A 113,035-nucleotide genomic window follows, 5' to 3' on the forward strand; every position below is an offset into this window, starting at 1 on the left:
CTCGCACGTGGACACCGAGGCGATCCCGGACGCGACGCTCGACAGCCTCGCGGGTTCGGCGGAGAAGTTCCTGGTGGCCTTCCTCGGCGCGATCCCCGCGACACTGCTGGCCTTGGTCATCGGCGGGGCGCTGGGGACGGTCATGGGGTTCCTCGTGCGCAAGGCCCGCGACCACGGCTGGGCGGACGCCGCCGGTGCACGCTTCGTGATGCTCCTGCTGCCGCTGATCGCCTACGGGGCGTCGAGCCTCTCACCGCTCGGGACCAGCGGCTTCGTCGCCGCGTTCGTCGCCGGGGTGGCGTTCCGGGTCGCCCGGACGCAGGGGATGGAGGTGCGTGCGATCCCGCGGGAGGAGCTCGTGCTCGTCGAGGAGGTCGGAGAGGTCGCCTCGCACGTGGTGTGGTTCGTGCTCGGGGCGGCAGCGGTGCTCATGGTCGCGGAGGGCGTCGATGGGCGGGTCGTGCTGTTCGCGGCCCTGGCGCTGACGGTGCTGCGGATCCTGCCGGTGATCATCGGCCTGTTCCGCTCCGATGTGCCGGTCGCGCACCGTGTGGTGATCGGGGCCATGGGTCCGCGCGGCACCGCGTCGATCGTGTTCGGGCTGCTCGCCTACAACGCCCTCCCGGATCGCATCTCGTTCCTCGCCCTGTCGCTCATGGTCGCGACGGTGGTGGGCAGCATCCTGGTGCACGGCGTCGTCGCGCCGCTGGTGCTCAGCCGAGCGGCCGTCTCGTCGCGGCTCGCCGCGGTGCCCGAACGCCTCCGCCGCTGAGCGGCAGGTCTCAGCGCATCCCGGAGGTGAGCGCGATCGTGGCCACCGAGGCCGCGGTGACGAGTGCCCAGAGTATCCCGCCGAGCGCGAGCGGACGCCAGCCCGCGCGGCGCAGCGCGGGGATGTCGGTGGACAGGCCGATGCCGGCGAGCGCCATGGCGATGAGGAACACGCTCGCGTGCACCAGGAACTCCCGCGGACCGTCGGGGATGACGCCGAACGAGTTGACGACGGCCACCACGATGAACCCCACGAGGAACCACGGCACCAGATGCAGGATCCGGCGCCCGGTGAGGCGGTGGCCGCCGGCACTGCGCCGCGCCTCCATCACCGACAGCCCGACGCTGATCGGGATGATCATGAGGGTGCGGACGAGCTTGACGACGACGGCGAAGCCGAGCGCCGCGGTGCCGTAGACACTGGCCGCGGCGACCACCGAGCTCGTGTCGTTGATCGCGGTGCCGGCGAGCAGGCCGAACGTGTGCGGATCGAGCTGCAGCAGGTGTCCGAGCAGCGGGAACAGCACGACGGCGAGGATGTTGAACAGGAAGATCGTGGAGACCGCGTAGGCGATCTCGGCGCCCGCCGCGGCGATCACCGGAGAGACCGCGGCGATCGCGGAGGCGCCGCAGATGCCGGTGCCGACGCCGATCAGCGTGGTGAGCTTCCGCTCCACGCCGAGTGCGCGCCCGATCAGCCAGGCGCCGACCAGGCAGACCGTGAGGCTCACGAGCATCACCGGCAGCGACTCGAGGCCGACCTCGACGATGCGGGACATCGACAGCTGCGCACCGAGCACCACGACCGCGAGCTGCAGCAGGAACTTGCCGGAGTACGTGATGCCGGGCTGCAGCCGGGCATCCGCCTTCTGATGCCCCGCCATCGCCCGGCGGCGCAGCAGCGACAACAGCACGCCGATCACGATCGCCGGCACCGCCGAGCCGATGACCGGCGCTGCGGAGCCGATCATCGTGGAGACCGTCGCGACCGTGGCCGTGACGACCACACCGGGGAGGACATCCACGCCATGTCGCGCGAGTCGCCGGGGAAGGGTGCGTGCGGGGGAGAACTGCATGCTCCCAGCGTCGTCCCCCTCGCGCGGTGGGGGTAGAGGGCTATCGTCGGTAGGGATACAGGAAGAGATTGTGGGAGGGGCGATGCGCGACGTGCCGGGTCTGGACGGTCTGGAGCTGCTGACGGCGGCGCTGCGGCACGGGTCGATCTCCGCCGCCGCGCGGGAGTGCGGGGTCTCGCAGCAGTCGGCGTCGGCGCGGCTGCGCGCCATCGAGCGGGCGCTCGGGCTCGAGCTGCTGCAGCGCTCGCCGCGGGGCGTCGCGCCCACGCCGGCCGGTGAGACCGTCGCCATCTGGGCCGACGACGTGCTCGCCGCGGCCGAGCGCTTCCGCATCGGCGTCGAGACGTTGCGGGGCGAGCACCGCCGCCGGCTCGCCGTCGCCGCCAGCCAGACCGTCGCCGCGCACCTCATCCCGGGGTGGCTGGTCGCGCTGCGCGACCGCCAGCTCCGCTCCGGAGGGGAGGCGACGGCCGTGCGGCTGATCACCGCCAACAGCGCCGAGGTCGAGCGGCTCGTGCGGGCCGGCGCCGCGGAGCTCGGGGTGATCGAGTCGTCCGCGCTCCCGTCCGGGCTGTCCTCCTCCCGGATCGGAGAGGATGTGCTCGCCCTGGTGGTCGCCCCCGGGCATCCGTGGGCGGCGCGCGCGGGGGCGACCACGGCGGAGGCCGCCGACGCCGCGCTCGTGGTGCGCGAGGAGGGCAGCGGCACCCGGCGCGCCTGGGAGGACGCGGTGCGGGCCCGTCTCGGCCGTGAGCCGGCCGCCCCGGCAGCGGTTCTCCCCACGACTGCCGCGGTGCGCTCGGCGGTGGCTGAGGAGGTGGGGCCCGCCGTGCTCTCCCGGCTGGCGGTCGCAGACGACCTCGGGCTGGGACGACTGGTGGAGGTCCCGCTCGACGGTGAGGAGCTGCGTCGTCCGATCACCGCGCTCTGGCGCGGAGGGCCGGGTGACCTGCCTCCCGCCGGGCGCGAGCTGCTCGAGGTCGCGGTGGCCGCCCGCCGGCGATGATCTCGAGCGCGGAGGGTGGTACCGGGGGTGATTTTCGGGGACTTTTCCTCGGCGCCTCACCCGGCGTCGATAGCGTCGGATGCGTCGCCGCTTGGAGATGGTTTCCCCGGGGCGGCGACGTCGAACAGGATCGTCTACCCAGAGCGATCCGCCGCCATGACCCCGACGAACTCTGACCCCCGTCGGGGTCATGGCCCCCCGGAAGGACGTCTTGCGGTCGAGGTCCTCAGCGACGCGCGGACGCGGCAGCGCGGACGGCCTGAACGACGGCGACGACTGCGAGCACCAGGCCGGTGCCGAGGAGCACGAGCGGAGCGAACCATCCGATCGTGTACACGGCGACGAAGGCCCCGAGGAGCACGACGACGCCGGCGACGCCGGTGATGGCGGCGCTGCGGGGGATCCCAGATGTCATGGGGGTGTTCCTTCCGTCCGGACGAGGCGGGGCTGGCCCCCGAGGACCCGAGGATGCATCGGGTCCCCGGATGGGTCAGGCGGTCAGTGGCAGTAGCCGGAGCCGAGGATCTGGTTGCCGAGGGACGCGATGTGGTTGCCGTTGTTCGCGTCGGACCAGTTGCCGGTGGCGGTGAGGGTGAGGTCGGGCGTGATGGTGCCCGCCGCGCTGGCGATCGCGGATCCGAAGAGCGGGATCGAGGTGAGCAGGCGCCAGGCGTCGTTGTCGGTCGGGCTGGGATTGACGATGCCGCCGAGGTAGCCCCAGCCGGTCTCCGAGCAGGACGGCATGCCGGTGAGGGTGAGGTCGCGGCGGAGGGTGAAGGTGCAGCTGACGCGGAGACGGCGGTTGAGGCCGGAGCCCACGACCTCGGGAGTGACCTGGAAGTTGAAGAAGTCGGCGACGGAAGCGGGGGCGAGCCACATCGGGCCGGTGAGGTGCGGACCGTAGCCGGCGAGAGTAGCGGGGATGACGAGCGCCCCGACGAGGGCCGTGGCGTAGGCGAAGGCCCACGCGATGAAGGGGGTGGACAGCAGCACCCCGCCGATCGGAGCGACGGTCCAGGCCGCGTAGAGGGCGCCGAGGGGGTCGGGGATCTCGATCGACCAGACGCCCTTGGCGCTCTCGGTGATGGTGAGGACGGCGTCGGGGTTCACGGCGGAGCAGCAGCCGTTCCCGTCCTTGACACCGAGCGCGGTGGCGCGGAAGCCGGGGAAGGCCTGACCCGCGCCGAGGAAGTCGACCATGCAGCCGCTCGTGATCTGGATGTCCCACGGTGCGGTCGCCGTCGGGCACTGCACGCTCGCCGCGGCGGTGGGCAGCGCGGATGCGGCGGCGATCAGCGGCACCGACCAGGCGGCGCTCTTCACGATCGTGCGGCGGTCGATCTTGCGAGCGGCGATGCCCGCGCCCGCGGCGGGCTGCTCCTGGTGCTTCGTCATGGTGTGTTCCTCCCCAGAGGTGTCGAGACGCCGCTGATCCGCGACGCCTCACAACCTCGCAGAGCAGCGTCGGTCCGTGCGGCGCCGGAGGGCGCCCTGGCGCATCCGCGCTCCCGATGTGTCCCATGCCGGTCGGCGGGTCGTCCTGCCGGACGGAGTCAGCGGCGGGGGTCCGGGCTCTCGCCGCCGGCGAGCCGCATCGCCCGACGCAGGGCGCGCAGGTCGCGGAACCCGGCGGCCTGCGCACTGCGGTCGCTGTGCGCGCGCGGATCGTCCTCCACGAGGGCGGCGGCCGTGGTCAGCCGTGCATGGCGGATCGCTGCGGACGGGGTGGTGCCGATGCGGGCGAGGACGCGCACGACGTGGCGCCGGCTCAGGTGCAGCAGGGCGGCGAGGCGCGTGACGTCGAAGTCGGGGTCGGTGTGATGGGCGGCGATCACCGCGAGCGCGCGGCTCAGCTCGGACGGCGAGCTCCAGGCGGCGTCGGCGGCATCGGTCGACGTGGCCCGGGCGATGATCGCGGCCACGATGTTCTCGAAGGCCCGGGCGATGAAGGGTGTGCCGTGCTCTCCCGGCGAGAGGCCGATGGCCAGCGTCGCGCTGACCATCGTGGCGAGCACCTGCGCCGATGCCGGATCGGTGATCCGGATCGGGACCTCCGGCCGCGGGTGGTACTCGACCAGCCGCTCGTTCTCGGCGATGAACTGCATGAAACCGAAGCCCGAACGCGCGGTGATGCGGGTGGGCACCGCGGCGTCGAGCAGCAGGAGGTCCCACGGTCCGACGTCGATGCGCCAGCCGCGGGAGTCGAGCTCGGCCTCGCCGTCGACGACGAGCACCACCCGGAGGTCGCCGTAGTGCGGGACGGGCTGCAGGCGCCCTCCGGTGAGCCAGATCCGCGAGAGCGAGAGCACGGTGTCCGAGAAGCGGTCGCCGAAGACACGGAGGGTCCCGTCCGGAGGGAGGGCCCGCCATCCGAGGTCGCGCAGCCACATCCGTGCGGCGTCGCCCGAGAGCGACACGTCGCGCGACGTCCCCACGGCGCGCGGATGATCCTTGATCTCATCCATCGGATCTTCGTTTTCCCCCGTCGTGGGGAGGGTGCGGCAGCGCTGCCGTCGTTCATCCCCAGGTGATCGATTCTTGCACCGAGTCATCCGGCGACGAAGCGCGCGAAAGTGTGCGTCCCGGGTCCAGATTCCTCCCGTCCGGCGACCGGATCAACGGCGTGGGGCCCGATGTCCCGTCGCGGTGCCGGTGATGTCCCCTGCCGGCCGGCGGAGGGCGAGGGCGATGAGCAGCACGCCCCACGCCGCGTGGAAGGCCATGACCGCGATCTGATACCAGAGCGGGGCGGCTCCGGGGGAGAGCAGCTGAGTCCAGTCGCCGAGAGCGTGCAGCAGCACGAGCGGCCACAGGGCGCCCACGACCAGGCGCGCGCCGGCGAAGCACAGGCCGAAGGCGGTCGCGCCGAGCACCTGCCACCAGGTCTCCTCGGCGCTGCTGCCGAAGAAGATCCCGTTGCCGAGGTGCCAGAGCCCGAAGAGCACGGAGGTGACGAGCGCGCCCGCCCAGACCTCGCCGCCGCGGGCCAGGGTGCCGAGCGGGATCCCGCGCGAGGCGGTCTCCTCCGAGAGGCCGACCGCCAGCATCCCGATCGCCAGACTCGTCATGGTCTCGGGTGATCCGACGAGTCCCGGCACCCCGTCGCGTCCGATCCAGACGTAGCCGAGGGCGACGGCGAGCATCGGCAGCAGGAGCCACAGGCGCCGAGGGGCTCCGATCTGCCATCCGGCGAGGAGCCGGAGCGGGTCTGGGCCCAGCCAGCCGGCGCGGTGCAGGGCGATCGCCGTCGTCCAGGTGACGGCGAGGCTCAGGACGTTGGTGAGGAGGACGCCGAGCTGGGGGAACCAGGCGGGCTGCATCCCGTCGATCGGCAGGGCGCCGAAGCCGTAGTTCACCACCCACCACACGAGCATGAGGATGATCGCAGACGCCCAGCGCCTGCCGCGCGCGGCGCCCGCGCCGGGAACGGTGTCCACGCTACGAGTGAACCCCGTGGACGGCGATATGTCGAGACCGGGGATCACTGCGGCCCGGGGCGGAGCCTCTTCTCGCGGACGGCGATCGATCCCGGCCCTTCGGAGCGCTGCTCGGCGATCACCTCGCCCTCGAGGGCGACGGGGCACGGGACCCAGGTGGCATCGCCCGACGCCGTGATCTGCGAAGTGCTGCCGCCGACGGCGGAGAGCCCCGGCGAGTTCGAGGTGGACATCGCTCTGATCGCCGCGCTCTGATCCGGGAGGGTTGCGGCCCCCGCGGCGGTCGGGGAGGATGGGCGCGTCCGGGCTCCGGCGGAAGGGGCATGCCGATGACCAAATACCTGATCTCGTTCCCGAGCGGTGCGATGGACGTGCCACCCGAGGAGATGCCCGCCGTCGCGGACGCCGCGCATGCCGTGGTGCGCGAGGCGAAGGCGGCGGGGGTGTGGGTCTTCGGCGGGGGGATCGACGAGGACGTGCCTCCGATGCTGGTCGCCGCCGACGGCAGCGCGACGCCCGGCACATATCCCGAGACCGCCCGGATCGAAGGCGGATACTCCGTGCTGGAGCTTCCGTCGGCGGAGGCGGCGCGGGAGTGGGCGGCGAAGATCGCGGCCGCCTGCCGGTGCGCCCAGGAGGTGCGGGCCTTCCAGTACGACCCGGAGAGCTGACCTCGGGTCAGCCGGCGTCCGCGCGGCGGGCGTCGGTGCGGCGGTACTGCCCGCGCACCAGCGGAGCGGGCTCGGCGTCGACGGGGACCGCGGTGTCGAGCTCGATGATCAGCCGGTCGCCGTCCGCGCGCAGCCGCATCACGGTGCGTCCCCGCTCCGATCGGCGGTCCAGTACGAGGGTCTGGTCGTCCCAGTGCGCGCTTCCCGGCGTCGTGGGGACGAACCCGTAGGTGTCGAACCACCAGAAGCCCTCTCCCGCGACCACGCCGTGCGCCACGAGCCGGCCGTCGCTGCGGGTCTCGGCGTAATCGAGCAGGATGCCGCCCGGGCCGGGCTCGACGGTGAGGGCGCCGCGCGCCGTGCCCGCCGCGGTCCAGGCCGTGGCGAAGAGCTCCTCCTCTCCCGTCCAGTCGCCGAGCAGGGAGAGGAATCGGGCATCCGGAGCCATGGTTCGAGCCTAGCCCCGGCCGGCGGGATGTCTCCGAGGGCGGGGTGCGGGCCGGGCCTGGCGGGGGCGCGGTGCTCTCGGGGCGTCTATTCGTCACAAAGTCCCGTTATTCCGGGCGGATAACGGGACTTTGTGACGAATAGACGGGGACTCAGGGGTGCGGGGCGGGGACTGCACACAGGGATAGTGCACACAGGGATAGATAGTGCACACAGGGATAGATTGAGCCGATGGAGGCTCCGACACAGGTGACGATCCTCGCCGACAGGGTGGTCAAGCGCGGGCGATCACCGGAGGCGGCGGCCAACGAGGCCGCGCACTATCGGGCGATGGAGGTCGCCCCTCCTCCCTTCCCGACGCCGCGCCTGATCTCCTGGAACGGCGATGAGCTCATCGTCACCCGTCTCGGCGGCCGCGCACTGGGCGGCCGGAAGATCCTCGAGGGCGACGTCTCTCCCCGCGCGGCGCGGGCCTGCGTCGCATTGGCGACGTCGACCGCCGAATGGGATCCGCCCGTCGACAGGCGTCGTTTCGACGACGTCCGCCAGGTCGAATGGGGCCTGGCGGAGGGGGTCCTGCAGGAGGGGGAGGTCGAGAGGATGCGCCGGCATGCCGCGACGGCGACGCGGGTCTTCCAGCACGGCGACCTCATCCCGCCCAATGTGTTCGTGGATGGGGACCGGGCCGCGGTGATCGACTTCGAGTGGTCCGGCCGCGGTTTCGTGAACGGGCTCGACTGGGCGCGGCTCCTCGCGAACGGATGGGGTTCCGATGCGCTGAGGGCGGAGCTGCTCTCCGCACCGATCGCCGCGACGGCCGACGGTGCGTTCAGCTGGGCGGTCGTTCTCTGCCACGAGCTGAGACAGGTGGAGCGGGACGGGGCGGGGGCGGACTGGGCCGCAGACGCGCGCCGTCTGTATCTGGGGCAGCTGCCTGCGCTGCGCGCCGCGCTTTCCGCACTCCCCGTCCGCTGAGCCCCGATCCGTCCCTGTCGCCCTCGCGCCGGTGCCGTCTGTTCTCGGGCTGCGTTGCGCTCCGCTGACGGGGTCCACGGGCACGCCGGCCGTGGAACGAGGCTCAGCCGCCGAACGAGGGCTCGACGGCACCGCGGATCCCCGGGTGTGCGCGGAAGAGCGCCCCGGCGCGGGCATCCGGAGTGGCGAGGCCCTGCTGCGAGGTGGTGATGTAGAGCTCGTCCCGCTGGGCGCCGCCGAAGGCGCAGGCGGTGACCTGCGGCGTGGGGAGTTCGATGCGGTCGTCCGGGCGGCCTGCCGCATCGAAGCGGATCACCGCCCCGCCGCCCCACATCGCCACCCAGACGCCTCCTTCGATGTCCGTCGCGATGCCATCGGGTAGGCCTTCCTGGCCGGAGAGATCGGCGAAGGGCGCGCGTTCGACGAGAGCGCCGCCGTCGATGCGCAGACGATCGATCCGACGGGTGGCGGTGTCCACGTAGAGCATGCCGTCGCCGAGGGGATCGGCGGCGATGCCGTTGGAGACGGTGATGCCGCCGGACAGCACCGACGCCTCGCCGGAGGGGTCGAGACGATAGAGGAAGCCCGTGCCGGCGGGACCCGCCGTGCCGCAGAGGAAGGCGCCATCGGCGGTGCATCCGCCCTCGTTCATCCGCAGCACGTCGTCCTCGAACGCGCGGATCTCCCGCTCGGGATGCAGCGCCTCGTCGGTCAGCAGGAACCCGTCGCGGGTGGCAACCACCCAGCCGCCGCCGATCCGCGGGCGCAGCGCGGCCACCCAATCGCCGACCCGGGTCTCGTCAGTGCCGGCACCGGTGCGGATGAGCCCCGCTGCACCGGTCCCGGCACCGTCCACGGCCGCAGGGTCGAGGCGGTGCACGATGCCCGCCACCATGTCGACCCAGCGGATGACGCCCTCCGCGGCGTCCCACACGGGCCCCTCGCCATGGGCGCACAGGGGGCCGGTGATCTGAGCGGCGGTGATCAATAGCTCGCCCGGCCGCCGCTGATGTCGTAGACCGCGCCGGTCGAGAAGCTGCAGGCGTCGGAGGCGAGCCAGGAGACGAGCTCGGCGACCTCCTCGGCGCGGCCGAGGCGCTTCATCGGGATCTTCTCCACGAGCGTGGCAAGCACGTCGGGGTGGGTGGTCGCGTTCATCGGGGTCTCGATCACCGCGGGTGCGATTGCGTTCACCAGCACGCCGCTCGTCGCGAGCTCCTTCCCGAGTGCCTTGGTGAGCCCGATCACGGCCGCCTTGGAGGCCGAGTAGGCGGTCAGGCGCGGGTTGCCCTCCATGCCGGCGATGCTCGCGATGTTGACGATCCGTCCCCATCCGCGTTCGAGCATCCGGGGGAGCACCGCCTGGCAGGTGTGGAAGGTCCCCGTGAGGTTGACCTCGATGGTGCGCTCCCATGCGTCGGTGGGCACGTCGACGAAGTCCGTGTTGGGGCCGACGACGCCCGCGCTGTTGACGAGGACGTCGAAGGGGCCGTGCTCCGCCACGAAAGCCTCGATCTCGGCCCGCCGGGTGACGTCGACGGATGCGTCTGCGCCCTCGGCGCGATCGATCGTGGTCACACTGTGACCTGCATCCCGCAGCCGCAGCGCGCAGGCGGCGCCGAGTCCGCTCGCCCCGCCGGTCACCAGTGCCTTGCGCATGTCGTCCTCGCTCTCTCGTTCCGGGATCACGGTCCCGCGCCGGGTGGAGCAGGATGGTTCTGACGAACGGAACGCTGTTGTTCCAAAAAATGGAACACCGATCTGATAGTTTGAACAATAGCAGGGAGAGCGATGTCAGAGACCGATCAGGGGCCCGTCGGCGCGGAACGCGTGCTGACCGTGCTCATGGAGCTCGCCAAGGAGCCCGACGGCCTGAGCCTCGACGAGCTGACCAGGCGGGTCGTCGCGAGCAAGCCGACGGTGCACCGTGCGCTCGCCTCCCTCACGCGCGTGGGGCTCGCCAAGCGGCTCGAGCGAGGCCGCTACGTGCTCGGCGACGAGTTCCTGCGCCTGGCCTTCCAGCACCAGGACAGACGGCACGACGGTGCACGCCTCGAGCCCCTCCTGGAGGCCCTCACCGCGGAGTTCGGCGAGACCACGCACTACGCGGTCCTGGAGGAGGACGAGGTCGTCTACCGCGCCAAGCGCGATCCCGCCGAGGGTGCGGTCCGGTTGACCTCGACCGTCGGCGGGCGCAACCCCGCCTACCGGACCGGGGTGGGCAAGGTGCTCCTCGCCTGGCGCCTCGGCACGAGGCCGGCGACGCTCGTGTGGGCCCGCGAGCACGACCTCGCCCCGCGGACCGCCACCACCATCACCGATCCCGAGGACTTCGCCGACGCGTTGGAGAAGGCCCGCGCCGATGGGTACGCCGTCGACGACCAGGAGAACGAGCCGGGCGTGAACTGCCTCGCGCTGCCGGTGTTCCTCGACTCCCCGCTGCTGCCGACCGGGGCGCTGTCGATCAGTGCGCTGTCCTTCCGCACGCCGCTGTCCGACCTCACGGCCGCCGTCGAGCGCATCCGTACCATCGCCGACGCGCACGACGTGCGGACGCGACCACAGGCGACCGGGTCGTAGCGCACCCGGCAGACACAAGAGAGGGCACGCCAGCATGCGATTCATCAGAGTGGGAGAACCCGGAGCCGAACGACCGGGCGTCGACGTCGGCGACGGACGCTTCGTGGACGTCTCCGACATCGTCTCCGACATCGACGGCGCATTCCTCGCCTCCGGCCGGATCGACGAGGTGCGCTCCGTCGTCGCCGAACGCATCGCATCCGGCGCGATCGAGGAGCTCGGCGGACGTCGTCTCGGCGCGCCCTTCGCACGTCCGCACCAGATCCTCTGCATCGGGCTGAACTACCGCGACCACGCCGAGGAGACCGGGCAGGCGGTGCCCGAGGAGCCCATTCTCTTCACCAAGGCTCCGAACACCCTCATCGGCCCGAACGACGACGTGCAGATCCCCCGCACCTCGACGAAGACCGACTGGGAGGTGGAGCTCGGCATCGTGATCGGCAGCCGCGCGAGCTACCTCGGGAGCGACGCCGAGGCCGAGGAGTGCATAGCAGGCTACGTAACGGTGAACGACGTGAGCGAGCGGGCGTTCCAGATCGAGCGCGGCGGGCAGTGGTCCAAGGGCAAGTCCTGCCCTACCTTCAACCCCGCGGGCCCCTATCTGGTGACCCCCGATGAGGTGGACGACGTGCTCGACCTGCGGCTCTGGCTCGAGGTCGACGGCGTGCGCAAGCAGGACAGCTCCACGGCGCAGATGATCTTCAGTCCGGCGTTCATCGTCCGGTACCTCAGCCAGTTCCTCACGCTCGAGCCGGGAGACCTCATCAACACCGGCACGCCTCCCGGGGTGGGCATGGGCTTCACGCCGCCGCAGTTCCTGCGCGGCGGCGAGGAGATCCGCCTGGGCATCGCCGGTCTGGGCGAGCAGCGGCAGCGCGTGCTCGCCTGATGCGCGGCTGATCACCGACCCGGTGCGTTCCCATCGGCCCGGTGCCCTGCGTACGCAGGCTTCCGGGTATCCGGACGGGAACGCACCGGGCCGGTGCGGACGCCTCTCAGGTGTGGACGAAGCCGGTGACCCCCGGACCCGTCCAGACGACGGCGCGGGGGCTTGCGGCGTACTCGTGGACGGTGAGGTTGTTCAGGGTCACCGACTGGGAGTTGCGCGTGCCGAACATGGCCGTCGGAGCCCCGGTGCGCGGATTCGCGGCCGTCGACGCGATGATGTTGCCGTCGACGATGATGTTCTCCGCGCCCCCGACGAAGATGCCGAACCGGGGCGGGTCCTCGACGTAGTTGTCCTTCAGTGCGTGCCTCTTGTGGGGGCGGCTCGCGCCGCCTTCGTAGTCGTCGCGGAGGTTCTCGACCATGATGCCCGAGGCCGCCGAGGGCCATCCGAGCAGCGTCCGATCGAGGCAGGGGCGGACGACCGAGTTGCGCTCGATCGTCGAGTCCGTGCTGCCGATCGGGCCCTCGTGGTAGCCGGGGTCGTTGCCGATCCAGATGCCCCAGTTCGCGAGGTCGAACATCTCGTTGGCGTGCACGTATGCGCCGCTCGTTCGCAGGCGCACGCCGAGGCCGCGCAACTCGCGGAAAGTGTTGTACTGGACGTCGGCGCCCGGTGCGCTGAACGATCGGTTGAACATCTGGTCGCCGACGGCAGCGCCGGCGGGCATGGCGGCCAGGGTGGCGGTGATCGGGCCTCCGGACAGGCTGTCGCCGGTCATCGCGGTGACGGTGGTCTCTCCGCGCACCGTCCCCGTCGCGGTGTCGACGAGCTGTACGGCATCGCCGACCGCCAGCTGCATCGCACCTCCGCTGAGGGTGACGGAGGCGCCGGAGAGCGTCGTCGCCGTGCGCGAGGTGCTGTAGATGTTGATCCCGTCGTCGTGCAGTGACTCGAAGACGTTGCCGAAGATACGCGGGCCGACCCGTCCGCCGTGGTTGTGGACGCCATCCGCGTTGACGCTGATCCAGCGGTTCGATCCCGGCTTCCTCGTGACGAGGCAGTCACGGATCACGGTGCCGTCCGAGTCGCTCGGGATGAAGGCGGCGCCGGGAGCGGCGTACACCGTGAGCGATGCGAGGGTCACGTCGGTGCAGCGGTAGACCGCGACCCCGTGCCAGTTGCCCCGGAATCCTGTGACGAACCCGTCGCCGAGCGCGAGGTCGCCCATCCGGCCGCGGTGCTCCGGCGCGATCAGCAGCCGCCAGGTTCCGGAGGAGATCGGGGTCGGGGAGTTGCTGAAGAGGAAGGTGATCTGGCCTCCGCGCTTCATCGCCCCGGTCGTGGCGTCGCGGATCGTCCCGTAGCCGGACCCTGGGAAGAGCGCGGTGTCGGCCAGGGTCGGGTAGCCGCTGAGCAGGGCCACGTCGACCGTCCCCGCCGCGGTGTCGATCGCGCTGATGGTGCCCTGCGTGAAGGGGACGGTCGCGTAGTCGATCGTGAGGCCCTCGACGCGGATCGCGGAGGAGCGGGAGATGCTCAGCGCGCCCGCGTACGGGGAGGTGACGAGGAGCGTCGTCGACGAGCCGTAGAGCGCCAGCCGGGAGACTCCGTCCATCTCGAGTGCGTACCAGGCGGCCGCCGATGCTCGGTCGACCCGATAGACACCGGCCGAGAACGTCACCGATGACGTCCTCGACGGGTCGGATCCGCTCCAGGTCGCAGCCGCGGCGATCGCGGCCCTGATCGCGGGTGCGCTGTCGGCCGAGCCGCCGGGGGAGGCGCCGTAGGCGTCCACGGCGAACACATGGTGTGTGCTCGACGGCGGCGGGACGGCAGCGGATGCCGCGACCGGCAGGGCGGTGGCGGCGACGGCTCCGGCGATGGCGCCGGCCGTGCCGATCATGAATGCGCGACGATTGATCTCGGACATGCTCTCACTCCTCCACGTTGAGGGACAGACGACAGTGGATCATATGAGTCAACGGTTGCGCAAGATGCGATATCCCACTTGACATGTGCGATGTTGATGGGTGATGGTATTTGAACAACCGGTTGTTCAACCGTTGCACCCGACAGGAGCTTCAAAGATGAAATCCAGACGCATACCGCTGGCCTCGCTCGCAGGCGCGGCCGTGCTGGGCCTGGCACTCACCGGATGCGGGGCCGGCTCGGCGCCCGAGGAGACCGGACCCGTCACGATCAGCATCGGCGACGTACCCGGCGCCGATCAGCCCGAGCTGCGCACCCTCGTCGAGGATCAGGTCGCGGCCTTCGAGAAGAAGAACCCGGACATCAAGATCGAGCTCAGCGAGAGCAAGTGGGACGCCACCGGCTTCCAGGCGATGGTCGCAGGCGGGACCATGCCCACGATGCTGGGAGTCCCCTTCACCGAGCCGGCGACCCTCATGCGCAATGGTCAGATCGCCGACATCACCGACGCCCTCGACAGCGTCGGGTTCGCCGGCACCCTCAACCCCAGCGTGATGCAGGTGGTCACCGACCGTGAGAAGCACGTCTACGGCGTCCCGCTCGATGTCTACTCCGTCGGTCTCGCGTACAACCGTGCGTTGTTCACGGCGGCCGGCCTCGACCCCGACAAGGGACCGAAGACCTGGGACGATGTGCGCGACTATGCGAAGAGGATCGCCGACAAGACCGGCGCCGCCGGCTACGCGACCTACTCGATCGAGCACGTGGGCGGATGGATGACCACCGCCGGCGCATACAGCTTCGGTGCGACCCTCTCGGACGAAGACGGCTCGAAGGCGACTCTCGACGACGCGGGGATGGTCGGGTACCTCGACCTGGTGAACGACATGCGCTGGAAGGACAAGTCGATGGGGAGCAGGTTCCTCTACGGCTTCAACGACCTGATCCAGGATTTCGCCGCCGGGAAGGTCGGCATGTTCCTGAGCGTCTCCCAGCACTTCCCGGCCGCTGTGCAGCAGTTCGGCATGAAGCCGGCCGACTACGGCTTCACCGCGATGCCCGAGCATGACGGCACCCAGCGGACGCTGCTCGGAGGCGCCGTCGAGGTCTTCAACCCGCGCGCGACACCTGCGCAGATCAAGGCGGGCCTGAAGTGGGTTGAGTTCAACAACTTCCGTCAGTACACCGACAAGGACCTCGCGATCGAGACGGTGAAGAAGAACGTCGATGCGGGAAGCCTGATCGGCGTTCCGGGGCTCTCGCCGCTCGATCCCGCTGTGCGCACGAAGTACGAGTCGTGGGTGAAGGAGTATTACAACGTCCCGGTCGACCAGTTCCGCGGGTACAGCGAGGTGATGGACGATCAAGAGCTCGTGCCGGAGCCCACCGGCCAGCCGCAGCAGGTCTACGGCGAACTGGACACCGTGCTGCAGAAGGTTCTCAACGAACCGGATCAGGACATCCGGGCGCTGCTCCAGGCCGCGCAGAAGTCCGTGAACGCGAAGCTCTCGCGCTAGCAGTCGCCGGCCGGCGGCGTCGTCCCCTCGATGTCGCCGGCCTCAACCGGAGAACGCAGCCATGCCTCTGACCACGAGCGCCATCCCGACCGACTCCGTGGGGTCTCCCGCCGCGGAGTCACCGCCACGCGCGACGCCGCCGCCCCGGCGGCGGCCCTCGCTCGTGCGCTGGTACCGGCGGGGCGGGCTCGTCCCGGTGCTCTTCGCCGTTCCGGGAATCCTGGCCTTCGCCTATTTCTCGTGGGGTCCGATCGTGTCGGGGGCGATCATGGGGTTCCAGCGCACCAACCTCATCGACGACGCCACCTGGGTGGGGCTGAAGAACTTCGAGTATGTGCTCTCGGATCCGGTGCTCCCGCAGGCCGTGGGCAACACGGTGTACTTCGCCGTGCTCGGGATGGTGTTCGGCTTCCCCGCACCCCTGATCCTCGCGGTCTACATGGCGGAACTGCGGCGCAGTCGCGCGCTGTTCAACATGCTCGCCTACCTGCCCGTGGTGATCCCGCCGATCGTCGCCATCCTGCTCTGGAAGTACTTCTACGACCCCTCCGCCGACGGCCTGTTCAATCAGGTGCTCGGTGCCGTGGGCATCGGGCCGCTCCCGTGGCTCAACGCGAGCTCGAGCGCCATGCCCTCCATCGTCCTCGAGGTCATCTGGGCCACCGCGGGAGGCACCGCGATCATCTACCTCGCCGCGATCACCTCGGTCAAGCCAGAGCTGTACGAAGCCGTCGAGATCGATGGCGGCGGCATCTGGCGGCGCATCTGGCACGTCACCCTTCCCCAGCTTCGCGGCGTGATCCTCGCCCTCGTCCTGCTCCAGTTGATCGGAACGCTCCAGGTCTTCACCGAGCCGTATGTCTTCACCGGCGGCGGCCCCGACAACGCCACCGTCACCGTGCTGATGCTCATCTACAGCTACGCCTTCCAGTACGGGGACTACGGCGCGGCCACCGCGTTGTCCTTCCTCCTCGCGCTGGCGCTCGCCGTGGTCTCCGTGGTCTATCTGCTGGCCACCCGGAAATGGAGCCGATCGTGACCGACACCCGCACCATCGCCGCATCGCCGCCGCGCTCCCGCCGGAAGGAGACGGACGTCGCGGAGCGGTCGGCCATCTCCGATGCCGACCGTCGTCGCCCCAGCGTCAGGGCCACCATGACGACCCTGCAGATCGCATTCTTCTCCTTTCTCGTGATCGCCGGCGTCGGTCCGATCCTCTGGCTCGCGAAGGCGGCGCTCTCGACGACCCAGGACACGATCTCGCAGCCGTTCGCCTGGTTCCCCCACGGCGTGCAATGGGGCAACCTCGCCGCAGCCTGGGAGCAGATCCAGGTGGGCAGGTATCTGGCCAACACGGCGGTGATGGCGCTGGGCTCGACCGTGTCCACGGTGGTCGTGACCGCATCCCTCGCCTACGTCATCAGCATCCTCCGACCCCGCTGGGCGCGCTTCCTCTCCGCCGCGATCCTCGTCACGCTCTTCGTGCCCGGCGTGATCTCGCTCGTCCCGCTGTACCTCACGGTCGTCGACCTCCCCTTGGCGGGGGGCTCGATCATCGACAGCTACTGGGCCGTCTGGCTGCCGGCGGCGGCGAACGCCTTCGCCGTGCTGGTCGTCACGCGCTTCTTCGACGAGATCCCCCGCGAGATCATCGAGGCGGCCCGGGTCGACGGGGTCGGACCCTTCCGGATGTTCTTCGTCATCGTCCTGCCGTTCTCGAAGTCGATCCTCGGCGTGATCGCGGTGCTCACGATCCTCAACTCCTGGAAGGACTTCCTCTGGCCGATGCTCGTGCTCCCCAGCAGTCAGCTGCAGCCGATCTCCGTGGCCCTGGCGCGGATCGGAGGCAAGACCGACCTCAGCCTGCAGATGTCCGCGATGCTGCTCGGACTACTGATCCCGATCGCCGTTTTCCTCGTGTTCCAGCGTCAGATCCTCAAAGGTGTCAGCATGTCTGGTGGAATCAAGGGATGACGACGACGGAAGGCCGACATGGGTAAGAAGGGCGTGACTCTGAAGGACGTGGCCGCCGTGGCCGGTGTGTCGACCTCGATCGCGTCCCGCGTGCTCAACGGCGGCGGGCGCGTGTCGCCGGCGACCAGGGAGGCGATCCTCGAGGCCGCGCAGCGCCTCGACTTCCGCCCGAACGCGCTGGCACAGTACTTCGCACTCGGACGCAGCTTCACGGTCGGCCTGCTCACCGAGAACTCGACGGGCATCTTCTCGATGCCGGTCATCGCCGGCATCGCGAACGAGCTCAGCAGGCATGACGTCGCGGCGATGGTGTACGACGACGGCCGGGAGGGCGCCGCGCGGGCGGAGAACATCAAGAAGCTGCGGGCGCGGCATGTGGACGGGGTCATCGTCGTGGGCGACGGCAACGAGGTCCCGCTGCGATCGGTGACCGCCGACTTCGACGTTCCCGTCGTCTACGCCCACGGGATCACCGATACCGAGACCGACGAGGTCGTCCTGCCGGACGACCGGATGGCGGGCCGCCTGGCCGTCGAGCACCTCCTCGCGCAGGGGCGGCGTCGCATCGCGCACATCACCGCTCACCGGGGTGCGGACGCGGTGATCCGGCGGCTGGAGGGCGCCGACGCGGTGCTCGGGGAGGCGGGCCTCGTGGTCGACGAGGCGCATCGCGAGTTCGGCGACTGGTCGGGGGCATGGGGCTACCGCGCGGCCGAGCGCCTGCACCGCGAGGATCCGTCGATCGACGGCATCGTGTGCGGCAACGACCTCATCGCACTCGGCGCGGCGCGGTACTTCGCGGCCAACGGCGTTCGCGTCCCGGAGGACATCGCCCTCGTCGGCCATGACCACTGGGTGAAGTACTCCGACGCCGAGGCGAGATTCCTCACGACCGTCGATCCGCGGCTGGTCGACGTCGGCGTCGCGGCGACCGACCTCCTCGTCCGCATGATCAATGCGCAGCCGGTCGAGGAGAGCGTGCGGAGGGTGCCGGGCGAGCTCGTGCTCGGATACTCCTCCGGGGCCCTGAGCGCGCCGGAGGGTCAGCAGATCCCGTTCGTCTGAGGCGCGTCGTTCAGGCGCTCCCGGCCGTTCCGGAGATCTCGGACACGCGCACACCGCTGTCCCGTGTCGCCAGCCAGGGCGTGCCGGTCTTCTCGTCGACGCGCAGATCCTCGATCGTCACGGCGGACGCTCCGCCGACGAAGACCGCGGATGCGGCCTCCTGCACGATGTCGTTGTCCTGCAGGTGAATGCGCTCGTGCGGGCGGCTCTCCGCGGGGCCGTCGTCACCGGAGAAGACCTCGATCATCACGGTCGCCGCGGAGTGCGGCCAGGCGTGCAGGGAGACGTCTCCGGGGCATGCACGGAAAACGTTCCCGATGACGTCCACGTCCCGAGAGCCCAGCGGTCCCTCCGACCAGCCCGGGTCATTCGCGATCCACAGACCGCATCCGGAGAGCCGCTCGAAGCGGCAGTCCGCAACGATCCCCTCGCTCGCCTTGAGGCGGATGCCGATGCCGCGGAAGTCGTGGAACGTGCTCTTCTCGATCCGGAACCCGGGGAGCGCGTTCGAACGGTTGTACACCTCGTGTCCGGCCAGGATCGCCGGGACCTCCCGGTCGAGGGTGACGACGAGCGGCGCGGTGGAGAGGAGCCGGGAGACGGTCGGCTCGGCGATGACGACGCCTCGAGCCGGGTCCACGAGCTGCAGGCGGTCTCCGTCGCTGACCGCGCCGGAGCCGTCGAGCACCAGGGTCCTCGCATTGCGCGCCTCCACGACGCGGAGGGCGTGCACGTAGAGGTTGACGCCGTCGTCGTGCATGCCTTCGAACCGGCACCCGATGATCTGCGGACCCCGGCGCCCGCCCTGGCAGTGCAGCGCGTCGGCGTTGGTGCTGATCCATCGGGACGACCCGGGGCGCCGTGCGACGGTGACGCGGTCGACGAGCGTCTCCGACGATTCGTGCGCGAGGATCGCCGCGCAGGGGGCGGCGTGGATCGTGAGTGACCGCAGCACCGTGCGCTCGCAGGCGTCCAGGCGGATGCCGTGCAGATCGCCGCGGTGCCCCACGACGAAGCCGTCCCCGGGCTGGATGTGCGGGAACCACGCGCGGTTGCCGGGGTCGACGATCACCCGGAACGTGCCGTCCCGGTCGGGAGCGGCGTCGTAGGAGATCATGAAGGTCTGACGTGCGTCGGGCTTGAGCGCCCCTCCCTCTCCCTCCCGCAGTGTGCCGTATCCGGTCCCGGTGAAGAGCCGGCGGTCGGTGAAGTCCGGGTAGCCGGAGTGCGGACGGAAGCGGAACGAGCACGTCTCGGGGTCGACGTCGACGATCATGCCCTGCGTGAAGGACGGCGTGGCGTAGTCGATCGTGAAGCCCTCGAGCACCACGCCGCGACCGCCGCGCACGTCGATGCCGCCGCAGTGCGGATCGGTGAAGAGCAGTTCGGCCTCCGGTCCGGAGACCGTCAGCCGCGAGGCGTTCTCGACGGTCACCGCCGCCTCATCGTCGGCGGCTCCCGGTACGGGATCGATGCGGTGGACGCCGGGCTGCAACAGGACCTGTGCACGCCGGGCCTCGTCCTCTCCGGTCCAGGCGGTCGCCTGGCGGATCGCGGCGCGCAGTCCGGCGCCGCCGTCCTCCGAGACCGACACCCGCAGCCGCAGCACGTCCTGGACCCGCGTCTCGTTCACCATTCCAGGTAGCTCCCGTCTCTGGGGTCACTCCACCACAGCGCGAGGGATGGCGCGACCTCGGTCGCCCGCTCGCGCACCAGTTCCTCATCGATCTCCAGGCCAAGCCCCGGCGCAGTCGGCACGGGAAGGTAGCCGTCCACCGGGATCCAGTCCGTGCGATTGAGGACATAGGCGTGCTCATCGTCGAGGAAGGTCTCGAAGTCGATCATGGTCTCCTGCACGGCGGCGTTCGGGAGAGCGGCGTCGACCTGCACACAGGCGGCGAAGGCGACCGGCCCCAGCGGGCAGTGCGGCGCGAGCTGCGCGTCGTACACCTCGGCGAGCGTGCCGATCCGCATCACCTCGGTGATTCCGCCGGCATGCGAGAGATCCGGCTGCGCGAAGGCGACGCCCGCGCGCAGTACCGGCTCGAACTCGGTGCGCCCGTACAGGCGCTCACCGGTCGCGATCGGCGTCGAGGACGCCCGGACGAGGTCGCCGATCCGGGCGGAGTGCTCGGGCCGCAGCGGCTCCTCGACGAAGGCGAGTCCGAGATGCTCGGTACGGGCGAGGAATCTCCGGGCCTGCGGCACGGAGAAGCGGCCGTGCAGGTCGACGGCGATGTCGACCTCGTCCCCCACCGCATCGCGGAGCTCCTCGAGTTCGCCGACGAGGCGCTGCATCGTCCCCTCGGTGTCGACGAATCGGGTCGGCTCTGTCGGCGCGACCTTGACCATCGTGTACCCCTCCGCGACGAGCCGGCGGGCACGATCGGGGTCTCCGATCCGTCCATCCACGTTGGCATGCCGGTACAGGCGGATCGCGGTGCGCACCGCGCCGCCCAGCAGCTCGTGCACGGGCACGCCGAAGCGCCTGCCCGCGAGGTCCCAGAGCGCCTGGTCGATGCCCGCCACCGCCGACGACATCACGGGGCCGCCGCGATAGAACCCGCCGCGTGCGAGCACCTGCCAGTGGGCGGTGATCAGCCGGGGGTCGGTGCCGACGAGGTACTCGGCCATCTGGCGTACGGCGGCTGCGACCGGACCGACCCAGGTCTCGAGCGTGGCCTCGCCCCAGCCGGTCAGGTCGGAGTCGGTCCCGACCCGGACCAGCAGGCGGCGGTCACCGAGGACGAACGTCTCGACGGCGGCGATCCGCATCGTTCAGCCCGCCGTTCCTGCAGTGGAGGTGGGGAGGAGCTCGTGCTCCGGCACGAAACCCAGCAGACGCTCGGCACGATCGGTGCTGACGGGCACTGCGCGGCCGGGGAAGAACCGCTCGCGGGGGACCCCGGGGGCATGTGCGTCGAGCAGCTCCTCGGTGTCGAACGGAACCAGTGTGCGCGGGGCGGCGAGTTGGACGACGAGCGAGCCCTCGACCGGGGCCTCCAGGCTCCGGACCACGGCGGTGGCGGCGTCGCGCACATCGAGGTAGGACCAGCCGAGCTTCACTCCTTGGGCGGGGTCCTTCGTCCACTCCTCGCCGACCTCGCGCAGCGCGTCGGCCTCATCGACCCAGGGGAAGCGGAGCGCGATGATCGACATGCCCCACCGGCTGGCGACCATGCGCGCCGTCAGCTCATCGGAGTACTTGGAGAGCGAGTACCACTCGTCGTGGACGGGCGGGAGCGATTCGTCGATCGGGTAATAGGCGGGCAGTACGTCGTGGTGGTTCCCCGGCACCCCCGACGCCTGGATGCTGCTCGCGATGACCGCCCTGCGGATACCGCGCTCGGCCGCCTGCACGAGCACGTTGAAGGTCGAGACGACGTTGGTCGTGTACACCTCGTAGGGCGTGCCGTGTTCCCAGTGCGGGACGGCGGCGAGGTGAACCACGGCATCGACCCCGTCCAGCGCTGCGGCGACATCGGCCTCATCGGTCGCGTCGCCGGTCCGCAGCACGGCGTCCGCCTCGGTGAGGGAGCGGAACCGGGGGGCGAGTGCGACCACCCGCCAGCCGTCCGCACGCAACCGTGCGACTGCGGCGCGTCCGATCCTGCCGTCTGCGCCGGTCACCAGCACGCTGCGGGGGGTGTTCGTCATCTTCGACCTCGTTCTGCGGTTTGGGTAACCGGTTGTTCAACACCGTAGCAAACCACATTGCTGTAGATCAAAAGGATTATTCAAGGGGTGGGAATCCAGAGAGCAAGCGTTGACTCAATTTCGGCGTGTGGGTCGGAAGTCGATCGAGAGCGTCCACTCGGATGTCTGCCCGGGCGCGAGCCGCAGTACCCGGCCAGCGTGGGTGGCCGCCTCCAGCGAGTCGTACCAGCCGGTCGACGGCTCGAATGCCACCACGTCCTCGGTCGCGAATCGCGAGCGGTCGATCCAGACGCCGAGGGTGCGGATCGCGGCGCCGCGCCACGTCATCGTCAGTCCGCTCCCGTCGGGTCGATCGATGCGCGCCCACCGCGGACGCTCCTGCGGCGCGGTGTAGAACTTCACGGAGGACCCTGGTGCCGGAGCCTCCGGCCGGGTCCGCGACGTCGGGGCTGCCGGTTCCCCGGAGACGTCCCAGAGGGCGGCGGAGGCGTCGACGGAGATCCGGTCGCGTGCACCGAGACGGAAGAGGGGGTGTGCGGCCCAGAGAAGGGTGGTCCCGCGTATTCCGGCCCGCGCGCGGTAGGTGAGCGCGAGAGTCCCGTCGGGATGGAGGGCGGTCGTGCGCCGGAGCCGGACGCCGACCGACGGCAGGTCGATCTCGAGGCCGCCATCGACCTCCTTCCACGCCCGGTCCCAGGCCTCGCCATGGTCGGGAGCGGTGTCGCCCCGGGGCGTGGGCGATGGCGACACGGTGGGGGCGCACTCGTCCCATCCGCACATCTCCGCCTCTTCGAACGGGATGCCCGGCGCGGGCACGGCGCGTCCGTCCCCCTGCGCGAGCCACTCCCTGCCCCCGCCGTCGCGGAGCGAGACGATCTTCGCGCCGCGGCCCGGAACGACGACGGCCGAGGTCCCGCCGTCGGAGAGCTGCCAGGCGGGGAGGCCGCGCCACTCCGTCCGTTCTCGCCTCACGACGGAGGGCCTGCGGTCGCGGGCCACCATCCGAGAGCTGTCAGACGCTCGCGGACCACCCGCGCGACCACCTCGTCTCCGGCGGCGCTCAGGTGCACGTCGTCGATGCGGAGGTGGGGAGCCGGAGTGCCGTCCCGGGTCGGAGCCGTGGCGAGCAGCGCCGCGCGCACGTCGATGAAGCGCTCGGCGTGCCGGTGTGCGAGCGTGGCGTTCATCTCGTCGATCAGTGCGCTCGCGGAAGTGCCTACGGGTTCGAAGGCGGCGGCGTGCACGCCGAGAACGAGGTGGCGGAGGCCGGGGTCGCGGGACCTCAGTGCGCTGAGGATCGCGTCGACGTCGCGGGGGACCGCCGGCCCGGGGTTGTTGCGACCGCACCACAGCACGACGATCGCGGACGGGGGCAGCGGGAGTGCGTGCGGCTGGAAGTGCATCCGTTCCCGGGGCTCCATCGTGCCGCCGTCGTCCGCGTGGAAGGTCCATCCCGCGTCCGCCGTTGCCGCGACGCGATGGACCAGCGTCCCCGCCCTGTCCTCGAGGTCGCCGACGATGGCGACGTCCGCCATGCCGCCGTCGACACGGGAGCGGAAGTCGCCGGGGAGGCGCAGCGGACGCAGCGCGAGCCCGGTGTCGCCCGCCGCGTCCCCCGTGGTGAAATCGATCGAGTGGGCGCCGGCGCGTAGCGCGATCTCGGTTGAGGTCTGGCCGGCCCTGCCCTCGCGGAGCACGGGCCGTCTCATTCCTGCGGACAGCAGATCCGGCCAGGTTCCGTGCTCGGTGAGGGAGTCGCCGAGGGTCACGAGCACACCGGTCACGCCTGCCCCGCCGGTCGCAGGAGGTGGAGCAAGGCGGCTCCGACGGCCTCTCCGGTGAGCCGATGGCCGCGATCGTCCGGGTGGTTGATGCCGTTCGCGAGGAGGGTCCAGTACGGCAGGCCCTCCTCACGAAGCCGCTCCCAGCGCGCGGACACGTCGATGAGCGGGAGGGCGTTCCGTTCCGCGTACTCCCGGAGGAACCGGACGTAGGGCCGGCCGTCGTCGCGCGCATCGGAGCCGTGCATCGCGGATCGCATCGCGAAGGTGGGTGTGAGCAGCACCACCTCGCTGCCGAGCGCGCTCAGGCGGACGACCAGGTCGTCGTAGGTCGGCGGCCAGAGGCCCGGCTCCAGATAGGCGTCGTTGAAGAACTCCACCACCGTGAGGTCGGGGGAGGAGGAGGCGACCCGATCCCAGTCGCACGTCGCGTCGTCCGGGTCGAGCCATTGCACGGAGCGGGAGCCGCCCGTCGCGGCGACGAGGGCGTGGACGGAAGGGTGGCGCTCCTGGACGATGCGCGCGGCGACGGAACGGAACGCGGCTTCGTCGGTCGAGGCGTCGCCGCCCTCTGTGATCGAGTCGCCGAGGAAGAGGATCCGCAGGGGGGCGCCCTCGGCGAGGCGGCCGGCGGAGCGCGGCAGGCTTCCGGTCGGCAGCGCAGGCGGGGCCGCGGCCGGGTGCGGGGCGAAGATCTGCGGGTGCTGGGCGGAGGGGGCGATGAGCAGGTTCGCCTCGAGGACCTCGTCGTCACCCGCCTGTGGTGGGTGCGGAGCCGTCAGGTGGGAGACGCCGCGGAGCAGGCGCCTCTCCCCGTCCTGTGTCGTGACGACGCTGTCGATGCGGAGGAGGGAGTAACGGTAGTCGAGGGTGACGGTCAGCGGCCCGAGTGCTCCCGGCGGCAGGCAGATGGTGCCGTACACCTCGTCGACGAGGTAGTCGACGCCCGCGCGCAGCTCCGTGGCCCCGTGCCGGACGACCAGCGAAGTCAGATCGAGCGCGTGCGGGGCCGGCGTGCCGACCTGACCGCGGAACGGGACGAGCACTCCGCGGGGCACATGCCGTCCGGTCCAGACGTCCTCCGAGTACGTCGGCAGCTCTGCGACTTCGCCGGACACCATCCGTTCTTCTGCGGGTGCGCAGGGCGGCAGCGGGGGAAGGAGCGGATCCATGGTGTTCCTTTCGACGAAGCAAGTCTCGCATATTCCAATTATTGATGTTATCTTCCGACTATTTGAAAGAGGCAACGATGCCTGGGGCTCGTCGCCGTGACGATGGAGGCTGTCCATGAACCACGAAGACCCGAAACTGTCTCGCCGCACGCTGCTCGTCGGCACCGCCGTCGGCGCGGGGGGTCTCGCCGTGCTCGGCGGGGCGGCGCCCGCCGCGGCGGCCGCGCCGCCGACGACGAGGAAGGACTTCCCCGTCTCGGCCCGAGGAGCGATGCCGGGCGCGGCGGACAGCGGTCCGGCGATCCGGCAGGTGATCGCCGACGCGAAGGCGTGGACGGCAGCCTCGGCCCGCAACTCCGCACGGGTGCTGTTCCGGCGCGGCACCTATCGCATCGGCGACGACGGGACGCCGTCCTGGTATGCCCTGGAGGTCGCGGAGACCGCTCGCATCGCCCTCGTCGGCGATGCGACGGAGCTGCTCATGCTCGATCCTCACAAGGGCGGCATCGCCATCACGCGAGCGACCGGCATCACCGTGTCGGGGATCACGCTCGACTATGAGACGCCGCCCTTCACCCAGGGTGTCGTGCGCGCGGTCGACGCGGTCGCCGGGACCTTCCTGCTCGAGCTCGTGCCGGGCTTCCCGTCCCTCGAGGATCGGCGCCTCTTCGCGGGCGCCGGATACGGCACGCTCCACGACGCGTCGACGGGGATCTTCAAGAGGGGCGTCCAGTCGACGTTCGCGATCTCCTACCCGGCTGAGGCCGACGCCGCCGGACGGTGGACTATCACCGTCGACCCCGCTCATCGCGGGCGGATCTCCGACATCGCGGTCGGCGACGGTTTCGTGACCGGCTACCGCGGCGACCGCAACGGGATCGCACTCCACCAGGCGGCGGACACCACGCTCACCGATCTCGTCATCCACGCGGCCCCCGGCGCCGCGGTGATCTCCAACAATTCCGAGGCCACGGTACTGCGCCGTACGGTCGTCGACGTCCGTACGGGATCGGGGCGATGGATCAGCTCGAACGCCGATGGCTATCACCATCACGGCGGTCGCCGAGGGCCGACGGTCATCGGCAATCGTTTCGCCCGCCTGCACGACGACGGCATGAACGTGTACTCCCAGCTGCGCGCGCTGCAGTCCCTCGACGGCTCCGGAACGCGGCTCGCGCTCGCCGGCGGAGCGTCCGAGGTGGGAGTGGGGGACACGCTGCAGATCGTGCGTTCCTCCGACGGCACGTTGCGGGGCCGTGCCCGGGTCGTCGCCGTGGAGGGCGATCCGCGCTCCGCCGCGCCCCTGACGGTCACGATCGCCTCCGCCGTGCCCGGTGCGAGCGCGGGTGACGACGTCTTCAATCGCTCCTACTGCGGGTCCGGTTTCGTCATCAAGGACAACGTCATCGAGGAGTCCCGCGGGCTCGGCGTGCGCATGAAGGCGAGTGACGGCGTGATCTCCGGGAACCGGCTGAGCGACCTCACGAACTGGGGGATCTGGATCGCGAACGACACCGCCTACGGCGAAGGGCCGATCGGATCGGAGAACCTCGTGGTGACCGGGAACACGATCCGGCGCGTGTGCCTCGACCAGACCCTGGTGCCGTGGCCGTCGTCCTCCGCGGCGATCATGCTGCAGCACTTCACGGCGGCGTACACCCCGGGTGTCTCGCGGGCACACCGGAACATCGCCATCGCCGACAACACCATCGAAGACGCGCCGCGGTTCGGCGTGTACCTGGGCGGGGCCACGGATGTGACCGCGGCGAAGACCGCCATCTCCGTATCCGAGGGCAACCCGCGAACGGATGCGCCGACGGCGCACTTCGGTCTGGAGAACATCAAGAACGCTCTGGTGCTGCGCGCCACGATCAGGGATCGCCAGACGCCGCCGCGCCCGGCCGTGTGGCGCGGGCCGGCTCTGGAGAACACCATGGTGATCCAGGTGCCGGGAGCCTGACCCGGCCGGAAACAGCCGCGGAGATCACCGACCCGGTGCGTTCCCATCGGCCCGGTGCCCTGCGTACGCAGGCTTCCGGGCGTCCGGACGGGAACGCACCGGGCCGGTGCGGACGCCCTGCGAGAGGAGGTGGAGGGGCTGACGGGAATCGAACCCGCGCTGTCTGCTTGGGAAGCAGAAGTTCTACCATTGAACTACAGCCCCACTCCGATCGACCCGCGGAATTACGCGGCCAGATCGACCATGCGAGTCTAGCGGTTGGATGGTAGATGGCCAAACGCCGCGGAAACGCCGCGCTTTCAGTCGGCAAGGATGTCGAACTGTTCCAGGACAGATGTGTGATCCGGGAGCACTGTGACAGGGACCGCATAGCTCTGTTCGGTGGTGAGCAGGCTCGCATGGTTGAGCTGGTGTTGCGCCGCTTCGATCCCTGCGGCGTCGCGCAGCAACGTCGCAACGGTGGCGCGGAACTCCTTCGGCGTGCGCCCCTCGAACCGCGTCCCTTCGAGTGCGCGATGCCACTGGGTGCGGAAGTTGTCAGGGATGCGCGGTGTGAGGGTCGTGGACGGAAAGACTAGTGATACCCCTTCGAGCGCGTTTCAAGAGGCGTGCGAGCGGCTTTACAACGCGTGGATCGAGCGCGCCGCAGCAGACCGCCGCGGACCACCGAACGGGAAGATCTGATTGCGCCGCGTTTACGCCGCGCTTTGAGCGTAAACGCGGCGTTTTGCTCACATGGAAGCGGTTGGGCCCGAGTGGACTCAGATGGGGGTCGCGCCCTAGAAAACACTGGCGAGACGGTGCTCAAGCATGGATCTCAATGGAGTCATGTGGGCAGAAGAATCAGATGCAGAAGTTCTGCCATTGAACTACAGCCCCGAGATGGTGCCTGGCCAGCATAACAAACCTGCGCCCGGCACCGCGTATGGCACCACGGTGCCATAGTCCGCGCACAGGATCATCCGACCGGCCGATGCGGCCGCCCCGGGGCGATCCGTAGCGTCGAAGGCATGATCACAGCAGAAGGCCTCGGCAAGAGGTACGGAGACAAGACCGCCGTCGACGGCGTGTCGTTCACGGTCAGGCCCGGGATGGTCACCGGCTTCCTCGGCCCGAACGGCGCGGGCAAGTCGACCACGATGCGCATGATCGTCGGGCTCGACCGGCCCAGCTCCGGACGGGTGACCGTCGCCGGGCAGGAGTACCGCAAGCTGCGGGCGCCGCTCACCGAGGTCGGGGTGCTGCTCGACGCGAAGGCCGTGCACACGGGCCGCACCGCGCGGAACCATCTGCGCGCGATGGCCGCCACCCACGGCATCCCCTCGTCGCGCGTCGACGAGGTCATCGAGCTCGCGGGCATCCAGTCCGTGGCGCGCAAGCGGGCGGGCAAGTTCTCGCTCGGCATGGGCCAGCGTCTCGGCATCGCCGCCGCCCTGCTCGGCGACCCGCACACTCTCATCCTCGACGAGCCGGTCAACGGCCTCGACCCCGAGGGCGTCCGCTGGGTGCGGCAGTTCGTGCGTCACGCCGCCTCGGAGGGGCGCACGGTGCTGCTGTCCAGCCACCTCATGAGCGAGATGGCGCAGACCGCCGATCACGTGATCGTGCTGGGCCGCGGCAAGGTGCTCGCGGATGCTCCGCTCGATGAGCTCGTCCGCGCCTGGACGGTCAACACCGTGCGCGTGCGCACCCCGCGCGCCGCGGACCTCGCCGCGCTGGTCGCGGGCCCGTCGGTCGAGATCGTGAACACCGGACCGGAGACGCTCGACGTCGTCGGGCTGCCCGCCTCCCGCATCGGCGACCTCGCCGCGGACCGGGGCATCCCGCTGCACGAGCTGACCCCCACCACCGGCTCGCTCGAAGACGCCTACCTGGCGCTCACCGGCGACTCGGTCGAGTACAAGACCAAGGAGATCGCATGACCGTCCAGACCGCACCGGCGACCGCGCGGACCACGCGCGTCGAGTCGCCGTACACGCTGACCTTCTTCCGGTCGCTGCGCAGCGAGTGGATCAAGCTCTCCACCCTCCGCTCCACCTGGTGGGCGATCGCGATCACCGCGGTGCTCACGATCGGCATCGCGATGCTCGCGGCGATGTCGCTCAGCGACTCCCCGGTCAAGGGCCTCCAGATCGTGGTCATGCCGATCCAGTTCACGATGCTGCTCGCCGGCATCCTGGGCGTGATCGCGGTGACCGGCGAGTACTCGACGGGGATGATCCGCTCGACGCTCGCCGCCGATCCCGTGCGCGGGGGAGTGCTCGCGGCGAAGGCCGTCGTCCTCGCCCTCTTCATGTTCCTCGCCTCGTTCGTGATCTTCACGGTCGCGGCGGTGGTCGTGTCCCCGATCCTGATGGGCAAGCCCGGAGAGATCGACTGGACCGACCTCGGCGGGACCTTCGCCCCGATCCTCGCGGCGTCGTTCTCGATGGCCGTCTTCGCGCTCATCGGCGTCGCGTTCGGCTTCGTGCTCCGCTCGGGCGCCGGCGCGATCGCCGCCACCGTCGGCGTGCTGTTCGTGCTGCCGATCGTCACGTCGATGTTCGCGATGGCGGGCGAGGCCTGGCGGTGGATCCTCGACGCGAGCCACTACCTTCCGATGTCCGCGTCGCAGGTGATCACCACCTCGCCGATGAACGGCGGAGACGGCGGGGAGATCCTCACCGCCTACCTGACCCTCGGCGGCTGGATCGTGGCCGGGATGCTGGCGGCCTGGGCCGTGCTGCGCACCCGCGACGCGTAGAGTCGAGGCCGTGTCGACCCCGCACAGCCGCAGCCCCTCGATCCGGCAGGACGAGGAGCTGCGGCTGCCGCGTCCGCCCGGGGTCATCCGGCGCTTCTGGGCGCGGCACCCCGTGCTCGCCGACATCATCATCGCTTTCCTCTGCCTGGTCTTCTCGGTGCTGCCGGCGGGCACGCTGGGCTCCTTCGGCAGCGGGGACGATCCGGCCAGGGAGGCGCTGCGCCGCTTCGGGGCGGTGGCGATCCCGGTCACGGTGTTCCTCGCCTGCCTGCTGCTCCTGCGCCGCCGGCAGTGGCCGACGGTCGCCTTCACGGCCTCGCTGGTCGCCTCGGCCACCTATCTCTACGCACCCGTGCCGACCGGCGGGCCGTTGCTGCTCGCCACCAGCTATGCGCTCGCCGTCTACCGCTCGTCGCGCGCCTGCTGGATCGGTCTCGGCGTGGGGCTCGGCACGCTCACGCTGTATGCGCTCACCCTCTCCTGGAGCGGCGTCATCCCCTTCCAGATCGCGATCAACACGATCGTGGGCGAGGCGGTGGTCGGGCTCTTCGGCGCCCTCATCGGTGTGAACGTCGGCAACCGCAAGCGGTACCTCGAGGCGGTGATCGACCGGTCGCGGCAGCTGCTCGTCGAGCGCGATCAGCATGCGCAGCTGGCGGCGGCCGCCGAGCGGGAGCGGATCGCGCGCGAGATGCACGACATCGTCTCGCACTCGCTCACGGTGGTGGTGGCGCTCTCGGAGGGGGCGGCGGCGACCCCCGATCGGGACCGGGCCCGGGATGCGTCGAACGCCGCGGCCGCCACGGCGCGCAGCGCCCTCACCGAGCTGAGGTCGATGCTGGGCGTGCTCCGCGACGGGGACGGGGATGCGCCTCTCGCGCCGTCCGCGCCCATCTCCCCGCAGGAAACCGTGGACGCCGCACGCCGTGCGGGCTATGCGGTCACGCTCCGGACCGCTGGGGCGCACGAGGTGGCGCCGGCTCTCGCGTTCGCGATCGGGCGGATCGTGCAGGAGGGCGTGACGAACGCGATGAGGCATGCGCCGTCCGCCGCATCCATCGACGTGCTGGTCGACTACGCCGCCGATCCCCTCGTCGTCGAGGTCCGCAACGACGGGGTCGTCACCGCCATGGGCGAGCCCGGCTTCGGCCTGCGCGGCCTCGCCGAGCGCGCAGCGCACCTGGGCGGGACGTTCCGCTCCGGGGCGATCGGCGGAGGACGATGGATCCTGCGGGCCGAGCTGCCCGTCGACGATCAGGGGGAGCCGGAGCGGGAGGAACCCGGCGCCCCGCCCGCGGAGGGGTCCGCGGAGAAGGAGGAGCCGGATGACTGACCCGATCCGGGTGCTGCTCGTGGACGACCAGCGGCTGATCCGCGTGGGATTCCGTCTGGTGCTCGAGGCCGAGGACGGCATCGAGGTGGTCGGAGAGGCGGACGACGGCGGAGAGGCCGTCGCCCGCACCGCCGCGCTGCGCCCCGACGTGGTGCTCATGGACGTGCGGATGCCGGGGATGGACGGCATCGCGGCGACCGGCGAGATCACCAGGGCGCATCCCGAGGTCAAGGTGCTGGTGCTCACGACCTTCGACCTCGACGAGTACGCCTTCGGGGCGATCCGCGCGGGTGCGAGCGGGTTCCTGCTCAAGGACGCCCAGCGGCACGAGCTGGTCGCCGCGGTGCGCGCGGTGCATCGCGGCGACGCGGCCCTCGCGCCGCGGGCGACCCGGGCCCTGCTCGACCAGGTGGCCGCGGCACCCGCCGAGACGGCGGGGTCCTCGGCGGATCCGACGACGGCGCTCACCGAACGCGAGCGGGAGGTCTTCCTCGCGATCGCGCAGGGACTCACCAACGCCGAGATCGCGCGGCGCTTCTATCTGAGCGAGTCGACGGTCAAGACCCATGTCGGCCGCGTGCTGACCAAGCTCGACGCCCGCGATCGCATCCACGCGGTGATCCTCGCGCATCGGCTGGGACTCGCAGATCCGCAGGATCCGCTCCCACCGTTAGGCTGAACGCGTGCTTCTCAGTGATCGCGACATCCGCACCGAACTCGCCTCCGGCCGCATCGCGCTCAGCCCGCACGATCCGGCGATGATCCAGCCGTCGAGCGTCGACGTGCGCCTCGACCGCTACTTCCGCCTCTTCGACAATCACAAGTACCCATTCATCGACCCCGCCGAGGATCAGCCTGAGCTGACCCGGCTGATCGAGGTCGACCCCGACGAGCCCTTCGTGCTGCACCCCGGCGAGTTCGCGCTGGGGGCGACCTTCGAGCAGGTGACGCTGTCGGACGACATCGCGGCGCGCCTCGAGGGCAAGTCGTCGCTGGGCCGGCTCGGTCTGATCACGCATTCGACCGCGGGCTTCATCGACCCCGGGTTCACCGGGCACGTCACGCTCGAGCTCGCGAACGTGGCGACCCTGCCGATCAAGCTGTGGCCCGGGATGAAGATCGGGCAGCTCTGCTTCTTCCGGCTGACGTCGCCGGCGGAGAACCCCTACGGATCCGGCCCCTACGGCAACCGCTACCAGGGGCAGAGGGGCCCGACCGCGTCGCGGTCTTTCCAGAACTTCCACCGCACCGACGTCGGCGTGACCGACGCGGGGTCGACCGGCGCCTGACCGGCGGATCGGACGAAGGGGCGGATGCGGGCATCCGCCCCTTCGTCGTACGGGGCACCAGGCGGCTAGAGCGATATATGTACAGGGTATTTACAGCTCCGACGGTCTTTGCTACCGTCCACTAAAGCGTTATAGCGCTGATGTCTGACGAAGGAGTTGGGAACACGATGAAGAGATCCATGTCGTTGCTCGCTGCCGGGGGGCTCGTCCTGTCCGGCCTCGTCCTCGGAGGCGGTGCGGCCGCCGTCGCCGAGACGGCCCCGGCGCCGACGCCCGGTTCGAGCGCGCAGTGCTCGTCCGATCCGCAGTATTTCGCCTACTACCGCACCTGGCGGGACAAGTACGCCAGCTGGCCGGGCGACGACACGGCCCCCGAGAACCCCGGCGTCAACGAGACCCGGATGGACGATCTGCCGCACGGCGTCGACGTCGCGTTCGTGTTCAACGCCTACGTCAGCGACGACTCGGAGTTCTGGGACGTGCTGCGCACCGAGTACGTGCCGAACCTGCATGCGCAGGGGACCAAGCTCGTCCGCACCGTCGACATCGGCGTGATCCTCGATGCGCCGACGGCCGACACTCCTGCGGCCTACCAGGCGGCGGCGGACCGGATCCTCGAGAAGTACGTCGACGGCGACGGGCTCGACGGGCTCGACGTCGACATGGAGCGCTCCCTCACCCCGGCGCAGGTCGACCGGGCCGCCGGGGTCTTCGCCGCGCTCTCGAAGAGCATCGGGCCGAAGTCGGGCAGCGACCGGCTGTTCGTCTACGACACGAACCAGTCGGGCACGCACCCGCTCACCGCGCGGATCGCGCCTTACGTGTCGTACGTGCTCGTGCAGTCCTACGGTCGCAGCGTGTCGAGCCTGCAGGGAACCTGGGACTCCTATGCCCCGTACTTCCAGCCGTGCCAGTACATGATCGGCTTCTCCTTCTACGAGGAGCGCGGCGCGCGGTGGGGCGACACGAACGACCCGTTCGAGACCTCCCGTGCGGCGCAGTACGCCCGGTGGCAGCCCCAGGGGGCGACCAAGGGTGGCATCTTCTCCTACGCGACCGAACGCGATGGCAAGGCCGCCGGAGACGACACCATCTCGGTGAGCGACTACTCCTGGTCGAAGCGCCTGATCGGGATGCAGGACGCCGCGGCCGGGACCGTCTCTTCCCCGCCGCCGGCGCCGACCGCCGTGCTGGGCGCGGACAAGACCACGGTGTCGGGCACGGGAGTCGCCGGCGCCGAGATCTCGCTGACCGTGACGGGCAAGGGGCGGCTGGCCTCTCCGGCGACGGCGGCCGTCGGCAAGGACGGCACCTGGCGCGTCTCGCTCGACCGTCCGGTGCGCCCGCCGATGACCGTGTCGGTCACCCAGAAGTGGTGGGACACCGCCGCCTCGGCCGCGACGACGTTCACCGGGCACCCTGTGAAGAGGTGATCCGCTGAGACGGGAGGGGTCCGGCCGCGGAGCACGGGGAGTGCTCGCGACCGGACCCCTCCGGCGTGACGGCCATGTCAGCCGTGCGTGTGGATGTGGATGTGGTGCACCTGCGCACCGTGGGGGCCGCGGCGGTGTCCGCCGTGCGCCTGCATCCAGGCGCGGCGGTCGTCGGCGTGGCCCTCGCGGGCGTCGTCGCGGTGTCCCCGTCCGTGGTGCGCGCAGCCGTGCTCGTGGCGCTCGGGTCCGTCGTCCCCGGCCCGGCGGTCGAAGCCACGTCCGTCGAAGTGGCGTCCGGGGAAGCCGTGGCGTCCGGGGAAGCCGTGGCGCCGGTGTCCGTCGTGCCCGTCGCCGCGGTGGTCGTCGCGACCGTGCCGCCGGCGCTTGCGGGGGAGGGGCTTGCCCTCCTCCCAGCCGAAGGCGCGGGCGATGTCCTCGAGCGAGCGCATCAGCGCCGCGTAGTCCTCGGGGGTGACGACCTCGGCGACCTGCGCGCGGATGCCCTCGACGACGACGCCGAGGCGCTCCCGGGCTGCGCGACCGTCGTCGGTGAGCTCCCAGTGGTCGGCCGACCACTGGATCCAGCCGCGTGCGGCCAGTCCGCGAGCGGCGGGCGAGTGGCCGGCGCCGCGGTCGCCGTCGGCGATCGCATTGAGCACACGCCAGTCGCGGCGGGTGATGCCCTCGTGCTCGAAGGCTGCCGCGAAGCGCTCGGCGGTGAGCCGGTCGATCGCGGTGATCCAGAAGCCGAGCGGATGCTCGGGGCGGATGTTCTCGGTGTTGTCCGTGTTCTCAGTCATGAGGAGTCCTTTACTTGTCATGTTGCATGTATATGCAGAATGACATGCAATGTGGATGCATGTCAAGTCACATGTAAAATCGATTGCATGGGAACCGAGAGCCACGACCCCGCGGACGACCCGCGCGACGTCTCCGCAGAGGCCATCGCCGACGCGCTCGCGCGCATGCGGCGCCGGGGTCCCTGGCGTCCGCACGATCCGCACGCCGCGCACGGCGAGCACGACCGGGAGCACGGCCGCCGAGGCGCCGGTCCGCACGGCCGCCACGGCGGCCCGCACGGCGAAGCGGCCTGGGGGCAGGGGCTGCCCTGGGCTCGCGGCTCCTGGATGGGCGACGTCGGCGGGCGGCACGACTTCCCGGCACGGCTGCGCGTGCTCGAGGCGCTCGCCGCGGCATCCGGCCCGCTCGGAGTGAGCGAGCTGGCCGCAGCCGTCGGCGTCGATCAGCCCCGTGCATCGCGTCTCGTGCAGCAGGGCGTCGAGCAGGGGTGGGTGCGCCGCGAGGCCGACCCCGACGACGCGCGTCGCACCCGCATCGTGCTCACCGACGAGGGGCGGGCCGTGCTCGGAGGCATCCGCGGCGTGCGCCGCGATCGGCTCGCGGCGGCGTTGGAGGCGTTCAGCGACGACGAGAGGGCCGACCTCGCGCGACTGCTGACCAAGCTCGCCGACAACTGGGAGGCCCGTCCGGACGAACGGTCGGATCACCCGGACGCCTGATCGGGCGCGGGCTCTCACCGTCCGTCAGGCTGAAGGCATGACGACGACAGCTCCGCTCCCCGTGGCGACCTCCACGGCGCCGCGCCTCCGCTACGGCGCGCTCAGCGTGATGATGGCGATGAGCTTCCTGCTGGTGACGGCGGAGTTCCTCCCCGGCGGTGTGCTCACCGAGATCTCGGCCGACCTCGGGGTGACCCCCGGTCAGGCGGGGCAGATGGTCACGGTCACGGCGCTCACCGGCCTGCTCGTCGCACCGACCATCGGGCTTCTGCTCCCGCGCCTCGACCGCCGCAGCCTGCTCGTCTGGATGGCCGCCTCCGCGACGGTGTCCAACGCGATCGTCGCGATCGCCCCGAACCTTCCGCTCCTGCTGCTCGGGCGCGTGCTGCTCGGCGCCGCGCTGTCGGGGTTCTGGGCGATGTCGATCACGGTGGCGGCGCGTATCGCCGGCCCGGAGCGGCTCGGCAAGGCGGTGATGTTCACGTCGGCGGGCACGTCCCTGGCGACGGTCGCCGGGGTGCCGCTCGGGGTGATGCTCACCGAGGCGTCCCACTGGCGCGCGGTGTTCGTCTTCGCCGCGGTCGCGACCGGACTGCTCGCGGTCGCACTGCGCATCCTCCTCCCGCGGGTGCCGGCCGAGAGCTCCGCCTCCCTCTCCACCCTCATCGGCACACTGCGTCTGCCGGGCATCGGGCTCGGCATCGCGGGGCACGTGCTCGTGGTGCTCGGGCACTTCCTCGGATACACCTACATCCGTCTCGCCCTCGAGCGCGTGCAGGAGGACGGCCGCCCGATCGAGCCCGGCCTGATCATCGTGCTGCTGGCGGTCTTCGGCATCGGCGGCTTCGTCGGCAACATCCTCATCGGGCTCGTGATCGACCGCACCTACCGGGTGTTCGCGGTCGTCTCGCCGATGGTGATCGCGGTCGCCGTGCTGGCCGTGATGTGGGCGTCGGGCTCTCCCTGGGCGGTCGGCGTCGCCGCGTTCGTGTGGGGCTTCTTCTTCGCGTCGTGGCTGCTCATCGTGAACACCTGGGTCGGGCACCGGATGCCGGATCGCCTCGAGGCCGGCGGCAGCATCGTCGTCGTGGGCTTCCAGGCCGCGATCATGGCCGCCGCGGGGCTGGGCGGTCTGCTCGTCGACGGCATCGGCATCCAGGTGGTCTACACCGCGGGGGCGGCGCTCCTCGTCGCCGGGGCCGTGCTCTTCGGGCTCTCCAACCGCGCACGCTGACCCGTCCGGGGCCGTGCCCCGCGGTACGGGTGCCGGGAGGTGGGGGGCGGATGTCGGGGGTTTCTCCCGGATCCGGCCCGCCGGGTGTGCGGGCCTCCCGGCATCCGTGACGAGACGTCGAACGGGATGCCTAGTGCGCGGAGCGCCAGGCGGAGGGGGTCATGCCGGTGTACCGGCGGAACGCGCGGCTGAAGCCCTCGTCCGAGGCATAGCCCAGTTCGCGCGAGACGGTGCTCACGCCGTGCCCGCGCGAGAGCAGCTCCTGAGCGCTGCGCATCCGCACCGAAGTGACGTAGCTCGCCGGGGAGCTGCCGAACACCGCGCGGAAACGCTCGGCGAAGACCGTCCGCGACATCGCGCCCACCGAGGCGAGCGAGCCCACGGTCCATTCGCGCCCCGGGTCGGCATGGATCGCGTCCACGACGCGGTCGAGGAAGGGGTCTGCGGAGATCGACGGCCAGCCGTCGGGGGCGCAGCCGGTGCGCGTCCAGGCCCGGATCACCGAGACCAGCACGGTGGTCGCCATCATCCGGCAGATCACGAGGTCGCCCTGGCGGTCGGGGCACTGCACGTCGGCGTCGACGCCCAGGTGCTGGGCAAGGGCCGCGGCGGCGGGCTCGCTCGCATCGAAACCCCGCACATAGGCGATCTCGGGCAGCAGGGCCGCGATCTGAGCCGCCGACTCGGCGAGCTCGAGCTCCGAGACGAGCACCGACGCGACACCGTCGGGGATGAGAGCCGTCGCGGTGCCTCCCGCCACCAGTACGTCGCCCGCCGTGAGCAGGGTGTGCTCGCGCCCGTCGACGTCGACCCGCACCGATCCCGAGATCACGTACACGAGGGAGAGGGCGTCGGCATCCGGCACGACGATCCGCCCCGGCTCCATCGCGAACCTCCGCTGCCGACGGATGTGCACCTCGATCGCGCCGAGCACGCGTTCCAGATCGTCGCTCGCGCGCGTCCCGTCGGTCGTGGGGGAGATCGCGGCGGTCATGCTCATGAATCCCCGAACCCCGCCGGCCCCGTCCCTATTCCCGCGCGGTGTCAGACGCGCTCGCGGACGGGGAGCAGCAGGAGGAGGCCGACCAGCACCACGAAGATGATGCCGAGGATGCCGGTGGCGGTGGTCGCCGTGAGGGCGATGAGGATGGTCCAGGCGCCGGAGGCCATCCAGCTCGCGGCCCGGCCGGTGGTGGCGTAGAGACCGAAGATCTCGCCCTCGCGGCCCGCCGGCGTGACCCGGGCGAGGAAGGAGCGCGCTGCGGCCTGCGCCGGGCCGACGAAGGCGCAGAGGATGAGCCCGCCCACCCAGAACACCATCTTCCCGGCGTCGTGGAAGAAGAACACGACGAGACCCGAGACGATCATCGCCGTGAGCGACCAGACGATGACCCGCTTCGGGCCGAACCGGTCGTCGAAGCGTCCGGCGATGATCGTGGACACGCCCGCGATGAGGTTCGCCGCGATGCCGAAGATCATCAGCTGGAAGAACGAGAACCCGAAGACGAGCTTCGCGATGATCGCGCCGAAGGCGAACACGCCGCTCAGGCCGTCGCGGAACACCGCGCTGGCGAGCAGGAACCAGAAGGTCGGCCGGGTCTCCGGCGAGCGGTACAGGCCGATGACGTCCTTCACGAGCACCGCGTACGAGGTGAAGAAGCCCACCTTGCGATCCGGGCGCCCCATCCCGGGCTCCGGCACGTTGAGGAAGATCGGGATGCTGAAGACGATCGCCCACAGTGCGCAGCCGACGGCGATGAGACGGAACGGCAGGCCGCCGTCCGCCGAGAGGCCGAACCAGTCGGACACGTAGAAGACGATCACGAGGGTGAGCGCGACGATCCCGCCGATGTAGCCGAAGCCCCACCCGAGGCCCGAGATGCGTCCGACGGTCTTCGGCGTGGCGATGCCGATGAGCATCGCGTTGGAGTTCACCGCGGCGATCTCGCTGAACACCGTGCCGGCCGAGATGAGTGCGACGCCGAGCCAGAACAGCGAGGGCGTCGGCTCGACGAACCACAGCCCGAACATGCAGAGGATCAGGGCGCCCGTGCCGATCCCCAGCCACAGCTTCTGCCGGCCGGCGGCGTCCGCCCGCTGTCCGAGCACGGGGGCGATGAGCAGGATCGCGATGCCCGCGATCGTGCCGCCGAGACCGAGACCCGAGGCGAGTCCCGCCTCTGCGGCCTTGCGGATCGGGTCCTTCTCGGCGAGCGAGGCGATGTCGGCGGGGAGGAAGGCCTCGGTGGTGAGGTACAGCGCCGTGAAGACGAACGTGAGGATCACGCTGTTGAAGGGCTGGGTGGCCCAGTCCCACAGCGCCCACGAATAGATCTGCTTCCTCGAGGCGGGTTCGTCGCCGCGCAGCTCGAGGCCGATCACTCCGACGGCGTCCGTGCTCGCGGTGGCCTCGGGGCGCGGCACCTGGCGATCATCGCTCATGGTGGCAGTCTGGCCGTGCCGGGTGAACGGGCGGTGACGGCGCGCCGGGGCGGTTTCCGCGACGGCGCGTCGTCACCGCCCCTCAGGCGAAGGATTCCGCGAGCAGCTCTGCGAAGAGCCCCTCCGCATCGGCGTCCACGCGCCTCCGCGAGAACCACTCGCAGACGTTGACGCAATCGCGGTGCAGCAGCTCGAGACCCTGCGGGTTCGCGATCGTGTCGACGATCTGCGGCAGGTCGATCACCACCACCCGCCCCTCGTGAACGAGGAGGTTGTAGGGCGAGAGGTCACCGTGCGCGAAGCCCGCGCGGGCGAAGATCCGCATGATCGCGACGATCTGCGCGAAGCAGTCCTCGAGCGCCGCGCGATCGTCGCGCACCTGGGCGAGCCGCGGTGCCGCGGCGCCGTCGCGCCCGATGAACTCCATCAGGATCTCGGTGCCGCTCACCTGCACGGGGTAGGGCACGGGCGCGCCCAGCCCGTACATGCGGCGCAGCGCGTCGAACTCGGCGAAGGCCCACTGCCCGGCGGCGACCTGCCGGCCGTGCTCGGACTTCTTCGCCATCGCCCGGGAGTCGCGGGAGTTCCGCGTGCGCCGCCCTTCGGTGTACATCGTGGAGCGGTGGAAGTCGCGGTGCTCGCTGTCGCGATACCGCTTGGCGGCCAGCAGGGTGCGCTGTCCCGGATCGTCGGGGACCGCGCGCTCGATGAGGAACACGTCGGCCTCCTTGCCGGTCTTGAGGATGCCGAGCTCGGTGTCGACCGCGCCGGCGGAGGTGACGACCCAGGCGGGTCGCGGCTCGGGGCCGCGCTCGGTGGGCGTCGCACCGGGCCAGGTGGTCCAGCGCTGGCCTTCGCCGAGAGTGACGTCGGCGAAGGAGAGCTCGCCGTCGAAGGGCGAGGAGTCGGAAGGGGATGCGTCGGACGACGCGAAGAGGAAGGACACGATTGCGGTTACTCCAGGAAGCGGAGGCCGCGGCGGCGGCCTCTAGGAACGGATGTCGGCGAAGGGCACGACAACGACAGTCATCATCGGAGGCTCCTTCCCTCTGTTCCCGGGCGCTTCCCGGTGCCCGCCGAGTCTAGGCGGGTCCGGGGCGGGATGTCCAGCATCCGCGGCGATCCGGACGGCCGGAAGATCGATCGAAGGATGGAGGCGTCGCCCGGATGCGGCACAGATCTTCTTCCTAGGCTGGAGGGAACCCGACCCGAGGAGTGCCGTGTTCACGACCCCCGCCCGTCTCTTCCGCGTGCTCGCCATCGCCGAGGCGATCACCTGGACCCTCCTGATCGGCGCGCTCATCGCCCGCGCCGTCGGGGGAGCGCCCGTGCTGGTGACGTTCGCCGGCGGCATCCACGGCTTCGTCTTCCTGGGGTACGGGGCGACCGCGATCCTCGTCGCCCTCAACCAGCGCTGGCACGTCGGCGTGGCGCTCACGGCCATCGCCAGCGCGATCGTCCCCTATGCGACGATCCCGGCCGAGATCTGGCTGCACCGCTCCGGCCGTCTCGGGGGCGACTGGCGGCTCACCGAGACCGACGACCCGCGCGACCGCCGCTGGCACGACCGCCTGATGCGATGGTTCCTGCACCGCCCGTGGATCCTGGCGCTGCTGATCCTCCTGGCGGTGGCGGCGCTCTTCGCCGTGCTGCTGATCCTGGGCCCTCCCGGCGGTCGCTGAGCCCCACACCGTTCTCCAAAGTTGAGCAGACCTGTATCAACTTCGGGTTGACACGGGCCGGTCCCGGTCGTATCCTTGAGTCATCGCGACTCAGGTTTCTGAGCGCACCCAGAACTTCCGAACCGGACTTCAACAACAAGGAGAATCACATGGCACGTGCTGTCGGTATCGACCTCGGTACGACGAACTCCGTCGTCAGCGTCCTCGAGGGCGGCGAGCCCAAGGTCATCGCCAACGCAGAGGGCTTCCGGACCACCCCCTCGGTGGTCGCCTTCACCAAGGACGGGGAGGTGCTCGTCGGCGAGACCGCGAAGCGCCAGGCCGTCACCAACGTCGACCGCACGATCTCGTCGGTCAAGCGCCACATGGGCACCGACTGGTCGTTCGAGGTGGACGGCAAGAAGTGGACCCCGCAGGAGATCTCCTCCCGCATCCTGCAGAAGCTCAAGCGCGACGCCGAGTCGTACCTGGGCGACACCGTGACCGACGCGGTCATCACCGTCCCGGCCTACTTCAACGACGCCGAGCGTCAGGCCACCAAGGAGGCCGGTGAGATCGCGGGCCTCAACGTGCTGCGCATCATCAACGAGCCGACCGCGGCGGCCCTCGCCTACGGCCTCGACAAGGGCAAGGAGGACGAGCTCATCCTCGTCTTCGACCTCGGCGGCGGCACGTTCGACGTCTCCCTGCTCGAGGTGGGCAAGGACGACGACTTCTCCACCATCCAGGTGCGCGCGACCGCGGGCGACAACCGTCTCGGCGGCGACGACTGGGACCAGCGCCTGGTGGACTACCTGATCAAGCAGTTCAAGGACTCGACCGGCGTCGACGTCTCGGGTGACAAGATCGCCCTGCAGCGCCTCAAGGAGGCCGCGGAGCAGGCGAAGAAGGAGCTCTCGTCCTCGACGAGCACCAGCGTCAACCTGCCCTACCTCTCGCTCACCGAGAACGGTCCGGTGTCGCTCTCCGAGACGGTCACCCGCGCCAAGTTCGAGGACCTCACCAAGGACCTGCTCGACCGCACCAAGAAGCCGTTCGAGGACGTCATCCGCGAGGCCGGCATCAAGGTGGCCGACATCGACCACATCGTGCTCGTCGGCGGATCGACCCGCATGCCCGCGGTCGCCGAGCTCGTCAAGAGCGAGACCGGCAAGGACGCGAACAAGGGTGTGAACCCGGACGAGGTCGTCGCCGTCGGCGCCGCGCTCCAGGCCGGTGTTCTCAAGGGCGAGCGCAAGGACGTCCTGCTGATCGACGTCACGCCGCTGAGCCTCGGCATCGAGACCAAGGGCGGGATGATGACCAAGCTCATCGACCGCAACACCGCGATCCCGACCAAGCGCAGCGAGACCTTCACCACCGCCGACGACAACCAGCCGTCGGTCGCGATCCAGGTCTTCCAGGGTGAGCGTGAGTTCACCCGCGACAACAAGCCGCTGGGCACCTTCGAGCTCACCGGCATCGCCCCCGCCCCGCGCGGCATCCCTCAGATCGAGGTCACCTTCGACATCGACGCGAACGGCATCGTGCACGTCTCCGCGAAGGACAAGGGCACCGGCACCGAGAAGTCGATCGTCATCTCCGGCGGCTCGTCGCTGTCGAAGGAGGACATCGAGCGCATGGTGAAGGAGGCCGAGGAGCACGCCGCCGAGGACAAGAAGCGTCGTGAGTCGGCCGAGATCCGCAACCAGGCGGAGACCCTCTCGTACTCGATCGAGAAGCTCATCAAGGACAACGAGGACAAGCTGCCCGAGGACGTGAAGACCGAGGTGCAGGCCGACGTCGACGCGCTGAAGACGGCTCTGGCCGGCGAGGACGACGAGGCCGTGAAGACCGCGTTCGACAAGCTGAACCAGTCGCAGTCCAAGCTGGGCGAGGCGATCTACGCGCAGGGTCAGGCCGACGCCGCCGCCCAGGGCGCCCCGGCCGGCGAGCAGCCCGCCGCGGACGACGCCTCCGATGAGGACGTCATCGACGCCGAGGTGGTCGACGACGAGGACGAGAAGAAGTAATGACCGACAAGAGCTTCGACGAGAACGACGACAACGGCGTTCCCGCTGAGGGTCGGGGCGAGGGGTCGGAGGCCAATGCCTCCGGCCCCCAGCCGGATCGGGCGGGGAACGACGGCGACGAGCTCACCGTCGACGACATCCTGAACGCCGCGCCCGCTCCGGGCGCGGGTTCCGAGGGCGCCGGTGATCCTGTCGAGGATGCCGAGAACGCGCTCCTGACCGACCTCAAGCGTCTCCAGGCCGAGTACGCCAACTACCGCCGCCGCACCGAGGAGCAGCGTCACATCGAGATCCAGCGGGCGAAGGGAGAGGCCGCGAAGGGCCTCATCCCCGTGCTCGACGATCTCGATCGCGCACAGCAGCACGGCGACCTCGTCGAGGGCTCGCCCTTCGCCGTGATCGCCGAGAAGGTGCGCACCGTGGTGGAGCGCCTCGGCGTCGTCGCCTACGGCGAGGCCGGCGAGGAGTTCGACCCGCAGCAGCACGAGGCGATCTTCCAGCAGCCCACTCCGGGCGCCACCTCCTCGACGATCCTCGAGGTCGTCGAGGTCGGCTACCGCCTGGGCGACGTGGAGCTGCGTCCGGCGAAGGTCGTCGTCGCGGTGCCGGCCGAGTAAGCGGGGTGATCGATGGCTAGCCAGGACTGGTTCGACAAGGACTTCTACAAGACGCTCGGCGTCTCGAAGGACGTGTCCGACGCCGACCTGAAGAAGACCTACCGCAAGCTCGCCCGCAAGTATCACCCGGACGCGAATCCGGGCGATGCGAAGGCGGAGGCGACGTTCAAGGAGATCAGCGAGGCGTACGCCGTGCTGAGCGACCCCGAGCAGCGTCGCGAGTACGACGAGATCCGCGCCATGGGGTCCGGCGCCCGCTTCACTGCGGGTTCCGGCGGCGCGGGCGGGTTCGAGGACGTGTTCAGCCGCTTCGGGCAGGGCCGTGGTCAGCAGCAGGGCGACTTCGACGACATCTTCTCGATGTTCACGCAGGGCGGCGGCGGATCGTTCGGGTCGGGCCGGTTCGGGCAGCCGAGCGGCGGGTTCCGGGGATTCGGAGGCCCGCAGCGCGGCGCCGACGTCACCGCGCGGACCACGCTCGACTTCGTCACGGCGGCGAAGGGCGAGACGATCTCGCTGCAGTCCGAGGACGGTCGCCCGTTCAAGGTGAAGATCCCCGCCGGCGTGGCCGACGGTCAGAAGATCCGGCTGCGCGGGCGCGGACGTCCCTCCCCGGACGGCGGCGAGTCGGGCGACATCGTGGTGCAGATCGCGGTGCGAGCGCATCCGGTGTTCGTCCGCGACGGGCAGAACCTGCGCCTCACCGTGCCGGTGACGTTCACCGAGGCGGCGCTGGGCGCGACGATCGAGGTGCCGACGCTCGACGGCGACTCCGTGAAGCTGCGCGTCGCGCCGGGCACCCCCTCCGGGCGGGTGCTGCGGGTGAAGGGTCGGGGCATCACCACCAAGAAGGGCACCGGCGACCTGCTCGCCGAGCTGCAGGTGGCTGTCCCCTCGCACCTCGACGATGCGGCCCGCGAGGCGCTGGAGCGCTTCCAGGAAGCGGAGCCGAAGGAGAACCCGCGGGCCGACCTGATGGCGAAGGCGCGGAGCTGACATGGACGAGATCGACGAGGACGCCCCGATCTACGCGATCGCGGTGGCGGCGGAGTATGCGGGGATGCACCCGCAGACCCTGCGGCAGTACGACCGCATCGGCCTCGTCGTGCCCGGGCGCACCCGCGGCGGCTCCCGCCGCTATTCGGTGCGTGACATCCAGCAGCTCCGCGAGGTCGCCCGGCTGTCCGCCGACGGGATGAGCCTTCCGGCGATCGCGCGTCTGCTCGACCTCGAGGACGAGGTGCGGATGCTCCGCGGCCGTGTCCTCGAGCTCGAGCAGACGCTGCACGCGGAGAGGCAGGCGCGTCCCGGCGTGCGGATCTTCGCGGCAGCGACGAGCGGTCAGGTGGTCACGGTGCCGAACGGACGCCGCATCCGCCGCTCGACCGAGGTCGTGCTCTGGAGCCCGCACAGCGCGAGCCCGGACTGATCCCGGCGCCCCGCGTACGGGCCGGGGCTCACAGGCCCAGGACGGCCTTCGCGATCAGGAAGTAGATGATCAGGCCGGTCGCATCGACGAACGTGGTGATGAACGGGTTGGAGAACACCGCCGGATCCACGCGGATCGCGCGGGCGAGCAGCGGCATCACGCCGCCGATCGACGCCGCGACCGTGCACACCGCGACGAGCGTCAGCCCGATCACGACGCCGACGTGCCACTCGAAGATGAGCCCGGTGAGGGCGAACCCGATCGTGCCGAGCAGCAGTCCGAGGCAGAAGCCCACGCGCACCTCCCTGCCCAGCACCCGCAGCACGTCGCGCGGGGTGACCTCGCCGAGTGCGAGGGACCGGGTCACGGTGGTGGCCGCCTGGTTGCCGGTGTTGCCGCCGGTGCCGATGAGCAGCGGCACGAAGAGCGTCAGCACGGTCATCTGCGCGAGGGTCGCCTCGAACACCCCGAGCACCTGAACCGTGAGGGTGGCGCCGATCGCGAGCACGAGCAGCCACACCACCCGCGAGCGCACCAGTCGGCGGATCGGGGTGGAGAGGTAGGGGCGGCGCAGGGGCTCCACGCCTCCCTGACGCGCGGCGTCCTCGCTCTCCTCCTGCTTGAGGATCCGCACCGCGTCGTCGATGGTCAGCACGCCGACCAGCCGCTCCTCGCTGTCGACCACGGGGAGCGCGAGCAGGCCGAAGTCGGTGGCGCGCCGGGCCGCGGCCTCGGCGTCCTCGCCGGCGTGCGCCACCTGGGGCTCGCTCATCACGTCCTCGACGATCGCGTCCGCATCGGCGGCGAGGAGATCGCGCAGGCTGATCACGCCGACCACCCTCCGGCCCGCGTCGGTCACCGGCAGCGTGTAGACGGTCTCGGCGTGGTCGAGGCCGGCGTGCACGCGCGCGAGCGTCTCGCCGACGGTGAGTCGCGGATGCGCGGTGATGAACTCGGGGCTCATCCGCCGTCCGATCGAGTCCTGCGGGTAGCCGAGCACCGCCGCGGTGAGCTCCCTCTCGCGCGGGGAGAGCCCGCGCAGCAGGCGCGGGGCGACGGATGCCGGCAGCTCCTCCAGCAGCCACACGCGGTCGTCCGGGTCCATCTCCGCGAACAGGGAGGTGATCTCGGCGTTCTGCAGTGCGTGCACGAGATCCGCCTGGGCGCCGGGTGAGAGGGCCTCGAACACGTCGAGCGCGCGGGACTTCGCCAGCAGGCGGTACACGATCGCGCCGTGCTCGATGCTGAGGCGGTCGAGGAGCTCGACCACCTCGGGCACGGTGAGCGCGGACAGCGCGAGCGACGCGCCGGCGAGGTCGCCCTGCGAGATGAGCTGCCGCATGGTGTCGGCGGTCTCGGAGATCTGCTGAAGCTGCTTGGGGGTCATGGCAGTGCCTTCATGGAAGGACCCTGCTCGCACGGAAGCGCGCACGCGTCGCAGACGGCGTGCATCCACGGCCCGGCCGACGCTCGGGGCATCGTGCGATCGGGCCGCCGCGCTGATCAGCGGAGCGGAGTGGAAGCGGAGGGGAGATCGTGTCTGCGACTGTGACTGTCACCGGACATGGACACCACCTCGCTTCCCGTTCCCTCGGTCGCGCGACACGCGCGACGGCAGCTGTGCGCGGAGCGCGCACCCCGACCACGGTAGACCCGTCTCCGCCGTTCGCCAAACCGGCGGCCCCGCGCCGCGCCGTGAAGTCGAGCAGACGCTCAGTAACCGGAAAGGAAGGGTGCCTACCGTGGTGCGCGGGCAGCCGCCCGCCGCATCCCGCGACGACACGCCACAAGGAGACGGACGACATGACCACCACCGCCCAGCCCGCTCGCGCCGAAGCCGCGACCATCACCCCGCCCCGGACGACCACCTCGATCGGCCTGTTGATCCTGCGCATCGTCGCGGGGGCCGTCTTCGCCGCGCACGGCGCGCAGAAGGTCTTCGAGTTCACCCTTCCCGGAACCGTCGACGCCTTCACGGCCATGGGCGCCCCGCTGCCCGCCGTGACCGGTCCGGCGATCGCTCTGCTCGAACTCGTCGGGGGAGCGCTGCTGATCCTCGGGGTGCTCACGCGGCCCGTCGCGCTGCTGCTCGCGGCCGACATGGTCGGCGCGATCGCCCTGGTGCATCTGCCCGCCGGGCTGTGGGTCGACGGAGGGGGTGTCGAGTTCGTCGCCGTGCTCGGTGCCGCGGCCCTGGCTCTCGCATTCACCGGGGCGGGGTCGGTGTCGGGTGACCGACTGCTGCTGCGGGGGCGGTTGCGCCGCTTCGCCTGAATCGCCGGCACGCGGCCCGCGTATCTCACAAGAGGTATAAACTTGCCGCATGACTCTCTCCGCGCAGAAGGACCAGCCGGCCGCCGTCGAGGCCGATGAGCCGTCCGAATCGATGCTGAGCACCGCCGGGCGGCTCATCCGCCAGGCGCGCCTCGAACGCAAGCTCACCCAGGCCGAGCTCGGCGCCCGGGTCGGCACCAGCCAGAGCGCGATCAACCGGATCGAGCGGGGCGGACAGAACCTCACCCTGGAGCTGCTGGCCCGGATCAATGCGGCGCTCGGCAACGAGATCCTCTCGCTGGGGCAGTCGAAGCCCAATGAGCATATCCGCGTCGAGGGGCAGCGGCGCCTCGAGGGCACGATCTCCGTGAAGTCGAGCAAGAACGGCGCGGTCGCGCTGCTCTGCGCGAGCCTGCTCAACAAGGGTCGTACCACCCTGCACGGCATCGCCCGCATCGTCGAGGTCGACCGGATCATCGACGTCCTGCGGAGCATGGGCGTCTCCGCCACCTGGTCGGCCGGCGGCGAGGACCTCGAGATCATCGTGCCCAAGGACCTCGTGCTGGGGTCGATCGACGCCGACGCGGGGCGCCGCACGCGCAGTGTGCTGATGTTCCTCGGCCCGCTCCTGGGTCAGCACGACGCGTTCTCGCTGCCCTACGCCGGAGGGTGCGACCTCGGCACCCGCACCGTCGAGCCGCACCTCATCGCGCTGCGCCAGTTCGGCCTGTCGATCGACGCCACGTCGGGCTGGTACCGGGCGAGCGTGTCGGCGCCCGGTGACGAGGAGCTGCGCATCGTGCTCACCGAGCGCGGGGACACGGTCACCGAGAACGCGATCATGGCCGCGGCGGGTCGCGACGGCGTGACCGTCATCCGCAACGCCAGCCCGAACTACATGGTGCAGGACCTGTGCTTCTACCTGGAGCTGCTCGGCATCCGCATTGAGGGGATCGGGACCACGACGCTGCGCATCCACGGGCGCACGGAGATCGACGTCGACGTGGACTACTGGCCGGGGGAGGACCCGGTCGAGGCGATGACGCTCATCACCGCCGGCATCGTCACCGGCTCGGAGATCACGGTCGCGCGGGTGCCGGTCGAGTTCATGGAGATCGAGCTGAGCGTGCTCGCCGAGATGGGGCTGTCCTACGACCTCACGCCCGAGTATCTGGGGGCGAACGGGCGCACGCGGCTGGTCGACGTGACGGTGCATCCGTCCCGTCTGCGCGCGCCGGTGGACAAGATCCACTCCATGCCCTTCCCCGGCATCAACATCGACAACCTTCCGTTCTTCGCGGTGATCGCCGCGGGCGCGCAGGGCACGACCCTCATCCACGACTGGGTGTACGAAGGGCGGGCGATCCACCTCACCGACCTCACGCGGCTCGGTGCCGACGTGCGGCTCCGCGACCCGCACCGTCTCGACGTCACCGGGCCGACCCGCTGGTCGGCGGCCGACGTCATCTGCCCGCCGGCGCTGCGTCCGGCGGTGGTGATCCTGCTCGCGATGCTCGCGTCGAAGGGGACCAGCGTGCTCCGCAACGTAGGCGTCATCGAGCGCGGCTACGAGGGACTGTGGTCTCGCCTGAACTCGATCGGCGCGTCGATCGAGACGTTCCGCGACTGATCGGCCGCGGCGCCCCGATACCCTCCGTGGTATATCCCCCCCCGTCTATTCGTCGCAAAGTCCCGTTATTCGGGGTGAATAACGGGACTTTGCGACGAATAGACGGGCCGTGAGGGGCGGGGTCGCGGAGGCTGGTCCGGTCCTGGCCGGGCTCAGAGGGGATCGACCGCGAACCGGAAGGCGGCGCCCTGTCGGAAGGGCTCCACGATCTCGAAGTTCTCGTAGGCGGGCCCGCCGGGGATCTCCGAGGCGCTCGCCCAGTACGACCAGCGGGCGTTGACCAGCGCCTGCAGCTGCGGATGCGGATCATCGACGCGCCAGGTCTGCCGGGCACGCCGGCCGAGGAAGCGCCAGTGGCGGGCGGTGTCGTCCGCATACGCGACCGACCACGGATCGTCCTCGTCGCCGGTGGCGCTCACGACCGCGCCCGCCCCCTCCCGGCGCAGCTCGGAGAGCTCGAAGCGTGCATGATCGGTGAACCCGGTGCCGGAGAACCCGGGCCACAGGTCGCTCGGCGACGCGGTGCGGTCGGCGAGCTCCAGACGCCGCAGGCGCGCCCAGTTGCCCATGGTCGCGGTGAGCACGAGGTGGTCGAGCGGGACGGAGCCCTCGTTCGCGAACCCCGCGACCTCCACCTCGTGCGTGCGGTCGGCGCGGAACCTCACCCGCACCCGCACGTCGGCCCCGTCGTCGAACGGCTCGACCCCGATCCAGACGGTGAGGCGCTCGACGCCGTCGGCCTCGTCGACCACGCCACGGGCCGGTGCGGACGTTGCGCCGGCCACGGCGGCCTCCGCGGTGTCGGCCGACCAGAACCGCTTGCCGTTCTGCCCGGGATCGAGGGCGCTCGGCTCGAGCTCGGAGTAGCCCCGGGAGGGGGCGCCCGCGGGGACGGGCTCCACCGCGATGAAGTTCACCAGGCGTTCGCGGGGGTGGTCGAGGTAGGGGGTGAACACGCGGAGCAGGCCGCGCGGCCCGGGGATCGGGGCGATGCCGATCTGCATCCCGCCGTCGTGGCCCCAGCGCGGCTCGGCGCCGGGCTCGGAGGCGGGGCGCACCCAGCGCCCCTCGGTGACGGCGGGGGTCATGGCGATCTCATCCGGGCTGGTCACGGGCGCCTCGCTTTCGGGAGTGAGGGGGTCACTGGACACCGTAGTGATCTGAAATCGATTTCGCTAGAGGGTGCCCAAATCGTAGAGTGGGCTCGATCAAGGAGGATCATGCGCCATGGCAGCCCCGCTCATCCGTCCGCTCCCGCCGCGCGCCGGCATCCGCTGCGCCGCATCGGCGCCGCTCTCGTCGCCGCGTCCGTCCTCGCGCTCGCCGCGTGCACCTCGGGAGGCGGCGTGAGCGTCGATCCCGACCCGGACAAGCCCTTCGTGCTCACCGGCGTCTCGAAGGTCACCGAGATCGCGCGGCTCACCGGTCCGGGGGCCATGAACGACACGGCGGTGGTCGGCGTCGCCGGCACGGATCTCGGGTCGATGGTGAACCTCGGCGACAAGACGTTCTTCTTCTTCGGCGACACGTTCGGCGAACGGGATCCCGAGTCGGTCGGCGGGCAGGGCGGGTTCTGGCGTTCGAACGTCTCCGCGTGGACGACCGACGACGATCCCTCCGACGGCATCGACTTCGGCGGCTGGCTCACCGATGACGTCGGCCTGGCGTCCCCGCTGATCGAGGGGGATCACGACGCGAACGACATCGGCGGCGAGGTCACCAAGATCCCCACCTACGGCTTCGCCGTCGGCGAGACGATGTACGTCTCGTACATGTCGGTGCGGCACTGGGGCGACCCCGGCGCGTGGGACGCGAACTACGCGGCGCTCGTGAAGTCCACCGACGGCGGCGCGTCGTGGAAGCCCGTCGAGGGCGTGCGATGGCCGGGCGACTCGAACTTCGTGCAGTTCGCCACCGCCGCCGTACAGGACGGCGGGAAGGACTACGTGTACATCTGGGCGATCCCGTCCGGGAGGTTCGGCGGGGTGCAGCTGATGCGCGTGCCCGCCGAGGAGAAGGCCGTGGAGTCCCTCTCCGCGTACGAGTACTTCTCCGGCGCCGACGGAGCGACCCCGCGTTGGAGCGCCGACATGACCAAGGCCGAGACGGTCGTCGACGGCACGATCGGCGAGCTCTCGGTGATGTGGTCGACCTATCTCGAGCGCTGGATCATGACCTACTCGGATGCGGGGAACGCCTACATCCGGGAGGGCGCCACGCCCTGGGGGCCGTGGGGCGATCCGATCGAGCTCGTCGCGGCGAAGGACTATCCGGGGCTCTACTCGCCCTACCTGAACCCGCGGTACGTCTCGGACGACGGGCGCAGGATCTATTTCACGCTCTCGCTCTGGGGGCCGTACAACGTGTTCTGGTTCTCGGCGGATCTCCAGCGCGGATGAGACCGGTCCCTTGTGTATGAAATCGATTTCGTCTACTCTGGCGCTACCGGTCGACGGAGCCCGTCCGCTGGCCGGTCCTCGGCACCTGCCGAACACAGCACGATTCGATGACGAGTCGAGTTCCCTGAGGAGGAACCAATGACAATCACCACACCCCGGGCCCGGCGGGTTGCGCTGTCGGCTCTCGGCGCTCTCACCGCCGTCGGCCTCCTCGCCGGCTGCGGTTCCAGCACCCCTGGCCAGTCCGCCGGAGACGGCGGCGGCGACAAGGGCGTCACCACGATCCAGTTCTGGCACCGCACGTTCACGCCCGTCGAGAACGAGTGGTACAAGGACATCGTCAAGAAGTTCAACGCGTCCCAGAAGGAGATCAAGGTCGTCGACACCGAGGTGCCGGCCGACGCCTGGGACCAGAAGATGAAGGCCGCGCAGGCCGCGGGCAAGGCGCCCGACATCTACACGCACTCCGGCAGCATCCAGGACGCCGTGAACGCCGGTCAGCTCTACGAGCTGGACAAGGTGGTCGACAAGGCGAAGCTCGGCGAGATCATCGACGCCGCCAAGCCGGTCTCCGAGATCGGCGGCAAGTACTACGCCTACCCGCTGCTGCTCGAAGCGCAGACCGTGCTCTTCTGGAACAAGGAGATGCTCACCAAGGCCGGCGTCGACTCCGAGGCCGCCCCCGCCACCTGGGACGACCTGCTCGCCGCCTGCGCGAAGATCCAGCCCACCCTCGCGAAGGGCCAGTACTGCATCTCGCCCGCCGGCGACGCGGTGACCTTCGCCTGGTCGACCGTCGGGCAGCAGTACAACTTCGCGGGGCACACGGCCCTGACGTCCGACTGGACCAAGCCCGACATCAACAACGACGGCTACAAGAAGCTCATGGCCAACTACAAGGAGCTGTGGGACAAGGGCTACATGCCCAAGCAGGCCCTCGACGCCTACGTCGGCGGTAAGGACTTCGGCGAGAAGAAGGTGGCCTTCAAGGTCTCCGGTTCGTGGATGATGTCCGAGATCGGCTCCGACTTCAAGGACATGCTGACCAACACCGGCGTCGGCGCGTTCCCGAGCTCGTCGAACGCCGACGGACGCACCTCCACCACCCTCGGCAACTTCAAGTGGGTCATCGACGCGAAGACCAAGAACGCCGAGGCCGCGGGCAAGTTCCTCGAGTGGTCGCTCGCCGGCGACCCCGCGAACCTCGTGCCCTTCTTCGTGAACACCCAGTTCACCAAGGTCCCGGTGCGCCAGTCGGTGCAGGACGCGGTCACCAAGGACGAGGCCGCCGCGAAGGCCCCGTGGTCGAAGGTCGTCATCAACGACATCGCGCCGACCGCGATCCCCGAGCCGACCTACCCCTGGGACGTCTCCCTGGCCGTCGGCACCGCGATGGAGTCCGTCATGAAGGGCGCTGCGACGCCGGATGCCGCGATCGCGACCGCCGAGAAGGCGATCCAGACCGTCATCGACCGCGACAAGCTGTCTGAGAAGGCCCCGAAGAACTGATCCGGGCGGTGTCGGGGGCCGGGCTGGTCCGGCCCCCGACACCGGTGCGCACCGACGACGAGACGGAACGACGATGACCACTGCTGCCGTGAAGGACGCGCGCCGAGAGGAACGCCGGCGCCACAACCGCTACCGCTACCGCGACACGAAACTCGCCCTGCTGCTCCTCGCACCCGTGGTGGTGCTCCTGGGCATCTTCGTGGTGTGGCCGGCCGTCTACGCCGGATACCTGTCCTTCCAGGACTGGAGCTTCTACAAGGACCCGGTGTTCGTCGGGCTCAAGAACTTCACCGACGTGCTGAACGATCCGCTGTTCATCGCCACCATCGGCCGCGGCTTCGTGTTCGTGCTGATGACCGTCCCCCCGATGCTCGTGCTCGCCTACCTCTTCGCGAGCCTCGTCGTGGCGGTGTCGCGCCGCTTCGCCAGCATCCTCAAGGTCAGCGTCTACATCCCGACGATCATCTCGGGCGTGATCACCTCGATCATCTTCGTGCTGATCTACAACTACTCCGGCGGTCTGCTCAACGCCTTCCTCGGCGTCTTCGGCATCGATCCGATCGCGTGGATCGGCGACCCGGCCTGGGCGCTGCTCGCGATCGCGGTGCCCGCCGTCTGGCTGGGCATGGGCCTCACCTCGCTCATCATGGTGGCCGCGATGGTGGACATCCCCACCGAGTACTACGAGGCGGCGTCGATGGAGGGCGCCGGATGGTGGCAGAAGACCTTCTACATCACCATCCCGCAGATGAAGAACGTGTTCCTCTACCTGCTCGTGACCGGGTTCGTTGCGGCGATCCAGCAGTTCGAGCTCCCGCTGGTCATGACCGGCGGCGGTCCGCTCGACTCGACGACCCTGCCCAACCTGTTCATCTTCAACCACTTCCGCAACGACATCAACGTGGGCTACTCGATCGCGGCGGCGCTGCTGCTGTTCGTCGTGCTCGGCTCGGTGTCCGCGCTGGTGTTCAAGTTCGTCAACTCCGAGAGGCTGGTCGACTGATGGCCGTCATGCAGGGAGAGACCACCGCCATCGTGCTCGGCGGCAAGGCCCCGAAGCGGTCGAAGCTGCCGAAGACCGCGAACGGATGGATCGCGCTGGTCTTCAAGGCGATCGTCGGCCTGATCTTCATCGTCGCCGCGCTGTTCCCGCTCGCCTGGATGGTGATCGCGGGGTTCAAGTCGAAGACCGAGGTCGTGCAGACGCCCTTCCAGTTCTTCCCCGAGGTGTGGAGGTGGGAGAACTACGCGCAGATCATCGCCGACCCGACCTTCGCCCTCACGATGGGGTGGACCTTCCTCGGCGCGGTGCTGTTCACCGTGCTGAGCCTCACGGTCAACTCGCTCGCGGCCTATGCGTTCGCGCGGCTCGACTTCCGGTTCAAGCGCACCCTCTGGGTCGCCGTCATCACCACCATGTTCATCCCGGGCATGACGATCCTGCTCACGAGCTTCATCGTCGTCACCCGGCTGTCGATGCTCGACACCCTCGCGGTGCTCATCATCCCCGGCGCGGCGAGCGCGGGCTCGGTGTTCTTCATCCGGCAGTTCTACCTGAACATCCCGGCCAGCCTCGAAGAGGCGGCGATGCTCGACGGCTGCGGCCGGTTCGGCATCTTCTGGCGGATGTTCCTGCCGCTGTCGAAGCCGCCGTTCGTGGTGATGGGCATCACCGCCTTCCTCGCGTACTGGAACTCGTACGTGTGGCCCATCATGACCATCACCTCGCCCGACAAGTTCGTGGTGCAGCAGTACCTCGCCACGTTCCGGTCGGAACGCAGCACCGAGCTCGGCCTGCTGATGGCGGGCTCCGTGCTCGCCGCCGCGCCGGTCGTGATCCTCTTCCTCATCTTCCAGCGCCAGATCATCGGCAACATCAAGATGGCGGGGCTGAAGTAGCCACAGCCGGCACCGGCGCCGGCATCCGCAGGACAGCGAAGGAGCAGTCATGGAACAGCGGAGAACCCAGGGAATCAGTCGCAGGACGATGCTGAGGGGAGCGGCGGCGCTGGGCGTCGCGGCCGGCGCGGTCGCCGTCGGCGCTCCACCCGCCTCGGCGGCCGGGCCGCTCAGCGTCACCCGGATGAAGGTGCTCGCCGGCACTCAGAGCCCGGTGCAGTACGGCGTGGGGGCGACGGATCTCGGCATCCCGGCGCGCACCCCCGATGGACGGATGCTGTTCGTGTTCGGCGACACCTTCGCCGACCACATGGGCGGGGCGAACTGGCGTTCGCCCGTCGCCCTCTACTCCTCCACGACGAACCTGCTGTCGGGCGTGACGTTCAACGGCTCCGCGGGTGCCGGAGCGAACACGCAGGGCGTCGCGCCTCAGCTCTGGTACTACCCGCACGACGACTACTTCCAGACCGTGATCCCGTCGGACGTCATCACGATCGGCTCGCGGATGTACCTGCATGCGATCGTCAACGGCCCGACCTTCGGCACGGTGCGCTGGACCGAGCTGTGGAAGAGCGACGACTCCGGGGCCACCTGGCAGCACACCGGACTGAAGTTCCCCGCCGACATGGCGGGCGGGCGCTTCCAGTGCATCACCTGGGGCGAGGGGAGCGACGGCTACGTCTACATCTACGGCACCGGCTTCCAGCGCAACAAGGGGATCGTGCTCTACCGCGTGCCCTCGAACCAGATGACCCAGCTGTCCGCCTATCAGCCGTGGGGTTTCGCGAACGGATCGTGGGGGTGGGGCAAGCCCGCGACCGAGGTCCTGCCGGGCCAGTTCGGCGAGATGTGCCTGCGGCCGCTCGGCGGCAAGTGGATCCTGGTGTGGTTCAACGCCGCGTCGTACCGCATCGACGCGATGGTGCTGAACACCCCCACGGACAACCTCTACACCGCGCAGAAGACCACGCTGCTGTACGGCGGCAACTGGGGCGCCGAGGACGCCACGCACGTCGCGCAGCTCTACGGCGGCTACATCATCCCGGGGTCGACGCTGTCGGACCTGCATCTCAGCGTGAGCCAGTGGAACACCACGACGAACGCCGTCTACCACGCCGAGCAGTTCCGGGTGCAGGGGCTCGTATGATCCGAGTCGGATGATCCGGCTTCCCGAGCCGTATGCGCCTCCGCCGGCGGGCGTCACGCCCGCCGGCCTCCTGGCGTGGATCCTCCGCCGCCAATGGACGACCGTCCTGCAGGGCGTCGTCTGCGACGTGGTCTGGCTGCTCGGCCTGGCGCTCACGCCGTGGGCGATCGGGCGGGCCGTGGACGAGGGCCTGGTCGCGGGCGACTACGGCGCCTTCCTGCGCTGGCTCCTCGTGGTGGTCTGGCTGCAGCTGCAGCACTCCCTGATCCAGGGGCTGCGGGACAGGGCGGGGTCGATCAACTACGAGCGCGCCACCTCACGGGTGGAGCAGGTCATCGTGCACGCCGCCGCACGCGTGACGGTCGCGGGCGACCGGAAGCTGGGCGCGGGAAGCGTCATCACGATGGCGTCGAACGACGCGTGGTGGCTCGGATACGTGCCGATCAACGTCGGCACTCTCGTGTCGGCGGTCGCCTCCTACGTCACCGTCTCGGTGCTGCTGCTGCGCGACTCGGTGCTGCTCGGCCTGCTCGTCATGATCGCCGTCCCGGTGTTCTCGATGCTGCAGCTGTTCCTGGTGTCCTTCCTCCGCTCGCGACAGAAGGATGCGCGCGGTGCGGCGTCGAAGATGAACGGGATCGCCACCGACAGCGTGCGGGGGCTCCGCGTGATCCGGGGCATCGGGGGTGAGGAGTGGTTCCTCGCCCGCTTCCGTGAACGCTCCGAGCAGACGCGCGACGCGGAGAAGCGCGTGGCGCTGCCGTGGTCGCTGGCCGAGGCGATCGGTGTGCTCGTCGCAGGGGCGCTCGTGGTCGGCCTGACCTGGATCGGCGGGACGATGGTGGCCCGCGGGGAGCTGCGGGTGGGGGAGCTCGTCGCGTTCTACGGCTACGCCGGATTCATGGTGATGCCGGTGACGCTGCTGAACCAGGTGATGCGCGTCGTGGTGCGAGCCATGATCGCCTCCCGGGCGATCGTCGAACTGCTCGACGTCGAGCCCCTGTGGCCGGCGGAGGGGGCAGCCGACGGAGCGGGGAGAGGGGCTCGCGAGATCGTGCTGCACGACGAGGCGACCGGGCTCTCCGTGCGCCGGGGAGAGACGCTCGCCGTGGTGCTGCGCGATGCGCAGGAGGCCAGGGCGTTCGTCGACCGCGTGGGGCGGCTGGTTCCCGACGGCGGGTCGCGGGTGCTGCTCGAGGGCGCGGCGCTGAGCGACCTCGGCGTGCGATCCGTCCGCGACCGGGTCGTGGTCTCCGATCCGGTGCCCTTCCTGTTCAGCGGCACGCTGCGCGAGCTGCTCGACCCCTGGGGGAGGCATGACGACGCGGCCGTCCTGGCCGCGGTGGAGGCGGTCGACGCCGCCGACGTCGTGGCGGCCGTCGAGGGCGGGCTCGACGTGCGCGTGGGGGAGCGCGGCGTGGAATTCTCCGGAGGGCAGCGGCAGCGGCTCGGCGCGGCGCGGGCGCTGCTGGCCGGGGCTCCGGTCCTCGTCCTGCACGATCCGACCTCCGCCGTGGATGCGTCGACCGAGGAGCGCATGGCGGCCGGCATCCGGGCATACCGCCGTGGCGCTGCCACGCTCATCGTCACCACCAGCCCGCTCGTGCTCAGCGGAGCGGATCGTGTGGTCGTCGTCCAAGGGTCTGCGGTGACCGCGGAGGGCACGCACGAGCAGCTCGTGCAGCACGACGCCGGGTACCGCCGGGCGGTGCTCCGCGCCGAGGGGGTGTCATGAGCGAGGAGACCGCCGCGGCGCGGGGCACGACGCTGCCCCGCGCCGGCTCGGGGCGTGTGCGTGCTGAGCTGCGGGCGATCTGGCGGATGCACCGGATGCGGTTCGTCGCCGTGGTGGTCGTCTTCGGTGCCTCCGCGCTCGCCGGGCTCATCCCGCCCCGTGCGGTGGGGATGCTGATCGACCGGCTGCGCGCCGGGGCGGGGGCGGGCGAGGTCGCCGCCTACGGTGCGGTGATGGTCGGCGGCGTGCTCGCGCAGAGCCTGCTCGTGCTCGTCGCCACCCGCACCGCGCTGACCCTCGGCGAGGACGTGTTCGCGCGGCTGCGGCTGGACTTCATGGCGAGCGTGCTCGCCGTGCCGATGGGCGTCGTGGAGTCGGCCGGCACGGGTGAGCTCGTGACGCGGACGACGCAGGACATCAGCGCGGTCTCGGCGACCGTGCGGCGTGCGCTCCCGGAGTCGCTGATCGCGGCGGCCACCGTCGTGCTGACGCTCATCGCGGCCGCCATCGCCTCTCCGCTGATCGCGCCCGTGTATCTGCTCGCCGTCCCGCTGCTGGTCGTGGTGATGCGCTGGTACGTGAAGCGCGCCCCCGGCGTCTATCGGCGCATGGGCGACAGCTTCGGACCGATCTTCGCCTCGATGGACGAGACCGCGGGCGGTTCGCGGGCGATCGAGGCGCTGAGTCTGCGCGCGGCCCGTGAGCGCTCGATGGATGCGGCGATCGCACAGCATTGGGCGGCGGCCGTCGGCCGCATCCGGCTCCGTCAGACCATGCTGCCGTGGTCGAACCTCGCCTTCGCGATCCCCGTCTTCGCGTCTCTCGCCTGGGGCGGCTGGCTCGCGATCCGCGGGGACGTGACGGTCGGCACGGTGGTGACCGTCACGCTCTACGCGTCGGCTCTCGTCTCGCCGCTGGAGGCGCTGATCGGATGGACCGACGAGCTGCAGCGGGGATTCGTGTCCTTCGCGAGGCTCCTCGGGGTGAGCGAGGTCGCGGACCGTCCGGCGACGGGCGCCGCGCCCCCGCAGTCGACGGAGGTCGAACTCCGTGAGGCGACCTTCGCCTACCGCGCCGGTCATCCGGTGGTGCACGACGTGTCGCTGCGCATCGTGCCGGGTGAGCGCCTCGCCGTGGTCGGTCCCTCCGGAGCCGGGAAGTCGACCATCGCGCGGCTGCTCGCCGGGATCGACCGGCCGACCTCGGGGCGTGCCCTGATCGGCGGCGCCGACGCCTCGGCGGTCGGCCTCGCGGAACGCCGGAGGCATGTGCTCCTCGTCGCGCAGGAGAGCCACATCTTCGCCGCCACCGTGCGAGAGAACGTGCGTCTCGGCCGTATCGACGCTGCCGACGGCGAGGTGCGGGAGGCGCTCTCACGGATCGGCGCCGCGGAGTGGGTCGAAGCCCTCGACGAGGGTTGGGACACCGTCGTCGGCTCGGGAGGGCATCCGCTCAGCGGGGCGCAGGAGCAGCAGCTGGCCCTCGCGCGGGTGCTCCTTGCCGATCCGCACACGATCATCCTCGACGAGGCGACCTCCGCGATGGACCCGAGCGCCGCCCGAGACCTCGAGGCCGCGCTCGCAGCCACCGTGCAGGGGCGGACGGTGATCGCGATCGCCCACCGCCTCTACACCGCCTATGACGCCGATCGCATCGCCGTGGTCGACGGCGGACGCGTCGTGGAGCTCGGCTCCCACGACGAACTCGTCCGGACGGACGGGGTATACGCCCGTCTCTGGGCGCTGTGGCGCGACGACGGCGCGGGCCCCTGAGCCCGGCCCCCGTCCGCGGAGGGCGGGGGCCGGACGGGCGATCACGGGATCCGGGTCAGCGAGACGTCGTCGAGCTGCATCCAGATGTCGCCGCTGTTGGTCCAGACGCCGCCGAAGACCTGTACGGCGCTGCGGTCACCGCTGTCGAAGTCGACGGTGAAGCGGGTCCAGGCGCCGACCGAGTGGAAGTTCGCCTCCCCGATCACGGTGCCGTCGAGCGTGCGGGCGCCGAAGAACCCGTTGTCGCTGTTGACGGACGTGCGCAGGAAGCCGCTGAGCCGGTACTTCGTCTTCGGCTGCACGGCGACGTCCTGCCAGACGTCCCGCCAGCCGTTGTTGTATCGCACGAAGACGCGGCGATCCCCGGTGAACCCGGCGGCCGGGGCGGTGTCGATGCCCGAGTTCGGCTTCGCCCCCCAGGTGCCGCCGGTCCCGTCGCCCAGCGTCGCCGACCGCTCGAAGCTCGCGTCGACGATGAGGTTGGGGTCGACGATCCGGCCGTCGCGGTCGATCCGCAGTCGCATCAGGTAGACGTTGTACGGATTCCATTGCGACATCGTGAAGTAGATCTCGCCGTTCTTGCTCCAGGGGTGGAAGTAGCCGCCGTAGAGCGCCGGATAGTCGGTCGAGCTGGCCACGGTCTGCGGTGCCGTCCACGGCCCCTCGGGGCTCTTCGCGGTGCGCATGACGATGTCCTCGCCCGAGAGCGTCATCATCAGGAAGCGCTTGCTGTACTCGTCGTACTGCACCGACATCTCGCTCATCGGCGCATCCATCACGGCGACCGCGTCGGACTCCTTCTTGCTCCACTTCTTCCCGTCCCAGTAGCGGTACGAGCCCTTGTCGAGCAGCTTGCCCGCCGGCACCTTCGCGACCGACGCGGGGCCGTTGCGGCCGTTCTGCGTGCCGAAGACGTAGATCGTGCCGCCCTTCCGCACCCAGGCCTGCATCTGGAACGGATCGTCGCCGTCGGGGTTCTCCCACGTCGTCTTCGACACGGTCCAGGTCGCGCCGCCGTCGTCGGAGTACGCGATGCCCGCCCGGTTGGTGTCCCACACCCCCGGAGGGCCCCACTGCTTCACCGACATGAATCCGAGGTACTGGCGCTTCCCGACCGAGATCCCGGTGGTGGGGATGGTCGTGATCTCGTCGCCGTTGATCTTCTTCGACGGGATGATCTGACGCGCGATGCCCTGCGGGCCCTGCGCCGCCCAGTCGAAGAGCATCCCGTCGGACAGGTCGGTGTCGCTCGAGCGGACCAGCACGTTGCTGCGCCAGTTGCCATTCGGCGGCGCGCCGCCGCCGGGCCCCGTCCAGGAGTTGCCGAACGTGTCGCCGAACGCGGTGAGCACGTGACCGGCGCCGTCATCCCACATGATGCCGAGGTCGGTGGCCTTGATGTCCCAGCGTCCCCATGTGTTGTTGGGGGCGTCGGGGCCGGTCAGCTTCTCGACGACGGTGGACGGTGTGCGTGCGGTCGTCGCCTCAGCCGGCGGCGGCGGGGCGCCGGTCGCCGCGAACGCGACGGCGGCGAGGGAGGCGATCGCCGCGCCGGCGGCGATCCGTGTGAAGGGCCTCATTGCCCTCTCCTTTCTCAGCGTCGCCCGGACGGCGACGAGGTCTGTCGCGGCGCTCACCCGTCGGCGAGCGTCATCCTCCTCAGCCCGAACCAGTAGGAGGTCACACCCGCCGGGGCGCACGGGCACACGTTCGACTGCACCCAGGCCGTCCTCTCGTCGTCCGAGACGAACTTCGAGGGGATCGTCGTCGCATACCCGCCCAGGCGTTCGGCGGTCCACGGGTAGACGCCGAAGTCCTCGGAGAGGAAGGGCTTCCACGGGCCCCACGGCGTCGGCGACTGGTAGAACTCGAAGGTGTACTCGGTCCACGACGTGTAGACGTAACGGTCGTGCTTCGGCAGGTACGTCACCCCGCCCTGCGACAGCACGCTGAGGTCGTGCACGCGCCGCTCGTCGACGAGGACGGGGCGCTTCCGGGCGATGTCCTTCGTCCAGGAGGGCTCGGCGTCGCCCGGACTCCCCGCGAAGAACTCCCAGGTCGCGGCGTCCTGCACCGAGGCGACGGGCACCCGGGCGAGGAACAGCGCCGTGGGGTCGGTCGCCGCATCGGTGAAGGAGTCCCGCCAGTTGCCGTCGAGCCCGTAGGCGTAGACGTACCGCTCGTCGGGCCGCCGCTCGGCATCCTTCCCGTAGTCGGCGAACCAGACCGTGGTGAAGACGCCGTCGTCGAACATCGGCGCCTCCGGGTCCCAGGTCCAGGTCCTGCCGTGGTCGTCGCTGCGGGCGATGGTCGCCGCCGGTGCGCGGTCGAAGTCGGCGGCGAGGTCCTGCACGGCGAGATAGAGTGTGCCGCCGACGCACAGCATCCCGGTGGGCTTGCGGGTGAACCCCGGTTCGGCCGTCCACACCCGCCCCAGCCCGTCGCCCGTCGCGAGCGCCTCCCCGGACAGGTCGTCGGACGCCGGGGAGCCGGTGATCCTGTTCATCACGATGTCGCTCGTCACGCTGCCGAACCCTGCACCGTCGCCGTTCGCCGCATACAGGGCGCCGTCGTCCGACCAGCAGCTCGGCCAGAGGTCGCCGTCGGACACGCCGATCGCCGTCGGTGCGTCGGCGACGCTCGCCGACGCGATCGGCGTGGAGGCCCCGCAGCCGGACGTCAGCAGCGCGCCGGCGAGCAGCGCCGCGGCGACCGCGAGGCGCCGTCTCGGATCACCAGACGGTGTATCCGCCATCGGCGACCACGTCCGAGCCGGTCATGAACCGGGATTCGTCGGAGGCGAGGAAGAGGATCACCGAGGCGACCTCGTCGGGCGTGCCGACCCGCCCCAGGGGTGTGCGCTCCAGCCACGCTGCGGTCCACTCCGGGTTCTGCTCCATCAGCGGGGCGGTCAGCTCGGTGGCGATGTATCCCGGGGAGACGGCGTTGACGCGCACGCCGCGGCCCGCCCACTCGCCCGCGAGCGTCCTGGTGAGGTGCGCGACCCCGGCCTTCGACGCGTTGTAGCTCGACTGCTTCTGCGGGTAGTTGCTGATCACGCCGCTCATCGACGCGATGTTGACGATCGATCCCCGTCCGGTGGAGAGCATGAGGCGCCCGAAGGCCTGCGCCACGAGGAACGTCCCGGTGAGGTTGATGTCGATCACCTGGCGCCACTCGTCGAACGTCATGTCCTCGGCGCTCGCGGAACGCACGATCCCGGCGGCGTTGAGCACCACGTCGGGTGCGCCGTGGCGTACGGCGAGCTCGGATGCCACGGCGGCGACCGCGTCGGGATCCGTCACGTCGGTCCGCACGAAGTCGAGCTCGACCTCGCCGGTGACGTGCTGCCAGCCCGCGGCGTCGGGAGCCGCGACCTCGCCGACGCTCATCGCGAGATCGAGCACGACGACGCGGCAGCCCTGCGCGAGGAAGCGCCGCACGGTGGCGAGGCCGATCCCGCGGCCGCCGCCGGTGACGACGACGAGACGTCCGGCGAGATCCGGGTAGGTCGCGTGCGCCATCGTCAGCTCCGCGGCTCGCGGGGAGGAGTGGATCCGAGGTCGGGCACCGGTGCCGTCCCTAGGTGTACCTCCATGTCGTCGGCGCTCGGCGACTTCGGCCGGCGCGCGGTCGGCCGGTCGAGGTAGAACATCGCGGTGGAGGCGATGTCGTCGCGCAGGGGGAGATAGCGCCAGCCGCTGCGCCACCCGAGGGCCTGGATGTCGACCTTGGGTATGCCGGTGGAGAAGCGGATCGGGTCCTGCAGGTGCCAGCGGTACATGCCGAAGCGCTGCTGGCTGACGTACAGGCCGTCGGGGCGGATCACCTGCGGCATGCCGAGGTAGGGGGTCGAGAACGCCGTGTAGCCCTGCCCGGGGATGTCGAAGTTCCAGGCGCCGCCGAAGTAGTCCTCGGTGCCCGTGCCGCAGATCGTCGGGTAGTCGGTGTCGTCGTCGAGATAGAACTTGATCTCGCCCTCGCCCCACCAGCCGTTGGAGTTCACGCCCCAGGCGATGTAGGTGCCGACGTACTGGCCCTGTCCCTCGATGCCCTCGAGGATCACGTGCGGGGCGAGGTCCTCGAGCGGGTTCGAGCGGCGCCACTGCGCGTGGAAGTAGCCGTCGTTCGAGTAGTCGCCGCCGGTCTCGTAGGTCACCTGGTAGTAGACGCGCACGTCGACGACCGAGGTGTTCTCGATCGTGAGGCGGGCGCCGTCGCGGAACGGCATCGGCCAGTACGAGTTGAAGCCGCCGTGCGGGTTGGCGGCGATCGCCTGCGAGTTCACCTGGGCGAAGACGCCCCAGCCGTTGCAGAAGAAGTCTCCGTAGGGCACCTCGACGGCCGGCTCCTCGGCGCCGTCCCAGAACGCCCGCAGGATGAGGGTGCGCCAGTTGTCGGTGTGGGTGGTGATCCAGATGTGCGTGATCTTTCCGGCGCCGGCGATCGACGCCAGCTCGAAGGTCTCGCCGGCCTTGATGTCGACGCTGGGGGAGATCTTCCAGCCGGGGCCGAGGTCGCGGGCGCAGTCGGCGCCGGTGCCCTCGGTGGCCTTTCCGCCTCCGCCGACCGCTCCGTCGAAGTTCTCGGGGGAGATCGACCGGGTCTGCACCTGGCGCAGGGCGGCGATCGAGTTCAGGTCGGGCATGCGCACTTCCTCGTGTCGGCGTGGGTGGGTGTTCCGTCACAGTACCGGGAACGCCGGGATGTTGCAATCGATTTCAACACGGTAGTGTGTGCTGACAGTACAAGCCGTGAGGAAACACGTGGCCACGATCTACGACGTCGCACAGCTCGCCGGGGTGTCGCCGGCGACGGTGTCGCGCGTGTTCAACGGGGTCGGGGTCTCCGAGGCCAAGATCGTCGCGGTGCGCAATGCGGCCAAGCAGCTCGACTTCACGCCGAACCGCGCGGCCCGCACGCTGCGCCGGCAGAGCTCCGAGGTGATCGCGCTGGTGATCCCCGACATCGAGAACCCGTACTTCACCGAGATGGCCCGCGGCGTCGAGGACGTCGCGAGCGAGGCCGGCTACTCCGTCGTGCTCTGCAACTCCGACTCGCAGATCGAGAAGGAGTCCACCTACCTGCGCATCGCGATGGCCGAGAACATGTCCGGCGTGATCCTCGCCGCCGCGTCCGACCACAGCAACCTCGACGAGATCCTGAAGACCGGGCGTCCGGTGGTCGCGGTCGACCGCAGCACCGGATACGACATCGACGGCGTCGTGATGTCCAACCGCGACGCCGGGCGCAGCGCCACCGCGCACCTGCTCGAGACCTCTCACCGCGTGGCCTACATCGGCGGCCCGGAGAACATCGAGACCGCCGCGGACCGCGCCGACGGGTGGCGCCTCGCCCACCGCGACGCCGGGGTGCCGGTGCCGGAGGACCTGCTGCGCTTCTCGTCGTTCCGGGTGGACGGCGGCCGCGAGGTCATGGAGGAGCTGCTCGCACTGCCCGAGCCGCCGGACGCCGTCGTCGCCGGCAACAACCTCATCGGCGTCGGCGCGATCCAGGTGCTCACCGAGCACGATCTGACGCCGCCCCGGATCGGGGTCGCGGTGGTCGGGTCGCTTCCGTTCACGACGCTCTCGCCGAGCGCGGTCACGGTGGTGCGGCTGCCGGCGCGGCACATGGGCGTCACGGCGGCGCGGATGCTGCTCGAGCGCATCCGCGGAGACGTGCAGCCGTCGCGCACCGTCGTGCTGCGCAACGAGGTGCAGGCCGCCCGACCCCGGCGCTGAGTCCGGGAGCGGCGACGGCCTGAAACCGCCGATGCCGCGGTGCGCCCCGGTTTCCCGGGGATCGACGCAGAAATCGGGCGTGTCGGCGCTTGCGGCATGAAATCGATTTCGTCTACGCTGTGGGAGCAAGGTTCCGGTCAAGGAGGACGACATGCGCTGCACCCTCGGGGTGGACATCGGCACATCGAGCAGCAAGGGCGTGCTCGCCGCCGAGGACGGCACGATCCTGCAGACCGCCACCCGTGCCCACGAGGTCTCCCGGCCGCACACCGGGTGGGTCGAGATGGACGGCCGGATCTGGTGGGACGAGTTCGTCGAGATCGCCCGTGAGCTGCTCGCCGCGCAGCCCGACGCCGAGGTCGTCGGCGTCGGCGTGAGCGGCATGGGCCCCTGCGTGCTGCTCGCCGACGAGGACGACGAGCCCGTGCGGCCCGCGATCCTCTACGGCGTCGACACCCGCTCCACGGCGCAGATCGCGCGGATGACCGAGGAGCTCGGCGCCGAGGAGATCACCCGCGTCGGCGGATCGACGCTCACATCGCAGGCCGGCGGCGCGAAGATCGCCTGGGTCGCCGATGAGGAGCCGGAGGCGTTCGCCCGCGCACGGCGGCTCTTCATGCCCGCCTCCTGGCTCGCCCGCCGCCTCACCGGCGCCTACGTGCTCGACCACCAGTCGGCCAGTCAGACCTCGCCGCTCTATGACATCGAGCGCGAGACCTGGCACGACGAATGGTGGCAGCGCTACGCCGGGACGATCGCGCGGCCTCCGCTGCTCTGGGCCGACGAGATCGCCGGCACGGTGACCACCGAGGCCGCCGGGCTCACCGGTATCCCGGTCGGCACGCCGGTGATCGCCGGCACGATCGACGCCTGGACCGAGGCCGTCAGCGTGGGCGCCCATGAGGTCGGCGACCTCATGCTGATGTACGGCACCACGATGTTCCTCATCGCCACCGGTGTCGAGACGCTGCGCACGCCCTCGATGTGGACCACCGCCGGCGCCTTCGCCGGCACCCGCAACCTCGCCGGCGGGCTCTCGACCTCGGGAGCCCTCACCGCGTGGCTCAAGGACCTCACCGGCTCGGACTACCCCGAGCTGCTCGCCGAGGCCGCGGCATCCGGCGCCGGGGCCAGGGGTCTGCTCGTGCTGCCCTACTTCGCCGGGGAGCGGACGCCCATCCAGGACCCGGACGCCCGCGGCGTGATCGCCGGGCTCACGCTCGAGCACGGTCGCGGCGACCTCTACCGCGCCGCTCTCGAGGCCACCGCGCTCGGCGTGCGGCACAACGTCGAGACCATGCGGGCCGCCGGCGCGGACATCCGGCGGATCGTCGCCGTCGGCGGGGGGACGCAGGGCCGGCTCTGGCTGCAGGTCGTCTCCGACGTCACGGGGCTGGTGCAGGAGGTGCCCGCCGCCACCATCGGCGCGAGCTACGGCGCCGCCTTCCTCGCCGCCCGCGCGGTCGCCGAGGGCGCAGCGCCCGAGATCTCGGAGTGGAACCCGGTCACCGAGCGGATCGTGCCCGACCCGTCCGTCGCCCCGCTCTACGACGCGCTGTTCGATCGCTACGTGCGGCTCTACGCCGGCACCAGGGACGTCGTCCACGAGCTCGCCGAGATCCAGAAGGACGCCCGATGACCCGCCGCGCCCGCGCCATCCCGCACACCTCCGAGCGTGCCGCGTTCCTGCTCGGAGGAGTCGGCACCGGCAACGTGTCGCTCGGCGCCCGGGGCGAGCTGCGCGACTGGGAACTCGAGAACCTCCCCGACAAGGGACGCCGCAACCCGCGCTCCTTCTTCGCGATCCACGCCGCGCCCGAGGGCGGCTCGCCGGTGTCGCGCGTGCTGGAGGCGCGGCTCACCGGACGCCACGACTGGGATGCCGGCTATTCCTTCGACGACCTCGCCGGCCTCCCGCGCCTCGCCGGGGCCACCATGCACGGCGAGTACCCGGTGGTCGACATCGACTTCACCGACGACGTGCTGCCCGTCGAGGTGTCGCTGCACGCCTTCACCCCGCTCGTGCCCCTCGACGCCGACGAGTCGGGCATCCCCGCCGCGGTACTGCGCTACCGCGTGACCAACCCCGGCACCGTCGCGGTCGCGGTCACGGTCGCGGGAAGCCTGACGCACACCGCCGGGCGCGGCGACCCCGGGCCCGATGCGCCCTGGGGCATCCGCGGGATGCAGACCGTGCGCTGGCGCGACGAGGACGGCGTCCGGGGCCTCGACTTCGGGATCGACCTCCCCGCGGACGACCTCGGCTACGGCACCATGAGCCTCACCACCACCGATGAGCACGTGACCGTGAAGCCGCAGTGGGTCACGAGCTACTGGCCCGACGGGCCCCGGATGTTCTGGAGCGACTTCTCGGAGGACGGGCTGCTGCAGCCCGAGCCGCGGCTCACGCTCGAGGACAAGCCCCGCGGCCTGTTCGCCGAGAAGGACGCCGACCCCGACGCCCCGCCGCTGAGCGAGGAGGAGATGCTGGCGAAGCTGCCGCGGCTGCGCACCGGCTCCCTCGGCATCGTGCACACGCTCGCCCCCGGGGAGTCGCGCGACTTCGAGTTCGTGCTGTCCTGGAGCTTCCCGAACCGCCTCCGCGGCTGGCGCGGCCACATCATCATGGACGACGCTCCGGCGGCGGCCGTCCGCAACCGCTACGCGGTGCTGTGGCCGGACGCCTGGGCGGCGGCGGCGCACCTGCACCGCGAGCTGCCTGCGCTCGAAGGGGCGACCGACGCCTTCGTCGAGGCGCTCTACGGCGGCACGCTCGATCCGGTGCTCGTCGACGCGATCGGCGCGAACGTGGCCGCTCTGCGATCGACGACCTGTTTCGTCGTGCAGTCGCCGACGCCCGAGCTGGGCGAGGGGCCGGTCTTCGCGGCCTGGGAGGGCTCGTTCGACCACGGCGGCTCGTGCGAAGGCACCTGCACGCACGTCTGGTCGTACGCGCAGACCGCGGCGTGGCTGTTCCCCTCGCTGGAGCGCAGCGCGCGCCGTCCCGAGTTCCTGCTCGAGACCGATGAGGCGGGGGCGCAGAAGTTCCGCGGCAACCGCGTGTTCGGGGCGCCTTCCTGGTTCATCGGCCCCGCCGTCGACGGGCAGCTCGGCACGTTCCTGCGGCTGCACCGCGAATGGCGGTTCTCCGGCGACGACGACTTCCTGCGCGAGCTGTGGCCGGCCGCCGTGCGCACGCTCGACTTCGCCGCGAGGGAGTGGGACCGCGACGGCGACGGCCTGCTCGACGGGGAGCTGCACAACACCTACGACATCGAGTTCCACGGCATCGACCCCCTCGCGAACGGCATGTACCTCGCGGCGTTGCGTGCCGGAGCGCGCATGGCCGCGCACCTGGGCGAGGAGTCGCGCGCCGCGGAATGGGGCGCCCGCGCCGACCACGTCGCCGCCGCGATGGATGCCGAGCTCTGGAACGGCGAGTACTACCGCCAGGTGATCGACGACCTCGACGCGCACCGCTACCAGTACGGCGACGGCGTGCTGTCCGACCAGCTGCTCGGACAGTTCCACGGCTACCTCAACGGACTCGGGGCCCTGCTGCCCGCCGAGCACGTCGAGTCGGCGCTCGCCGCGATCGTGCGGCACAACCACCGCGACGACCTCTCCGCCCACGAGAGCACCCAGCGCGTGTACGCGCTGAACGACGAGGGCGGGCTGCTGCTGGCGTCCTGGCCGCGGGGCGGCCGCCCCGCCATCCCGTTCGTCTACTCGGACGAGGTGTGGACGGGCGTCGAGCACCAGGTCGCCGCGTCGCTGCTCTTCGCCGGACGCGCCGAAGAGGCGCTGCGCGTCGAGCGCGCGCTGCGCGCCCGGTACGACGGCGTGCACCGCAGCCCGTGGAACGAGATCGAGTGCGGCAACCACTATGCGCGCTCGCTCGCATCGTGGGCGCTGCTGATCGCGGCGAGCGGCGCGCAGTGGGATGCACCGTCGCGCACCCTGTCGTTCGATCCCGCGTTCCCCGGAGCGCAGTCCTTCCTCTTCACCACCGGCTCCGGCTGGGGACGCGCCGAGATCGACGGCGACGTCCTCACCCTGCGCCTCGACGGCGGCGAGCTCGAGCTCGACGACCTGCTGCTGCGCGGCAGGAGCCTCGGCGGAGGCATCCGTCTCACCGCCGGCGACGCGCACACCGCCGGCGCCACCGCACCGACCCAGACCCAGACCATCCGCTCGCACGAAGGAGCACAACCATGACGTACACCCTCCCGACCCCGGTGAGCCGCCCCGCGGCCGCACCGAACACGGTCTACCTGATCACCTCGGGCGACCTGCGCGAGTCGGCGAACATCGCCGGATGGCCCGTCCAGGCCGCCACCGAGGCCGCCGTCACCCGGGCGTTCGAGGAGCTCGGCTGGAAGGTCGTCCGCCCGTTCGGCGTCGACCCCGTCAGCGGACACGGCTACATCCGCAGCCAGCGGATGGGCATGGAGGTGTTCAAGAACATCCCCGAGGACGTGCCGCTGGTCGTGGCGACCGCGAACTGGCAGTACTCGCACCACGTTCTCGCCGGGCTCCGCACCCACCGCGGCCCGATCCTCACCACCGCGAACTTCGCCCCCGACTGGCCCGGACTCGTCGGCCTCCTCGGCCTCAACGCGGGCCTGACCAAGATGGACAAGCCGTACTCCACGATCTGGTCGGTCGACTTCACCGACGACTGGTTCAAGGCCGGCATCAAGGAGTGGATCGACACGGGGAGCATCACCCACGACGCCTCCCACGTGCGCGACCTCCCCGCGCTCCCCGACTCCCCGGAGAAGGAGCTGGGCGAGGCGCTCGCCGCGGAGCTGCTCGCCGACAAGGCCATCATCGGCGTGTTCGACGAGGGCTGCATGGGCATGTACAACGCGATCTTCGACGACGAGCTGCTCAACAAGACCGGCATCTACAAGGAGCGCCTCTCGCAGTCCGCCCTCTACGCCGAGATGCTGAACGTCGGGGAGGACGAGGCGAACGCGGCCTACGACTGGCTGATCGACCACGGGATGACCTTCAAGTACGGCGAGGACGCGACCACCGAGCTCACCCGCGAGCAGGTGCAGTGGCAGATGAAGATGTACATCGCCGCGATGCGCATCGCCGACGACTTCGGGCTCGACGCGGTCGGCATCCAGTACCAGCAGGGTCTGAAGGACCTCGTGCCGGCGTCCGACCTCGCGGAGGGCATCCTCAACTCCACCGAGCGCCCGCCGGTGACCAGCCGCGACGGCGCGCGCGTGCTGCACGAGGGCAAGGCGTTCCCGCACTTCAACGAGGCCGACGAGGGCGTCGCGCTCGACGCGCTCGTCACCGATCGCGTGTGGCGCGCGATGGGCCTGGTCCCCGACAACACCCTCCACGACGTGCGCTGGGGCGAGGAGTACGACGGGCAGTTCGTCTGGGTGTACGAGATCTCCGGTTCGGTGCCCGCATCGCACCTGGGCGGATGGCAGAACGCCGAGGGCTGGCGTCAGGGGCACGTGTTCTTCCCGGCGGGAGGCGCCACGATCAACGGCGTCTCGAAGCCCGGTGAGATCGTGCTGTCGCGCGTGTACATCGCCGAGGGCGTGCTGCACGCCGACATCTTCCGCGGAACGGTCGTCGAGCTCCCCGAGGAGGAGACGCAGCGCCGCAAGTCGGAGACGAACCCCGAGTGGCCGATCGCCCACGTGGTGCTGCACGGCCAGACGCGCGATCAGTTCATGGCCCGCCACAAGGCGAACCACGCGCAGCTGGTCTACGCTCCCGACGCCGAGACGGCCGACAAGGCGCTGATCGCGAAGGCGGCGATGTTCGCGGGCATGGGCATCCAGGTGCACCTGGTCGGCGACGTCTCCGTCTGACGTCTCCTCCTTTCCCGCGCCTCCTCCTTCCCCGTCTATTCGTCGCAAAGTCCCGTTATCCGGCCCGGATTCCGGCACTTTGCGACGAATAGACGGAGCGGAGGGGGCCTTCCTGTGGATAAGCGGGACGGGGTGCGGGCCATACGGCAGGTTGGTGCGCATGGTTCGCCGACCCGCACCGCTCCCCGAGGACGCACCGGAAGTGTTCCGCGTGCAGGACGCCCTCGCGGGCGGAGTGCCCCGGGGGCGTCTGTTCCGGGGCGACCTCGCACGTCCTCATCACGGCGTGCGCTCCTCGGCCGGGCCCGATGCGACGGACGAGAGGGAGAGCGTCTGGGATCGGCGTCGCCGCGACCACATCCGCTCCATGCGGGAACTGCATCCGGTGCTGTCGCCGAGCGCCTACTTCTGCGGTCCCTCCGCCGCCCTGCTGTGGGAGATCCCGCTGCCCGCACGGGAGTGGCGCGAGCTGCACGTCGGGATGCCGCGCCCCGCCCGCACACCGCGACGCCCGGGTGTCGTCGGGCATCAGCACAGCGAGGGGTACGTCGCCGTCTCGGTGAAGGACGGGTTCCGCGTGACCGACCCCGCGAGCACCTGGGCCACCCTGGGCGGTCTGCTCGGCATGGACGCGCTGACCGTCGCCGCCGACCGGGTGCTGCGGACGCCGCGGATGCCCGGAGGATTCCGCATGCTCCAGGGGACGGCGCTCGCGACCCGCGAAGAGCTCGCCCGCTTCGCCGAGCGCAAGGGGCGGCCCGGCGCGCCGATGCTCCGCCTCGCCCTGGAGTGGGCGCGCGACGGCTCCTCCTCCGCACCGGAGTCGCGGATCCGTCTGCTGATCCGCGACGCCGGGCTGCCGGAGCCGGAGCTCGACCACGACGTGTACGACCGTCGCGGTCGCTTCATCGGATGCAGTGAGCTCGCCTATCCGGATCGACGTATCGCGATCGAGTACGAGAGCGACGGACACCTCACGAGGCCGCAGCTGCAGCGCGACGTGGACAAGTACCAGGCGTACGCGGAGGCAGGATGGACGGTGATCCGCCTCACGGCGCGCCACGTCTCAGAGACGCCCTGGGAGGCCGTCCGCCGGATCCGCTCCGCACTCCGCACGGCCTGAGCCCTGGCTCTCCGTTCCCGTCCGGCCTGGACCCGTCGCGTCGCCCTCTGGCCTCGGGCTCCGTCTATTCGTCGCAAAGTCCCGCTATCCGGCCCGGATTCCGGCACTTTGCGACGAATAGACGGGAAGGGGAGGGGGCCGTCAGGCGGCGAGGAAGGCCTCGAAGTCGCGGGCGGAGACCTCGGCGTACTCGTACGACCAGGTGAGGAGCGCCTCGGTCGCGGCGACCCCGTCGCCGACGTAGCCGACCACGCGCGATGCTCCGGGGGACTGGCTGTGCGCCCGGGCCAGCACCGCCGCGCACGCCTGCGCATACGTGGCGAAGGCCTGGTCGTCGAGCTCCTCCACCTCGATCCCGCCCTTCATGTCATGGAACTGCCGCACGTAGAAGTCGGCGTCCGGGCTGCGGAGGTGTCCGAGGAAAGGATCGGACAGGGCTTGCAGGATCCGCTGCATCGCCACCACCCTCGCGCCTTCGCCGTCGGCCTCGACCCCTTGGCGCAGATGCTCGGGCTGCGGCATCCGTCCGTACTCGACCAGCACGCTCGCCGCCGCTTCCTTGGGCTGCATGAGCAGCGTGCTGCCGTCACCGTCCTCGAGCAGCGCCAGGTAGCAGCGGGTTCCCACGCTGCCGACGCCGACCACCCGGCGCGCGACGTCGGCGATGTCGTAGTGCTCGAGCAGCAGACGCACGTCGGGGGTGGCGGATGCCCGGAAGGCGTCGAGCTGGCGGTGCACGAAGGCGCGCATCTCGTCGGGCACCGGCCCCATGGTCGGCGGAGAGTGCACGAAGCGCCGGTGCCCGTCGTCGCCGACCTCCGTGAGACGCTGGACGGCCCGCTCTCCGGTGCGTTTCTGCGCTTGCTTCACGGAGCGGCGGATGGCCTTCTGCGACGCCGGGTCGAGCGAGGCGCGGGACGACCTCACGTTGAAATGCGTGAAGTAGCGCTCCGTCGGGCTGAGTCGCAGCACCGCACGCATGCCGCGGACGTACGTCGAGATCGCCGTGCGCGCCGCGGTGTGCACCACCTCATCGGCGCGCGAGGTCGCCCGTCCGCCGATGATCACGCTGGTCACGAGCCTCTTGACGTCCCACTCCCACGGCGCCCAGGCGGCCTCGTCGAAGTCGTTGAGGTCGAAGACCAGTTCGCGCTCGGGGGAGGCGTAGAAGCCGAAGTTCGACACGTGCGCGTCGCCGCAGGACGCGACGAGGATGCCGCTGTGCGGGGCATCTGCGAGGTCCGCGGCCATGAGCGCGGCCGTGCCCCGGTAGAAGGCGAACGGGCTGGCCGACATCCGCTCGCGGCGCAGCGGGACGAGGTCGGGCAGCCGCGCGGCGTTCTGCCGCTCGAGGATGCCGAGCGGGTCCCGCGGCCCGTCAGCGTGGATCGCGAGCGCCGACCGCGGGGTGCTCCTCCGCCGAGCCTTGCCCTCGGCGTGCAGCGTCTTCCGCGATGCCGGGAGTTCCCGTTCGGTTGCCATGGCGACATTGTGGCACTCGGATGCCGCCTCGTCGCCCTCCGTCCGGCCCCCGGGATCCCGCCCCGCCCCGCCCCGTCCCGATCCGTCCCGTCCCGATCCGTCCCGTCCCGTCTATTCGTCGCAAAGTCCCGTTATCCGCCCCGGATAACGGGACTTTGCGACGAATAGACGCGCAGGGGCGTGGGAGGGGGGACGCGCGGGGGTGTGGGAGGGGTCAGGCGGGTGGGAGGCGCAGCACCGTCGACTCGCCGGACGTCAGGTCGTCGGCGATGCGGATGCTGCGCGCCAGGTCGTCGAGCGCGCCCTCCACCGTGCCGAAGCGCTCCCGGTCGCCGCACACGGCGGTGAGCGTCACGAGATGCGTGCCGGTGTCCCAGGTGTAGGTCGCGAACGGCGGCGCCCCCGGACTCGGCGGGATCGCCATGAGCAGCTTCTCCCCGACGCCGAGCGCGGTGCGGAACTCCTCGGTGTCGTCGTACTCCATGGGCATCGACGCCCGCGCCATCCGCAGCTGCGGCGTGAGCTCCTGGGCGGTCGCGATCGCGACGATCAGCTCGGGATCGGCCTTCCACGTCCAGGCCAGCACGCGCCCGTCGGCCTTGCGCATCGCGAAGGGCGCGGCCTGACTCGCGACCCAGGCTCCGAAGCCCGAGCCGGCACGAGGCGAGGCGCCGAACCCGCCGTTCGCCCGGGTCAGCAGCATCCGGATCGCGGCCTTGCGCTGGCGGCGTCCCTTCCACCCCAGCGAACCGGTCACCGGGGTCCAGCGGTCGGGGTCGGCGGAGGAGATCAGGCGCATGGCACCCACGGTAGGGGATGCCGCTCGGAAGAGCCTCCGAGCGGCATCCCTCCCTCCGGAGGTCTCAGGAGTCGTACGGCTGCGCGCGCACCCAGGGGATCGGCAGGAGCGCGGACGGCGCGACGACGCCGATCTCCCCGGCGTCGTCCACGATCACGCGGATGTCCTCGCCGTAGTGCGGCACGAGCTCGCGGCAGACGCCGCAGGGGTTGATCACCCGCGGGGCGCCCGCGGCGTCCATCCCCACCGACACGATCGTCTCGAGCGCGGTCTCACCGGCGATCCGGGCGTTCGCGACCGCACTGGGCTCGGCGCAGACGTTCACGCGATCGGAGGCGAGATGCAGCCCCAGGTGCACCTCGCCCGTGGCCCCCCGCACCGCGGCGGCGACCCGGTGGTCACGGGCGTCGTAGGCGCGGAGCAGCAGGGCGGATGCGGCCTGCACCAGCTCGTGGTCGGCGGGGGTCAGCGGCTCCATCGTGCTCACTCCACCCCGGTGTACGTGGTCTTCTCCCACGTGTAGAACTGGGTGGCGGTGTGCCCCTGCTCGCGGAAGGTGTTCGACGACGACTCCTTCACACCCCCGAACGGCACGTGCAGATCGAGGCCCGAGGTGGGACGGTTGACCTTCACGACGCCCGCCTGCACGCGATCGGCGAAGTCGGAGGCGTGCGTCAGGCTCGTCGTGCAGATGCCGGCGGTGAGGCCGTACGGCGAGTCGTTGAGCGCGGCGAGGCCCGCCTCGTAGTCGGGGACGTCGACCACCGCGACCACCGGGCCGAAGATCTCCTCGGTCGCGATCGGCGCGGTGTGCGCCACGTCGACGGCGACCACGGGCGCGAAGCGCAGGCCGTCGGCCTCCGCGGCCCCGGTGAGCAGCCGGGCGCCCCCGTCGAGTGCCTCCTGCACGGCGGACACGTCGCGCCGCAGCTGGTCCTCGCTCACGACCGGGCCCATCGTCGTCGCGGCGTCGAGGCCGTCGCCCGGGATGTAGGCGCGAGCGAGGTCGGCGAGCTCGGCGAGGAACGTCTCGCGGATGCCCGGCGTCACGTACACGCGCGAGGTTGCGGTGCACGCCTGCCCGGTCAGCGCGAAGCCGCCCGCCGCGACCACCTGCGCCGCGCGGCGTGCGTCGGCGTCGTCGACCACGAGCACACCGTTCTTGCCGCCCATCTCGAGCTGCACGCGCGCACGACGTGACTGCAGGGTCTTCTCCAGGCCCAGCCCGACCGCGGTCGACCCGGTGAAGGACAGTGCGCCGACGCGGGGGTCGCGGGCGATCGCATCGCCCACCACCCGGCCGCTTCCGTGCACCACGTTGAAGACCCCGTCGGGCAGCCCGGCCTCGTGCAGCGCGACCGCGAGGTGCGTGGCCGACATCGGCGTGAGCTCGGCGGGCTTCATGACCACCGCGTTGCCGCTGATCAGAGCGGGGGCGGTCTTCCACGCGGGGATCGCGATCGGGAAGTTCCACGGTGTGATGAGGCCGACTACGCCGATGGGCTCGCGCCGTGTGGTGACGGTGGTGCCGGGGATCGAGCTCGCGTAGATGCTTCCGGTGGCCGCCCAGCCGAGCGATCCGAAGAACTGCAGCACGCCGATCGCACGCCCCACCTCGCCCGTGGCCTCGGCGATCGTCTTGCCCTCCTCGCGGACGAGGTCGGCGGCGATCTGCGGGGTGCGCTCGCGCAGGATCTCGGCGGCCTTGAGCAGGATCGCGCCGCGCGCGGGCAGCGGAGTGCGGGCCCAGGCGGGCTGCGCGGCGACGGCGGCGGAGATCGCGGCATCGGCGTCGGCGAGGTCTCCCGCGGGGGAGAGGACCGCCACCTCGTCCGGGCGCGCGGGGTTGCCGCGCTCCTTCACGGCGTCGCCGGTGAGTTCGCCGCCGATGAGGTGCTTTGCGATTGCGGGGGTGGTCATGAGTGTCCTTCCGGGGTTCACAGCGAACGGACGAGTCCGCCGTCGCATCGCAGCGCGATGCCGGTGATGTACGAGGCCGGTGCGCTGCACAGGAACGCGCCGGCCGCGCCGAACTCCGCGGGGTCGCCGTAGCGGCCCGCGGGGATGGTCTGCTCCGAGCGCCGCCGCACGTCGTCGACGTCCGCGCCCGTGCGTGCGGCCGTCACGGCGTCGAGGGCGGCGACCCGGTCGGTCGCGATGCGTCCCGGCAGCAGGAGGTTCACGGTGACGCCGTCGGGGGCGACCTCGGCGGCGAGCGTCTTGAGGTAGCCGGCGAGGGCGGCGCGGCCGAGGTTCGACGAGGCCAGGTTCTCGAGCGGAGCGGCGATCCCGCTCGAGCCGATCGCGAGGATCCGTCCCCAGCCCCGTTCCCGCATGCCGGGCAGCGTCCGCGAGACGAGGTCGTGCCCGGGGGTGAACAGCTGCGCGAAGGCGGTTCCGGCGTCGGAGGGGGAGAGGTCCGCCGCCGGCGAGGCCTTCGGGCCCGGCCCGTTCACGACGAGGATGTCGATGACGCCGAACGCCTCCTCTGCGGCGGCGACCGCCTGCGCCCGGGAGCCGGCGTCGAGGAGGTCGACCTCGAGACCGATCGCCGAGGGCAGCCCGGCCGCGACCGCGGCGGCCTCCGTGCCGCGGCGCCCGGTGACCACGACGTTCGCGCCCTCGTGTCCGATGGCCTCGGCCACGGCGCGGCCGAGGCCCGCCGTCGACGCGCAGACGAAGGCGGTGCGTCCCTGCAGTCCGAGGTCCATGTCAGGCCTCCCCGCCGGAGAGCAGCGCCTCGGCGCGGGCGAGGTGCCCGACCGCGAGCGGCGCGAGCTGTGCGGGGAACGGCGCCGCCGGCGGGCGCACCGATCCCTCGGCGAACAGGCCGCGGCGGGTGAAGAGGTCCTTGCGGAGCGCCAGCGCGATCCGCGGCTGCTGCTCGAAGTTCACCAGGGGCAGATAGGGCGTGAAGGTGCGGCGGGCGCCGTCCTCGTCGCCGGACAGCCAGGCGGAGACGCAGGCGACGAGGGCCTCGGGCACGGAGAAGCCCGTCATCGCCCCCGCGGAGCCCGCGGCGAGCTCGTCCAGCAGGCTCTGACCGCCGAGTCCGCCGAAGACCGACGCCGGGGTGGCGGCCGCGATGCGGGCGATCGCCATCGCGGTGGGAGGCGCCTCTGCCTTCACGGCGCTGAGGAACGGGCAGGCGCCGACGACGCGCAGCAGGTCGTCGGTGGAGATCGCGACGCCGCTCGCCACCGGATAGTCCTGCAGCACGATCGGGACGCCGGTGGCGGCGTGGACGTCGTGCAGGTGCCGCACCACGGCGTCGGGGCGCGGCGAGTTCACCTGCACCATGGCCGCGACCATCCGCTCGCCCGTGACACGGCGGGCCGCCTCGATCTCGTCGATCGCGGGCCCGGTCGCGAGGGAGGTGACGCCGACCACGAGCGGCAGCGCGGTGTGCGCGACGGCGACGGACAGCACCACGGCGCGCTCGGCGGCCGTGAGCGCGCTCGCCTCGCCGAACACCCCGAGCACCGTGAGGCCGGTGGCGCCCACCTCTTCGTAGCGGCGGACGAGGCGCGCGAGGCTCTCGGCGTCGACGGCGAGGTCCTCGCCGCGGAAGGGCGTCGCGACGACGCCCCACACCCCGCGGGCGAGGGGCTCGGCGGCCTCCCGGGCGGTCATCGCGGTGCCGCCCACGACGGAGCGCGCTTCTCCTGGAACGCGCGGACGCCCTCGTCCTGCTCGGTGGAGGCGAGCGAGGCCATCAGCGCGGGCAGCCGGGCGTCGCGGGCCTCTGCGGCCGTCAGGTGCGCGGTGCGGTTGACCATCTGCTTCACGGCCCGCACCGAGGTCGGGGCGCAGAGGAGGATCTGCGCGATCCAGCGCTCGACGGCGTCGGAGAGTTCCGCGAGCGGGGCGACCTCGTTCACCAGGCCGAGCCGGGCCATCTCGGCGGCGGGCGCCTTGCGGCCGGTCAGCAGCATTCCCATCGCCTGGGTGTAGGGGATGCGCCGCACGAGCTTCGGGATCCCGCCGTCCAGCGGCAGCCGGCCCACCCGCGGCTCCGGCAGCGCGAACTGCGCGTTCTCGGATGCGATCACGATGTCGGCGCCCAGCACGATCTCCATGCCGCCGCCGAGCGCGTAGCCGTTCACCCGCGCGATCACCGGGATGTCGAGCGTCGTCCGCAGGCTGAGCCCGCCGAAGCCGTTCGGGTCGTAGTCGGCCCAGTACTCCACGCCGGTCTTCTCGACGCTGCTCGCCGTCATGTCGGCGCCCGCGCAGAACGCCCGCTCCCCGGCGCCGGTGACGATCACCGCGCGGACCGAGTCGTCGGCCTCCAACTGCGCCCAGATCTCGTTGAGCCGTGCGAGCGTGCGGCCGTCGACCGCGTTGAGGACGTGCTGGCGGTCGATGGTGACCGTCGCCACCCGCCGGTCGTCGATCGTCAGGCGCACCTCATCGACGCGCTCGGTGTTCTCGGTCATCGTGGTGTCCTCCGTCATCGCAGCACGCCCAGCTCCTGCAGCCGTGCGATCGTGTCGTCGTCGAAGCCGTTGTCGCGCAGCACCTCGACGTTGTGCTCCCCCAGGCGCGGGGCGACACGGCGCACCCGGGCCGGGGTGCCGCGGAGGTGGACCGGGGCGTCCAGCATCCGGAACCTCCCCGCCACGGGGTGCTCGGCCTCGAGGATCATCCCGTTCGCGGCCGTCTGCTCGTCGTCCAGGGTCTCGGCCAGGGTGCGCACCGGCGCGTTCAGCACGCCCTCCGCCTCGAGGCGGGCGGTCCAGTGCGCCGTGGTGTTCGTCGCCACGCGGGCGGCGAGCTCCTCGTGCAGCCGGACGCGGTTCGTCATCTGATCGTCGAAGGTCGCATACTCCGGGCGGTCGGTGAGGTCCTCGTCGAACTCCAGGGCGCGGGAGATGTGCGTGAGCGGGTCGGTCGTGAACCCGCCCACCATGCAGACCGCGCCGTCGGTGGTCGCGAACACCGCCGAGAGCGGCATCCGTCCCCAGTTCACCTCGTAACCGCGGTTGAGCTGCATGCACGCCTCCTGCATCTGCATGTGCAGCATCGAGTCGTACATCGTCACCTCGACCTTCTGCCCCTCGCCGGTCTTCTCGCGCGCCTGCAGCGCGAGCAGGATGCCCTGGAACAGGTGCATGCCGGTGGTGTAGTCGCAGAGGGTCGTGGGATAGATCGACAGCGGATCCTCGGTGCCGCTCCGGCGCCACATCACGCCCGAGTAGGCCTGATTGACCACGTCCTGCCCGCCGAGGGAGGAGTACGGGCCGGTGGTGCCGAACCCGGTGCCGGAGGCCCACACGAGCCGGGGGTTCTCCGCGCGCAGCTCCTCGTATCCGAAGCCCATCCGCTCCATCACCCCGGCGCGGAAGTTGCTGACCACGACATCGGCTCCGGCGATGATCCGCCGCAGCACGTCCCGGCCGTCCTCGCTCTTCGTGTCGATCGACAGGCCGCGCTTGTTGCGGTTGATCGACTGGAAGATCGGATTGTCCTGCCCGTCGCGGTCGGGGTAGGAGTTGCGCGAGGAGTCGCCGGTCCCCGGTCGCTCGATCTTGATGACGTCGGCGCCGAAGTCGCCCAGCAGCTGCGTGCAGCTCGGGCCCATGAAGACCTGGGTGAAGTCGACGACGGTGATGCCGTCGAGGGGGAGGACGTCCGCCGTCATGCCATGACCTCCTCGTCGATGGTCGCGTTCGCCGAAGGGCGGTCGCCCGGATCGGCGTTGTGCCGCCGCATCCCGGCCTGGATGTCGACGGCGTCGACGTCGCGCACGAGCACGCCCTGCGAGAGCGAGAGCGCGGCGGCCACGCCGGTGGCCTGGCCCATCGCCATGCAGGGCGGGATCTCCCGCGACGACTTCTGCGCCTCCGAGGTCGCCGAGTAGTGGCGACCGGCGACGAGGAGCTGGTCCACGTTCCTGGGCAGCAGCGAGCGATACGGGTAGTAGTAGTCGCGGCCGCGCGCGACGCTGTCGGCGAAGTGGCGGCGCTGCACGACGTCATCCTTGGTCATCACGTACTCACCCTGCAGCAGGCGCGTCTGCCGCACGCCCATCTGCGGGGCGGTGTCGAGCACGTAGGCGTTCTCGAAGCCGGGCAGGTTCTCCCGCACGTAGTCCACGGCCTCGGCGATGCGGTCGCGGGCGGTGAACTCCGCCTCGGTGAGGGACAGCGGGTCGGTGCCGTCGAAGCCGCGCATGTGCGGGGAGTTGCACCACACCACGCCGGGGAGGGGCGTCTTCAGCCACCACAGCTCCCAGGCCCCGCCGAGGATCCGCTTGGCCTTGCGGTTGATCGCCCGCGCCGCCTTGGGATCCTGCTGCTCGAACTCCTCGGCACGGGCGGTGTCGACGCCGCCGAGACGGAAGACGAGGGTGGTGAGGTAGCTGCCCTGGATGTAGTCGGCGCCGGCGCGCGAGGCCACGTCGATGTCGCCGGTCGTGTCGATCACGATGTCGCCGAGGTAGGCCTGCGGCCCGGCCTTCGTCTCGACGATCACGCCCTTCATCACCCCGCCGTCGATGATGGGGCGGGAGAACACCGAGTGCAGGGCCACCTTCACTCCGGCCTCGCGGACGAGGTCGTTGGAGACGCGCTTCCAGCCGTCGGGGTCGAAGGCCGCGGCGTAGCAGATCGGCTTCGGCTGGGTGTGGCTGTGGAAGTCGAAGGTGCCCCAGCGGCCCCACTTGTTCCACAGCTCCTGTGACTGCCGGCGGTCCTCTACGGGCGGGACGACGGCGAGACCGAGCTTCTGCAGTCTCTCGACGTACTCGGACACGATGCCGGTGACCGTGATCTCCTGCCCGTTGATCATGTCGTCGAGCACCAGGACCATGCCGCCGGCGGCGAGGCCGCCCAGGGCGGGGTAGCGCTCGATGAGCGTGACGGACACGCCGGAGCGGGCGGCGGTGACGGCCGCGGCGACCCCGGCGGGCCCCCCGCCCACGACGATGACGTCGGAGCGGGAGACGACGGGAGCCGGCAGCTCGTCGCTGGAGACGGCGAGTTCGGTGCTGTTCAACATGGGGGGATCACTTTCCGAGGTGGACGCCGTTGACACGGCGGGCGACGAGGTAGAGGACGATGCTGAGGGCGCAGAGCACGGCGACGTAGGCCGGGAACAGCCAGTGCAGGCCGATGCTCTGGAACCACACGAGCAGGTAGGAGGCGGTGCCGCCGAAGATCGCGACGCCGAGCCCGTAGCCGAGCGAGGCACCGGCGCCTCGGTAGACCTTCGGCATGAGCGAGGCGGACACGACGTTGTAGAGCGTCATGTTGAGCACGAGCACGACCGAGCCCCCCAGCAGCACCGCGGCGAAGCCGCCGAGGCCCGGCTGCACGTAGAGCAGCATGATGAACACCGAGGGGATGGCGAGCAGCCGCGTGACGATGAACCAGCGCGAGAGGGAGCGTCCGTCGACGAGCTTGCCGACCACCAGGCTGCCGGCGACCATCACGAGCCCGAGCAGCGTGGTGTAGCCGAACACGGCGGAGGGGTCCTCCTTCATGGTGGTGCGCGCGGCGTTCGGGAGTCCGACGTTCCAGGCGTAGTTGTAGGCCTGCACGGCGCCGACGACGAACACGATCGCGAGCACGCTCAGCCAGCTGCGGCGGACGCCGGTCCACACCGATCCGGTGGTGGTGTCGGTGAGCTCCTCCCTGGTCATCGTCTCGGGGAGGGTGCGGCGCAGGTAGATGATGACGACGCTCAGCAGGGCGCCGACGACGAACGGGATCCGCCAGCCCCACTCCGACATCTCCGGCTCCTTGACGGCGAGGGTGACGAGCCAGGTCACCAGCGGCGCCCCCACGATGCCGATGTTCACGAAGAACGAGATGATGCCGGCGACGAAACCCTCGCGGCCCTCGGAGACGAGCTCGACCGCGTGCGCGGTGGAGAGCGGCGCCTCGACGCCCGTGGAGATGCCCTGCACCACGCGGCACAGCAGCAGGATGACGCCCGCCCAGGCGCCGATGACGTCGTAGGTCGGGACGACGGCGATCACGAGGGTGCTGATCGCCATGAGGACGATCGACAGCATCATCACCTTGCGGCGGCCGATGCGGTCGGCGGCGGTGCCGAGGATGATCCCGCCGAGCGGACGGAAGAAGAAGCCGACCGCGAACACGGCGAGGGCGCTCATGGTCGCGGCGACGGGGTCCTCGGCGGGGAAGAACTTCGGGCCGAGGTAGGCGGACAGGAGTCCGAAGATCATCCAGTCGTACCACTCGAGGGTGTTGCCGAGGCCGAGGCCGAGGAGGCCGCGCTTCGCTTCGGGAGTGAGGCGGCGGATGGTCTGCGGGGTGTCGACGGTGGTGTCGGTCATGATGCTCCTTGTCAAGCGACACTGCTTGCAGGCTGTTCGGGCGCGCCGAAGGGCCTGGGGATGAAGGAAAGGGGATGCGCGGGTACGCATCGGTACATCGGGTGAGGCTCCGGATCGCCTCGGTGCGGTTGTTTCAGCTTACTGAAGAAGTTTGAGATATCAAACAGAAAATTTAGAGAATCGAGCCTTTTGTCTTCATGGTGTCGATTCTGATCGGGTCGTACCCGAGCTCGCCGAGAATCTCTGCCGTGTGCTCGCCCAGTCTCGGCGGCGCGTGACGCACCAGCGGAGGCACCTCCGACAGGGCGATCGGCGGGGCGATCGTGCGCACCGTGCGGCCGTCCTGGTCCTCGAACTCGAGGATCATCCCGTTGTGCGCGGTCTGCGGATCCTGCAGCGCCTCGGCGAGCGTGCGCACCGGACCGCACAGCACGTCCTCGTGCTCGAGCGCGGCGAGCCACTCCACCGAGGTCCCCTGCCGCAGGCGGTCGCCGATGATCCCGCGGATCTCTGCGCGGTTCTCCTTGAGGCGGTCCAGCGTCGCGAACCTCTCCTCGCGCGACAGGTCGGGGAGGCCGAGCGCGCGGCAGATGTCGGCCAGCGGGTTCTCCTTGAAGGCGCCGATGATGACGATCTCCGTGTCGCCGGTCGGGAAGCAGCCGCTCAGCGGCATCAGGGCCCAGTTGAGCTCCTGGTCGTACATCAGCCGCGTGGTCGCCTCCTGCATCTGCATCGCGAGCATCGAGTTGTACAGGCTCACCTCGACCCGCTGGCCGACGCCGGTGCGCTCGCGGTGCAGGAGCGCGAGGAGGATGCCCTGGGCGAGGTGCAGGCCGGCGGTGTAGTCGGCGATCGGCGTCGCGTAGATCGTCACCGGATAGGCCGGGTCCGCCAGGCGCTTCATGACGCCGGAGTAGGACTGCCCGAGGATGTCCTGCCCGCCCTTGTGCGCATAGGGGCCCGAGGAGCCGAAGCCCGAGCCGCACGCCCAGATCGCGCGCGGGTTGAGCGCGGCGACCGCGTCGGCGCCGAACCCCAGCCGCTCCATCACCCCCGGCCGGAAGTTGCTCACCACGACGTCGGCGGTGCGGATGAGGTCGGTGACCGTCTGCCGCCCCTCGGTCGTGCCGAGGTCGACGACGATCCCGCGCTTGTTGCGGTTCAGTGCGAGGAAGACGGGGTTGTCCCCGCCGGTGTCTGCCAGCACGCCGGTGCGGGACAGGTCGCCGCCGCCCGGTCTCTCCACCTTGACCACGTCAGCGCCGAAGTCGCCGAGCATCTGCGTGCACGACGGCCCGAGCATGACCTGCGTGAAGTCGACGACGCGGATGCCGTCGAGGGGGCGGGAGCCGGCGGTCACGGGTCACCACGTGGGAGGCGTGTTGACCCACACGGCCACGCACTGCTCATCCGAGGAGTTGCGGAACCAGTGCGGCTTGGTGGAGTCGAAGCGGATGGAGTCGCCGGTGCCGAGCGCGAACAGCTCGCCGTCGATGCAGACCTCGAGCCGGCCCGAGATGATGAGGCCGAACTCCTCGCCGCCGTGGGTGAAGGGGGTCGCGCTGGTGTCGTGTCCCGGGTCGGTGACGACCCAGAGACCTTCGAGCGACCCGTTGAGGTCGGGCACGAGCAGCTCGTACACCGCGTGGCCCATGCCCTCCGGCGTGCTCCGGCGGAGGTCTCGCCGCTCGTTCCGCCGCACGACCGGCGACTTGTTCTCGTGGTAGGAGGGGAGGAGCTTCCCGACCGGGATGTCGAGGCCGTGGGCGAGCTGGGCCAGCGTCGTGAAGGAGGGGTTCGCCCGCCCGCGTTCGAGCTGGCTGATGATCGCCGGGCTCAGGCCCGTGGCGTCGGCGAGCTCCGCGAGCGTGAGCTTCTTCTTCTTGCGCAGTGCGCGGACGGTCTCGCCGATGCCCTCGAGGAGGTCCGCGACGGCCGGCCCGGACGGTGTGGAGGTCGTGCCCATGGTGACTCCCGGGAAGATGGTCCGTCAATTATATTGAATCTCTTCACCAACGCGCGCGAATCGGGGCGGCCGTCCGCGCCGGGCCGCCTCCGGGGGCGTCCCAGACCCCTCGGGTAGAGTGGCGACCGCCCTCTCGGGGGCATCCTGCCGGCCGCACCGTGAGGCGACGAACCCTGTGACGACATCCGATGACCATCGCGATCCCGCCGCTTCGGCGTCCCCGCGTCCGCTGAAGATCCTCATCGGCGCCGACACCTTCTCACCGGACATCAACGGCGCAGCCCGCTTCGCGGAGCGCCTCGCCGCCGGGCTCGTGCAGCGAGGGCACGACGTGCACATCGCCGCGCCGAACACCGCGTACCGGCGCTCGGCGACGCACACCGAGGTCATCGAGGGCGAGCCGATGACCATGCACCGCCTCCCGGCCGTGCGCTGGCTGCCCCATGACTGGCTCCGGTTCGTGTGGCCGTGGCGCTCGAAGCACTACGCGCGCAAGGTGCTCGACGAGGTCGAGCCCGACGTCGTGCACAGTCAGTCGCACATCGTGATCGGCCGCGGACTCACCCGCATCGCGCATCAGCGCGGCATCCCGGTGATCGCCACGAACCACGTGATGGCCGAGAACATCCTCGACCACACCACCATGCCGAAGTTCATCGACAAGATCGTGCTGAAGCTCGCCTGGGACGACGCCAAGCGCACCTTCGACATGTCGCGCGCGGTGACGACGCCCACCCGCAAGGCGGCCGATTTCCTCGAGGCGACGATCGACATCGACGGCGTCGTGCCGATCAGCTGCGGCATCGATCGCCGCAACTACACGCCGGTGGTCGCCCCCCGCGAGAAGAACCGGATGATCTTCGTCGGGCGACTCACGGCCGAGAAGCAGGTCGACGTCGTGCTGCGCGCGATGACCGTGCTCGACCCCTCGCTCGACGTCTCGTTCGACATCGTGGGCGGCGGTGATCAGCGCAAGAACCTCGAGTCGCTCACCCACCAGCTCGGGCTCGACGACAGGGTCACCTTCCACGGCCGGGTGGACGACGACGAGCTGCGGGCACTGTACTCGCGGGCCTCGCTGTTCGTGATCGCCTCGATCGCCGAGCTGCAGTCGATCGCCACGATGGAGGCCATGGCCTCGGCGCTGCCGGTGGTCGGCGCCGACGCGGTCGCCCTTCCGCACCTCGTGCACGACGGTGAGAACGGCTACCTCTTCGAGCCGGGCGAGGTCGACGATCTCGCCGAGAAGCTCACGCGCGTGCTCACCGCCGCGCCGGAGGAGTACGAGCGGATGCAGCGCGCCTCGCTCGACGGCGTCGCGGTGCACGACATCAACCGGACGCTCGACACGTTCGAGGCGCTCTATCGCGGGGAGTCGCTGCCGGAGTGATCCGGCGGAGTCAGAGGCCCCGCGCGATCAGCGGGATCACGATCCCGCTGATGATCCAGCCGATCAGCACCTGGAGGATCCCGAAGGCCGCGACGCCCACGGCGATCCCGGCGCGGATGTTCCGCCCCGGTGTGCGCAGGGCGAGGATGCCGAGGATCAGCGCGGGGGCGAACAGCACGAGGTTCGCGATCGACGACACGGCACCCACGCCGCCGAACAGCAGGGGGTTCCGGGTGGTCAGGATGAGTATCTGCTGGGTGATCCCGAGCGCGGCGGAGAGCGCGACCGCGACGATCACGATGATGAGGGCGATCCGGCCGAGCGGGCTTTCGGGAGCCGCCGGGGCGGGGCGGGCCTGCGGGGGGCCTGAGAGCGGCTGTGGCGCGGAGTACGCGGAGTAGGCAGGGTATCCGGGCTGCGGTGCGGGCGTCTGGGGATCGCTCATGCTGCCGATGGTACGCGAGCGGTCCCTGCTCGCGGGGTCGTTTCGTCTCCGCCGCTGCGCGGTTGCGCTCAACGGTCGGCGGCGGGGGCGCGGGACCAGTCGGTGGCGACGGGGCGGTATCCGTCGCGTCTGATGTCGACCACCAGGGCGACGAGGCTCCAGAGGGAGAGGGCGGCGAGGACGATGACGAGAACCATGGCAGAAACGCTACGATCAGTTCAGACCGGCCACGAGTGGCGGAAAAGACTATGATCAACGGAAAACTGCCAACGTCGGGGGAGCCCATGAAGACCGTCGCCTGCGTCATCCAGGACGGATTCGCGCCGTTCGAGTTCGGGGTCGCCTGCGAGGCGTTCGGCCTCGACCGGTCGGAAGACGGCGTTCCGAACTTCGACTTCCGGGTGGTCGCCCCGCGCGCCGGGGTCGTCGAGTCGAAGGTCGGGTTCTCGGTGAACGTCGAGAACGACCTCGCCTTCGCCTACGAGGCCGACCTCGTGGTCTTCTGCCCGATTCCGAGCGCGTACTGGTCGCGGATCGACCCCCTGCTCATCGCCCTCGCCCGCGACGCCGTGGAGCGCGGGGCGTGGGTGATGAGCGTGTGCAGCGGATCGTTCATCCTCGCGGCGGCGGGCGTGCTCGACGGGCGGCGATCGACCACGCACTGGATGTACGCGCACCGGATGGCGGAGATGTACCCGCGGATCGAGATCGACCCCGACGTGCTCTTCGTGCAGGACGGACGGATCATCACCAGTGCGGGGACGGCCGCGGGGATCGACGCCTGCCTGCATCTGCTGCGCATCGAGCTCGGCGCGGAACTGACCAATCGCATCGCCAAGCGCATGGTGGTGCCGCCGCAGCGGGACGGGGGCCAGGCGCAGTACGTCGACCGCCCGCTTCCCGTGCACGCCAGCGACTCCCTCGCGGCGGTCGCCGACTGGGCCGTGCAGCACCTCCGCGAGGAGCTGTCCGTCGACCAGCTCGCCTCACGGGCCCTCATGTCGCCGCGCACCTTCGCCCGCCGGTTCAAGGCCGAGTTCGGGGCCACGCCCGCCGCGTGGCTGGTGCGGCAGCGGATCATCCACGCCCAGCGGATGCTGGAGGGCACCGACTGGGGCCTCGAGCGCATCGCGGAGGAGTGCGGCTTCGGGTCGGCGGCCGTGCTGCGGCAGGGCTTCTCGCGGGTGCTGGACACCACGCCGACCGCGTACCGCGCACGGTTCACGACCGCCGCCTGATCAGCCGAGCATCCCGCGTCGCAACAGGCGCCCCTTCGGGGTCTCGCCGTCCACGACCTCGCCGTGCAGGTAGGTGCGGCGCACGACGCCCGCGAGCGCGCGCCCCTGATAGGGGGTGAGGCGGTTCTTGTGATGCAGCTTCGTGACGTCGACGACGAACGCGTCGTCGGCCGCGAACACCGAGAAATCGGCGTCGTAGCCGGGGGCGATACGGCCCTTGCCGGTGAGCCCGGCGAACTGTGCGGGGCGCTCGCTCATCCACGTGACGACGGTCTCGAGCGGCAGGCCCCGCTGCCGCGCCTCGGTCCAGATCAGTGACAGGCCCAGTTGCAGCGAGGAGACCCCGCCCCAGGCCACGCCGAAGTCGCCGTTGTCGAGATCCTTGAGGTCGATGGTCGAGGGGGAGTGGTCGGAGACGATGAAGTCGATCGTGCCGTCCTCCAGGCCCTGCCACAGCAGCTCCCGGTTTCCGGCCTCGCGGATCGGCGGGCAGCACTTGAACTGCGTGGCGCCCAGCGGGATCTCCTCGGCCGTCAGCGTGAGGTAGTGCGGGCAGGTCTCGACCGTGAGCCTCAGCCCGTCGCGCTTCGCGGTGCGGATCATCGCCAGCGCGTCCGAGGAGGACAGGTGCAGGACATGGGCCCGCGCGCCGGTCCACCTGGCGCGCTCGATGACCTCGGCGATCGCGAGGTTCTCCGCGCCGCGGGGGCGCGAGGCGAGGAACTTCGCGTAGTCGTCGCCCTCCGGCGAGGGGGCACGGTCGATCGCGCGGGAGTCCTCGGCGTGCACGATCATCACGGAGTCGAACGTCGCGAGCTCGCGCATGTCCTCCTCCATCTCGTCGGGATCGAGAGGGGGGAACTCGTCGACGCCGGAGTGCAGCAGGAAGCACTTGAACCCGAAGACGCCGGCGTCGTGCAGGCCGCGCAGCTCGCCGGTGTTCCCCGGCACGGCGCCGCCCCAGAAGCCCACGTCCACGTGCACCTGGTCGCGCGCGACGTCGCGCTTGACGTTCAGCGCCTCGACGTCGACGGTGGGAGGGATGCTGTTCAGCGGCATGTCGAGGATGGTGGTCACCCCGCCCGCCGCGGCCGCCCTGGTGGCCGAGGCGAAGCCCTCCCACTCCGTGCGGCCGGGCTCGTTGACGTGCACGTGGGTGTCCACCAGGCCCGGGATGAGCGTCTCATCGGGGGTGAGCTCGACGACCTCGTCCCCGATGAGGCCGTTGCCCAGCGGCTGCATCGCGACGATCACGCCGTCGCGCACGCCCACCTCGCGGGGGCGGATGCCGGAGCTGGTGAGCACGCGCTCGCCGCGGATGACGAGGTCGTAGCGCTCGCCGGTCGGGTCGAGCGACGCCGGTCCGGCGTCGCGGTGCTCGTTCTCCTGGCCCATGCGATGGTCTCCCTTCTGCGGGCGGCTCTGCCCGGTGTCGCGCGAGGCGCTGATCCGATTGTGCGGCCTGCACGGTGGTACCGGCATCGGGATCGGCCTATACTTTCGTACCATAAAAAGAGATTTCCATCGAACGGAAAACAATGAACGCTCCCCTTCCTCCGCGCGGCCTGCGCGACGTCGCCCCCGAACTCGCCCGATCCTGGCTGCTCGTCGCTGCGACGCGGCCGGAGGGCTTCGACGAGGCCGCGGCCTCGCCCGCCGACGCCGTGGTGCTGGATGTCGAGGACGCCGTCGACGCGAGCCGCAAGGACGGGGCGAGGGAGGATGTGGCGCGCTGGCTGCATGGCGAGGGTGAGGCGTGGGTGCGCGTCAACGACGTCACGAGCCCGCACTGGGCCGCCGACCTCGAGGTGCTGCGCTCCGCTCCCGGCCTCCGCGGGGTGATGCTGGCCAAGACCGAGTGCGGCAGCCAGGTCACCGACACCTTCAACAGGCTGGGCGGCCGCGTGCCGGTCATCGCCCTCGTCGAGTCGGCGCTCGGCATCGAGAACGCCACCGAGATCGCCCGCGCCGAAGGCGCGTTCCGCCTGGCGTTCGGCAGCGGCGACTTCCGCCGCGACACCGGGATGTCGGCCGACCGCGAGGCCATGGCCTACCCGCGCGCCCGGCTCGTGATCGCCAGTCGCTGCGGCGACCTTCCGGGACCGATCGACGGGCCGACCGTCGGCACCAACCATCCCCTCCTTCGGGAGCAGTCGGCGATCACGGTGTCGATGGGCATGACGGGCAAGCTCTGCCTCTCGCCGGACCAGACCCCCGTGGTGAACGAGGTCATCAGCCCCACCCGCACCGACGTCGAGTGGGCGTTCACCTTCTTGGAGGACTTCGACGCCCGCGGCCGGATCGTCCGCGACGGCAGCGACCTCCCGCGCCTCGGGCGCGCACGCAAGATCATGCAGCTGGCCGAGGCATTCGACGTGCGCATCGTCGTGCACTGACCTGCTATGGAATGGAGAGGGCAATGACCGAACGACTCGCGGTGGGCGATGCCGCCCCCGACTTCGCACTCGACGACGCCGACGGCGTGCGCGTCGCGCTCGCGGACTTCCGCGGACGCGACGTGGTCGTCTACTTCTATCCGAAGGCGGCGACGCCCGGATGCACCACCGAGGCCTGCGACTTCCGCGACAGCCTCTCCGCGCTCGCCGCGGCGGGCTATGCGGTGATCGGAGTCTCCCCGGACGACGTCCCGGAGATCAGGGCGTTCGCCGACGCCGAGGGGCTGACCTTCCCGCTGCTGGCCGACATCGGCACCGAGACGGCGCGCGCATGGGGCGCCTGGGGCGAGAAGACCGTCGACGGTCGCACCTTCGAGGGCGTCATCCGCTCGACGTTCGTGCTCGACGGCGAGGGCGTCGTCCGGCGCGCCGAGTACGGCGTCGATGCGAACGGCCATGTCGCCCGGCTGCGGGCCGAGCTCGGCGTCGATGCCTGAGGCGGGAGCCGTCGGCGTCCGGAACCCTTGACATCCCCGTCGGGGCTCCGCATACTACTTACACATGCTGAAATAACAGTTCCGGTATACGGAAAGAGTTGATCACAGACCTCTGGATCTCCGTATAGCCTTACACGCCGGATGCCAGCACGCTTGAGGATCGAAGATGTTGCTCAAGGAGTTCAACTCCGCACCGCGCGACGAGGCCGTCGCCGTCGTGAAGCCCGCGCTGGACATCCCCCGCTGGGTCGAGGGGATCGTCGACGCCCGTCCGTACGAGAGCGTCGCGGCGCTCGTCGACGCCGCCATGGAGGCCGCCGCGCCGCTCACCGAGGCAGAGCTCGACGCCGCTCTCGCACACCACCCCCGCATCGGGGAGCGGGCGCAGGGGGCGAGCGCCGAGGCTGCGCACGCCCGTCGTGAGCAGGCCGGCGTCGACGCCTCGGCCGCCGAAGCACTGGCCGCGGGCAATCGCGCCTACGAGGAGCGGTTCGACCGGGTCTTCCTCGTCCGTGCCGCCGGGCGCTCGGCCCAGGACATCCTCGCCCTCCTGCAGCAGCGCCTGGGCAACACCGACGAGCAGGAGCTCGCGGTGGTGGACCAGCAGCTGCGGGAGATCGCCGCCCTGCGCCTCGCCGGAGCCATCGAGACAGAAGGAGCACGCCCATGAGCGTCTCTCACGTGACCACCCACATCCTGGACACATCGATCGGGCGCCCCGCGCCCGGCGTCGCCGTCGCACTCGAAGCCCGAGACGGTGACGGATGGGTCGGGATCGGTACGGGCTTCACCGATGCCGACGGGCGGGTGAAAGACCTTGGCCCCGAGCGGCTGGAGAGCGGTGCCTACCGTCTCCGGTTCGACACGGCGGCCTACTTCGCCGGCATCGAGACGGACGCCTTCTTCCCGGAGGTGGTGCTGACCTTCCTGGTCGACGCCGAGCAGGAGCACTACCACGTGCCGCTCCTGCTGAGTCCGTTCGCGTATTCCACCTACCGAGGAAGCTAAGAGGAGACCGACATGACCGACATCGTCCTGGGGAAGAACCAGTACGGCAAGGCGGAGAACCGCGTCGTCCGCATCACCCGCGACTCCGCCCGTCACGAGATCGAAGACCTGAACGTCACCTCGCAGCTGCGCGGCGACTTCGACGCCGTGCACTTCGCGGGCGACAACGGGCACTGCGTGCCGACCGACACGCAGAAGAACACGGTCTTCGCCTTCGCGAAGGACGGCATCGGCAGCCCCGAGGAGTACCTGCTCCGGCTCGGCCGTCACTTCACCGGCGAGTTCGACTGGGTGACCGGCGGCCGCTGGGCCGCCGAGCAGTACACCTGGGCGCGCATCCAGGGCGACGACGGCGAGCACGACCACGCGTTCGTCCGCGCGGGCACCGAGACCCGCACCGCCGTCGTGCAGATCGACGGAGACGACACCACGATCATCGCCGGCCTGCAGGACCTCAAGGTCCTCAAGTCCACCGCGAGCGGCTTCGTGGGCTATCCCAAGGACAGGTACACGACGCTCCCCGAGACGGAGGACCGCATCCTCGCCACCTCGGTGACGGCCAAGTGGCGCTACAACCGCCTAGACCTCGACTTCAACGCGGTCTACGCGGACGTGCGCCGCCTGCTGCTGGCCGGCTTCTCGCGCAACTACTCCTACGCGCTGCAGCACACGCTGAAGGAGATGGCCGAGGCCGTGCTCGACGCGCACCCCGAGATCGACGAGATCCGGTTCTCCACGCCGAACAGCCACCACTTCGTCGTGGACCTGTCGCCGTTCGGGCTGGAGAACCCGAACGAGGTGTTCTACGCGGCCGACCGTCCCTACGGCCTCATCGAGGCTTCGTTCCTGCGCGACCGCGCGGACACCGACCACTGGTCGTGGGACGGCGTCGCCGGCTTCTGCTGACCCGCGGCGCGGCCAGGGCCCGTCCTCGACAGGCGGGCCCTGGCCGCCGTCCGCGGCTCGGAGGAGACGCGGAGCATCCTCCCCGCGCGTCGCGGGTCAGTCCTCCAGATCGGCGCCGATGGTCGCGGCGGCCCTCCGCAGCAGGGGCACCGCCCGCGCGCCGAACCTCTCGTCCACGCGGGAGATCGGTCCCGAGACCGAGACCGCCGTCGGCGTCGGGGCGTCCGGCACCGCCATCGAGAAGCAGCGCACGCCGATCTCCTGCTCCTGATCGTCGATGGCGTACCCGCGCTCGCGGATCACCTGGAGCTCGGAGAGCAGCGCGTCGACGGAGCCGATGCTGTGCGGTGTCGGGGTCGGCATGCCCGCACGACCGACGATGCCGCGGACGGTCTCGTCGGGGAGCTGCGCGAGGATCGCCTTGCCGACGCCGGTGTCGTGCAGGTGGGCGCGGCGCCCGACCTCGGTGAACATGCGCATCGAGTGGGAAGACGGCACCTGGGCGACGTAGACCACCATGTCCCCGTCGAGGATCGCCATGTTCGCGCTCTCGCCGAGCTCGTCGACGAGGCGCTTGAGCTGCGGCCGGGCGAGCGCCCCGAACTGCCGGGAAGCGCCCTCGCCGATGCGGATCAGCCGCGGGCCGAGGGCGTAGCGGCGGTTCGGGAGCTGCCGCGCGTAGCCGAGGCCGACGAGCGTGCGCAGCAGACGGTGGATGGTGGGGAGCGGCAGGTCGGTCGATCCGGCGAGCTCGCTGAGGGTGACATCGCCGCCGGCATCCGTCACGAGCTCGAGCAGCTCGAAGACGCGCTCCACCGACTGCACCCCGGAACCCGGGCTCCGCGCGGCCTTCTTCTCTGTCATGGGGGACACCTCACTCCTGCGTTTATTCCATCATGCGAGAGACCGGCGCCGCCAAGACGGCGGGCCGGTCATGATCATGCTTGCGGGGTTCTTCTGCTCTATGGATAATTGAGTCCACGATACGAAAATCATAGAAGTATATGAAAGCACACCGTGGGTCGGATCCGCCAGGGTCCGGCCCGCCTCGATGGGGAGGAACACACATGGCGAATCCGGATCCCGGGAACTCCGTCACGCCGCGGATCGACGCGCCGTCGAGCTTCGGTGTCACCAGCGAGCCCGCCGCCGTGGCCGCCGTCGACATCGCGGCGAGGGGGGAGGGCGCGGTCGTGTGCGCGACGGCGAACCCCACTCCGGAGATCGGCAACGTCCCCGGGCGTCTTCCGCGGGCTGCTCGACGCCGGGGTGTCGCACATCACCCCGCCTATGCTGGTCGCAGCCGCCGAGGCCATCGCCGCGCGCGTGGGCGAGGACGAGCTCAATGCGAGCTTCATCATCCCCAGCGTGTTCGATCCGCAGGTGGCCGGCGCGGGCGCCGAGGCGATCGTCCGCGTCGCCGGGTCGACCGCCTCGAGCAAGGAGTGACCGCCGTGAGCCCCATCGTCATCACGCCCGCCGCCCCGCCCCGCGCCACCGCCCGTCCGAACGGGGCGGTGCGCTGATGGCGGCGGAGACGACGCTCGGCGAGGACGACCTGGTCCGCGCCGACGACGGGCTGCGGGCCACCGACGCGCTGCTGCGGGACTCGTATCCGGGCGACGACGGCACCCGCCAGCCCGTGCACACCGTCTACGTGCCGGCCGACCGGTTCGATCCCGGTATGCCCGCCCGCTGGGGCGCCGAGGCCGCGGAGGCCGTCGCCGTCGCGGGCGGGACCGCCCGGCTCGCAGAGACCGTGGGGCTGGGCGAGCTGGCGGAGGAGCTCTCCCCGCTCGTCGACGCGAAGCTCGCCGCCGAGCCGATCGAGGACCTGCGCCTCGACTTCGAGGACGGCTACGGCGCCCGCGGAGACGAGCAGGAGGACGCGGACGCCGTCCGCGCGGCCGACCGGGTGCTGGCCGCGCTCTCGGAGGGCGTCGCCCCGCCGTTCGTCGGCATCCGCTTCAAATGCTTCGAGGCGCCGACCCGGCGCCGGGGCATCCGCACGCTCGACCTCTTCGTCACGCGCCTGGCGCAGGGGGGAGGGCTCCCGGACGGCCTCGTCCTCACTCTGCCGAAGGTGACGACCGTCGATCAGGTCGACGCGATGGTCGTGCTCGTCGAGCGGCTCGAGGAGCGCCTCGGCCTCGCTCCGGGGCGACTGCGGTTCGAGGTGCAGATGGAGACCCCGCAGCTGGTGGTGGCGGCCGACGGCACCGTGCCGGTGGCCCGGCTGCTGCACCGTTCGCCGGGGCGCGTGTCGGCGCTGCACTACGGGACCTACGACTACAGCGCCTCGCTGCAGATCGCCGCCGCCCACCAGTCGATGGAGCATCCGGCGGCGGACTTCGCCAAGCAGGTCATGCAGGTCGCGGTGGCGGAGACCGGGGTGCGGCTCTCCGACGGATCGACGAACGTCATCCCGGTGGGGGATCCCGCGCACGTCCGCGACGCCTGGAGGCTGCACGCTCGCCTGGTGCGCCGCTCCCTGGAACGCGGCTACTACCAGGGCTGGGATCTCGCCGCGACTCAGCTGCCGACCCGCTTCCTCGCCACCTACGCGTTCTACCGGGAGGGGTTCAGGTCTGCGGCGCGGAGGCTCGACAACTACCTGCACGGCAGCGACGCGACCATCATGGACGAGCCGGCGACCGCGAGGGCCCTGGCGCGCTTCGTCGTGCGCGGGCTGGAGTGCGGGGCCGTCACCGAGGCGGAGGTGCGGGATGCCGCGGCCGCCACGCCCTCCGAGCTGGTCGCGCTCGCGCATCCGAAGCTCGCCACATCCGAGAAGGAGCATTCATGAGCTACTACACGCCGCGCGGCGGACTGCCCCCGCAGACCGCCCTGCTCACCGACCGGGCCGTCGTCACCCTCGCCTACACCTTCATCCCGAAGGGGGTGCTGCGCGACATCGTCACCAGCACCCTTCCGGGGTTCACGGCCACTCGGTCGTGGATCATCGCACGCCCCACCCCGAGCTCCGCCACGACGTTCTCCCAGCTGATCGTCGAGATCTCCCCGGGCGGCGGTGCGGAGAGGCCCGAGCGGCAGGCGGGCGTCGAGGGTGTGGTGTTCGTCACCACCGGCCGCCTGACGCTCACGCTCGAGGGGGAGCGGCACGTGCTGGAGGAGGGCGGGTACGCCTTCCTCGCTCCGGGGGCGACGTGGTCGCTCGCCAACGAGGGCGACGAGATCACGAGCTTCCACTGGATCCGCAAGGCTTACGAGTACCTCGACGGCGTCCCGGCCCCGGCCTCCTTCGTCACGCGCGATCAGGACGTGGAGCCGGTCCCGATGCCCGACACCGACGGCGCCTGGGCGACGACCCGCTTCGCCGACTCGAACGACATCGCGCACGACATGCAGGTGAACATCGTGACCTTCCAGCCGGGCGGATCGATCCCGTTCGCGGAGACGCACGTCATGGAGCACGGACTCTTCGTGCTGCAGGGCAAGGCCGTCTACCGGCTCAACGACGACTGGGTGGAGTGTGAGGCGGGGGACTACATGCTGCTCCGCGCCTTCTGCCCGCAGGCCTGCTACGCGGGCGGCCCCGAGCCCTTCCGCTACCTGCTCTACAAGGACATGAACCGCCAGATCGTGCTCTGACCCCGGGCCCGCAGCCCCGCGCCTTGCTCGCAGCTCGAAAACGCATCCCCGGAGGCCTCCGGGGATGCGTTTTTCACCTCCCCTCCCGCTGACCCGTTGACATGGCGGGGTCGTCGAGCGTAGAGTTTCGAGAAACAGAAAAGAAATTCCACGATCCGAAATCAAGGAAGATGACATGAGCGACACCGTCAACTGCTCGATCCTGCTGACCGACCTGCCTCTTCCCGAGCGTCCGGCGGCCGCGAAGGCGGCCGGGTTCGACGCGGTGGAGTTCTGGTGGCCGTTCGCCGCCGCCGTGCCCGAGGCCGGCGAGGTCGACGCCTTCGTCGCCGCGATCCAGGATGCGGGAGTGCGGCTCACGGGGCTGAACTTCTACGCCGGGGACATGCCCGCCGGCGACCGCGGGATCGTCTCCTGGCCCGGACGCGAGGGCGAGTTCCAGGCGAACGTCGAGGCCGTCGTCGCGATCGGCGAACGCCTCGGCACCCGGGCGTTCAACGCCCTCTACGGCAACCGCGTCGAGGGGGCGTCGGCGCAGGAGCAGGACGACCTCGCCGTGCGGAACCTCGCGTTCGCCGCGCAGGCCGTCGCCCGCATCGGCGGCGTCGTGCTGCTCGAGCCCGTCAGCGGGGCCCCCGCCTACCCGCTCACGAAGGCCGCCGATGCCCTGGCCGTCATCGACCGCGTGCGCGCCGAGCACGGCGTGGACAACGTGCGCCTTCTCGCCGACTTCTACCACCTCGCCGTCAACGGGGACGACGTGCCCGCGGTCATCGCGGCCCATGCGGCGGACTTCGGCCACATCCAGATCGCCGACGCTCCGGGGCGCGGCGAGCCGGGCACCGGCGACCTGCCGCTGGCGGACTGGATCGCCGCCTCCCGCGCCGGCGGCTACGCCGGCCCCATCGGCCTCGAGTACAAGGCCACCCAGGCGGATCCCTTCGCCTGGGCCCGCGACTGACACCATCCGCGAAGGAGCGACGACATGACCAGCATCGCCATCATCGGCCTCGGCATCATGGGCCTGCCCATGGCCAGGAACCTCGTCACCGCCGGATTCGACGTGACCGGCTTCAACCGCAGCCAGGAGCCGATCGACGCGCTCGTCGCGGCCGGCGGCACCGGAGCGAGGAGCATCGCCGACGCCGTGAAGGACGCCGACGTCGTGATCACGATGGTCCCCGACTCCCCGGACGTCGAAGGCGTCGTCCGCGGCGAGGACGGCGTGTTCGCGAACGCCAGGCCCGGAGCCCTCTGGATCGACAACTCCTCGATCCGCCCCGACGTCGCCAAGGCCCTGGCCGAGGAGGCCGCGGCCGCAGGGCTCGGCGCGGTCGACGCGCCCGTCTCGGGTGGCGAGCAGGGCGCGATCGACGGCGCGCTGTCGATCATGGTCGGCGGATCCCCGGAGCACTTCGCCGCGGCCGAACCCGTGCTGAACGCGATCGGGAAGACCATCGTGCACGTCGGCCCGGCCGGTGCCGGCCAGACCGTCAAGGCGGCGAACCAGCTGATCGTGGCCGTCAACATCCAGGCGCTCGCCGAGGCGATCGTCTTCCTCGAGGCGTTCGGCGTCGACACCGACGCCGCGCTCACGGTGCTCGGCGGAGGACTCGCCGGCTCCAAGGTGCTCGATCAGAAGGGGCGGAAGATGCTCGACCGCGACTTCGCCCCCGGATTCCGCCTCGCCCTCCACAACAAGGATCTGGGCATCGTCACCGCCGCTGCACGCCAGGCCGGGGTCACCGTCCCGCTCGGCGCCGCGGTCGCACAGCTCGTGAACGCCCTCGTCGCCCGCGGCGACGGCGGGCTCGACCACTCCGGGCTGTTCTCCCTCACCGCTGAGCTCTCCGGACGCCCCGGTCGCTGACCGGAACCCTCGCTCGCCCGACGGCCGCCGCGACCACCGGCGTCCGCTCAGCGCCCCATCGAACCTAAGGACCTCTCATGACCCGTATGCGCGCAGTCGACGCCGCCGTCGCGATCCTGGTGAAGGAGGGCGCCACCGAGGCGTTCGGCCTTCCCGGAGCGGCGATCAACCCCTTCTACTCCGCGATGCGCGCCAACGGCGGCATCCGTCACACCCTCGCCCGCCACGTCGAGGGCGCCTCGCACATGGCCGACGGCTACACCCGTGCCGCCGACGGCAACATCGGCGTGTGCATCGGCACGTCGGGCCCCGCGGGCACCGACATGATCACCGGCCTCTACGCGGCGATCGCCGACTCCGTGCCGATCCTGTGCATCACCGGCCAGGCGCCGGTGGCGAAGCTGCACAAGGAGGACTTCCAGGCGGTCGACATCGAGGCGATCGCGAAGCCGCTCACCAAGATGGCGATGACGGTGCTCGAGCCCGCCCAGGTGCCGGGTGCCTTCCAGAAGGCGTTCCAGCTCATGCGTTCGGGTCGTCCGGGCCCCGTGCTCATCGATCTGCCGTTCGACGTGCAGCTCGCCGAGATCGAGTTCGACATCGAGACCTATGAGCCGCTGCCCGTCGTCACGCCGGCCGCCACCCGCGCGCAGGCGGGGAAGGTGCTCGACATGCTCACCGCCGCGGAGCATCCGCTGATCGTCGCCGGCGGCGGCGTGATCAACGCCGGCGCCTCGCGGCAGCTCGTCGAGCTGGCCGAGCTGCTCGGCGTGCCGGTGGTCCCGACCCTGATGGGCTGGGGCGCGATCGCCGACGACCATCCGCTCGCCGCAGGCATGGTGGGGATCCAGACGTCGCAGCGCTACGGCAATGCGAGCTTCCTCGAGTCAGACTTCGTGCTCGGCATCGGGAACCGCTGGGCGAACCGCCACACCGGCGGCCTGGACGCCTACACGAAGGGCCGCACCTTCGTGCACGTGGACATCGAGCCCACGCAGATCGGCCGCGTCTTCGCGCCCGACTACGGCGTCGTCTCCGACGCGGGCGCCTTCCTCGACGTGATGCTCGAGGTCGCCCGGGAACGGGCGGTCTCCGGCAAGCTGCCGTCCTATCTGGGCTGGGCCGAGGACTGCCGCGTGCGCAAGGCGAGCCTGCAGCGCAAGACCAACTTCGAGGACGTGCCGATCAAACCGCAGCGCGTGTACCAGGAGATGGTGCAGGCCTTCGGGCGCGACACCACCTACGTCACCACGATCGGCCTCTCGCAGATCGCCGGCGCACAGCTGCTGCACGTGTACGGCCCCCGCAAGTGGATCAACGCAGGTCAGGCGGGCCCGCTCGGGTGGACGGGCCCCGCGGCCCTCGGCGTCGTGCGGGGGAAGCCGGGGGAGTCGGTCGTTGCTCTGTCGGGGGACTACGACTTCCAGTTCATGGTCGAGGAGCTCGCCGTGGGCGCCCAGCACAACCTGGGCTACATCCACGTCGTGGTGAACAACAGCTACCTGGGGCTGATCCGCCAGTCGCAGCGTCCGTTCGAGATGGACTACCACGTGTCGCTCGCCTTCGAGAACATCAACTCCCCGGAGACGAACGGCTACGGCGTCGACCACGTCAAGGTCGCCGAGGGGCTGGGGTGCAAGGCGATTCGCATCGAGCGTCCGGAGGACCTGGCCACCGGCTTCGCCGAGGCCGAGAGGCTGAAGCAGGAGTTCCAGGTGCCGGTCGTGGTCGAGGTCATCCTCGAACGCGTCACCAACATCGCCATGGGCGCGGACCTCGACAGCATGACCGAGTTCGAGGACCTCGCCGAGAAGGGCGAGGACGCCCCGGCGGCGGTCTACGCCCTGCTCGACTGATCGCGTCGCTGAGCCATGCGCATCCTCATCGCCTCGGACAAGTTCAAGGGCTCAGCGACGGGCGCAGAGGTCGCGGCCGCGCTCGGTGGCGGCATCCTGGCAACGGCGCCGGATGCCGTCATCGACGCGGTCCCGGTCGCGGACGGCGGCGAGGGGACGGTCGAGGCCGCCCTCGCCGCCGGCTTCGAGGCCGTGGAGGAGGTCGTCACCGGCCCGACCGGCGAAGCCGTGACCGCGAGGTTCGCGGTGCGCGGCGCGGAGGCCGTCGTCGAGATGGCGGCGGCCAGCGGGCTCGACGTGCTCCCCGGAGGGAGGAAGGCGCCGCGGAAGGCGACGAGCCGCGGAACGGGCGAGCTCATCCGTGCGGCCCTCGACCGCGGATGCCGGTCGATCGTGCTCGGGGTGGGCGGCAGCGCGAGCACCGACGGCGGGGCGGGGATGCTGGAGGCGCTCGGCGTCGTGCTGCGCGTCTCCGGTCGTCCGGTCGGCCCGGGCGGGGCGGCGCTCGCCGCGCTCGACGAGGTCGATGCGTCGGGGCTCGACCCGCGGATCGCCGAGACCGAGGTCGTGCTCGCGAGCGATGTCGACAACCCCCTCCTGGGGGAGCGCGGGGCCGCTGCGGTGTTCGGGCCGCAGAAGGGGGCGACGGCGGACGACGTCGACGCACTGGAGCGTGGTCTCGCCCGGTTCTCCGGGATGGTCGACGAGATGCCCGGAGCGCGCGCGTCGGCCGGGTCGCCCGGTGCCGGCGCCGCCGGCGGCGTGGGCTACGCCGCGCTGGCCGTGCTCGGGGCGCGGAGGGAGCCCGGCATCGACGTCGTGCAGCGCCTCACCCGCCTGGCCGAGAGGATCGACGGCGCCGATCTCGTCATCACCGGGGAGGGGAGTCTCGACGACCAGAGCCTCGGAGGGAAGACCCCGCTCGGGGTCGCCGCGGTCGCGAGGGCCGGAGGGGTGCCGGTGATCGCGGTCTGCGGGCGGTCGACGCTCGACGAGGAGCAGGCCGCCGCGGCGGGGTTCGCCCGGATCTACGTGCTGAGCGACCTCGAGCCCGATCCCGCCCGGAGCATGGCCGACGCCCTGCCGCTGCTCCGCCGCGTCGGGGAGCGCATCGCCGCCGAGCATCTCACCCGCTGACAGGACGGGCCGCGGGGCAGGTGGTTGCCGAGCGGAGCCGCGACGCGTTTCGTCTCGCTGCGCTCGCTCAACGGCTCCCGGGGAGATGGGCGGGGTGGTCGAGCACGACCTCGTCGATCGTGACGCCACCGTCTTCGATCGTGGCGGTGCAGTAGAGCAGCGACTGCGTCGGATAGCCGTGCGGGCGATTGTCGCGGATGATCGCGCGATCATCCTCCGGGGGAAGCGCAGCGGTCTCGGCGAGCAGGGCGACCCACTGCGCGATCAGCCCGCCGGCATCCTCTCCGGCGTCCGCCGCCGCACGGAAGCGCGGGAGCCAGGCCTCGATCCGGGGTGTGCGCCGGTCGTCGAGGTCGTCGTGCGCGATCATGTGCACCCCGGGTGCGATCGGGGTCTCCCGCAGCTCCTCGCCGTCCCAGGAGAGCACGCGGGAGCCCTCCGGCGCGACCTCGATCAGATTGAACCCGTGCATGGGCAGTGGCGCGACCGGCGGACGTCCCGCCACCGACTCGAGGGCGAGCGAACCGCGCGACCGCACTCGATCCTCGTCCAGGGCGAGTACGTCGGCGCGGTTCAGCAGCACTGCGAGGCGACGGGCCTCCGGATCGTAGGCGAGCCACGCCCCTCCGGCCCTCCGGTCGCGGATGCCGATCACTCCGGGGTACTCCTGCGGCCACCAGGCGCCGAGGTCGTCCCATTCTCGCCGGGGATCTTCGTCGCGCACGGCCAGCAGGCGGGCCGCTCCGGGCTCGGCATCGATGACGACGGTGCACACGTCGGCCAGTCTAGGTGCGCTCCGGTGCCCGATCGGCCGTGCTGAGGCAGAATCGAAGGCGTGGACATCGTGGTGGGGGTCACCGGCGGCATCGCCGCGTACAAGTCGGTGCAGCTCGTGCGGCTGCTGACGAAGGCGGGACACGACGTGACGGTCGTCCCCACCGAGGACGCGCTGCGCTTCGTGGGCCTGCCCACCTGGGAGGCGATCAGCCGGCATCCGGTCACCACCAGCGTGCACGAGGACGTCGCGCGCGTGCGTCATGTCGCACTCGGGCAGGCGGCCGACCTCGTGATCGTCGCCCCGGCGACCGCGAACACGATCGCGCGGATGGCGGCGGGCATCGCCGACGATCTGCTCGGCACCACTCTGCTCGCGACGACGGCGCCGGTCGTGATCGCCCCGGCGATGCACACCGAGATGTGGCAGCATCCCGCGACCAGGGCGAACATCACCACCCTGCACGGGCGGGGCGTGCGGATCCTCGGCCCGGGCGAGGGAGAGCTCGCCGGAGGGGACTCCGGGCCGGGCCGGATGCTCGAGCCCGAGGAGATCGTCGCCGCCGTGCTCGCGCCGCGCGATCTCGAAGGGCTGCGTGTGATCGTCTCGGCCGGGGGGACCCGCGAGCCGATCGATCCCGTGCGCTTCATCGGCAACCGGTCGAGCGGACGGCAGGGGGCGGCGCTCGCGCTCGCCGCCGCGGAGCGTGGCGCGGATGTCGTGCTGGTGTCCTGCCACATCGACGGCGAGGTGCTGCAGGACGCCGTCCGGCATCCCGCTGTGCGGATCGTGCCGGTGGGGACCGCGGCGGAGCTGGGCGCGGCGATGGATGCCGAGGCTCCTCGCGCCGACGTCGTGGTCATGGCGGCCGCGGTCGCGGACTACCGCCCTGCGGAGGTGTCCGAGGGGAAGCTCACGAAGGAGGCGGGCGTGCTGACGCGGATCGACCTCGTGGAGAACGCCGATATCGTGGCGGGCCTCGCCGCAGGGCGTCCGGACGGTCAGACCGTCGTCGCCTTCGCCGCGGAGACCCCGCGCGACGCGGAGGAGCTGCTCGCCCGTGCCCGCCGCAAGCGCGAGCGGAAGGGCGTCGACCTGCTCGTGGTCAACGAGGTCGGATGGGATCGCGGCTTCGAGGCCTCTGAGAATGCGGCGCAGATCGTCGGCCCAGGCGGAGAGGTCATCGCCCGGGCGTCTGGCGCGAAGCGCGAGGTCGCCGACGCCGTCTGGGACGCGGTCCTGTCCGTGCGCTGACCGGGGCCTGTTCCGGGTCCCGGTGGGATGCCTGCCCCCCCCGTGACGTTCTGCATCCGTTGTGACGTTCTGCATCCGGATTCCCGGATGTTCGGGTGCGGGTTGTCGCTCGGGGTGCGGATCGTTGGGTGTGTTCGGGGCCTGGCGACGGAAGAAGCCGCGTGATAAACTTGAGTCCGATCAACTCAAGTTTGAAATCCGCAGGAACAGCAGAAGGAGACCCCAGGAGGACGAATGACCAACCCCGCACAGCAGGAAGAGCAGCAGAGCGCACTCGAGCAGTTCGGCATCAACCTCACCGATCGCGCCCGTCAGGGCAAGCTCGATCCGGTGATCGGCCGGGACAGCGAGATCCGCCGCGTGAGCCAGGTGCTCACCCGGCGCACGAAGAACAACCCGGTGCTCATCGGGGAACCGGGCGTCGGCAAGACGGCCGTCGTCGAGGGGCTTGCGCAGCGGATCGTCGCGGGCGACGTCGCGGAGTCCCTCAAGGACAAGGAGCTCGTCTCGCTGGACATCTCGGCGCTGGTCGCCGGAGCGATGTACCGCGGGCAGTTCGAGGAACGTCTCAAGAGCGTGCTCAAGGAGATCACCGAGTCCGACGGGCGGGTCATCACATTCATCGATGAGCTGCACGTGCTCATGGGTGCGGGTGGCGGGGAAGGCTCGGTGGCGGCGTCGAACATGCTCAAGCCGATGCTCGCCCGCGGTGAACTGCGGATGATCGGCGCGACCACGCTGAACGAGTACCGAGAGTTCATCGAGAAGGATGCGGCGCTCGAGCGCCGGTTCCAGCAGGTGTACGTCGGCGAGCCCACCGTCGAGGACACGATCGCCATCCTGCGCGGGCTCAAGGAGCGCTACGAGGCGCACCACAAGGTGGCCATCTCGGATGGCGCCCTCGTCGCCGCGGCCTCCCTGTCGCACCGCTACCTGCCCGCACGGCAGCTGCCGGACAAGGCCATCGACCTCATCGACGAGGCGGCGTCGCGGCTGCGCATGGAGATCGACTCCGCGCCCCTCGAGATCGACGAGCTGCGCCGTCACGTCGATCGGCTGAAGCTCGAGGAGCTCGCGCTGAAGAAGGAGAAGGACGCCGCCTCGAAGGAGCGTCTCGCGACCCTGCGGACCGACCTCGCCGCCGAGGAGGCGAAGCTCAAGGACCTGCAGGCCCGCTGGGAGCAGGAGCGCGCCACCCTCAACCAGGTCGGCGACCTGAAGACCCGCCTCGACGCCGCGCGCAGCGAGGCGGAGCGGGCTCAGCGCGAGGGCAACCTCGAGAAGGCGTCGCGTCTGCTGTACGCCGAGATCCCGGCGCTGGAGCGTCAGCTCGTCGACGCCGAGCGCGCCGAGTCGAGCGAGGACAGGATGGTCGGCGACCAGGTCACCGACGAGGACATCGCCGAGGTGATCGCGGCGTGGACCGGCATCCCGGTCGGACGCCTCATGCAGGGCGAGAGCGAGAAGCTGCTGCATCTGGAGTCCGAGCTCGGACGTCGCCTGATCGGGCAGAAGGACGCGGTCACGGCGGTTTCCGATGCGGTGCGGCGCTCGCGCGCGGGCATCAGCGATCCCGGCCGCCCGACCGGATCGTTCCTGTTCCTCGGGCCGACCGGCGTCGGCAAGACCGAGCTCGCGAAGGCCCTCGCCGAGTTCCTCTTCGACGACGAGCACGCCATGGTGCGGATCGACATGTCGGAGTACGGCGAGAAGCACTCCGTGTCGCGTCTGGTCGGCGCCCCTCCGGGATACGTCGGCTACGAGCAGGGCGGCCAGCTCACCGAGGCGGTGCGCCGGCGCCCCTACAGCGTGGTGCTGCTCGATGAGGTCGAGAAGGCGCACCCCGAGGTGTTCGACGTGCTCCTGCAGGTGCTCGACGACGGGCGGCTCACCGACGGTCAGGGCCGAACGGTGGACTTCTCCAACGTGATCCTCATCCTGACGAGCAACATCGGCTCGCCGATCCTCATCGACCCGACCCTCTCGACCGAGGTCAAGAGGGAGCAGGTGATGGCGCTCGTGCGGCAGGCGTTCCGCCCCGAGTTCCTCAACCGGCTCGACGACATCGTCATGTTCCAGGCGCTGAGCGAGGATGACCTCGCGCAGATCGTGTCGCTGTCGGTCGACCAGCTGCAGACGCGGCTGCGCGATCGCCGGCTCACGCTCGCGGTCACCCCGGATGCCCGGTCGTGGCTCGCCGAGCGCGGATACGATCCGGTGTTCGGCGCCCGCCCGCTGCGCCGGCTCATCCAGACCGAGGTGCAGAACCGTCTCGCGACGGGGCTGCTCTCCGGCGGGGTGCACGACGGCGACACCGTGCGGGTCGACATCGCGGCCGACGGCTCGGGTCTCGTGCTCACGGCTGCTCCCGGGGAGTGACGGCCCGGGAGGGAGAGCCGGTCCCTCCCGGAGTGCGGTCCCTCCCTGGGTGCGGTCCCTCCCTTCCGTCTCGGGGTGCGGTCCCTCCGGTCCGTCTATTCGTCAGAAAGTCCCGTTATTCGCGCCGAATAACGGGACTTTCTGACGAATAGACGGTGGGGAGCCGGATCCCTCAGGCCCATATCCCGGGGGCGTTGATCCCGGGGGCTCGTACCCCCCCCGGGGCTCGCGCGCTCGGGCCCGTACCCCCCCCGGGGGCATACCCGGGGCTCGCACTCCCCGGGGGCTCGCCCCCCTGGGTTCCGCGTGCTCCGGCCTGAGCGGAGAGTCCTCGAGGCAAGGGCTCAGCGGGCGGAGGTCGGCCAGGCGGCCGGGCCGCGGGTGCCCGCGGGGTAGTCCTCGATCGGCACGTCGCCGCGGTTCCACGCATCGCGCACGGGCTGGATGATCCGCCAGCACTGCTCCGCGGCATCCGCCCGCACCGACAGCGCGACGTCGCCGTCGAGGATCTCGCTGAGCACCTCGGTGTAGGCCAGCAGCGTGCCCTTGCCGAGCTTCGTCGACAGGGTGTCCCTCCGGAGCGCGAACGGGTCGTCCCCGCCGTTGACGTTCAGCTCGAGATCGATCCGGTCGGGTCCGAGCGTGAACCGCAGCACTCCGCCGTCGGTCGGCGTGCCGGTGAGTCCGCCCGGGATGTGCCGCACCGGGCGGAACGTCACCACGATCTCCGCGCACCGATCGCCCATCGCCTTGCCGCTCCGCAGCGTGAACGGCACGCCGGCCCAGCGGGCGGTGCGCACCTCGCAGGTGATCTCGGCGAGGGTCTCGGTGCCGCGTGCCGGGTCGACGCCCTCCTCGTCCACATACGACGGCACCGCCCGGTCGCCGATCTTCCCGGCCGTGTAGCGGCCCCGGCGCGTCGACCGCACCGGGTTGTCGTCCCAGATGGCCGTCGCCCGCAGCGCGGCGGCCATCGCGTCGCGCAGGTCGATCTCGTCGAGGTCTGCGGGCTGCTCCATCGCGAGCACCGCGAGCACCTGCAACAGGTGGCTCTGGATCATGTCGATCATCGCGCCGGCCTTGTCGTAATAGCGCGCGCGGTTCTCCAGCGCGAGTGCCTCGTCGTAGCGCACCAGCACCGACTCCACATGGTCCGCCGACCACACCGGCTCGATGAGACGGTTCGCGAACCGCACGCCGAGCACGTTGATCAGCGTCGACCGGCCCAGGAAGTGATCGACGCGGAAGATCTGCTTCTCCGGCACGATCTCGGTGAGCAGCTCGTTCAGCTCCCTGGCGCTCTTCTCGTCCGAGCCGAACGGCTTCTCCAGCGCGAGCACGGTCTCGGGCGGGAGGTGTAGGTCGCGCAGCACGGTGCAGGCGGCGACCGAGACCGCGGGCGGCAGCGCGAAGTAGATCACCAGCGGCCCCTCGACCCCCTCCACGAGGCCGGCGAGCGCGGTCGGATCGGTCACGTCGGCGCGGGTGTAGGTGGTGCCCGCGACGCGGGGCGCCTCGTCGGCGGCGTCGACGGAGGCGAACGCCTCGCGCACGGTGTCGCGCCAGCGTTTCGCCGACCACTCGTCGGAGCCCGCGCCGCGAAGCGTGAGCTGCCGGTCGGGCTGGCGGCGCAGCAGCTGCCCGATCGCGGGGAGCAGCAGTCGTGAGGTCAGGTCTCCGGATGCTCCGAGGATGAGCAGGGTGGTCGCTCTGGACATGTCCCCAAGATATGCCGCGCGGCTCTCGACCGACAGACGACGCGGTGGGAGACTGCCGAAGATGACCGTGCCGATCGAGGACTACGCGCTGCTGAGCGACTGCCGCACCGCTGCGCTCGTCTCGCGCGCCGGGAGCATCGACTGGTTCTGCCCGCCCCGGCTCGACGCCCCCTCCGTGTTCGGCGCGCTGCTCGGATCCGACGAGAGCGGATGCTGGCGGCTGCGCCCCGCGGATCCGGAGGCGAAGGCGACGCGCCGCTACGAGGGCGACACGTTCCTCCTCGTCACCCGGTGGGAGACCGCCGAGGGAGTCGCCGAGGTGCGCGAGTGGATGCCGGTGGCAGAGGACGACCGGCGCACCGACATCGTGCGCCGAATCGTCGGGATCAGGGGCCGCGTCGCGTTCACGCAGGAGCTGCGGCTGCGGTTCGACTACGCCAGGGCTGTGCCGTGGGTGCACCAGTCGGGCTCCGCCGGAGCGCCGGAGCTGAGCGCGGTGGCGGGCCCGGACGCCGTGGTCGTGCGTGGCGCGTCGCTGCGGCCGCACGGGAACAGCCACACCGGGGCGGTCGACGTCGCGGCGGGCGAGACCGCGACGCTCTCGCTCACCTGGCATCCCTCGCATCGTGAGGCGCCGGAGCCGCTCGATCCGGAGGAGGCGGAGCGGGAGACGCGCGCCTGGTGGGCCGACTGGGCGTCCGGCATCGCACACGACGGGCACGACGACGGGGTCGTGCGGCGCTCGCTGCTGATCCTCCGCGCACTCACCAACCGCGACACCGGCGGCATCGCCGCGGCCGCGACGACCTCGCTGCCCGAGGACTTCGGCGGTGTGCGCAACTGGGACTACCGCTACGTATGGCTGCGCGACGCCGCGCTGACCCTCGAGGCGCTGCTCGCCCACGGCGTGACCGATGCGGCCGCGCACTGGCGGGACTGGCTCGTACGCGCGGTTGCCGGGGACCCCGCCGATCTGCAGATCATGTACGGGCTCGCCGGGGAGCGCGACCTCGTCGAACGCGAGCTCGACTCGCTCCCCGGCTACGCCGGGTCGGCGCCCGTGCGCATCGGCAACGGGGCGTCGGAGCAGTACCAGGGCGACGTGCTCGGCGAGGTGATGGTGACCCTCGCCGCGGCGCGCCGGGCGGGGCTCGCGGAGTCGCATCGTTCGTGGGCGCTGGAGCGCGCGCTGCTGCGGCATGCAGAGACCCTGATCGATCGGCCGGACAACGGCCTCTGGGAGATCCGCGGCGAACCCCGCATGTTCACGCATTCACGGGTGATGATGTGGGCGGCGTTCGATCGCGGCGTGCGGGCCGTCGAAGAGCAGGGCATGTCCGGACCGGCAGACCGATGGCGTGCGCAGCGCGATCGGCTGCGCACCGAGATCGACGAGCACGGGGTGCGCGACGGCGGGTTCGTGCAGCACTCCGGCACGGATGAGGTGGATGCCTCGCTGCTGCTCATTCCGCAGGTGGGGTACTGCGCGCCCGACGACCCGCGGATGCTCGTGACCGTCGAGCGCATCGAGCGGACGCTGATGCACGACGGGCTGCTGCTGCGATACCGCACGTCGTCCGGCGTGGATGGGCTCTCCGGGGCGGAGCATCCGTTCCTGGCCTGCTCCTTCTGGCTGGTCGAGCAGTACGCCGCCACCGGGCGCCTGTCCGAGGCCCATGCGCTGATGGACCGGCTGTGCTCGTTCCGCAACGATGTCGGCATGCTCTCGGAGGAGTACGACCCGGCGGCCCGGAGGCAGGTCGGCAACACCCCGCAGGCGTTCTCCCACCTCACGCTCGTGCGCGCCGCAGACGCGCTGGCCGCCGCCGATCGGGCCGCGGGGCCGCGGCGACGCTGAGACGACGCTCGGCGCTTCCCCTCCCGTGCGCAAAAGGGCATCCCCCAGGCCTCCGAGCGATGCCCTTTTGCGCTTCGCTGACGCGGCCCGGATGCTAGCGGGGCCGGGGACGCGGGCGCCTTCCTTCACGGCGCCGCGATGCGCTTCCGATCGCGGACGCGGGACGCCGGGGGATGCGGATCTTCGGCTGGTAGCGCACGCCCTCGTCGTCGACGATGCGGAGGACGTCGAGGTCTTCGATCTGCTGGTTCCAGCGTGCGAGACGGCGGCTCCGGGCCCAGCGGACCATCCCGCCCCCGGCGCTGAGGTACGCCGCCGATCTCGTCCCGCTCGCGCTGGGCAGGAGGGCGAGGAGGAGGATCACGGAGTAGGCGGTGAGGAGGGCAGGCGACGCGCCTCCCGTCTTGGCGGGATCGAAGGTGACACCGCCGAGAACGAGGAGGCCGACGAAGACGACCCCGAGGAGGAGACGCCATCCGGCGGCGGCGTTCCGCAGCGCGACGAGGATCCACGCCAGGAGCGGGAAGACGACGGCGTAGATGATCGACACGGGAAGGGTGATCGTGATGAGCCCGACGGCGACGACGATGCCGATGACGGGAGGGGGCAGTCGCCTCTCCGTTCCGTCCCCGCCGTCCGGGGAGATGGCGCGTCCGTCGATCCGGCGTACCGCATCCGACCAGGTCGCCCCGATCCCGGCCCGATCCAGCACGTGGAACACCAGCAGGGCGGTGAGCAGCACGCCGACACATGCCGCCCAGAGGAGCAGGTCAACGCGGGCGGTGGGCTCCAGGGCGGAGAGGGCTCCGCTGGCGAAGCTGATGAGGAACAGCACGGCACCCATGAAGATGCCCATGATGATCGAGACCACCCGTGCCGTCCCCACCTCGAGGACCGCCGACATGACGATGACCGACGAGGACCAGCGTGCGAGCGCGAAGACGAGCAGCAGTGTGAAGGTCCAGGCGAACGCGCTCGCCGGGCCGGCCGCCGCCCAGAAGAGGCCGAATGTCGCCCCCGCTCCGGCGAGCAGCAGCAGGAACCAGATCACCTTGTACCGACGGCGTCGAGGGGAGGGGGCTCCGAGTCGCTGCAGTCGTGCGGCGATCGTGGCAGGGAGAGGGGTGATCTGCAACTGCTTGGAGCTGATCGAGGCGTGCAGGCATCGGACTGATTCGAGGAGAAGCAGAGCGGAAAGCAGGGACATGACGATGGCGGCGAGCCTCGTCTCCACGGAGAACAAGGTCGCCGTGATCACGACCGCGAAGCCGGTCAGGCCGAAGAGGAAGAGGATCTCCGTCATGGTGATGAGCTGGAAGGCGGCCACCTGCCGCTGGTTCTCGTCGATGTCGTCCTCTGAGAGGCCGTCGGCCGCCTGCCGCTCACGCAGCCAGTCGAGGCGCTTCAGCGTGGCGTCGAGCGCGACGGCCGCGGCGACCGCGATGGCGGCGAAGACACCGATGAACGTGAGGACGGTTCCCTCGTCGCACCCGAAGTCCTCTCGGACGCGTCTCAGCCGACCGACGAGGTCGAACCCCTTCTCGCCCGGTGCCGCGTAGAGCTGGAGCCAGGCGAAGCCCATCGCGGCGGTGATGAAGATCCCGCCGAGCAATGCGCCGAGGGCCTCCCCCCTTCCCCGGGTGATGGCGGCGTTCCGTCGCTCCGGATCCGACGGGCTCCGGGCGCTCCTCGATGTTCCCCCCATGCCCCCGAGGGTAGCGGCACGGGCCCGTCAGCGCGGGGTGCCGCGAACCGGGCGTCCGGGGAAGGCGTCGACGCGGATGCCGCCGTCGCGGACCACGCTCTCACCGGCGACGATCAGATGCCGCACGCCGAGGGAGGGGCGGATCGGGTCGGTGAAGGTGGCCCGGTCGGTGATGGTCGCGGGGTCGAGCACCACGATGTCGGCGTCCGCGCCCACGTCGAGACGACCCTTGGCGGCGGCGGCCGAGGTCGCGGAGTCGAGCACGCGGGCGGGCAGGTACGAGCAGCGGCGGAAGGCCTCCACCCAGTCCCACGCTCCGGACTCGCGCACCATCAGCCGCAGCGCCTTCGCGAACGTCCCGGCGTTGCGCGGGTGCACGCGTGCTCCCGGGGGAAGCGGCCACTGCGCGCTCTCGGTGACGGCGCCGTCCGCCGACGGCCAGACGATCGGCATCGCGTCGCTCGCGACGATCGAGTCGGGGAAGGCGAGCGACCGCCGCACCAGCGCCGCGTCGGCGGACTGCTCCTCGTCGAGGAAGTGCACCACGCACAGCATGCCGGGGTCCTTCGCGCGCAGCGCGGCCAGCTCGTTCAGGTCGCGCACCCGCTCGCCGGTCTCGACGATCATGATGTCGCGCGGGGTGATGCCCCAGGCAGAGAGGCGCTCGGGGGCGAGGAAGAAGGCCCCGATCCCCGTCGAGCCGGCGCCGTAGGGGTAGGTCTCGAGGGTGACGGGCGCGCCCTCCGCACGGCTGCGTTCGATCATCCCGAGCACGCGGTCGATGTGCCGGCGTGACGTCGAGTTCACATGGCAGTGGTGCATGTGCGCGCCGGTCTCGATCGCGGCGCGGACGATCTCGGTGGAACCGTCGATCGGCGTGCGCGCGTCGGCCTCGACGAGCTCGCGCACGTGGGTGTAGGTCGGTACGCCCGCACGCGCGGCCAGCGCCGCGGTGGCGAGGAACTCGGCCGGATCCGACTGCGGCGCGTAGCCCAGCAGGATGCCGATGCCCAGCGCGCCGTCGGCGATCTCGTCCTCGAGGAACGACAGCCAGGAGCGCAGCTCCGCCGGCGAGGAGGAGCGCTGCCACTCCGGGTCGTCGAGCACCGCGAGGCCCTGCACGAACGTCGCATCCGGGGTGAGGCCGATCAGGGCGGCGGCCCGGGCGATGCCCCAGCTCGCGGAGAAGCCGTAGTTCAGGGGGCGTCCCTCGGCGGCGGCCCGCGCGTACGCGGTGTCGACCGGCGCCACTCCCGCCTCCAGGTCGAGGGCCGTCGTGACGCCGTCCATGGCCTGCAGGCGGTGACCGGCGATCGAGTGGGTGTGGCTGTGCAGGTCGATGAAGCCGGGGCCGACGATGAGGCCCGTCGCGTCGATGATCTCGGCGCCGTCGGGGGCGGCGACGGCCTCGCCCACCTCGACGACCTTCCCGTCCCGGACCAGGACGTCGCCCACACGGTCGGTGCGAGCGGCGGGATCGATGACTCGGCCGGAACGCAGCAGCATCGTCGTCATGACACCATCTGACCACGCGGCGCCGCCGGTGAGCCTCGTCCGATCCGACGAGCGGTGCGCCGCAGTCTTGGTGCGATCGGCCGATCCCGGGCGGACGGCCGGGCGGAGGGTCAGCGCTCCGCCACGCCGAATCGTCCCGCGATCCAGTCCGCGGCTTCGGACGGGGCGTAGGCGGCGCGCATCGTGCCGGAGTGGTGCGACGGCCACCAGCGCGAGGTGAGGGCGACGCCCGCGCGGCGGTAGCCGCGCATCAGCCCCGCGGTCGACGCGGCGGGAGCGACTTCGTCGAACAGCGCCGCATCGATGCGCACGGGGGTGCGGAATCCGCGCAGCGCAGCGACGTCGTTCGCGCGGAACGACGTGTACAGGCGGCCGAAGAGCTCGGCGCCGGACGCCCCGCCGATCCTCCGGGGCGCGATGCCACCCCAGGAGTCGGCCGCGGAGAGCTCCGTGAGGCAGAGGCGCGCGAGGTCCCCCCAACGGTCCTGTGCCGCCGGGCTGAGGCCGTCCGCGGCGATCAGCTCCTGCATCCGCTCGTCGTCGGTGGCCGCGCCACGCAGCATCAGGCCGATCAACGCGGAGACCACTCCCGTGCCCGGCATCCACCCGGGCAGCGCCTTCGACCAGCGGATGCTGAGGTCCATCCGGGTGACCGGTGCGAAGGCGGCGGTGCCGCGCAGGCGGGCGTCGTCGTCCGGCTCGGCCTGCACGGAGGCGGAGAGCGCCGCGACCGCCCCCTCGGAGTGGCCCGCCGCGACCCAGTCGTCGCCGAGGCTCTCATCGATGCGGCGCCGGTCGCGCATCATCGCCCGCAGGGAGTCGCCCAGGCGGCGCCCGAGCAGATAGGGATGCTCGCCGGGGCTCCCCAGCCCGGGGTAGTCGGGTCGCAGCACGGCGATGCCGCGGGCGAGCAACGCGTCGCAGAGCGCATCGCCCTGTGACATCCGCCGCCACTCCGGGTGCTGCGGCGTGCCGAGGCTGGGCGCGGAGCGCGGCGACGCCCCGGTGGTCATGTGCCCGAAGACGACGACGGGGTGCCCGGATGCGGGCGCCGTGCGCCGGGGAATGTGGACGAGACCGGTCTCCGGTCCCCCGGCGCCCTCGAAGGAGACCACCCGGGTGGTGCCATGGGCGAGGGAGGTCACCAGCGCCCCCGGGGCAGCAGCCGGCGCAGGGATGCCGGCATCGTGCCGAGGAGGGAGCCG

At 70.8% G+C, this 113,035-nt stretch carries 104 protein-coding genes and 1 tRNA gene (2 of these 105 cut by a window edge); 55 read left to right on the plus strand and 50 right to left on the minus strand.

Features of this window, described 5'->3' with window-relative positions; translation table 11 throughout:
* Window positions 1-772, plus strand: partial view of a cation:proton antiporter gene (locus ABWO84_RS04095; protein ID WP_353112794.1) — the 3' portion only. 536 nt of this gene lie to the left of the window's left edge; the window shows 772 of its 1,308 coding nt (coding positions 537-1,308); its start codon lies beyond the left edge, outside the window; it ends in the stop codon at window positions 770-772.
* A gap of 10 nt (window positions 773-782) precedes the next feature.
* On the opposite strand, the gene ABWO84_RS04100 is transcribed toward ABWO84_RS04095, so the two are convergent.
* Window positions 783-1,847 carry a YeiH family protein gene (locus ABWO84_RS04100; protein ID WP_353112796.1) on the minus strand — a complete coding sequence of 355 codons (1,065 nt, stop codon included), beginning with the start codon at window positions 1,845-1,847 and terminating at the stop codon, window positions 783-785.
* An 82-nt stretch (window positions 1,848-1,929) separates the two neighbouring features.
* Between ABWO84_RS04100 and ABWO84_RS04105 the strand changes: the two genes are divergently transcribed.
* The gene (locus ABWO84_RS04105) at window positions 1,930-2,853 is read left to right on the plus strand and encodes a LysR family transcriptional regulator (protein WP_353112798.1); all 924 of its coding nucleotides are present in this window, start codon (window positions 1,930-1,932) and stop codon (window positions 2,851-2,853) included.
* Between the two features lie 226 nt (window positions 2,854-3,079).
* Here ABWO84_RS04105 and ABWO84_RS04110 read toward each other — a convergent pair whose 3' ends face one another.
* The 5 genes from ABWO84_RS04110 to ABWO84_RS04130 form a co-directional block, all read right to left on the minus strand.
* Window positions 3,080-3,268, minus strand: a complete 189-nt coding sequence (locus tag ABWO84_RS04110; protein ID WP_353112800.1) for a hypothetical protein — start codon at window positions 3,266-3,268, stop codon at window positions 3,080-3,082.
* A gap of 83 nt (window positions 3,269-3,351) precedes the next feature.
* Window positions 3,352-4,248: a hypothetical protein gene (locus ABWO84_RS04115; RefSeq protein ID WP_353112802.1), complete on the minus strand. Its 897-nt coding sequence runs from the start codon at window positions 4,246-4,248 to the stop codon at window positions 3,352-3,354.
* A 158-nt stretch (window positions 4,249-4,406) separates the two neighbouring features.
* Window positions 4,407-5,318: a helix-turn-helix domain-containing protein gene (locus ABWO84_RS04120; protein ID WP_353112804.1), complete on the minus strand. Its 912-nt coding sequence runs from the start codon at window positions 5,316-5,318 to the stop codon at window positions 4,407-4,409.
* Between the two features lie 150 nt (window positions 5,319-5,468).
* Window positions 5,469-6,290: a CPBP family intramembrane glutamic endopeptidase gene (locus ABWO84_RS04125; RefSeq protein ID WP_353112806.1), complete on the minus strand. Its 822-nt coding sequence runs from the start codon at window positions 6,288-6,290 to the stop codon at window positions 5,469-5,471.
* Window positions 6,291-6,334: 44 nt separating this feature from the next.
* A complete protein-coding gene (locus ABWO84_RS04130; RefSeq protein WP_353112808.1) occupies window positions 6,335-6,523 on the minus strand; it encodes a hypothetical protein in 189 nt (62 codons plus the stop codon).
* Between the two features lie 96 nt (window positions 6,524-6,619).
* Here ABWO84_RS04130 and ABWO84_RS04135 point away from each other — a divergent pair, with 96 nt between their 5' ends.
* Complete coding sequence (locus ABWO84_RS04135) at window positions 6,620-6,961, plus strand: YciI family protein (RefSeq protein ID WP_353112810.1); 342 nt, start codon at window positions 6,620-6,622, stop codon at window positions 6,959-6,961.
* A gap of 7 nt (window positions 6,962-6,968) precedes the next feature.
* Here ABWO84_RS04135 and ABWO84_RS04140 read toward each other — a convergent pair whose 3' ends face one another.
* Window positions 6,969-7,409: a hypothetical protein gene (locus ABWO84_RS04140; protein ID WP_353112812.1), complete on the minus strand. Its 441-nt coding sequence runs from the start codon at window positions 7,407-7,409 to the stop codon at window positions 6,969-6,971.
* A 230-nt stretch (window positions 7,410-7,639) separates the two neighbouring features.
* Here ABWO84_RS04140 and ABWO84_RS04145 point away from each other — a divergent pair, with 230 nt between their 5' ends.
* The gene (locus tag ABWO84_RS04145; protein ID WP_353112814.1) at window positions 7,640-8,383 is read left to right on the plus strand and encodes a phosphotransferase; all 744 of its coding nucleotides are present in this window, start codon (window positions 7,640-7,642) and stop codon (window positions 8,381-8,383) included.
* 103 nt (window positions 8,384-8,486) lie between these two features.
* On the opposite strand, the gene ABWO84_RS04150 is transcribed toward ABWO84_RS04145, so the two are convergent.
* Window positions 8,487-9,371, minus strand: a complete 885-nt coding sequence (locus ABWO84_RS04150) for an SMP-30/gluconolactonase/LRE family protein (RefSeq protein WP_353112816.1) — start codon at window positions 9,369-9,371, stop codon at window positions 8,487-8,489.
* A complete protein-coding gene (locus ABWO84_RS04155) occupies window positions 9,368-10,042 on the minus strand; it encodes an SDR family NAD(P)-dependent oxidoreductase (protein WP_353112818.1) in 675 nt (224 codons plus the stop codon). Before ABWO84_RS04155 ends, ABWO84_RS04150 begins: the two co-directional genes overlap by 4 nt.
* A 132-nt stretch (window positions 10,043-10,174) precedes the next feature.
* On the opposite strand from ABWO84_RS04155, the gene ABWO84_RS04160 reads away from it, so the two are divergent.
* Window positions 10,175-10,963, plus strand: a complete 789-nt coding sequence (locus ABWO84_RS04160; protein ID WP_353112820.1) for an IclR family transcriptional regulator — start codon at window positions 10,175-10,177, stop codon at window positions 10,961-10,963.
* Window positions 10,964-10,997: 34 nt separating this feature from the next.
* Window positions 10,998-11,852, plus strand: a complete 855-nt coding sequence (locus ABWO84_RS04165; RefSeq protein ID WP_353112822.1) for a fumarylacetoacetate hydrolase family protein — start codon at window positions 10,998-11,000, stop codon at window positions 11,850-11,852.
* A gap of 106 nt (window positions 11,853-11,958) precedes the next feature.
* Here the strand turns inward: ABWO84_RS04165 and ABWO84_RS04170 are convergent, their stop codons facing one another.
* The gene (locus tag ABWO84_RS04170) at window positions 11,959-13,782 is read right to left on the minus strand and encodes a hypothetical protein (protein ID WP_353112824.1); all 1,824 of its coding nucleotides are present in this window, start codon (window positions 13,780-13,782) and stop codon (window positions 11,959-11,961) included.
* 157 nt (window positions 13,783-13,939) lie between these two features.
* On the opposite strand from ABWO84_RS04170, the gene ABWO84_RS04175 reads away from it, so the two are divergent.
* From ABWO84_RS04175 to ABWO84_RS04190, 4 genes are all read left to right on the plus strand, one after another.
* Window positions 13,940-15,298, plus strand: coding sequence for an ABC transporter substrate-binding protein (locus ABWO84_RS04175; protein WP_353112826.1), 1,359 nt, complete (start codon window positions 13,940-13,942; stop codon window positions 15,296-15,298).
* Between the two features lie 61 nt (window positions 15,299-15,359).
* Complete coding sequence (locus tag ABWO84_RS04180; RefSeq protein WP_353112828.1) at window positions 15,360-16,337, plus strand: carbohydrate ABC transporter permease; 978 nt, start codon at window positions 15,360-15,362, stop codon at window positions 16,335-16,337.
* A complete protein-coding gene (locus ABWO84_RS04185; RefSeq protein ID WP_353112830.1) occupies window positions 16,334-17,272 on the plus strand; it encodes a carbohydrate ABC transporter permease in 939 nt (312 codons plus the stop codon). Before ABWO84_RS04180 ends, ABWO84_RS04185 begins: the two co-directional genes overlap by 4 nt.
* Window positions 17,273-17,290: 18 nt before the next feature.
* Window positions 17,291-18,337, plus strand: coding sequence for a LacI family DNA-binding transcriptional regulator (locus tag ABWO84_RS04190; RefSeq protein ID WP_353112832.1), 1,047 nt, complete (start codon window positions 17,291-17,293; stop codon window positions 18,335-18,337).
* 10 nt (window positions 18,338-18,347) lie between these two features.
* Here ABWO84_RS04190 and ABWO84_RS04195 read toward each other — a convergent pair whose 3' ends face one another.
* The 6 genes from ABWO84_RS04195 to ABWO84_RS04220 all read right to left on the minus strand — a co-directional run bounded on the left by ABWO84_RS04195 (window position 18,348) and on the right by ABWO84_RS04220 (window position 24,896).
* On the minus strand, window positions 18,348-19,973 hold the full coding sequence (locus tag ABWO84_RS04195) for a right-handed parallel beta-helix repeat-containing protein (protein ID WP_353112834.1): 1,626 nt from the start codon (window positions 19,971-19,973) through the stop codon (window positions 18,348-18,350).
* Window positions 19,967-21,112: a galactonate dehydratase gene (dgoD, locus tag ABWO84_RS04200; protein ID WP_353112836.1), complete on the minus strand. Its 1,146-nt coding sequence runs from the start codon at window positions 21,110-21,112 to the stop codon at window positions 19,967-19,969. The genes ABWO84_RS04195 and dgoD overlap by 7 nt, the downstream gene beginning before the upstream one ends.
* Before the next feature lie 3 nt (window positions 21,113-21,115).
* Window positions 21,116-21,994, minus strand: coding sequence for an NAD-dependent epimerase/dehydratase family protein (locus ABWO84_RS04205; protein WP_353112838.1), 879 nt, complete (start codon window positions 21,992-21,994; stop codon window positions 21,116-21,118).
* Between the two features lie 114 nt (window positions 21,995-22,108).
* Window positions 22,109-22,966 (minus strand): hypothetical protein, encoded by an 858-nt coding sequence (locus tag ABWO84_RS04210; protein WP_353112840.1) that lies wholly within the window; start codon window positions 22,964-22,966, stop codon window positions 22,109-22,111.
* A complete protein-coding gene (locus tag ABWO84_RS04215) occupies window positions 22,963-23,778 on the minus strand; it encodes an SGNH/GDSL hydrolase family protein (protein ID WP_353112842.1) in 816 nt (271 codons plus the stop codon). The genes ABWO84_RS04210 and ABWO84_RS04215 overlap by 4 nt, the downstream gene beginning before the upstream one ends.
* The gene (locus tag ABWO84_RS04220; protein WP_353112844.1) at window positions 23,775-24,896 is read right to left on the minus strand and encodes an SGNH/GDSL hydrolase family protein; all 1,122 of its coding nucleotides are present in this window, start codon (window positions 24,894-24,896) and stop codon (window positions 23,775-23,777) included. Before ABWO84_RS04220 ends, ABWO84_RS04215 begins: the two co-directional genes overlap by 4 nt.
* A 166-nt stretch (window positions 24,897-25,062) precedes the next feature.
* Here ABWO84_RS04220 and ABWO84_RS04225 point away from each other — a divergent pair, with 166 nt between their 5' ends.
* Complete coding sequence (locus tag ABWO84_RS04225) at window positions 25,063-26,907, plus strand: right-handed parallel beta-helix repeat-containing protein (RefSeq protein ID WP_353112846.1); 1,845 nt, start codon at window positions 25,063-25,065, stop codon at window positions 26,905-26,907.
* 130 nt (window positions 26,908-27,037) lie between these two features.
* Here the strand turns inward: ABWO84_RS04225 and ABWO84_RS04230 are convergent.
* Together ABWO84_RS04230 and ABWO84_RS04235 are read right to left on the minus strand one after the other, a co-directional pair.
* Window positions 27,038-27,111 (minus strand) — tRNA-Gly (locus ABWO84_RS04230).
* Between the two features lie 95 nt (window positions 27,112-27,206).
* Window positions 27,207-27,356, minus strand: a complete 150-nt coding sequence (locus tag ABWO84_RS04235) for a hypothetical protein (protein ID WP_353112848.1) — start codon at window positions 27,354-27,356, stop codon at window positions 27,207-27,209.
* A 561-nt stretch (window positions 27,357-27,917) separates the two neighbouring features.
* Here ABWO84_RS04235 and ABWO84_RS04240 point away from each other — a divergent pair.
* The 6 genes from ABWO84_RS04240 (at window position 27,918) to ABWO84_RS04265 (ending at window position 33,705) form a co-directional block, all read left to right on the plus strand.
* On the plus strand, window positions 27,918-28,829 hold the full coding sequence (locus ABWO84_RS04240) for an ABC transporter ATP-binding protein (RefSeq protein WP_353112850.1): 912 nt from the start codon (window positions 27,918-27,920) through the stop codon (window positions 28,827-28,829).
* Entirely contained in the window at window positions 28,826-29,650 is an 825-nt protein-coding gene (locus tag ABWO84_RS04245) for an ABC transporter permease subunit (protein WP_353112852.1), read from the plus strand. The genes ABWO84_RS04240 and ABWO84_RS04245 overlap by 4 nt, the downstream gene beginning before the upstream one ends.
* 10 nt (window positions 29,651-29,660) lie before the next feature.
* Window positions 29,661-30,983 (plus strand): sensor histidine kinase, encoded by a 1,323-nt coding sequence (locus tag ABWO84_RS04250; protein ID WP_353112854.1) that lies wholly within the window; start codon window positions 29,661-29,663, stop codon window positions 30,981-30,983.
* A complete protein-coding gene (locus ABWO84_RS04255; RefSeq protein WP_353112856.1) occupies window positions 30,976-31,662 on the plus strand; it encodes a response regulator transcription factor in 687 nt (228 codons plus the stop codon). The genes ABWO84_RS04250 and ABWO84_RS04255 overlap by 8 nt, the downstream gene beginning before the upstream one ends.
* Window positions 31,663-31,666: 4 nt before the next feature.
* Window positions 31,667-32,272: a dCTP deaminase gene (gene dcd, locus ABWO84_RS04260; RefSeq protein ID WP_353112858.1), complete on the plus strand. Its 606-nt coding sequence runs from the start codon at window positions 31,667-31,669 to the stop codon at window positions 32,270-32,272.
* 179 nt (window positions 32,273-32,451) lie between these two features.
* On the plus strand, window positions 32,452-33,705 hold the full coding sequence (locus ABWO84_RS04265) for an EndoS/ChiA family endoglycosidase (RefSeq protein WP_353112860.1): 1,254 nt from the start codon (window positions 32,452-32,454) through the stop codon (window positions 33,703-33,705).
* 77 nt (window positions 33,706-33,782) lie between these two features.
* Here ABWO84_RS04265 and ABWO84_RS04270 read toward each other — a convergent pair whose 3' ends face one another.
* The gene (locus ABWO84_RS04270) at window positions 33,783-34,505 is read right to left on the minus strand and encodes a MarR family winged helix-turn-helix transcriptional regulator (protein ID WP_353112862.1); all 723 of its coding nucleotides are present in this window, start codon (window positions 34,503-34,505) and stop codon (window positions 33,783-33,785) included.
* A gap of 87 nt (window positions 34,506-34,592) precedes the next feature.
* Here ABWO84_RS04270 and ABWO84_RS04275 point away from each other — a divergent pair, with 87 nt between their 5' ends.
* Together ABWO84_RS04275 and ABWO84_RS04280 are read left to right on the plus strand one after the other, a co-directional pair.
* Window positions 34,593-35,225, plus strand: a complete 633-nt coding sequence (locus ABWO84_RS04275) for a MarR family winged helix-turn-helix transcriptional regulator (protein ID WP_353112864.1) — start codon at window positions 34,593-34,595, stop codon at window positions 35,223-35,225.
* Window positions 35,226-35,262: 37 nt separating this feature from the next.
* Window positions 35,263-36,459 (plus strand): MFS transporter, encoded by a 1,197-nt coding sequence (locus tag ABWO84_RS04280; protein ID WP_353112866.1) that lies wholly within the window; start codon window positions 35,263-35,265, stop codon window positions 36,457-36,459.
* Between the two features lie 130 nt (window positions 36,460-36,589).
* On the opposite strand, the gene ABWO84_RS04285 is transcribed toward ABWO84_RS04280, so the two are convergent.
* From ABWO84_RS04285 to ABWO84_RS04295, 3 genes are all read right to left on the minus strand, one after another.
* Window positions 36,590-37,459: an AraC family transcriptional regulator gene (locus ABWO84_RS04285; protein WP_353112868.1), complete on the minus strand. Its 870-nt coding sequence runs from the start codon at window positions 37,457-37,459 to the stop codon at window positions 36,590-36,592.
* Window positions 37,460-37,503: 44 nt separating this feature from the next.
* Entirely contained in the window at window positions 37,504-38,901 is a 1,398-nt protein-coding gene (locus ABWO84_RS04290) for an MFS transporter (protein WP_353112870.1), read from the minus strand.
* Between the two features lie 82 nt (window positions 38,902-38,983).
* Window positions 38,984-39,847 (minus strand): serine protein kinase RIO, encoded by an 864-nt coding sequence (locus ABWO84_RS04295; protein ID WP_353112872.1) that lies wholly within the window; start codon window positions 39,845-39,847, stop codon window positions 38,984-38,986.
* 274 nt (window positions 39,848-40,121) lie between these two features.
* Between ABWO84_RS04295 and ABWO84_RS04300 the strand changes: the two genes are divergently transcribed.
* From ABWO84_RS04300 to ABWO84_RS04320, 5 genes are all read left to right on the plus strand, one after another.
* The gene (locus ABWO84_RS04300; RefSeq protein WP_353112874.1) at window positions 40,122-40,583 is read left to right on the plus strand and encodes a DUF3817 domain-containing protein; all 462 of its coding nucleotides are present in this window, start codon (window positions 40,122-40,124) and stop codon (window positions 40,581-40,583) included.
* 149 nt (window positions 40,584-40,732) lie between these two features.
* Window positions 40,733-42,595 (plus strand): molecular chaperone DnaK, encoded by a 1,863-nt coding sequence (dnaK, locus tag ABWO84_RS04305; RefSeq protein ID WP_353112876.1) that lies wholly within the window; start codon window positions 40,733-40,735, stop codon window positions 42,593-42,595.
* Window positions 42,595-43,212: a nucleotide exchange factor GrpE gene (locus tag ABWO84_RS04310; RefSeq protein ID WP_353112878.1), complete on the plus strand. Its 618-nt coding sequence runs from the start codon at window positions 42,595-42,597 to the stop codon at window positions 43,210-43,212. Before dnaK ends, ABWO84_RS04310 begins: the two co-directional genes overlap by 1 nt.
* Window positions 43,213-43,224: 12 nt before the next feature.
* Window positions 43,225-44,208, plus strand: coding sequence for a DnaJ C-terminal domain-containing protein (locus tag ABWO84_RS04315; protein ID WP_353112880.1), 984 nt, complete (start codon window positions 43,225-43,227; stop codon window positions 44,206-44,208).
* A 1-nt stretch (window position 44,209) separates the two neighbouring features.
* On the plus strand, window positions 44,210-44,641 hold the full coding sequence (locus ABWO84_RS04320) for a heat shock protein transcriptional repressor HspR (RefSeq protein ID WP_353112882.1): 432 nt from the start codon (window positions 44,210-44,212) through the stop codon (window positions 44,639-44,641).
* 28 nt (window positions 44,642-44,669) lie between these two features.
* Here the strand turns inward: ABWO84_RS04320 and mgtE are convergent, their stop codons facing one another.
* Window positions 44,670-46,028 carry a magnesium transporter gene (mgtE, locus tag ABWO84_RS04325; RefSeq protein WP_353112884.1) on the minus strand — a complete coding sequence of 453 codons (1,359 nt, stop codon included), beginning with the start codon at window positions 46,026-46,028 and terminating at the stop codon, window positions 44,670-44,672.
* A 416-nt stretch (window positions 46,029-46,444) separates the two neighbouring features.
* Between mgtE and ABWO84_RS04330 the strand changes: the two genes are divergently transcribed.
* Window positions 46,445-46,915, plus strand: a complete 471-nt coding sequence (locus tag ABWO84_RS04330; protein ID WP_353112886.1) for a DoxX family protein — start codon at window positions 46,445-46,447, stop codon at window positions 46,913-46,915.
* 49 nt (window positions 46,916-46,964) lie between these two features.
* Window positions 46,965-48,545: a carboxyvinyltransferase gene (locus ABWO84_RS04335; RefSeq protein WP_353112888.1), complete on the plus strand. Its 1,581-nt coding sequence runs from the start codon at window positions 46,965-46,967 to the stop codon at window positions 48,543-48,545.
* A 152-nt stretch (window positions 48,546-48,697) separates the two neighbouring features.
* On the opposite strand, the gene ABWO84_RS04340 is transcribed toward ABWO84_RS04335, so the two are convergent.
* Window positions 48,698-49,657 carry a hypothetical protein gene (locus ABWO84_RS04340; RefSeq protein ID WP_353112890.1) on the minus strand — a complete coding sequence of 320 codons (960 nt, stop codon included), beginning with the start codon at window positions 49,655-49,657 and terminating at the stop codon, window positions 48,698-48,700.
* 108 nt (window positions 49,658-49,765) lie between these two features.
* On the opposite strand from ABWO84_RS04340, the gene ABWO84_RS04345 reads away from it, so the two are divergent.
* The 7 genes from ABWO84_RS04345 (at window position 49,766) to ABWO84_RS04375 (ending at window position 59,006) form a co-directional block, all read left to right on the plus strand.
* Window positions 49,766-50,944 carry a glycoside hydrolase family 183 protein gene (locus ABWO84_RS04345; protein WP_353112892.1) on the plus strand — a complete coding sequence of 393 codons (1,179 nt, stop codon included), beginning with the start codon at window positions 49,766-49,768 and terminating at the stop codon, window positions 50,942-50,944.
* Window positions 50,945-51,082: 138 nt separating this feature from the next.
* Complete coding sequence (locus tag ABWO84_RS04350) at window positions 51,083-52,453, plus strand: ABC transporter substrate-binding protein (protein ID WP_353112894.1); 1,371 nt, start codon at window positions 51,083-51,085, stop codon at window positions 52,451-52,453.
* Window positions 52,454-52,526: 73 nt separating this feature from the next.
* The gene (locus ABWO84_RS04355) at window positions 52,527-53,456 is read left to right on the plus strand and encodes a carbohydrate ABC transporter permease (protein ID WP_353112896.1); all 930 of its coding nucleotides are present in this window, start codon (window positions 52,527-52,529) and stop codon (window positions 53,454-53,456) included.
* Complete coding sequence (locus tag ABWO84_RS04360) at window positions 53,456-54,352, plus strand: carbohydrate ABC transporter permease (protein ID WP_353112898.1); 897 nt, start codon at window positions 53,456-53,458, stop codon at window positions 54,350-54,352. Before ABWO84_RS04355 ends, ABWO84_RS04360 begins: the two co-directional genes overlap by 1 nt.
* A gap of 49 nt (window positions 54,353-54,401) precedes the next feature.
* Window positions 54,402-55,499 (plus strand): glycoside hydrolase family 183 protein, encoded by a 1,098-nt coding sequence (locus ABWO84_RS04365; protein WP_353112900.1) that lies wholly within the window; start codon window positions 54,402-54,404, stop codon window positions 55,497-55,499.
* 10 nt (window positions 55,500-55,509) lie between these two features.
* The gene (locus ABWO84_RS04370; protein WP_353112902.1) at window positions 55,510-57,234 is read left to right on the plus strand and encodes an ABC transporter transmembrane domain-containing protein; all 1,725 of its coding nucleotides are present in this window, start codon (window positions 55,510-55,512) and stop codon (window positions 57,232-57,234) included.
* Window positions 57,231-59,006, plus strand: coding sequence for an ABC transporter ATP-binding protein (locus ABWO84_RS04375; protein ID WP_353112904.1), 1,776 nt, complete (start codon window positions 57,231-57,233; stop codon window positions 59,004-59,006). Before ABWO84_RS04370 ends, ABWO84_RS04375 begins: the two co-directional genes overlap by 4 nt.
* 41 nt (window positions 59,007-59,047) lie before the next feature.
* Here ABWO84_RS04375 and ABWO84_RS04380 read toward each other — a convergent pair whose 3' ends face one another.
* Genes ABWO84_RS04380 through ABWO84_RS04395 form a run of 4 tightly spaced genes read right to left on the minus strand, consistent with a single transcriptional unit; the run spans window position 59,048 to window position 63,654 of the window.
* A complete protein-coding gene (locus ABWO84_RS04380) occupies window positions 59,048-60,586 on the minus strand; it encodes a glycoside hydrolase family 183 protein (RefSeq protein WP_353112906.1) in 1,539 nt (512 codons plus the stop codon).
* A gap of 53 nt (window positions 60,587-60,639) precedes the next feature.
* Window positions 60,640-61,761, minus strand: coding sequence for a DUF4185 domain-containing protein (locus ABWO84_RS04385; RefSeq protein ID WP_353112908.1), 1,122 nt, complete (start codon window positions 61,759-61,761; stop codon window positions 60,640-60,642).
* A complete protein-coding gene (locus ABWO84_RS04390) occupies window positions 61,739-62,530 on the minus strand; it encodes an SDR family NAD(P)-dependent oxidoreductase (RefSeq protein ID WP_353112910.1) in 792 nt (263 codons plus the stop codon). The genes ABWO84_RS04385 and ABWO84_RS04390 overlap by 23 nt, the downstream gene beginning before the upstream one ends.
* Before the next feature lie 2 nt (window positions 62,531-62,532).
* Complete coding sequence (locus ABWO84_RS04395) at window positions 62,533-63,654, minus strand: glycoside hydrolase family 172 protein (RefSeq protein WP_353112912.1); 1,122 nt, start codon at window positions 63,652-63,654, stop codon at window positions 62,533-62,535.
* A 106-nt stretch (window positions 63,655-63,760) separates the two neighbouring features.
* On the opposite strand from ABWO84_RS04395, the gene ABWO84_RS04400 reads away from it, so the two are divergent.
* From ABWO84_RS04400 to ABWO84_RS04420, 5 genes are all read left to right on the plus strand, one after another.
* Window positions 63,761-64,750 carry a LacI family DNA-binding transcriptional regulator gene (locus ABWO84_RS04400; RefSeq protein WP_353112914.1) on the plus strand — a complete coding sequence of 330 codons (990 nt, stop codon included), beginning with the start codon at window positions 63,761-63,763 and terminating at the stop codon, window positions 64,748-64,750.
* A 151-nt stretch (window positions 64,751-64,901) separates the two neighbouring features.
* Entirely contained in the window at window positions 64,902-66,389 is a 1,488-nt protein-coding gene (locus ABWO84_RS04405) for an FGGY-family carbohydrate kinase (protein WP_353112916.1), read from the plus strand.
* A complete protein-coding gene (locus ABWO84_RS04410; RefSeq protein WP_353112918.1) occupies window positions 66,386-68,968 on the plus strand; it encodes a GH116 family glycosyl-hydrolase in 2,583 nt (860 codons plus the stop codon). The genes ABWO84_RS04405 and ABWO84_RS04410 overlap by 4 nt, the downstream gene beginning before the upstream one ends.
* Window positions 68,965-70,596: a fucose isomerase gene (locus tag ABWO84_RS04415; RefSeq protein WP_353112920.1), complete on the plus strand. Its 1,632-nt coding sequence runs from the start codon at window positions 68,965-68,967 to the stop codon at window positions 70,594-70,596. Before ABWO84_RS04410 ends, ABWO84_RS04415 begins: the two co-directional genes overlap by 4 nt.
* A 160-nt stretch (window positions 70,597-70,756) precedes the next feature.
* Window positions 70,757-71,719 (plus strand): putative endonuclease domain-containing protein, encoded by a 963-nt coding sequence (locus ABWO84_RS04420; RefSeq protein ID WP_353112922.1) that lies wholly within the window; start codon window positions 70,757-70,759, stop codon window positions 71,717-71,719.
* A 141-nt stretch (window positions 71,720-71,860) separates the two neighbouring features.
* Here ABWO84_RS04420 and ABWO84_RS04425 read toward each other — a convergent pair whose 3' ends face one another.
* The 12 genes from ABWO84_RS04425 to ABWO84_RS04480 all read right to left on the minus strand — a co-directional run bounded on the left by ABWO84_RS04425 (window position 71,861) and on the right by ABWO84_RS04480 (window position 84,271).
* On the minus strand, window positions 71,861-73,201 hold the full coding sequence (locus ABWO84_RS04425; RefSeq protein ID WP_353112924.1) for a DUF2252 domain-containing protein: 1,341 nt from the start codon (window positions 73,199-73,201) through the stop codon (window positions 71,861-71,863).
* 214 nt (window positions 73,202-73,415) lie between these two features.
* Entirely contained in the window at window positions 73,416-74,000 is a 585-nt protein-coding gene (locus tag ABWO84_RS04430; protein ID WP_353112926.1) for a hypothetical protein, read from the minus strand.
* A 64-nt stretch (window positions 74,001-74,064) separates the two neighbouring features.
* Entirely contained in the window at window positions 74,065-74,478 is a 414-nt protein-coding gene (locus tag ABWO84_RS04435; RefSeq protein WP_353112928.1) for a cytidine/deoxycytidylate deaminase family protein, read from the minus strand.
* Window positions 74,479-74,483: 5 nt separating this feature from the next.
* Window positions 74,484-75,920, minus strand: coding sequence for an aldehyde dehydrogenase family protein (locus tag ABWO84_RS04440; protein WP_353112930.1), 1,437 nt, complete (start codon window positions 75,918-75,920; stop codon window positions 74,484-74,486).
* Window positions 75,921-75,937: 17 nt separating this feature from the next.
* Window positions 75,938-76,711, minus strand: a complete 774-nt coding sequence (locus ABWO84_RS04445; protein ID WP_353112932.1) for an SDR family oxidoreductase — start codon at window positions 76,709-76,711, stop codon at window positions 75,938-75,940.
* A gap of 1 nt (window position 76,712) precedes the next feature.
* Complete coding sequence (locus tag ABWO84_RS04450; protein WP_353112934.1) at window positions 76,713-77,648, minus strand: dihydrodipicolinate synthase family protein; 936 nt, start codon at window positions 77,646-77,648, stop codon at window positions 76,713-76,715.
* Window positions 77,630-78,439 (minus strand): enoyl-CoA hydratase-related protein, encoded by an 810-nt coding sequence (locus tag ABWO84_RS04455; protein WP_353112936.1) that lies wholly within the window; start codon window positions 78,437-78,439, stop codon window positions 77,630-77,632. The genes ABWO84_RS04450 and ABWO84_RS04455 overlap by 19 nt, the downstream gene beginning before the upstream one ends.
* Before the next feature lie 14 nt (window positions 78,440-78,453).
* Window positions 78,454-79,644: a CaiB/BaiF CoA transferase family protein gene (locus ABWO84_RS04460; RefSeq protein WP_353112938.1), complete on the minus strand. Its 1,191-nt coding sequence runs from the start codon at window positions 79,642-79,644 to the stop codon at window positions 78,454-78,456.
* Window positions 79,641-81,002, minus strand: a complete 1,362-nt coding sequence (locus tag ABWO84_RS04465; RefSeq protein ID WP_353112940.1) for an FAD-dependent oxidoreductase — start codon at window positions 81,000-81,002, stop codon at window positions 79,641-79,643. Before ABWO84_RS04465 ends, ABWO84_RS04460 begins: the two co-directional genes overlap by 4 nt.
* A 7-nt stretch (window positions 81,003-81,009) precedes the next feature.
* Window positions 81,010-82,305 (minus strand): MFS transporter, encoded by a 1,296-nt coding sequence (locus ABWO84_RS04470; protein ID WP_353112942.1) that lies wholly within the window; start codon window positions 82,303-82,305, stop codon window positions 81,010-81,012.
* A gap of 172 nt (window positions 82,306-82,477) precedes the next feature.
* Window positions 82,478-83,665: a CaiB/BaiF CoA transferase family protein gene (locus tag ABWO84_RS04475; protein WP_353112944.1), complete on the minus strand. Its 1,188-nt coding sequence runs from the start codon at window positions 83,663-83,665 to the stop codon at window positions 82,478-82,480.
* Between the two features lie 3 nt (window positions 83,666-83,668).
* Window positions 83,669-84,271, minus strand: coding sequence for a helix-turn-helix domain-containing protein (locus ABWO84_RS04480; protein ID WP_353112946.1), 603 nt, complete (start codon window positions 84,269-84,271; stop codon window positions 83,669-83,671).
* A 175-nt stretch (window positions 84,272-84,446) separates the two neighbouring features.
* Between ABWO84_RS04480 and ABWO84_RS04485 the strand changes: the two genes are divergently transcribed.
* Window positions 84,447-85,661: a glycosyltransferase gene (locus ABWO84_RS04485; RefSeq protein ID WP_353112948.1), complete on the plus strand. Its 1,215-nt coding sequence runs from the start codon at window positions 84,447-84,449 to the stop codon at window positions 85,659-85,661.
* Window positions 85,662-85,671: 10 nt separating this feature from the next.
* Here ABWO84_RS04485 and ABWO84_RS04490 read toward each other — a convergent pair whose 3' ends face one another.
* Window positions 85,672-86,106: a hypothetical protein gene (locus ABWO84_RS04490; RefSeq protein ID WP_353112950.1), complete on the minus strand. Its 435-nt coding sequence runs from the start codon at window positions 86,104-86,106 to the stop codon at window positions 85,672-85,674.
* A gap of 68 nt (window positions 86,107-86,174) precedes the next feature.
* Window positions 86,175-86,303 (minus strand): hypothetical protein, encoded by a 129-nt coding sequence (locus ABWO84_RS04495; RefSeq protein ID WP_353112952.1) that lies wholly within the window; start codon window positions 86,301-86,303, stop codon window positions 86,175-86,177.
* Window positions 86,304-86,390: 87 nt separating this feature from the next.
* Here ABWO84_RS04495 and ABWO84_RS04500 point away from each other — a divergent pair, with 87 nt between their 5' ends.
* Window positions 86,391-87,344, plus strand: a complete 954-nt coding sequence (locus ABWO84_RS04500; protein ID WP_353112954.1) for a GlxA family transcriptional regulator — start codon at window positions 86,391-86,393, stop codon at window positions 87,342-87,344.
* On the opposite strand, the gene allB is transcribed toward ABWO84_RS04500, so the two are convergent.
* Window positions 87,345-88,739, minus strand: a complete 1,395-nt coding sequence (allB, locus tag ABWO84_RS04505; protein WP_353112956.1) for an allantoinase AllB — start codon at window positions 88,737-88,739, stop codon at window positions 87,345-87,347. It lies immediately after the preceding gene.
* Between the two features lie 143 nt (window positions 88,740-88,882).
* On the opposite strand from allB, the gene ABWO84_RS04510 reads away from it, so the two are divergent.
* The 5 genes from ABWO84_RS04510 (at window position 88,883) to pucL (ending at window position 92,151) form a co-directional block, all read left to right on the plus strand.
* Window positions 88,883-89,740, plus strand: a complete 858-nt coding sequence (locus ABWO84_RS04510; RefSeq protein WP_353112958.1) for an HpcH/HpaI aldolase/citrate lyase family protein — start codon at window positions 88,883-88,885, stop codon at window positions 89,738-89,740.
* 23 nt (window positions 89,741-89,763) lie between these two features.
* Window positions 89,764-90,237 carry a peroxiredoxin gene (locus ABWO84_RS04515; RefSeq protein WP_353112960.1) on the plus strand — a complete coding sequence of 158 codons (474 nt, stop codon included), beginning with the start codon at window positions 89,764-89,766 and terminating at the stop codon, window positions 90,235-90,237.
* Between the two features lie 166 nt (window positions 90,238-90,403).
* Window positions 90,404-90,907: a 2-oxo-4-hydroxy-4-carboxy-5-ureidoimidazoline decarboxylase gene (gene uraD / locus ABWO84_RS04520; protein ID WP_353112962.1), complete on the plus strand. Its 504-nt coding sequence runs from the start codon at window positions 90,404-90,406 to the stop codon at window positions 90,905-90,907.
* A complete protein-coding gene (uraH, locus tag ABWO84_RS04525; protein ID WP_353112964.1) occupies window positions 90,904-91,245 on the plus strand; it encodes a hydroxyisourate hydrolase in 342 nt (113 codons plus the stop codon). Before uraD ends, uraH begins: the two co-directional genes overlap by 4 nt.
* Before the next feature lie 12 nt (window positions 91,246-91,257).
* Window positions 91,258-92,151 (plus strand): factor-independent urate hydroxylase, encoded by an 894-nt coding sequence (pucL, locus tag ABWO84_RS04530; protein WP_353112966.1) that lies wholly within the window; start codon window positions 91,258-91,260, stop codon window positions 92,149-92,151.
* Window positions 92,152-92,247: 96 nt separating this feature from the next.
* Here the strand turns inward: pucL and ABWO84_RS04535 are convergent, their stop codons facing one another.
* On the minus strand, window positions 92,248-93,015 hold the full coding sequence (locus ABWO84_RS04535; protein WP_353112968.1) for an IclR family transcriptional regulator: 768 nt from the start codon (window positions 93,013-93,015) through the stop codon (window positions 92,248-92,250).
* Window positions 93,016-93,441: 426 nt separating this feature from the next.
* Between ABWO84_RS04535 and ABWO84_RS15820 the strand changes: the two genes are divergently transcribed.
* From ABWO84_RS15820 to ABWO84_RS04570, 7 genes are all read left to right on the plus strand, one after another.
* Window positions 93,442-93,600, plus strand: a complete 159-nt coding sequence (locus tag ABWO84_RS15820) for a hypothetical protein (RefSeq protein WP_502915380.1) — start codon at window positions 93,442-93,444, stop codon at window positions 93,598-93,600.
* 76 nt (window positions 93,601-93,676) lie between these two features.
* Window positions 93,677-94,957: a DUF6986 family protein gene (locus ABWO84_RS04545; RefSeq protein WP_353112970.1), complete on the plus strand. Its 1,281-nt coding sequence runs from the start codon at window positions 93,677-93,679 to the stop codon at window positions 94,955-94,957.
* The gene (locus ABWO84_RS04550; RefSeq protein WP_353112972.1) at window positions 94,954-95,763 is read left to right on the plus strand and encodes a bifunctional allantoicase/(S)-ureidoglycine aminohydrolase; all 810 of its coding nucleotides are present in this window, start codon (window positions 94,954-94,956) and stop codon (window positions 95,761-95,763) included. The genes ABWO84_RS04545 and ABWO84_RS04550 overlap by 4 nt, the downstream gene beginning before the upstream one ends.
* 175 nt (window positions 95,764-95,938) lie before the next feature.
* Window positions 95,939-96,724: a hydroxypyruvate isomerase family protein gene (locus tag ABWO84_RS04555; protein ID WP_353112974.1), complete on the plus strand. Its 786-nt coding sequence runs from the start codon at window positions 95,939-95,941 to the stop codon at window positions 96,722-96,724.
* Between the two features lie 24 nt (window positions 96,725-96,748).
* Entirely contained in the window at window positions 96,749-97,633 is an 885-nt protein-coding gene (locus tag ABWO84_RS04560; RefSeq protein WP_353112976.1) for a 2-hydroxy-3-oxopropionate reductase, read from the plus strand.
* Window positions 97,634-97,710: 77 nt separating this feature from the next.
* Entirely contained in the window at window positions 97,711-99,489 is a 1,779-nt protein-coding gene (gcl, locus tag ABWO84_RS04565) for a glyoxylate carboligase (RefSeq protein ID WP_353112978.1), read from the plus strand.
* Between the two features lie 15 nt (window positions 99,490-99,504).
* The gene (locus ABWO84_RS04570) at window positions 99,505-100,626 is read left to right on the plus strand and encodes a glycerate kinase (protein WP_353112980.1); all 1,122 of its coding nucleotides are present in this window, start codon (window positions 99,505-99,507) and stop codon (window positions 100,624-100,626) included.
* Window positions 100,627-100,693: 67 nt separating this feature from the next.
* Here the strand turns inward: ABWO84_RS04570 and ABWO84_RS04575 are convergent, their stop codons facing one another.
* Window positions 100,694-101,401 carry an NRDE family protein gene (locus ABWO84_RS04575; RefSeq protein ID WP_353112982.1) on the minus strand — a complete coding sequence of 236 codons (708 nt, stop codon included), beginning with the start codon at window positions 101,399-101,401 and terminating at the stop codon, window positions 100,694-100,696.
* A gap of 60 nt (window positions 101,402-101,461) precedes the next feature.
* On the opposite strand from ABWO84_RS04575, the gene coaBC reads away from it, so the two are divergent.
* Window positions 101,462-102,655 (plus strand): bifunctional phosphopantothenoylcysteine decarboxylase/phosphopantothenate--cysteine ligase CoaBC, encoded by a 1,194-nt coding sequence (gene coaBC, locus ABWO84_RS04580; RefSeq protein ID WP_353112984.1) that lies wholly within the window; start codon window positions 101,462-101,464, stop codon window positions 102,653-102,655.
* Between the two features lie 234 nt (window positions 102,656-102,889).
* Complete coding sequence (locus ABWO84_RS04585) at window positions 102,890-105,034, plus strand: ATP-dependent Clp protease ATP-binding subunit (RefSeq protein WP_353112986.1); 2,145 nt, start codon at window positions 102,890-102,892, stop codon at window positions 105,032-105,034.
* A 344-nt stretch (window positions 105,035-105,378) separates the two neighbouring features.
* Here ABWO84_RS04585 and ABWO84_RS04590 read toward each other — a convergent pair whose 3' ends face one another.
* Window positions 105,379-106,752 (minus strand): glucose-6-phosphate dehydrogenase, encoded by a 1,374-nt coding sequence (locus tag ABWO84_RS04590; protein WP_353112988.1) that lies wholly within the window; start codon window positions 106,750-106,752, stop codon window positions 105,379-105,381.
* A gap of 61 nt (window positions 106,753-106,813) precedes the next feature.
* Here ABWO84_RS04590 and ABWO84_RS04595 point away from each other — a divergent pair, with 61 nt between their 5' ends.
* The gene (locus tag ABWO84_RS04595) at window positions 106,814-108,610 is read left to right on the plus strand and encodes a glycoside hydrolase family 15 protein (protein WP_353112990.1); all 1,797 of its coding nucleotides are present in this window, start codon (window positions 106,814-106,816) and stop codon (window positions 108,608-108,610) included.
* A 94-nt stretch (window positions 108,611-108,704) separates the two neighbouring features.
* On the opposite strand, the gene ABWO84_RS04600 is transcribed toward ABWO84_RS04595, so the two are convergent.
* The 4 genes from ABWO84_RS04600 to ABWO84_RS04615 form a co-directional block, all read right to left on the minus strand.
* On the minus strand, window positions 108,705-110,315 hold the full coding sequence (locus ABWO84_RS04600) for a hypothetical protein (protein WP_353112992.1): 1,611 nt from the start codon (window positions 110,313-110,315) through the stop codon (window positions 108,705-108,707).
* A 27-nt stretch (window positions 110,316-110,342) separates the two neighbouring features.
* Entirely contained in the window at window positions 110,343-111,830 is a 1,488-nt protein-coding gene (locus ABWO84_RS04605) for an amidohydrolase family protein (protein WP_353112994.1), read from the minus strand.
* A 110-nt stretch (window positions 111,831-111,940) separates the two neighbouring features.
* Window positions 111,941-112,975: an alpha/beta hydrolase family protein gene (locus ABWO84_RS04610; RefSeq protein ID WP_353112996.1), complete on the minus strand. Its 1,035-nt coding sequence runs from the start codon at window positions 112,973-112,975 to the stop codon at window positions 111,941-111,943.
* Window positions 112,972-113,035 carry the end of a M28 family peptidase gene (locus ABWO84_RS04615; protein ID WP_353112998.1) on the minus strand. It continues 1,358 nt past the right edge of the window, so only the last 64 of its 1,422 coding nucleotides appear in the window; its start codon lies beyond the right edge, outside the window; its stop codon occupies window positions 112,972-112,974. The genes ABWO84_RS04610 and ABWO84_RS04615 overlap by 4 nt, the downstream gene beginning before the upstream one ends.

Origin of the sequence: Microbacterium sp., from assembly GCF_040394595.1 — a bacterium.
Lineage (GTDB): Bacteria > Actinomycetota > Actinomycetes > Actinomycetales > Microbacteriaceae > Microbacterium.

Coding starts and splice junctions, on each gene's coding strand:
- ABWO84_RS04100 (WP_353112796.1), bottom strand. CDS start 1,847: ATGCAGTTCTCCCCCGCACGCACCCTTCCCCGGCGACTCGCGCGACAT.
- ABWO84_RS04105 (WP_353112798.1), top strand. CDS start 1,930: ATGCGCGACGTGCCGGGTCTGGACGGTCTGGAGCTGCTGACGGCGGCG.
- ABWO84_RS04110 (WP_353112800.1), bottom strand. CDS start 3,268: ATGACATCTGGGATCCCCCGCAGCGCCGCCATCACCGGCGTCGCCGGC.
- ABWO84_RS04115 (WP_353112802.1), bottom strand. CDS start 4,248: ATGACGAAGCACCAGGAGCAGCCCGCCGCGGGCGCGGGCATCGCCGCT.
- ABWO84_RS04120 (WP_353112804.1), bottom strand. CDS start 5,318: ATGGATGAGATCAAGGATCATCCGCGCGCCGTGGGGACGTCGCGCGAC.
- ABWO84_RS04130 (WP_353112808.1), bottom strand. CDS start 6,523: ATGTCCACCTCGAACTCGCCGGGGCTCTCCGCCGTCGGCGGCAGCACT.
- ABWO84_RS04135 (WP_353112810.1), top strand. CDS start 6,620: ATGACCAAATACCTGATCTCGTTCCCGAGCGGTGCGATGGACGTGCCA.
- ABWO84_RS04140 (WP_353112812.1), bottom strand. CDS start 7,409: ATGGCTCCGGATGCCCGATTCCTCTCCCTGCTCGGCGACTGGACGGGA.
- ABWO84_RS04145 (WP_353112814.1), top strand. CDS start 7,640: ATGGAGGCTCCGACACAGGTGACGATCCTCGCCGACAGGGTGGTCAAG.
- ABWO84_RS04155 (WP_353112818.1), bottom strand. CDS start 10,042: ATGCGCAAGGCACTGGTGACCGGCGGGGCGAGCGGACTCGGCGCCGCC.
- ABWO84_RS04160 (WP_353112820.1), top strand. CDS start 10,175: ATGTCAGAGACCGATCAGGGGCCCGTCGGCGCGGAACGCGTGCTGACC.
- ABWO84_RS04165 (WP_353112822.1), top strand. CDS start 10,998: ATGCGATTCATCAGAGTGGGAGAACCCGGAGCCGAACGACCGGGCGTC.
- ABWO84_RS04170 (WP_353112824.1), bottom strand. CDS start 13,782: ATGTCCGAGATCAATCGTCGCGCATTCATGATCGGCACGGCCGGCGCC.
- ABWO84_RS04175 (WP_353112826.1), top strand. CDS start 13,940: ATGAAATCCAGACGCATACCGCTGGCCTCGCTCGCAGGCGCGGCCGTG.
- ABWO84_RS04180 (WP_353112828.1), top strand. CDS start 15,360: ATGCCTCTGACCACGAGCGCCATCCCGACCGACTCCGTGGGGTCTCCC.
- ABWO84_RS04190 (WP_353112832.1), top strand. CDS start 17,291: ATGGGTAAGAAGGGCGTGACTCTGAAGGACGTGGCCGCCGTGGCCGGT.
- ABWO84_RS04195 (WP_353112834.1), bottom strand. CDS start 19,973: ATGGTGAACGAGACGCGGGTCCAGGACGTGCTGCGGCTGCGGGTGTCG.
- dgoD (WP_353112836.1), bottom strand. CDS start 21,112: ATGCGGATCGCCGCCGTCGAGACGTTCGTCCTCGGTGACCGCCGCCTG.
- ABWO84_RS04205 (WP_353112838.1), bottom strand. CDS start 21,994: ATGACGAACACCCCCCGCAGCGTGCTGGTGACCGGCGCAGACGGCAGG.
- ABWO84_RS04220 (WP_353112844.1), bottom strand. CDS start 24,896: ATGGTGTCCGGCGAAGTCGCAGAGCTGCCGACGTACTCGGAGGACGTC.
- ABWO84_RS04225 (WP_353112846.1), top strand. CDS start 25,063: ATGAACCACGAAGACCCGAAACTGTCTCGCCGCACGCTGCTCGTCGGC.
- ABWO84_RS04240 (WP_353112850.1), top strand. CDS start 27,918: ATGATCACAGCAGAAGGCCTCGGCAAGAGGTACGGAGACAAGACCGCC.
- ABWO84_RS04245 (WP_353112852.1), top strand. CDS start 28,826: ATGACCGTCCAGACCGCACCGGCGACCGCGCGGACCACGCGCGTCGAG.
- ABWO84_RS04255 (WP_353112856.1), top strand. CDS start 30,976: ATGACTGACCCGATCCGGGTGCTGCTCGTGGACGACCAGCGGCTGATC.
- ABWO84_RS04265 (WP_353112860.1), top strand. CDS start 32,452: ATGTCGTTGCTCGCTGCCGGGGGGCTCGTCCTGTCCGGCCTCGTCCTC.
- ABWO84_RS04270 (WP_353112862.1), bottom strand. CDS start 34,505: ATGACTGAGAACACGGACAACACCGAGAACATCCGCCCCGAGCATCCG.
- ABWO84_RS04275 (WP_353112864.1), top strand. CDS start 34,593: ATGGGAACCGAGAGCCACGACCCCGCGGACGACCCGCGCGACGTCTCC.
- ABWO84_RS04280 (WP_353112866.1), top strand. CDS start 35,263: ATGACGACGACAGCTCCGCTCCCCGTGGCGACCTCCACGGCGCCGCGC.
- ABWO84_RS04285 (WP_353112868.1), bottom strand. CDS start 37,459: ATGAGCATGACCGCCGCGATCTCCCCCACGACCGACGGGACGCGCGCG.
- ABWO84_RS04290 (WP_353112870.1), bottom strand. CDS start 38,901: ATGAGCGATGATCGCCAGGTGCCGCGCCCCGAGGCCACCGCGAGCACG.
- dnaK (WP_353112876.1), top strand. CDS start 40,733: ATGGCACGTGCTGTCGGTATCGACCTCGGTACGACGAACTCCGTCGTC.
- ABWO84_RS04310 (WP_353112878.1), top strand. CDS start 42,595: ATGACCGACAAGAGCTTCGACGAGAACGACGACAACGGCGTTCCCGCT.
- ABWO84_RS04315 (WP_353112880.1), top strand. CDS start 43,225: ATGGCTAGCCAGGACTGGTTCGACAAGGACTTCTACAAGACGCTCGGC.
- ABWO84_RS04320 (WP_353112882.1), top strand. CDS start 44,210: ATGGACGAGATCGACGAGGACGCCCCGATCTACGCGATCGCGGTGGCG.
- mgtE (WP_353112884.1), bottom strand. CDS start 46,028: ATGACCCCCAAGCAGCTTCAGCAGATCTCCGAGACCGCCGACACCATG.
- ABWO84_RS04330 (WP_353112886.1), top strand. CDS start 46,445: ATGACCACCACCGCCCAGCCCGCTCGCGCCGAAGCCGCGACCATCACC.
- ABWO84_RS04335 (WP_353112888.1), top strand. CDS start 46,965: ATGACTCTCTCCGCGCAGAAGGACCAGCCGGCCGCCGTCGAGGCCGAT.
- ABWO84_RS04345 (WP_353112892.1), top strand. CDS start 49,766: ATGCGCCATGGCAGCCCCGCTCATCCGTCCGCTCCCGCCGCGCGCCGG.
- ABWO84_RS04350 (WP_353112894.1), top strand. CDS start 51,083: ATGACAATCACCACACCCCGGGCCCGGCGGGTTGCGCTGTCGGCTCTC.
- ABWO84_RS04355 (WP_353112896.1), top strand. CDS start 52,527: ATGACCACTGCTGCCGTGAAGGACGCGCGCCGAGAGGAACGCCGGCGC.
- ABWO84_RS04360 (WP_353112898.1), top strand. CDS start 53,456: ATGGCCGTCATGCAGGGAGAGACCACCGCCATCGTGCTCGGCGGCAAG.
- ABWO84_RS04365 (WP_353112900.1), top strand. CDS start 54,402: ATGGAACAGCGGAGAACCCAGGGAATCAGTCGCAGGACGATGCTGAGG.
- ABWO84_RS04370 (WP_353112902.1), top strand. CDS start 55,510: ATGATCCGGCTTCCCGAGCCGTATGCGCCTCCGCCGGCGGGCGTCACG.
- ABWO84_RS04375 (WP_353112904.1), top strand. CDS start 57,231: ATGAGCGAGGAGACCGCCGCGGCGCGGGGCACGACGCTGCCCCGCGCC.
- ABWO84_RS04380 (WP_353112906.1), bottom strand. CDS start 60,586: ATGAGGCCCTTCACACGGATCGCCGCCGGCGCGGCGATCGCCTCCCTC.
- ABWO84_RS04385 (WP_353112908.1), bottom strand. CDS start 61,761: ATGGCGGATACACCGTCTGGTGATCCGAGACGGCGCCTCGCGGTCGCC.
- ABWO84_RS04390 (WP_353112910.1), bottom strand. CDS start 62,530: ATGGCGCACGCGACCTACCCGGATCTCGCCGGACGTCTCGTCGTCGTC.
- ABWO84_RS04395 (WP_353112912.1), bottom strand. CDS start 63,654: ATGCCCGACCTGAACTCGATCGCCGCCCTGCGCCAGGTGCAGACCCGG.
- ABWO84_RS04405 (WP_353112916.1), top strand. CDS start 64,902: ATGCGCTGCACCCTCGGGGTGGACATCGGCACATCGAGCAGCAAGGGC.
- ABWO84_RS04410 (WP_353112918.1), top strand. CDS start 66,386: ATGACCCGCCGCGCCCGCGCCATCCCGCACACCTCCGAGCGTGCCGCG.
- ABWO84_RS04415 (WP_353112920.1), top strand. CDS start 68,965: ATGACGTACACCCTCCCGACCCCGGTGAGCCGCCCCGCGGCCGCACCG.
- ABWO84_RS04420 (WP_353112922.1), top strand. CDS start 70,757: ATGGTTCGCCGACCCGCACCGCTCCCCGAGGACGCACCGGAAGTGTTC.
- ABWO84_RS04425 (WP_353112924.1), bottom strand. CDS start 73,201: ATGGCAACCGAACGGGAACTCCCGGCATCGCGGAAGACGCTGCACGCC.
- ABWO84_RS04430 (WP_353112926.1), bottom strand. CDS start 74,000: ATGCGCCTGATCTCCTCCGCCGACCCCGACCGCTGGACCCCGGTGACC.
- ABWO84_RS04435 (WP_353112928.1), bottom strand. CDS start 74,478: ATGGAGCCGCTGACCCCCGCCGACCACGAGCTGGTGCAGGCCGCATCC.
- ABWO84_RS04440 (WP_353112930.1), bottom strand. CDS start 75,920: ATGACCACCCCCGCAATCGCAAAGCACCTCATCGGCGGCGAACTCACC.
- ABWO84_RS04445 (WP_353112932.1), bottom strand. CDS start 76,711: ATGGACCTCGGACTGCAGGGACGCACCGCCTTCGTCTGCGCGTCGACG.
- ABWO84_RS04455 (WP_353112936.1), bottom strand. CDS start 78,439: ATGACCGAGAACACCGAGCGCGTCGATGAGGTGCGCCTGACGATCGAC.
- ABWO84_RS04460 (WP_353112938.1), bottom strand. CDS start 79,644: ATGACGGCGGACGTCCTCCCCCTCGACGGCATCACCGTCGTCGACTTC.
- ABWO84_RS04465 (WP_353112940.1), bottom strand. CDS start 81,002: ATGTTGAACAGCACCGAACTCGCCGTCTCCAGCGACGAGCTGCCGGCT.
- ABWO84_RS04470 (WP_353112942.1), bottom strand. CDS start 82,305: ATGACCGACACCACCGTCGACACCCCGCAGACCATCCGCCGCCTCACT.
- ABWO84_RS04480 (WP_353112946.1), bottom strand. CDS start 84,271: ATGGGCACGACCTCCACACCGTCCGGGCCGGCCGTCGCGGACCTCCTC.
- ABWO84_RS04490 (WP_353112950.1), bottom strand. CDS start 86,106: ATGAGCGATCCCCAGACGCCCGCACCGCAGCCCGGATACCCTGCCTAC.
- ABWO84_RS04495 (WP_353112952.1), bottom strand. CDS start 86,303: ATGGTTCTCGTCATCGTCCTCGCCGCCCTCTCCCTCTGGAGCCTCGTC.
- ABWO84_RS04500 (WP_353112954.1), top strand. CDS start 86,391: ATGAAGACCGTCGCCTGCGTCATCCAGGACGGATTCGCGCCGTTCGAG.
- allB (WP_353112956.1), bottom strand. CDS start 88,739: ATGGGCCAGGAGAACGAGCACCGCGACGCCGGACCGGCGTCGCTCGAC.
- ABWO84_RS04510 (WP_353112958.1), top strand. CDS start 88,883: ATGAACGCTCCCCTTCCTCCGCGCGGCCTGCGCGACGTCGCCCCCGAA.
- ABWO84_RS04515 (WP_353112960.1), top strand. CDS start 89,764: ATGACCGAACGACTCGCGGTGGGCGATGCCGCCCCCGACTTCGCACTC.
- uraD (WP_353112962.1), top strand. CDS start 90,404: ATGTTGCTCAAGGAGTTCAACTCCGCACCGCGCGACGAGGCCGTCGCC.
- uraH (WP_353112964.1), top strand. CDS start 90,904: ATGAGCGTCTCTCACGTGACCACCCACATCCTGGACACATCGATCGGG.
- pucL (WP_353112966.1), top strand. CDS start 91,258: ATGACCGACATCGTCCTGGGGAAGAACCAGTACGGCAAGGCGGAGAAC.
- ABWO84_RS04535 (WP_353112968.1), bottom strand. CDS start 93,015: ATGACAGAGAAGAAGGCCGCGCGGAGCCCGGGTTCCGGGGTGCAGTCG.
- ABWO84_RS15820 (WP_502915380.1), top strand. CDS start 93,442: ATGCTGGTCGCAGCCGCCGAGGCCATCGCCGCGCGCGTGGGCGAGGAC.
- ABWO84_RS04545 (WP_353112970.1), top strand. CDS start 93,677: ATGGCGGCGGAGACGACGCTCGGCGAGGACGACCTGGTCCGCGCCGAC.
- ABWO84_RS04550 (WP_353112972.1), top strand. CDS start 94,954: ATGAGCTACTACACGCCGCGCGGCGGACTGCCCCCGCAGACCGCCCTG.
- ABWO84_RS04555 (WP_353112974.1), top strand. CDS start 95,939: ATGAGCGACACCGTCAACTGCTCGATCCTGCTGACCGACCTGCCTCTT.
- ABWO84_RS04560 (WP_353112976.1), top strand. CDS start 96,749: ATGACCAGCATCGCCATCATCGGCCTCGGCATCATGGGCCTGCCCATG.
- gcl (WP_353112978.1), top strand. CDS start 97,711: ATGACCCGTATGCGCGCAGTCGACGCCGCCGTCGCGATCCTGGTGAAG.
- ABWO84_RS04570 (WP_353112980.1), top strand. CDS start 99,505: ATGCGCATCCTCATCGCCTCGGACAAGTTCAAGGGCTCAGCGACGGGC.
- ABWO84_RS04585 (WP_353112986.1), top strand. CDS start 102,890: ATGACCAACCCCGCACAGCAGGAAGAGCAGCAGAGCGCACTCGAGCAG.
- ABWO84_RS04590 (WP_353112988.1), bottom strand. CDS start 106,752: ATGTCCAGAGCGACCACCCTGCTCATCCTCGGAGCATCCGGAGACCTG.
- ABWO84_RS04595 (WP_353112990.1), top strand. CDS start 106,814: ATGACCGTGCCGATCGAGGACTACGCGCTGCTGAGCGACTGCCGCACC.
- ABWO84_RS04600 (WP_353112992.1), bottom strand. CDS start 110,315: ATGGGGGGAACATCGAGGAGCGCCCGGAGCCCGTCGGATCCGGAGCGA.
- ABWO84_RS04605 (WP_353112994.1), bottom strand. CDS start 111,830: ATGACGACGATGCTGCTGCGTTCCGGCCGAGTCATCGATCCCGCCGCT.